Source organism: Streptomyces sp. NPDC050619 (assembly GCF_040654815.1).
Classification (GTDB): Bacteria; Actinomycetota; Actinomycetes; order Streptomycetales; family Streptomycetaceae; genus Streptomyces.
Window position 1 is genome coordinate 88,841 of the sequence record NZ_JBFAIR010000018.1, and the last position, 115,343, is coordinate 204,183.

Annotated in this window: 97 protein-coding genes and 1 pseudogene (1 of these 98 cut by a window edge); 46 read left to right on the plus strand and 52 right to left on the minus strand. The window is 70.7% G+C overall.

The window, feature by feature from the left end:
* The 3 genes from AB0I77_RS27825 to AB0I77_RS27835 form a co-directional block, all read left to right on the plus strand.
* Positions 1-2,898: D-alanyl-D-alanine carboxypeptidase (locus tag AB0I77_RS27825; RefSeq protein ID WP_363285434.1), on the plus strand; the 2,898-nt coding region annotated here is incomplete at its 5' end.
* 213 nt (positions 2,899-3,111) lie between these two features.
* Positions 3,112-5,043, plus strand: coding sequence for an MFS transporter (locus tag AB0I77_RS27830; protein ID WP_363285435.1), 1,932 nt, complete (start codon positions 3,112-3,114; stop codon positions 5,041-5,043).
* 44 nt (positions 5,044-5,087) lie between these two features.
* Entirely contained in the window at positions 5,088-5,945 is an 858-nt protein-coding gene (locus tag AB0I77_RS27835) for a hypothetical protein (RefSeq protein WP_363285436.1), read from the plus strand.
* A 68-nt stretch (positions 5,946-6,013) separates the two neighbouring features.
* On the opposite strand, the gene AB0I77_RS27840 is transcribed toward AB0I77_RS27835, so the two are convergent.
* Positions 6,014-6,814: a GNAT family N-acetyltransferase gene (locus tag AB0I77_RS27840; protein WP_363285437.1), complete on the minus strand. Its 801-nt coding sequence runs from the start codon at positions 6,812-6,814 to the stop codon at positions 6,014-6,016.
* A gap of 203 nt (positions 6,815-7,017) precedes the next feature.
* On the opposite strand from AB0I77_RS27840, the gene AB0I77_RS27845 reads away from it, so the two are divergent.
* From AB0I77_RS27845 to AB0I77_RS27870, 6 genes are all read left to right on the plus strand, one after another.
* The gene (locus AB0I77_RS27845) at positions 7,018-7,989 is read left to right on the plus strand and encodes a D-alanyl-D-alanine carboxypeptidase family protein (RefSeq protein WP_363285438.1); all 972 of its coding nucleotides are present in this window, start codon (positions 7,018-7,020) and stop codon (positions 7,987-7,989) included.
* A 353-nt stretch (positions 7,990-8,342) separates the two neighbouring features.
* Positions 8,343-9,215, plus strand: coding sequence for a hypothetical protein (locus AB0I77_RS27850; protein WP_363285439.1), 873 nt, complete (start codon positions 8,343-8,345; stop codon positions 9,213-9,215).
* Positions 9,216-9,239: 24 nt separating this feature from the next.
* On the plus strand, positions 9,240-10,079 hold the full coding sequence (locus AB0I77_RS27855; RefSeq protein WP_363285440.1) for a serine protease: 840 nt from the start codon (positions 9,240-9,242) through the stop codon (positions 10,077-10,079).
* A 189-nt stretch (positions 10,080-10,268) separates the two neighbouring features.
* Complete coding sequence (locus AB0I77_RS27860) at positions 10,269-11,054, plus strand: SDR family oxidoreductase (RefSeq protein ID WP_363285441.1); 786 nt, start codon at positions 10,269-10,271, stop codon at positions 11,052-11,054.
* Between the two features lie 172 nt (positions 11,055-11,226).
* Positions 11,227-12,801: a sodium:solute symporter family protein gene (locus tag AB0I77_RS27865; RefSeq protein WP_363285442.1), complete on the plus strand. Its 1,575-nt coding sequence runs from the start codon at positions 11,227-11,229 to the stop codon at positions 12,799-12,801.
* Between the two features lie 162 nt (positions 12,802-12,963).
* Entirely contained in the window at positions 12,964-15,492 is a 2,529-nt protein-coding gene (locus AB0I77_RS27870; protein WP_363285443.1) for a hypothetical protein, read from the plus strand.
* Positions 15,493-15,520: 28 nt separating this feature from the next.
* Here AB0I77_RS27870 and AB0I77_RS27875 read toward each other — a convergent pair whose 3' ends face one another.
* A complete protein-coding gene (locus AB0I77_RS27875; RefSeq protein WP_363285444.1) occupies positions 15,521-16,639 on the minus strand; it encodes an ADP-ribosylglycohydrolase family protein in 1,119 nt (372 codons plus the stop codon).
* Between the two features lie 503 nt (positions 16,640-17,142).
* Between AB0I77_RS27875 and AB0I77_RS27880 the strand changes: the two genes are divergently transcribed.
* Positions 17,143-17,655: a DUF2165 domain-containing protein gene (locus tag AB0I77_RS27880; protein ID WP_363285445.1), complete on the plus strand. Its 513-nt coding sequence runs from the start codon at positions 17,143-17,145 to the stop codon at positions 17,653-17,655.
* Between the two features lie 26 nt (positions 17,656-17,681).
* Here the strand turns inward: AB0I77_RS27880 and AB0I77_RS27885 are convergent, their stop codons facing one another.
* From AB0I77_RS27885 to AB0I77_RS27895, 3 genes are all read right to left on the minus strand, one after another.
* The gene (locus tag AB0I77_RS27885; protein WP_363285446.1) at positions 17,682-18,251 is read right to left on the minus strand and encodes a hypothetical protein; all 570 of its coding nucleotides are present in this window, start codon (positions 18,249-18,251) and stop codon (positions 17,682-17,684) included.
* 80 nt (positions 18,252-18,331) lie between these two features.
* Positions 18,332-20,917 (minus strand): bifunctional FO biosynthesis protein CofGH, encoded by a 2,586-nt coding sequence (locus AB0I77_RS27890; protein WP_363285447.1) that lies wholly within the window; start codon positions 20,915-20,917, stop codon positions 18,332-18,334.
* A gap of 142 nt (positions 20,918-21,059) precedes the next feature.
* Positions 21,060-21,911, minus strand: a complete 852-nt coding sequence (locus AB0I77_RS27895; RefSeq protein WP_363285448.1) for an LLM class F420-dependent oxidoreductase — start codon at positions 21,909-21,911, stop codon at positions 21,060-21,062.
* A 65-nt stretch (positions 21,912-21,976) separates the two neighbouring features.
* On the opposite strand from AB0I77_RS27895, the gene AB0I77_RS27900 reads away from it, so the two are divergent.
* Positions 21,977-23,440 (plus strand): CehA/McbA family metallohydrolase, encoded by a 1,464-nt coding sequence (locus AB0I77_RS27900; RefSeq protein WP_363285449.1) that lies wholly within the window; start codon positions 21,977-21,979, stop codon positions 23,438-23,440.
* 8 nt (positions 23,441-23,448) lie between these two features.
* Here AB0I77_RS27900 and AB0I77_RS27905 read toward each other — a convergent pair whose 3' ends face one another.
* Positions 23,449-24,294, minus strand: a complete 846-nt coding sequence (locus tag AB0I77_RS27905) for an endonuclease/exonuclease/phosphatase family protein (RefSeq protein WP_363285450.1) — start codon at positions 24,292-24,294, stop codon at positions 23,449-23,451.
* A 68-nt stretch (positions 24,295-24,362) separates the two neighbouring features.
* Positions 24,363-25,583, minus strand: a complete 1,221-nt coding sequence (locus tag AB0I77_RS27910; protein WP_363285451.1) for an MFS transporter — start codon at positions 25,581-25,583, stop codon at positions 24,363-24,365.
* 70 nt (positions 25,584-25,653) lie between these two features.
* Here AB0I77_RS27910 and AB0I77_RS27915 point away from each other — a divergent pair, with 70 nt between their 5' ends.
* Positions 25,654-26,613, plus strand: a complete 960-nt coding sequence (locus AB0I77_RS27915) for a helix-turn-helix domain-containing protein (protein WP_363285452.1) — start codon at positions 25,654-25,656, stop codon at positions 26,611-26,613.
* 119 nt (positions 26,614-26,732) lie between these two features.
* On the opposite strand, the gene AB0I77_RS27920 is transcribed toward AB0I77_RS27915, so the two are convergent.
* The 3 genes from AB0I77_RS27920 to AB0I77_RS27930 all read right to left on the minus strand — a co-directional run bounded on the left by AB0I77_RS27920 (position 26,733) and on the right by AB0I77_RS27930 (position 27,810).
* Complete coding sequence (locus tag AB0I77_RS27920) at positions 26,733-27,014, minus strand: hypothetical protein (RefSeq protein ID WP_363285453.1); 282 nt, start codon at positions 27,012-27,014, stop codon at positions 26,733-26,735.
* A complete protein-coding gene (locus tag AB0I77_RS27925; RefSeq protein ID WP_363285455.1) occupies positions 27,011-27,289 on the minus strand; it encodes a hypothetical protein in 279 nt (92 codons plus the stop codon). The genes AB0I77_RS27920 and AB0I77_RS27925 overlap by 4 nt, the downstream gene beginning before the upstream one ends.
* Before the next feature lie 80 nt (positions 27,290-27,369).
* On the minus strand, positions 27,370-27,810 hold the full coding sequence (locus AB0I77_RS27930) for an ATP-binding protein (protein WP_363285456.1): 441 nt from the start codon (positions 27,808-27,810) through the stop codon (positions 27,370-27,372).
* Between the two features lie 209 nt (positions 27,811-28,019).
* Between AB0I77_RS27930 and AB0I77_RS27935 the strand changes: the two genes are divergently transcribed.
* From AB0I77_RS27935 to AB0I77_RS27945, 3 genes are read left to right on the plus strand one after another with little or no spacing between them, the layout of a single operon-like run.
* Positions 28,020-28,871 (plus strand): helix-turn-helix transcriptional regulator, encoded by an 852-nt coding sequence (locus tag AB0I77_RS27935; protein WP_363285457.1) that lies wholly within the window; start codon positions 28,020-28,022, stop codon positions 28,869-28,871.
* Between the two features lie 10 nt (positions 28,872-28,881).
* Complete coding sequence (locus AB0I77_RS27940) at positions 28,882-29,073, plus strand: DUF397 domain-containing protein (protein WP_363285458.1); 192 nt, start codon at positions 28,882-28,884, stop codon at positions 29,071-29,073.
* A 6-nt stretch (positions 29,074-29,079) separates the two neighbouring features.
* Positions 29,080-29,475 (plus strand): nitroreductase family deazaflavin-dependent oxidoreductase, encoded by a 396-nt coding sequence (locus AB0I77_RS27945; RefSeq protein ID WP_363285459.1) that lies wholly within the window; start codon positions 29,080-29,082, stop codon positions 29,473-29,475.
* 15 nt (positions 29,476-29,490) lie between these two features.
* Here AB0I77_RS27945 and AB0I77_RS27950 read toward each other — a convergent pair whose 3' ends face one another.
* On the minus strand, positions 29,491-30,267 hold the full coding sequence (locus AB0I77_RS27950; protein WP_363285460.1) for an alpha/beta hydrolase: 777 nt from the start codon (positions 30,265-30,267) through the stop codon (positions 29,491-29,493).
* A 199-nt stretch (positions 30,268-30,466) separates the two neighbouring features.
* Between AB0I77_RS27950 and AB0I77_RS27955 the strand changes: the two genes are divergently transcribed.
* Positions 30,467-31,147: a hypothetical protein gene (locus AB0I77_RS27955; RefSeq protein ID WP_363285461.1), complete on the plus strand. Its 681-nt coding sequence runs from the start codon at positions 30,467-30,469 to the stop codon at positions 31,145-31,147.
* A gap of 135 nt (positions 31,148-31,282) precedes the next feature.
* Here AB0I77_RS27955 and AB0I77_RS27960 read toward each other — a convergent pair whose 3' ends face one another.
* From AB0I77_RS27960 to AB0I77_RS27975, 4 genes are all read right to left on the minus strand, one after another.
* Positions 31,283-32,746: an aldehyde dehydrogenase family protein gene (locus AB0I77_RS27960; RefSeq protein WP_363285462.1), complete on the minus strand. Its 1,464-nt coding sequence runs from the start codon at positions 32,744-32,746 to the stop codon at positions 31,283-31,285.
* 58 nt (positions 32,747-32,804) lie between these two features.
* Positions 32,805-34,535: a D-aminoacylase gene (locus AB0I77_RS27965; RefSeq protein ID WP_363285463.1), complete on the minus strand. Its 1,731-nt coding sequence runs from the start codon at positions 34,533-34,535 to the stop codon at positions 32,805-32,807.
* Positions 34,536-34,632: 97 nt separating this feature from the next.
* On the minus strand, positions 34,633-35,751 hold the full coding sequence (locus AB0I77_RS27970) for an LLM class flavin-dependent oxidoreductase (RefSeq protein ID WP_363285464.1): 1,119 nt from the start codon (positions 35,749-35,751) through the stop codon (positions 34,633-34,635).
* Positions 35,752-35,881: 130 nt separating this feature from the next.
* A complete protein-coding gene (locus AB0I77_RS27975; RefSeq protein WP_363285465.1) occupies positions 35,882-36,655 on the minus strand; it encodes an SDR family oxidoreductase in 774 nt (257 codons plus the stop codon).
* Positions 36,656-36,832: 177 nt separating this feature from the next.
* On the opposite strand from AB0I77_RS27975, the gene AB0I77_RS27980 reads away from it, so the two are divergent.
* On the plus strand, positions 36,833-37,567 hold the full coding sequence (locus tag AB0I77_RS27980) for a hypothetical protein (protein WP_363285466.1): 735 nt from the start codon (positions 36,833-36,835) through the stop codon (positions 37,565-37,567).
* A gap of 66 nt (positions 37,568-37,633) precedes the next feature.
* Positions 37,634-38,425 (plus strand): hypothetical protein, encoded by a 792-nt coding sequence (locus tag AB0I77_RS27985; protein ID WP_363285467.1) that lies wholly within the window; start codon positions 37,634-37,636, stop codon positions 38,423-38,425.
* 27 nt (positions 38,426-38,452) lie between these two features.
* On the opposite strand, the gene AB0I77_RS27990 is transcribed toward AB0I77_RS27985, so the two are convergent.
* From AB0I77_RS27990 to AB0I77_RS28000, 3 genes are all read right to left on the minus strand, one after another.
* Positions 38,453-39,133, minus strand: a complete 681-nt coding sequence (locus tag AB0I77_RS27990) for a response regulator transcription factor (protein ID WP_363285541.1) — start codon at positions 39,131-39,133, stop codon at positions 38,453-38,455.
* Between the two features lie 145 nt (positions 39,134-39,278).
* The gene (locus tag AB0I77_RS27995) at positions 39,279-40,196 is read right to left on the minus strand and encodes a TIGR03619 family F420-dependent LLM class oxidoreductase (RefSeq protein ID WP_363285468.1); all 918 of its coding nucleotides are present in this window, start codon (positions 40,194-40,196) and stop codon (positions 39,279-39,281) included.
* Entirely contained in the window at positions 40,193-41,428 is a 1,236-nt protein-coding gene (locus AB0I77_RS28000; protein ID WP_363285469.1) for an amidohydrolase family protein, read from the minus strand. Before AB0I77_RS28000 ends, AB0I77_RS27995 begins: the two co-directional genes overlap by 4 nt.
* A gap of 209 nt (positions 41,429-41,637) precedes the next feature.
* On the opposite strand from AB0I77_RS28000, the gene AB0I77_RS28005 reads away from it, so the two are divergent.
* From AB0I77_RS28005 to AB0I77_RS28015, 3 genes are all read left to right on the plus strand, one after another.
* Positions 41,638-44,640, plus strand: a complete 3,003-nt coding sequence (locus AB0I77_RS28005; protein WP_363285470.1) for a BTAD domain-containing putative transcriptional regulator — start codon at positions 41,638-41,640, stop codon at positions 44,638-44,640.
* Positions 44,641-44,832: 192 nt separating this feature from the next.
* A complete protein-coding gene (locus tag AB0I77_RS28010; protein ID WP_363285471.1) occupies positions 44,833-45,018 on the plus strand; it encodes a hypothetical protein in 186 nt (61 codons plus the stop codon).
* Between the two features lie 571 nt (positions 45,019-45,589).
* Positions 45,590-46,204: a hypothetical protein gene (locus tag AB0I77_RS28015; RefSeq protein ID WP_363285472.1), complete on the plus strand. Its 615-nt coding sequence runs from the start codon at positions 45,590-45,592 to the stop codon at positions 46,202-46,204.
* A gap of 317 nt (positions 46,205-46,521) precedes the next feature.
* Here the strand turns inward: AB0I77_RS28015 and AB0I77_RS28020 are convergent, their stop codons facing one another.
* Positions 46,522-48,156, minus strand: a complete 1,635-nt coding sequence (locus AB0I77_RS28020; RefSeq protein ID WP_363285473.1) for a FadD3 family acyl-CoA ligase — start codon at positions 48,154-48,156, stop codon at positions 46,522-46,524.
* A gap of 102 nt (positions 48,157-48,258) precedes the next feature.
* On the opposite strand from AB0I77_RS28020, the gene AB0I77_RS28025 reads away from it, so the two are divergent.
* The 4 genes from AB0I77_RS28025 to AB0I77_RS28040 are packed head-to-tail and all read left to right on the plus strand — an operon-like array spanning position 48,259 to position 51,703.
* Positions 48,259-49,479: a lipid-transfer protein gene (locus tag AB0I77_RS28025; RefSeq protein WP_363285474.1), complete on the plus strand. Its 1,221-nt coding sequence runs from the start codon at positions 48,259-48,261 to the stop codon at positions 49,477-49,479.
* A gap of 9 nt (positions 49,480-49,488) precedes the next feature.
* Complete coding sequence (locus AB0I77_RS28030; RefSeq protein ID WP_363285475.1) at positions 49,489-49,908, plus strand: OB-fold domain-containing protein; 420 nt, start codon at positions 49,489-49,491, stop codon at positions 49,906-49,908.
* Positions 49,905-50,678, plus strand: a complete 774-nt coding sequence (locus tag AB0I77_RS28035; RefSeq protein ID WP_363285476.1) for an enoyl-CoA hydratase/isomerase family protein — start codon at positions 49,905-49,907, stop codon at positions 50,676-50,678. Before AB0I77_RS28030 ends, AB0I77_RS28035 begins: the two co-directional genes overlap by 4 nt.
* Positions 50,679-50,737: 59 nt before the next feature.
* The gene (locus AB0I77_RS28040) at positions 50,738-51,703 is read left to right on the plus strand and encodes an alpha/beta hydrolase (RefSeq protein WP_363285477.1); all 966 of its coding nucleotides are present in this window, start codon (positions 50,738-50,740) and stop codon (positions 51,701-51,703) included.
* A gap of 197 nt (positions 51,704-51,900) precedes the next feature.
* Here AB0I77_RS28040 and AB0I77_RS28045 read toward each other — a convergent pair whose 3' ends face one another.
* Both AB0I77_RS28045 and AB0I77_RS28050 read right to left on the minus strand, forming a co-directional pair.
* Complete coding sequence (locus AB0I77_RS28045) at positions 51,901-54,303, minus strand: PQQ-binding-like beta-propeller repeat protein (RefSeq protein WP_363285478.1); 2,403 nt, start codon at positions 54,301-54,303, stop codon at positions 51,901-51,903.
* A gap of 153 nt (positions 54,304-54,456) precedes the next feature.
* Positions 54,457-55,221 carry a VOC family protein gene (locus AB0I77_RS28050; RefSeq protein WP_363285479.1) on the minus strand — a complete coding sequence of 255 codons (765 nt, stop codon included), beginning with the start codon at positions 55,219-55,221 and terminating at the stop codon, positions 54,457-54,459.
* 122 nt (positions 55,222-55,343) lie between these two features.
* Here AB0I77_RS28050 and AB0I77_RS28055 point away from each other — a divergent pair, with 122 nt between their 5' ends.
* The gene (locus tag AB0I77_RS28055; protein WP_363285480.1) at positions 55,344-55,991 is read left to right on the plus strand and encodes a TetR family transcriptional regulator; all 648 of its coding nucleotides are present in this window, start codon (positions 55,344-55,346) and stop codon (positions 55,989-55,991) included.
* A 98-nt stretch (positions 55,992-56,089) separates the two neighbouring features.
* On the opposite strand, the gene AB0I77_RS28060 is transcribed toward AB0I77_RS28055, so the two are convergent.
* Positions 56,090-56,590, minus strand: a complete 501-nt coding sequence (locus AB0I77_RS28060; RefSeq protein WP_363285481.1) for a nitroreductase family deazaflavin-dependent oxidoreductase — start codon at positions 56,588-56,590, stop codon at positions 56,090-56,092.
* On the minus strand, positions 56,587-57,792 hold the full coding sequence (locus tag AB0I77_RS28065; RefSeq protein ID WP_363285482.1) for an acyl-CoA dehydrogenase family protein: 1,206 nt from the start codon (positions 57,790-57,792) through the stop codon (positions 56,587-56,589). The genes AB0I77_RS28060 and AB0I77_RS28065 overlap by 4 nt, the downstream gene beginning before the upstream one ends.
* Before the next feature lie 178 nt (positions 57,793-57,970).
* Here AB0I77_RS28065 and AB0I77_RS28070 point away from each other — a divergent pair, with 178 nt between their 5' ends.
* The 3 genes from AB0I77_RS28070 (at position 57,971) to AB0I77_RS28080 (ending at position 60,561) form a co-directional block, all read left to right on the plus strand.
* Positions 57,971-59,149 (plus strand): acetyl-CoA acetyltransferase, encoded by a 1,179-nt coding sequence (locus tag AB0I77_RS28070; protein ID WP_363285542.1) that lies wholly within the window; start codon positions 57,971-57,973, stop codon positions 59,147-59,149.
* Positions 59,150-59,376: 227 nt separating this feature from the next.
* Positions 59,377-59,802: a pyridoxamine 5'-phosphate oxidase family protein gene (locus tag AB0I77_RS28075; protein ID WP_363285483.1), complete on the plus strand. Its 426-nt coding sequence runs from the start codon at positions 59,377-59,379 to the stop codon at positions 59,800-59,802.
* A gap of 42 nt (positions 59,803-59,844) precedes the next feature.
* Positions 59,845-60,561 carry a pyridoxal 5'-phosphate synthase gene (locus AB0I77_RS28080; protein WP_363285484.1) on the plus strand — a complete coding sequence of 239 codons (717 nt, stop codon included), beginning with the start codon at positions 59,845-59,847 and terminating at the stop codon, positions 60,559-60,561.
* A gap of 141 nt (positions 60,562-60,702) precedes the next feature.
* On the opposite strand, the gene AB0I77_RS28085 is transcribed toward AB0I77_RS28080, so the two are convergent.
* Together AB0I77_RS28085 and AB0I77_RS28090 are read right to left on the minus strand one after the other, a co-directional pair.
* Positions 60,703-61,146: a Zn-ribbon domain-containing OB-fold protein gene (locus tag AB0I77_RS28085; protein WP_363285485.1), complete on the minus strand. Its 444-nt coding sequence runs from the start codon at positions 61,144-61,146 to the stop codon at positions 60,703-60,705.
* A complete protein-coding gene (locus AB0I77_RS28090; protein WP_363285486.1) occupies positions 61,110-61,559 on the minus strand; it encodes a DoxX family protein in 450 nt (149 codons plus the stop codon). The genes AB0I77_RS28085 and AB0I77_RS28090 overlap by 37 nt, the downstream gene beginning before the upstream one ends.
* Positions 61,560-61,740: 181 nt before the next feature.
* Between AB0I77_RS28090 and AB0I77_RS28095 the strand changes: the two genes are divergently transcribed.
* From AB0I77_RS28095 to AB0I77_RS28115, 5 genes are all read left to right on the plus strand, one after another.
* Complete coding sequence (locus AB0I77_RS28095) at positions 61,741-63,375, plus strand: subtype B tannase (RefSeq protein WP_363285487.1); 1,635 nt, start codon at positions 61,741-61,743, stop codon at positions 63,373-63,375.
* A gap of 250 nt (positions 63,376-63,625) precedes the next feature.
* The gene (locus AB0I77_RS28100; protein ID WP_363285488.1) at positions 63,626-64,858 is read left to right on the plus strand and encodes an NAD(P)/FAD-dependent oxidoreductase; all 1,233 of its coding nucleotides are present in this window, start codon (positions 63,626-63,628) and stop codon (positions 64,856-64,858) included.
* A 215-nt stretch (positions 64,859-65,073) separates the two neighbouring features.
* Positions 65,074-67,317 (plus strand): acetate--CoA ligase family protein, encoded by a 2,244-nt coding sequence (locus AB0I77_RS28105; protein ID WP_363285489.1) that lies wholly within the window; start codon positions 65,074-65,076, stop codon positions 67,315-67,317.
* A 19-nt stretch (positions 67,318-67,336) separates the two neighbouring features.
* Complete coding sequence (locus AB0I77_RS28110) at positions 67,337-68,203, plus strand: enoyl-CoA hydratase-related protein (RefSeq protein ID WP_363285490.1); 867 nt, start codon at positions 67,337-67,339, stop codon at positions 68,201-68,203.
* A 41-nt stretch (positions 68,204-68,244) separates the two neighbouring features.
* The gene (locus tag AB0I77_RS28115) at positions 68,245-68,853 is read left to right on the plus strand and encodes a flavin reductase family protein (RefSeq protein WP_363285543.1); all 609 of its coding nucleotides are present in this window, start codon (positions 68,245-68,247) and stop codon (positions 68,851-68,853) included.
* A gap of 114 nt (positions 68,854-68,967) precedes the next feature.
* On the opposite strand, the gene AB0I77_RS28120 is transcribed toward AB0I77_RS28115, so the two are convergent.
* Positions 68,968-70,278 carry an MFS transporter gene (locus AB0I77_RS28120; RefSeq protein ID WP_363285491.1) on the minus strand — a complete coding sequence of 437 codons (1,311 nt, stop codon included), beginning with the start codon at positions 70,276-70,278 and terminating at the stop codon, positions 68,968-68,970.
* Positions 70,279-70,350: 72 nt separating this feature from the next.
* Between AB0I77_RS28120 and AB0I77_RS28125 the strand changes: the two genes are divergently transcribed.
* Entirely contained in the window at positions 70,351-71,427 is a 1,077-nt protein-coding gene (locus tag AB0I77_RS28125; RefSeq protein ID WP_363285492.1) for a helix-turn-helix domain-containing protein, read from the plus strand.
* Here the strand turns inward: AB0I77_RS28125 and AB0I77_RS28130 are convergent.
* The 4 genes and pseudogenes from AB0I77_RS28130 to AB0I77_RS28145 form a co-directional block, all read right to left on the minus strand.
* Positions 71,422-72,597 (minus strand): annotated as a pseudogene (locus AB0I77_RS28130) (MFS transporter); the annotation flags it as partial. The gene AB0I77_RS28125 and the pseudogene AB0I77_RS28130 overlap by 6 nt on opposite strands.
* Before the next feature lie 123 nt (positions 72,598-72,720).
* Positions 72,721-73,770: a Zn-dependent alcohol dehydrogenase gene (locus AB0I77_RS28135; RefSeq protein WP_363285493.1), complete on the minus strand. Its 1,050-nt coding sequence runs from the start codon at positions 73,768-73,770 to the stop codon at positions 72,721-72,723.
* A 14-nt stretch (positions 73,771-73,784) separates the two neighbouring features.
* Complete coding sequence (locus AB0I77_RS28140; protein ID WP_363285494.1) at positions 73,785-74,930, minus strand: acyl-CoA dehydrogenase family protein; 1,146 nt, start codon at positions 74,928-74,930, stop codon at positions 73,785-73,787.
* A gap of 109 nt (positions 74,931-75,039) precedes the next feature.
* A complete protein-coding gene (locus AB0I77_RS28145) occupies positions 75,040-75,951 on the minus strand; it encodes an SDR family NAD(P)-dependent oxidoreductase (protein ID WP_363285495.1) in 912 nt (303 codons plus the stop codon).
* An 84-nt stretch (positions 75,952-76,035) separates the two neighbouring features.
* Here AB0I77_RS28145 and AB0I77_RS28150 point away from each other — a divergent pair, with 84 nt between their 5' ends.
* Positions 76,036-76,962 (plus strand): cyclase family protein, encoded by a 927-nt coding sequence (locus tag AB0I77_RS28150; protein WP_363285496.1) that lies wholly within the window; start codon positions 76,036-76,038, stop codon positions 76,960-76,962.
* 427 nt (positions 76,963-77,389) lie between these two features.
* On the opposite strand, the gene AB0I77_RS28155 is transcribed toward AB0I77_RS28150, so the two are convergent.
* From AB0I77_RS28155 to AB0I77_RS28170, 4 genes are all read right to left on the minus strand, one after another.
* Positions 77,390-77,896: an ATP-binding protein gene (locus AB0I77_RS28155; RefSeq protein WP_363285544.1), complete on the minus strand. Its 507-nt coding sequence runs from the start codon at positions 77,894-77,896 to the stop codon at positions 77,390-77,392.
* 527 nt (positions 77,897-78,423) lie between these two features.
* Positions 78,424-79,506, minus strand: a complete 1,083-nt coding sequence (locus AB0I77_RS28160; protein WP_363285497.1) for an acyl-CoA dehydrogenase family protein — start codon at positions 79,504-79,506, stop codon at positions 78,424-78,426.
* Positions 79,507-79,510: 4 nt separating this feature from the next.
* Entirely contained in the window at positions 79,511-80,665 is a 1,155-nt protein-coding gene (locus AB0I77_RS28165; protein WP_363285498.1) for an acyl-CoA dehydrogenase, read from the minus strand.
* Positions 80,666-80,668: 3 nt separating this feature from the next.
* On the minus strand, positions 80,669-81,862 hold the full coding sequence (locus AB0I77_RS28170; protein ID WP_363285499.1) for an amidohydrolase family protein: 1,194 nt from the start codon (positions 81,860-81,862) through the stop codon (positions 80,669-80,671).
* A 192-nt stretch (positions 81,863-82,054) separates the two neighbouring features.
* Here AB0I77_RS28170 and AB0I77_RS28175 point away from each other — a divergent pair, with 192 nt between their 5' ends.
* Complete coding sequence (locus tag AB0I77_RS28175; protein ID WP_363285500.1) at positions 82,055-83,557, plus strand: AMP-binding protein; 1,503 nt, start codon at positions 82,055-82,057, stop codon at positions 83,555-83,557.
* A gap of 24 nt (positions 83,558-83,581) precedes the next feature.
* Here the strand turns inward: AB0I77_RS28175 and AB0I77_RS28180 are convergent, their stop codons facing one another.
* Both AB0I77_RS28180 and AB0I77_RS28185 read right to left on the minus strand, forming a co-directional pair.
* A complete protein-coding gene (locus tag AB0I77_RS28180) occupies positions 83,582-84,094 on the minus strand; it encodes an EF-hand domain-containing protein (protein ID WP_363285501.1) in 513 nt (170 codons plus the stop codon).
* Between the two features lie 175 nt (positions 84,095-84,269).
* The gene (locus tag AB0I77_RS28185) at positions 84,270-84,650 is read right to left on the minus strand and encodes an STAS domain-containing protein (RefSeq protein WP_363285502.1); all 381 of its coding nucleotides are present in this window, start codon (positions 84,648-84,650) and stop codon (positions 84,270-84,272) included.
* Between the two features lie 345 nt (positions 84,651-84,995).
* On the opposite strand from AB0I77_RS28185, the gene AB0I77_RS28190 reads away from it, so the two are divergent.
* Complete coding sequence (locus tag AB0I77_RS28190) at positions 84,996-85,577, plus strand: sigma-70 family RNA polymerase sigma factor (protein WP_363285503.1); 582 nt, start codon at positions 84,996-84,998, stop codon at positions 85,575-85,577.
* On the plus strand, positions 85,574-86,959 hold the full coding sequence (locus AB0I77_RS28195; protein WP_363285504.1) for a zf-HC2 domain-containing protein: 1,386 nt from the start codon (positions 85,574-85,576) through the stop codon (positions 86,957-86,959). The genes AB0I77_RS28190 and AB0I77_RS28195 overlap by 4 nt, the downstream gene beginning before the upstream one ends.
* Before the next feature lie 115 nt (positions 86,960-87,074).
* Here AB0I77_RS28195 and purU read toward each other — a convergent pair whose 3' ends face one another.
* Together purU and AB0I77_RS28205 are read right to left on the minus strand one after the other, a co-directional pair.
* A complete protein-coding gene (gene purU / locus AB0I77_RS28200; RefSeq protein ID WP_363285505.1) occupies positions 87,075-87,956 on the minus strand; it encodes a formyltetrahydrofolate deformylase in 882 nt (293 codons plus the stop codon).
* A 60-nt stretch (positions 87,957-88,016) separates the two neighbouring features.
* A complete protein-coding gene (locus AB0I77_RS28205; RefSeq protein WP_363285506.1) occupies positions 88,017-88,517 on the minus strand; it encodes a hypothetical protein in 501 nt (166 codons plus the stop codon).
* A 118-nt stretch (positions 88,518-88,635) separates the two neighbouring features.
* On the opposite strand from AB0I77_RS28205, the gene AB0I77_RS28210 reads away from it, so the two are divergent.
* Positions 88,636-89,937 (plus strand): ABC transporter substrate-binding protein, encoded by a 1,302-nt coding sequence (locus AB0I77_RS28210; RefSeq protein ID WP_363285507.1) that lies wholly within the window; start codon positions 88,636-88,638, stop codon positions 89,935-89,937.
* Positions 89,938-89,971: 34 nt separating this feature from the next.
* Here the strand turns inward: AB0I77_RS28210 and AB0I77_RS28215 are convergent, their stop codons facing one another.
* Positions 89,972-91,909: a hypothetical protein gene (locus AB0I77_RS28215; protein WP_363285545.1), complete on the minus strand. Its 1,938-nt coding sequence runs from the start codon at positions 91,907-91,909 to the stop codon at positions 89,972-89,974.
* Between the two features lie 319 nt (positions 91,910-92,228).
* On the opposite strand from AB0I77_RS28215, the gene AB0I77_RS28220 reads away from it, so the two are divergent.
* Positions 92,229-92,480 carry a hypothetical protein gene (locus tag AB0I77_RS28220; protein ID WP_363285549.1) on the plus strand — a complete coding sequence of 84 codons (252 nt, stop codon included), beginning with the start codon at positions 92,229-92,231 and terminating at the stop codon, positions 92,478-92,480.
* Positions 92,481-92,812: 332 nt separating this feature from the next.
* Here AB0I77_RS28220 and AB0I77_RS28225 read toward each other — a convergent pair whose 3' ends face one another.
* Positions 92,813-94,198 (minus strand): transcriptional regulator, encoded by a 1,386-nt coding sequence (locus tag AB0I77_RS28225; RefSeq protein ID WP_363285508.1) that lies wholly within the window; start codon positions 94,196-94,198, stop codon positions 92,813-92,815.
* A 311-nt stretch (positions 94,199-94,509) separates the two neighbouring features.
* Here AB0I77_RS28225 and AB0I77_RS28230 point away from each other — a divergent pair, with 311 nt between their 5' ends.
* The 3 genes from AB0I77_RS28230 to AB0I77_RS28240 all read left to right on the plus strand — a co-directional run bounded on the left by AB0I77_RS28230 (position 94,510) and on the right by AB0I77_RS28240 (position 97,665).
* Entirely contained in the window at positions 94,510-95,172 is a 663-nt protein-coding gene (locus AB0I77_RS28230; protein ID WP_363285509.1) for a bifunctional DNA primase/polymerase, read from the plus strand.
* Between the two features lie 112 nt (positions 95,173-95,284).
* A complete protein-coding gene (locus AB0I77_RS28235) occupies positions 95,285-96,079 on the plus strand; it encodes an ABC transporter ATP-binding protein (protein ID WP_363285510.1) in 795 nt (264 codons plus the stop codon).
* Entirely contained in the window at positions 96,076-97,665 is a 1,590-nt protein-coding gene (locus AB0I77_RS28240; protein WP_363285511.1) for a transporter, read from the plus strand. Before AB0I77_RS28235 ends, AB0I77_RS28240 begins: the two co-directional genes overlap by 4 nt.
* 31 nt (positions 97,666-97,696) lie before the next feature.
* Here AB0I77_RS28240 and AB0I77_RS28245 read toward each other — a convergent pair whose 3' ends face one another.
* The 4 genes from AB0I77_RS28245 to AB0I77_RS28260 form a co-directional block, all read right to left on the minus strand.
* Complete coding sequence (locus AB0I77_RS28245) at positions 97,697-99,343, minus strand: VWA domain-containing protein (protein ID WP_363285512.1); 1,647 nt, start codon at positions 99,341-99,343, stop codon at positions 97,697-97,699.
* Positions 99,344-99,362: 19 nt separating this feature from the next.
* The gene (locus AB0I77_RS28250; protein WP_363285513.1) at positions 99,363-100,571 is read right to left on the minus strand and encodes an AAA family ATPase; all 1,209 of its coding nucleotides are present in this window, start codon (positions 100,569-100,571) and stop codon (positions 99,363-99,365) included.
* A gap of 71 nt (positions 100,572-100,642) precedes the next feature.
* Positions 100,643-101,578 carry an alpha/beta hydrolase gene (locus AB0I77_RS28255; protein ID WP_363285514.1) on the minus strand — a complete coding sequence of 312 codons (936 nt, stop codon included), beginning with the start codon at positions 101,576-101,578 and terminating at the stop codon, positions 100,643-100,645.
* Between the two features lie 670 nt (positions 101,579-102,248).
* Positions 102,249-102,941: a metal-dependent transcriptional regulator gene (locus tag AB0I77_RS28260; RefSeq protein WP_363285515.1), complete on the minus strand. Its 693-nt coding sequence runs from the start codon at positions 102,939-102,941 to the stop codon at positions 102,249-102,251.
* Between the two features lie 288 nt (positions 102,942-103,229).
* On the opposite strand from AB0I77_RS28260, the gene AB0I77_RS28265 reads away from it, so the two are divergent.
* Entirely contained in the window at positions 103,230-103,985 is a 756-nt protein-coding gene (locus tag AB0I77_RS28265) for an SIS domain-containing protein (RefSeq protein ID WP_363285516.1), read from the plus strand.
* 44 nt (positions 103,986-104,029) lie between these two features.
* Here the strand turns inward: AB0I77_RS28265 and AB0I77_RS28270 are convergent, their stop codons facing one another.
* Positions 104,030-105,445, minus strand: a complete 1,416-nt coding sequence (locus AB0I77_RS28270) for a PAS domain-containing protein (RefSeq protein ID WP_363285517.1) — start codon at positions 105,443-105,445, stop codon at positions 104,030-104,032.
* A 460-nt stretch (positions 105,446-105,905) separates the two neighbouring features.
* On the minus strand, positions 105,906-107,006 hold the full coding sequence (locus AB0I77_RS28275; RefSeq protein WP_363285518.1) for a citrate synthase 2: 1,101 nt from the start codon (positions 107,004-107,006) through the stop codon (positions 105,906-105,908).
* A 313-nt stretch (positions 107,007-107,319) separates the two neighbouring features.
* Here AB0I77_RS28275 and pdxH point away from each other — a divergent pair, with 313 nt between their 5' ends.
* Positions 107,320-108,000 carry a pyridoxamine 5'-phosphate oxidase gene (pdxH, locus tag AB0I77_RS28280; RefSeq protein WP_363285519.1) on the plus strand — a complete coding sequence of 227 codons (681 nt, stop codon included), beginning with the start codon at positions 107,320-107,322 and terminating at the stop codon, positions 107,998-108,000.
* Here the strand turns inward: pdxH and AB0I77_RS28285 are convergent.
* The 6 genes from AB0I77_RS28285 to AB0I77_RS28310 form a co-directional block, all read right to left on the minus strand.
* Positions 107,990-108,643 carry a TetR/AcrR family transcriptional regulator gene (locus AB0I77_RS28285; RefSeq protein ID WP_363285520.1) on the minus strand — a complete coding sequence of 218 codons (654 nt, stop codon included), beginning with the start codon at positions 108,641-108,643 and terminating at the stop codon, positions 107,990-107,992. The two genes, pdxH and AB0I77_RS28285, sit on opposite strands and share 11 nt — an antisense overlap.
* Positions 108,631-109,368, minus strand: coding sequence for an enoyl-CoA hydratase family protein (locus AB0I77_RS28290; RefSeq protein WP_363285521.1), 738 nt, complete (start codon positions 109,366-109,368; stop codon positions 108,631-108,633). Before AB0I77_RS28290 ends, AB0I77_RS28285 begins: the two co-directional genes overlap by 13 nt.
* Complete coding sequence (locus AB0I77_RS28295) at positions 109,365-110,933, minus strand: 4-coumarate--CoA ligase family protein (protein WP_363285522.1); 1,569 nt, start codon at positions 110,931-110,933, stop codon at positions 109,365-109,367. Before AB0I77_RS28295 ends, AB0I77_RS28290 begins: the two co-directional genes overlap by 4 nt.
* A gap of 29 nt (positions 110,934-110,962) precedes the next feature.
* Complete coding sequence (locus AB0I77_RS28300) at positions 110,963-112,093, minus strand: acyl-CoA dehydrogenase family protein (RefSeq protein WP_363285523.1); 1,131 nt, start codon at positions 112,091-112,093, stop codon at positions 110,963-110,965.
* 68 nt (positions 112,094-112,161) lie between these two features.
* Positions 112,162-114,012 (minus strand): biotin carboxylase N-terminal domain-containing protein, encoded by a 1,851-nt coding sequence (locus AB0I77_RS28305; RefSeq protein ID WP_363285524.1) that lies wholly within the window; start codon positions 114,010-114,012, stop codon positions 112,162-112,164.
* An 8-nt stretch (positions 114,013-114,020) separates the two neighbouring features.
* Positions 114,021-115,343, minus strand: partial view of a carboxyl transferase domain-containing protein gene (locus tag AB0I77_RS28310; protein WP_363285525.1) — the 3' portion only. Its footprint extends 276 nt past the window's final position; the window shows 1,323 of its 1,599 coding nt (coding positions 277-1,599); the start codon falls outside the window, past its right edge — the gene reads right to left on this strand; it ends in the stop codon at positions 114,021-114,023.

Genomic DNA, 115,343 nt, shown 5'->3' on the forward strand with positions numbered 1-115,343 from the left:
ACCGGGCAGGCTGACACCGGGGAGACCGAGGGCTCGGTGCAGGCGGAGGCCGGGAGCGCGAGGCGGTCCGGGCGGGCCGACGCCGAGGAGGCCGAGGACGCGACGCGGGATGACGCGGAGCGCTCCGGGCAGGCTGACACCGGGGAGACCGAGGGCTCGGTGCAGGCGGAGGCCGGGAGCGCGAGGCGGTCCGGGCGGGCCGACGCCGAGGAGGCCGAGAACGCGACGCAGGCTGATGCGGAGCGCTCCGGGCAAGCTGACACCGGGGCGGGCGCGGACGCGGGGCAGGCTGGCACCGCGACGGCCGCAGGCGCGCGCCAGGCTGACGCCGGGGAGGCCGAGGGCTCGGTGCAGGTGGAGGCCGGGAGCGTGGGGCGGTCCGGACGGGCCGGCACCCGGACGACCGGGGACACCGGGACGACTGACACCGGGAACCCCGAGAGCGCAGCGCGCGCTGACGCGGGGAAGGCCGGAGACGCTACGCGGAGGGACGCGGAGCGCTTCGGGCAGGCTGACGCCGGGAAGACCGCGGACGCGACGAAGCGCAGCCCCAGGAAGGCCGGGGACGGCGCGCAGGCCGACTCTGGGAAGGCCAGGGACGCCGCTCAGGCGGGCGCTGGGGAGCCTGGGGACGGGAAGACCGGCCTCGGGGAGTCCGAGGGCGCGGACACCGGCGACGGAGGGCTCAGGGGCGGCGACACGGGCGCCGGGGCGGAGGTCGGCACGGGGGTCTCCTCCGACGCTGCGGGCTCCGCCGACGAGGCCGCTGCGCCGGGAGACGCCCGGCTGCGGGACGTCGTGGCCGCATGGGTGTCCTCGGCGGACGAGGAGCCGGAGGACGGGCCGAGGGACGCCGTAGAGACGCCGCAGCGCGGTGCCGAGACCGAGGGGGGCGCGGAGGCGGCAGACGCCGACGACGCCGCGGCGGCGGCGACCTCCGACACTGGCACCGCAGGAACCAAGGCCGGGTCCGGGATCCCCGACAAGACAGCCCCGACGGACGACGCCAACGCCGAGCCCACGTCCGGAGCCAAGGCCGGGCCCAAGGCCGATGCCGGTGCTGACTCGGATGCCGAGACCGGGCCCGAGGCGAAGACCGACTCGGACCGGGCCACCGACACCCCCAAGGCGGCCGCGACCGACGCGGACGCAAAGACCCCCGGCACCGCCAAGGCCGCCGCCGATCCGAAGGTCAGCAACGACCCCAGGGTCTCCGGCTCCGGCGCCGCCAGGACCCCCAAGGCAAAGGCCGACCACACCCCCGACAGCCCCGACACCCCCACCGAAAAGCCCCGCGTAGACCAACCCACCGCCGTCTTCAAGGCGCCGCGCCCCTCCGCGCCCGCCGTGGATCAGCCGACGACCATGCTGAAGCTCGGCGACGCGGGCAAGGCGGCCGAGGCCGACAAAAAAGGCAAGCCCGGCACGGCCGACACGGCCGACAAGGCCGATACGGCCGGCAAGCCCAACGCCGAGTCCCCGGCCGAGCGCACCAGCAAGTTCGTCGCGCTCAAGCCGTTGGACGAGCCCTCGACGCGGAAGCCGAAGGCCGACCCCGAGGGCACGTCCGCGATTCCGCAGGTCGGGCCCGAGCGCACGACTCAGCAGCCGTTGCCGCCGAAGCCGCCGCTGGATCTGCTGGCCGAGCTGACGAACACGCCGCCGCCCCCGGACACCCCGGTCCGCACGATCGTCCGCCGGGTCAAGATCTGGACCCCGCTGGTCCTGCTGCTCGCGGTCGTCTTTGCGATCGTGCAGGCCGTGCGCCCGCTGCCGACCCCGTCCCTCGAGCTCACCGCCAAGGACAGCTACTCCTTCGAGGGCAGCAAGCTCGACGTCCCGTGGCCGGCCGACGGACAGGCCGCGCTGGATGTGCAGGGCATCGGCACGTTCGGCTCGTCGGGCGCGCAGAAGCCCGTCCCGATCGCCAGTGTGGCCAAGGTCATGACGGCGTACCTCGTCCTGCGCGACCACCCGCTGAAGAGCGGTGCCGCCGGCCCGAAGATCAAGATCGATCAGGCGGCCCAGGACCAGTCGGACGCCGGCCAGGAGTCGACCGTCAACGTGACCGCCGGTGACTCCATCTCCCAGCGCGAGGCCCTGGAGAGCATCCTGATCGCGTCCGCGAACAACGTGGCACGCCTCCTCGCCCGCTGGGACGCGGGGTCCGAGAAGGCGTTCGTGGCGAAGATGAACGACGCGGCCGACGACCTCGGCATGAGCAACACCACGTACACCGACCCCTCGGGGCTCAACAACACGACCGTCAGCACCGCCGTGGACCAGGTGAAGCTGGCCAAGGCGGCGATGAAGGAGCCCGCCTTCCGGGAGGTCGCCGCGATGATGTCGTACGACGACTACAAGGGCGTCAACCACTCCAACTGGAATCACCTGGTCGGCAGCAACAACGTCGTCGGCATCAAGACCGGCACCACCACCTCGGCGCTCGGCAACCTCGTCTTCGCGGCGAAGAAGGAGGTCGGCGGTGAGACGCGGACCATCGTCGGCGCGGTGGTGCGCCAGCCCGCGGGCGGCCCGGACAACACGATCCTGGGCGCCGCGCTCGACGCGGGCGACAAGCTGATCCGGGCCGCGCAGGGCGCGCTGGAGTCCGCGACGATCCTCAAGAAGGGGGACGTCGTCGGATACGTCGACGACGGCCTCGGCGGGCAGACGCCGGTCGTGACCACGAAGGACGTCACGGCCGTCGGCTGGGAGGGCCTGACCGTCAAGCTGACGTTCGCTGCGAACGACCTGCCGCACACGGCCAAGGCCGGCACCCAGGTGGGCTCGCTCACCGTGGGCGACGGCTCCGGCAGCGCGGTCAAGGTTCCCGTCGCCCTCCAGCGGGACCTCGTCGAACCGGGCTTCTCGGACAAGCTGACACGCCTCGGCTGATCCGGCCCGAAGTACCCGTGAAGTACGAGACGCGCACTCCGCCGACCGAACCGCGCCGGTTCCGGTGGGCGGAGTGCGTGCTAGCGTCACGAATCGGGGCAGTAGCCGCTGACGGGACGCGGTCGCCGAACCGAAGAGAACACGGCCGAGAACGCGCGGAGAACGGAACGCGGCCGAGAATAAAAGACGGGACACCACGGGGAGTGCCTTCAGGTGGCCACTGCGGAGCCGACACGCGCAGACGAGACCGATCCGGGCCCGGGAACCGGCCCGCGAATACGGCCGCCCACGTCCACCGGTGACGACCCCGGCAGACGCGCTGAAGACGACCACACCCCGGACACCCCAGACGCTCCAGGCACCCCAGACGCTCCGGACACCCCCGCGGCATCCAGATTCGCCGCCCTCACCACCGCCCTCACCACCGCGACCGCCACCCTGCGCGAGCGGATCCGGCGTCACCCGGTCCTCTCCGTCACCCTCGTGTCCGGCGTGCTGCACGTCGTCTGGTTCTTCACGTTCGCGAACAGCGGCGGCGACCTCGCGGCGCAGGACGCGTGGGCGGAGTTCGTCGGCCGGCATCCGGACTCGGCGTACAACCTGGCCTGGTACGGCGGTATGCACCCGGTGTCGTACAGCATGGTGTCGCCGTATCTGATGTCGGTCCTCGGCGTCCGTACGACGATGATGATCGCGGGGACCATCTCCGCGACTCTGCTGACGCTGGTCCTCGTGCGCAGCCGGCCGGTCAGGGACCCCCTGTGGCCCGCGCTGGCGGGGGTCTTCGCCTTCCTGTGCAACGCGGCGTCGGGACGCGTGACCTTCGGCCTGGGCACGATGTTCGCGCTGGGCGGGGTCGCCGTCGTGTTCTGCTGGCCGTACCGCTGGCGTTACAAGCGGTGGGCGAAGGCGCTGTGCGCGGCCCCGCTGGCCGCGCTCGCCACGATGGCGTCGCCGGTCGCCGGCCTGTTCGTGGGACTGGTGGCGGTCGCGCTGTTCCTCCAGAAGCGGCGGCCGGGCGCGTGGGCGCTGGGGCTGGCCCCGGCGGCGGTCGTCGCGGTCTCGGCCTGGCTGTTCCCCTTCTCCGGCACCCAGCCGATGTCGTTCGGGTCCGCGACCCTGCCGCTGGCGTACTCGGTCATCGTCTTCGCCGTCGTACCGCGCGAGTGGAAGACCGTACGGATCACGTCCGCCGTGTACGGCCTGGGTGTGCTGCTGGTGTGGCTGATCAGCTCCCAGATCGGTTCCAACATCACGCGGCTGCCGATGCTGTTCGCCGGTGTGGTGCTGATGGCCGCGCTGCCGTTCACGGTGCCGCGCTCGCGCAAGTGGTACGTGATCGTGGTGACCTTCGTCGGGTTCGTCACCTGGATCGGATTCAAGTCGGTCGACGACGTCGTCCACACCACCCCCGCGGCCTCCTGGGCGCGCGAGCTGGCGCCGCTGGTCAACGAACTCCAGGAGGTCGGCGCCGAGAAGGGCCGCGTGGAGGTCGTGCCCGCCCGCTCCCACCGCGAGGCCTCCGCGCTCGCCCCGTACGTCAATCTGGCCCGCGGCTGGAACCGCCAGGCCGACATGGAGCGCAACCCCCTCTTCTACGACGACACGCTCAACTCGGCGAACTACCACGAGTGGCTCGGGCGCTGGGCCGTGCACTTCGTCGTGCTGCCGAAGGACGAGCCGGACGGCGACGGCGGCGAGCGGGAGCGGCAGCTGGTGCAGCGGGGCATGCCGTATCTGAAGCAGATCTGGGGCGACGCCAACTGGCAGCTGTTCCGGGTGACCGACCCGGCGCCGCTCGCCGAGCCGAACGCCGTCGTCGACCGCGCCGCGCAGGGCGAGCTGACGATGGACGTGAAGAAGGCGGGCCGCATCCTCATCCGCATCCCGTACTCGCCGTGGCTGAGCATCGTCGACGCCAAGGGCAACAAGCTGAAGCCGCCCCAGGAGACGAAGGCCTCCGAGGAACGGGCCGACGGCACGCCGAGGACGTACGACAACGTCAACGGCTGCCTGATGGAGACGGAGGAGGACGCGGACGGGGACCAGTGGACGATGCTGATCGCTCCACATGCGGGGACGTATCGGCTGGCGGCGCCTTATACGGTGCCGCGGGGGACGCCCTGTCCCGATGAGCTGAAGTGACCCACCCTCTCCAAATCTGACGCTCAGTCAGGTAAACCGGACGCATGACAGAGGATGCGACGCACGCAGACGAAACCCACAGCCGCACGTACGCGGAACTGGCCGCCGTCGGCCCCTACGGAGCCGACCTCGGACACGCCCTGATCACCATGGTCGAGCCGCACCCCGGCCACGAACGCCAGTACAATCGCTGGTACGAAGACGACCACTTCATCGCCGGCGCGATGGCCATGCCGTGGATGTACGCGGGCCGCCGCTGGGTCGCCACGCGGGACCTGCAACTCCTGCGCTACCCCCGGACGTCCTCCGTCGCGCAGCCGGTGACGGCAGGGTGCTACATATCCACGTACTGGATGACGGCCGGCCGCTACGCCGACCACATGCGGTGGACCGTCGGCATCAACAAGCGCCTCAACCGCGATCACCGTGTCTTCCAGGACCGCACGCACATTTTCACCGCGTTCCAGGACCACACGGCGACGGTCTACCGCGACGGCGACCAGGGCCCGCGTGACATCCACGCCCTCGACCACCCCTACACCGGGCTCGTCGTCCAGGTCATCGATGTCGCCTCCCCCGGCAGGCGCGAGCACCTGCTCGCGTGGCTGTGCGACGACCACCTGCCGAAACGGCTGGCCGGCTCGCCCGCGGCCATGGTGACCGTCTTCACGCCGACGCCGCTGCCCCTGGACCGGATGACCTACGTCAAACAGGTCGAGGGGGTCGGGACCCGGCTGACCCTGTTGTGGTTCCTCCAGGACGATCCCCGGGCCCATTGGCGGGAGCACTTCGCGGACCTGGACACGGCGGTGGAGGCTTCGGGGCTGGGCGCCGTGCAGTTCGTCGCTCCGTTCATACCGACAGTGCCCGGGACGGACCAGTACGTGAACGAGCTGCGGTGAGGCCTCCAGGGACTGTCGCGCCGGTGACCCGGTGGCGGCGTAGCCCGGGGCGCTGACGAGGGTTCAGCTCACCCCTTCAGGGCGAAGAAGCGCATCGGCGTGTTCGGGACGAAGCCGATGCGCGGATACACCGGGGATCCGGCGGCGGTCGCGTGCAGCGTGGCGCGGGTCAGTCCGGTCGCCCTGCCGCCCTCGTACAGCGCCTTCCGTGTCACCGCCTCCCCGTAGCCTCGTCGCTCCCACTCCGGGGCGGTCGCGACGAGCACGACGAACAGCCGCCCCACCGCCTCCACCGTGGCGGCGCACGTCACCGGGAGACCGTCGCGCATACCCAGGTAGGCGTGCACCTCCCTCTTCCACAACTCGGAGCCGCCGATCCCGTCCCGCCCGGCTTCGAGGGGGAAACCGTAGGCGCGCGAGTTCAGATCCGCGTAGGCCTCGAGCTGTTCGTCGGTCGTGACGCGCACGAAGGTCAGCTCGGGATGGACCGGCTCGGGGAGGGGGAGCAGATCGCCTGCCATACCGGTGCCGGGGAAGGCGTACTCGAGACCCGCGCGCTCGGTCATCGCGCCGAGTGTGGTGCGAGCCTCCTCGCCGAGGAGGTCGTCGAAGATCCACAGGAAGCCGGGACGGCTCTTCTGTCGCATGATCTCCGCGGCCTGCCCCACGCGTTGCTCGACGAGCCGGGCATCGGCGTGGACCTCGGTCAATGTGAGGCAGTTCCAGAAGGCGAACTCGCAGTCCGCCCACCGCACGGCGATGCCTGCGAGGTCCCGCACGTCGGAGTGCGGGTCCCGGTCGAGCACCATGGCCCGCCAACCGACGGTGAGTTGCTCCACGGATTCGATCGCTTCGTTGAGGTCGGTCACTGCTCCCCCTGGGGTCAGAGTCGGGCTAGCACTGTATAGGCCCGGGCAGGGGGCGGGTCCTGGTGCAGCGGAGGGCAGGTCTTTGCCGAACTCGCACAATTTCAGTCGGAGTTCGACGACATTTCTCTCATCGAACCTGAGCTGAACCGTGTGAAAATCAGCCAACCACTGGCGCAAAGAGCCGGTGGCAAGAACGGGAAACCATGCACGCAACGCACGACAAGACAGCCCCCGCCCACCGTCGCAGGACACCCAGCCGACGCCGGTTCCTCGGACTGGTCACGGCCGGCGCGGCCGCGGTCGGTGCGGCCGGGATCGGCCGGATAGCCCTCGCCGCGGACCCGGTCGCACCGCCGCGGACTTTCCGCTCGCAGTGGGGCATCAACCGCCGCAAGCAGGCCCTCGCGAGGATCCTGAACGGCGCCGACCCGACGGCCGTCGCCGCCTGGATCACCGGCACGGGGTCCGCCCCCGACAAGATCAAGACGGAGATGGACACCCAGGTCAACGCCCTGGCCGACGCCGCGGCGGCCGACAGGGACACCGCCCGCGACGCGGTCCTCGTCTCCTGGGTGCGCACCGCCGCGACGCAGCGCACGATATGGGACCGCAAGTACGAGTTCCTGCGCACCGGTTCGGGCGGCGCCGGAACCTTCGGCATCATCACCGACGAGGTGCGCGCCAAGTACTCCACCCAGTTGGGCTCGGACCCCCAGTGGGACCCGGACAAGGACTCCCACCGCGCGGTGTGGACGGCCCTGACCTCCGAGGAACGCCAGATCGAGATACTCCGCACGTCGACGGCGCCCGGTGTCTCTCGCCACCACCTGGGCTCCGACGCGGACTTCTTCGACACCACGCCCCAGGACTGGGCAGACGACGGCCCGGAGGCCGCCAACTACAAGTGGCTGCGTGCGAACGCGGCCCACTACGGCTTCCTCCAGACGTACACGGCGGAGTCCACCAAGACGAAGCCGGCGATCAGCGAGGAGCGCTGGCACTGGTCGTACGCACCGGTCTCGGAGGCGGTTCTGGACTTCGTCCGTGGGAACCAGGACGTGATCGCCGACTCGCTGGACAAGCTGTGGAGCTACGACCCGACGCGGTTCACGTACATCAAGGCGAACTGGCGCGACTACATGTTCCACGTGAACGAGAAGGCGTACTTCGGCTGAGCCGGGATATGACGAGGGGCCCTACGCCCTCCGTTCAGCGTCATGTGGTACGCGCTGGACGCTGAAGCGGGTCCAGCTGCTGATGGGGCGGTAATGTCCGCCCGGCTCTGAGCGCCCGGCCGCTGCACCGGTGAGCATCCGAATGAATGCAGCAAATTACCCGACGGTCCGGTAGGGAAAGTTCGGCAGGAACCCGGCGGAGTCCACACATGATCTCCACGGAGTCATCGATATTGAAGGTGTACTACTACATACGATCGCGCAGGCTTCAGCGATCCGGGGGATGCTCTGGTCGGCCTTCCGACAGGGGCACGGTTAACCATCTGACCAATGGTCACTAAAGAAAGCCTTCGATGAAGAACAACAGAAGACTGCAGGGTGCGCTCTCCCTGATAGCCGCGAGTTTGCTCGTCGGCGCGGCAAGCACGACTGCGAACGCGGCACCGGTACGGGCCGCGGCCACGGATTCCGCGGCTTCTTTCCCGAAGCAGGATCCGGCACAGTGCACGGCCTTCGCCAAGAAGGCGGACGCGAAGAACGCCGCCGACACCGGTAAGGAGGTGATCGGGCTGTGGACCAGCATCTTCGACCTGCCGGAAGCCCAAAAACTCTACGACGCCTATCTCACTCCCGGTCCGGTCACGCATACGCGTACCGAGGTCGGCGGCAAGAACGTCCTTGCTGAGTTCCGGAACGCCGACGAGACGAAGAAGGCCGTCAGCGGGATCGTCGGCAGCCTCAAGAGCAAGCTCGCCACCAGGTTCACGGTGCCGGGGGTGGAGTACGACCTCGGGCAGGCGGGCCTGGGGGCGGATGTACCGATTGCCTGGAGCGACCTGGAGACGACTCCCGGATTCATGGCGGGCGGTCTCAGCGGCGTAGAACTCGCCGACCAGACCTTTGTCCCGGACAACCGGGAGATCACCGGAAAGTACTCACTGGCCGTGAAGATCTCAAACGGGAAACCCAAGGCCACTCTCAACGTGCACAGGCTCACCCTGACCGTGCGCGATTCGATCGACTTCTGCCCCGGCAACCTCGGCAGCGGCCTGATCCGCGATGTCTCACTGGGGCTGAGCCGCCTCGAACGGACCCCGTACCGTGACACGAAGCAGTGCGCCGCCGAGGCGAAGTGCTTCTACGCGAGGCCGGCACTCTTCGAAGTCACCGTGCCTTTGAACGACGTTTCCGTCGATGTGACGGACACGTTCTTCCACTCGCTGTAACTCTCTCTGAGGATTTCCCTGTCCATGCTCAAGCACAAGCGCACAGTGTCCAAAAAGAAGAAGGCGACGAGAATTGGTTTCGCGGTGGCCGGGGTCGCCGGTGCCGCGGTCGTCGCCGCTACGTCTGCGCAGGCCATCGTCGGCGGCACGCCCACCCGGATCGACAAGAATTCGTTTCTGGTGATGATCCGGTACGACGGGAACAAGTTCTGCGCCGGTACGGCGATATCGCGGACGCAGGTCGCCACCGGTGCTTCCTGCCTCATGCACGCGGACCGGCCGGAGAGCGCGGAGGTGATCGCCGGGCGTACCAACGCACTCGACGAGAAGCAGGGCATCAAAGTGACGCCCGACGGTTGGTGGTTCCCTCAGACCTACAGCGACTACAGCTACTACGACAACAAGGGCAAGAACGCGAACGTGCCCACCAACGACATTGCCGTGCTCCATCTCTCCGAGCCACTGCCCAGCGACTACAAGACGGTCAAGTGGGTGCCGTCGGGCTTCAAGTACAAGGCCGGTACCGAGGCCCGCATCCTCGGCTGGGGCACCACGTCCGAAGAGCAGGACGAAACCACGGGCGAACTGCGGGAAGCGAACGTCGATGTCCTCCCCAACTCCGCCTGCGCTGCCGCCTACCAGGGCGACTACAAGTCCGGGAAGATGATCTGCGCCGGAAAGCCGGAGGGCGGCGTCGACGCGTGCAAGCACGACGCAGGCGGGCCGCTGCTCGTCTCGGACGGGAAGGAAGAGCTCCTGGCGGGCATCGTCTCCTGGGGAGAAGGATGCGCTGAGCCGGGCAATCCCGGTGTCTACACCAAGGTGTCGACGTTCGCGGGTGACTTGGCGGCCCTGCCCAACTAGTGACAACCGAGTTCGCGGCCCCCTGGTGCAGCGCCGCGTTGGTGATGAAGAAGTCCATGGTCGGCAGGAACGCTCCGGCCGGCAGGATGAACACCCCGGCCGGAAGCTCTCCCTCTTCCTCTTCCTCGACGACTCGCCCATACTCTGACGCCCCGTCAGGTAATGCTGCCAGCGCCAGGGAGGCCATCGATGTCATTGCTCTCAGGCAGGACCGTCGTCGTGTCAGGAGTCGGCCCCGGGCTCGGCCACCAGGTCGCGGCAGCCGTCGTACGGGACGGGGGTAACGCCGTCCTCGGCGCTCGCACGGAGGTGAACCTCGCGAAGAGCGCCGCCGGCATCGATCCGGACGGGGCGCACACGGCGTACCGGGCGACCGACATCACCGACGAGGGGCAGTGCGAGGCGCTGGCGGAGCTGGCGCGGGAGCGGTTCGGCCGGATCGACGCCGTCGTTCATGTGGCCGCCTGGGACAGCTACTTCGGCGGGCTCGAAGACGCCGACTTCGCGACCTGGCAGTCGGTGATCGACGTGAATCTGCTGGGCTCGTTGCGGATGACGCGGGCGTGCCTGCCGGGTCTGAAAGTGAGTGGCGGTTCGGTGGTGTTCATCGGGACCCAGTCGGCGGTGGCCGCTCCCTCGCAGGTGCGGCAGGCGGCGTACGCGGCCTCGAAGGGGGCGCTTACCAGCGCGATGTACTCGCTGGCGCGGGAGCTGGGGCCGTACCGGATCCGCGTCAACACCGTGCTGCCCGGCTGGATGTGGGGCCCGCCGGTGCAGGCGTACGTGCAGTTCACCGCGCAGACGGAGGGTGTGCCGCAGGGCGAGGTGCTGGAGCGGCTGAGCGGCCGGATGGCGCTGCCCGAGCTGGCCTCGGACGGGGATGTGGCGGACGCGGCGGTGTTCCTGGCCTCGGACCGGGCGCGGGCGATCACCGGGCAGTCGCTCTTGGTCAACGCGGGAGAGCTGATGCGCTGACCTGATCCTTTTCAGCCAAATCAAGGGCCTACTGACGTTCACATACACAAACGCAGGCCATCATCCCGAACTATTTTACCCCCTCTTGACCTTCCTCTTGCTTGCCCTGAGCCTTCCCCCCAACCCAGAGTTCACATGCCTGACCCTGGCGGCGGACCCTGGAAGGGGGCTCATGAACAGTCTCGACTGGGCCGTACTCATCGGCTACTTCGGCGTGATGGTGGCGATCGGCTTCTGGTCGCACAAGCGCGTGGACAACGTCAGCGACTTCTTCACCGCCGGCGGCAAGATGCCGTGGTGGCTGTCCGGCATCTCCCACCACATGTCGGGCTACAGCGCGGTGATGTTCACCGGGTACGCGGGCATCGCCTACACCTACGGCGTGACCTCCTTCGTGACCTGGTCCTTCCCGATCGCGCTCGGCATCGCCATCGGCTCGAAGCTGTTCGCCCCGCGCATCAACCGGCTGCGTTCCCGGCTCCACGTGGCCTCCCCTCTCGAATACCTGAAGAACCGTTACGACCTGAAGACCCAGCAGGCCCTGGCCTGGTCCGGCATGCTGCTGAAGATCGTGGACGTGGGCGCGAAGTGGGCCGCCATCGCGACCCTGTTGTCGGTATTCACCGGTATCTCGCTCAACCAGGGCATCCTCATCACCGGCACCATCACGGCGATCTACTGCACCATCGGCGGCCTGTGGGCGGACGCGCTGACCGAGTTGGGCCAGTTCGTCATCCAGCTCCTGGCCGGAGTCGCGATGTTCGTCGCCGTGGTGATGGAACTCAGCGACAAGAACATCGGGTTCCTCGGAGCGTGGGACGAGCCGGCGCTGCGGGGCCACGAGGAGCCGCTGGTAGGCCCGTACGGCACGGTCTTCCTGCTCGCCTTCCTCTTCATCAAGCTGTTCGAGTACAACGGCGGCATGCTCAACCAGGCCCAGCGCTACATGGCCACGTCCAGCGCGCGCGAGGCCGAGCGCTCGGCGCGGCTGTCGGCCATCCTCTGGCTGGTCTGGCCCCTGGTCCTCTTCTACCCCATGTGGATGTCGCCGCTGCTGGTGGAGTCGCAGAAGCCGGACGGCTCGGACTCCTACGGCCTGATGACCGAACAGCTCCTCCCGCACGGCCTGTTGGGCCTGGTCATCGTCGGTTTCTTCTCCCACACGATGGCCATGTGCTCCTCGGACGCGAACGCCATCGCGGCCGTCTTCACCCGGGACTGCGCGCCCGTGATCTCGGCGCGGGCGCGGGCCTGGACCGAGCGGACGGGCCTGATCGCGGCCCGGATCGCGACGGTCGTCTTCCTCGGCCTGTCCATGGCGGCGGCAACGCAGGTCAACTCCCCCGCCTTCAAGGACATCATCACGGTCGTGATCAAGTGGGTGGCCGGACTGATGGGCCCGATGGCGATCCCGATGATGCTGGGCCTGCTGCGCCCGTTCCGCCGCTCCGGCCCCACGGCCGCACTCGTCAGCTGGTCCATGGGCCTGTTCGCCTTCTGGCTGGTCAACTACCCGATCAACTGGAACGTCGACGGCGGTGTCCCGCTCCAGTACCAGGTGTCGATCCCGCTGGCCGTATCGCTGATCCTGTACATCCTCATCGGTTTCCTGAAGCCGGAGGACACCCCGGAGCGGCTCGCGATCATCGAGCGGATCAACACGGACGACGACGGAACGACCGCGGCGGCGATCCCCACGCCGGCGGATCCGATGGACGGTGTGGTGGGGGCGCCGGTGAAGGACTGACGCCCGCCCGCGTCAAAGCTGAGGTGCTCTCAACTCCCTTGATCCAAAATGGGGGTGAGCTTTGCCGGGTCATTGCCACCTGATCGCTGAAAAGTTCAAGAAACCGCTGTCTGATCAGGTGGTATGAACCTCTCCCACCCCCCAATGGGAGTACGGGCGGCCATGGTTGCCGCCTGTGCCCTGATCCTGGTGGCGGGCCGCGCCGACGCGGCGTCGCCCGCCACCGCCCACGACCACCCCAGACCCGGTCCGGTCAGCCCCACCGCCGACACCGTGGCCGGCGCCCTGGTCGCGAACGACGACGGCGACGGTGACGACGACGGCGGTGAGGACCGGGACGACCCGACCGCCGCCTTCGCCCAGCAGGCCCGCATGAAGGCGGCCCCCGGCGACGCGGTCGGCCCCGGCGCGCTGGTCGACGCCCGTGCCCAAGCCGGTCGGCTGCGGACCGTACCGACCCGGTGGTCCGAGGTCACGAACGCCCCGCTCCAGCCGGAGGACAAGCAGTACGCCGACCCCGTCTCCTCGAACTTCGGCCAGGGATTCGGACTGAACGGCGGCCGCGTAGCCTCACTCGCCGTCGACGGGCACACGGTGTACCAGGGTGCCGCCGGCGGCGGCCTGTGGCGCTCCGACGACGACGGACGGCACTGGCGGCCCCTGTCCGACCACCAGCAGACCCTCTCCATGGGCGCCCTCGCCGTGAACCCCGCCGACCACTCCCTGTGGATCGGCACCGGCGAGCCCAGCAACGCCGGCGACTCCTACACCGGCCTCGGCATCTACCGCTCCACCGACAAGGGCCGCACCTGGAAGCAGGTGGGCAAGCGGATCGACGGCAGCATCGTCGCCCGGATCACCTTCGACGGCCAGGGGAACGTCTTCGCGGCCACCAACGAGGGCGTCCTGCGCCGCTCCGCCGACGACATCGCCGCCGACTGGACGGTCGCCCTCGCCCCCGGCGACCCGGACACCCGCTGGGCCTCGGCGGCCACCGACGTCGCCGTACGCCCCGGAACGGGCGGTCGGCAGGTGACGGCCGTGATAGCCCGCAAGTTCTACGCCGCCGGCGACGCGAACGGCATCTACGCGTCCGACGACCACGGAAAGCCCGGCACCTGGCACAAGGTCACCCCGACCGGCGACCTGGCGGGCATCACCCCCGGCCGGTCGACCTTCTCCTACTCGGCCGACGGCCAGGAGCTGTTCGCCCTCGTCGGCGACGCCTCGGGCGGCAGCGACGAGGGGGCGGTGTACCGCTCGGCCACCGGCGACGTGACCGGTCCCTGGACGACGGTCGCCGACGAAGACGTCCTCAAGGCGGCGGGCGCGCAGAACGGCGACCCGGCCGGCGCCGCCTGGTACAACCAGTACGTCGCCGTGGACCCCGCCGACCCGGACCACGTGTACGCGGGCTTCTCCGAGGTCTTCGAGAGCTGGGACGCCGGAAAGACCTGGGCGACCATCGGCCCGTACTGGAACTTCGGCCTGAAGTGCTACACCGAGGGCCAGGTCGCGGGCGGCTGCCCGATGACCACCCACGCCGACCAGCACGCCATAGCCTTCGGCCCCGACCACCGGGTCTACTTCGGCAACGACGGCGGCGTCTACGAACGCTCCGCGACCCTGCGCCCGGACCCCGCGCTGCCCTCCAAGGGCTGGACCAACCTCAACCAGGACCTGCGCACCCTCCAGTACTACGACGCCGCCTACGGCCGCGATCCGGCCACCGGCGGCCTGTCCACCTGGGGCGGCACCCAGGACAACGGCACCGTGCTGAGCCTGCCGGGCGCGCATCAGCTCTACGAGCCCGCGGGCGGCGACGGCGGCCACGTCCTCGTCGACCCGTCGAACGCCGACCGGGCCGTGTACGAGTACGTCACCCTCGACATGAAGCTGACCACCAACGGCGGCCGCTCCGACGGCACGGAGAACTCGATCTCCTTCACGAACATCTCCCCCGCCTGCGACTGGAACCCCGACCTCAAGGGCTGCGACCCGACCCCCGAGTTCATCGCCCCCTACACCTCCGACACCGGCGACCTGAACCACTGGGTCGCGGGCGGCCGGTTCGTGTGGGACAACGGCGGCAAGGGCTGGGACACCCGCTGCACCGCCACCTCCTGCGACTGGCGGTCCGTCCACGACACCGGCGAGAACCACTCCATCACCGCCCTCGGCGTCACGGGCTCCGTGACGTACGCGGGCTGGGAGAACTGGACCGGCGACCAGTACGCCAGCGGCATCGACACCAACGCGGGCGGCACCTGGCACCGGCTCACCGCGCCGCTGCCGAACCGGTACGTCACCTCACTCACCACCGACCCGCACAACGCCGATCACGTCTGGGCGACGTACGGCGGCTTCACCCGCTCGTACGTCTCCGGCGCGGGCGAGGGCCACGTCTTCGAGAGCACCGACGGCGGCACCACCTGGACGGACCGCACGGGCGACCTGCCGGACGCGCCGGTCGGGGCCCTCACCCTCTGGCACGGCCACGTGGTCGTCGGCACGGACGTCGGCGTCTTCGCCGCCGCGCGCACCACCGACGGCGGCTACACCTGGTACCGGCTCGGCGGGGCCCTGCCCAACGCCGGGATCATGTCCCTGGACGTCTCGGCGGACGGGGGGCGGTTGCTGGTGGCCACGCATGGGCGGGGGCTGTGGTCGGCGGGGGCGTCGCTGCCGTAGGTGTACTGATCGGCGGTGTACTGATCGGCTAGGCACCTCTCGGGTATCTGGCCAGCCATCCCGGGGACGACCCCGCCGGCCCGTGCAGCGCGGGCCCCTGGGTCATCTCCATCGCGAAGTCGTCGGCCAGTTCCAGCAGTGTGGGGCGGCCCTCCAGCTCGGCCAGCCAGGCCGGGGGGAGGGCCGTCTCGCCGTGCAGGGCACCGAGGAGCCCGCCGGTCAGGGCACCGGCAGCCGCCGACGGCCCGTCGTGGTTCACGGCGAGACACAGCCCGTGCCGTACGTCCTCCCCCACCAGCGCGCAGTACACGGAGGCCGCCAGCAGCCCGTCCGCCGAGCCGTCCGCCGCCAGCTCCTCCACTCGCGCCGGGGTGGGTCTCCCCTGCCGTACGGCACCCAGCGCGTGCTGCAACGCATCGGACACGGGACGATGCCCGGGCCTGGCGCCGAGCAGCGAGAGCGCCCGCTGCACGGCCCCGTCGAGGCTCTCGCCGCGGGCCAGACCGTGCACGATCACGGCGTACGCGCCCGCCGACAGGTAGGCGATGGGGTGGCCGTGGGTCTGCGCGGCACACTCCACGGCGAGCTGGACGACCAGCTGAGGCTCCCAGCCGACGAGCAGCCCGAAGGGCGCGGAACGGGCGGTGGCCTCGGGCCCGAGCTCGGTGGGGTTCTTGGGCGACTCCAGCGTGCCCATGTTGTCGTCACCGAACCCGAGGAGCAGGGACCGGGCGGGATCCCGCCGGGCGTAGAGCCACTCCTCCCGGGCAAGCCACCCGTCGTCCTTCCGCCGCTCGTCGGGCCCCCAGTCGTGCTGGGTGGCGGCCCAGCGGCGGTACGCCCGGTGCAGATCGGTGGGCGGATGCCAGGCGCCGGTGTCCCGGCGGACCTGGGCGCGTATCAGCCCGTCCACGCTGAACAAGGTGAGCTGGGTGAGATGACTGACGGCCCCGCGCCGCCCGTACCCGAACCCGAGATCGACGAGCCCCTCGGCCCCGTACGTCTCCCGGATCTCGTCCAGCCCGAGCGAGTCGACGGGCGACCCCAGCGCGTCGCCAACGGCCCCGCCGAGCAACGTCCCCCGCACTCGACTACGAAAGTCCTGCTGCTCGGCCCGCCCCCAGACGGCCCCGGCTGGCGCACTCACCAAGACCTCCCACGGCACCGTCCGTACGTACGACAGCTCAGAACTGTAATCGAACGGGGACGGTGGGTTCAGGGACGCGGCTCCAAAAACAACGAAGGCGCACGTCTCGCGTTCGCGGACGGCGCCTGTGCCGAGTTCGTCGCGTTCGCGACGGGGGGCTGAGCCTCAGTCGTGGCTGGGCGTCAGAGGAGGCGTGGACTCGTCCACGATGCTCTCCTCGCCGCCTTCTTCACGCTGCTTCGCCAGGGCGAGTTCCCTGGCCAGCTTGTCTGAGTGCAGCCTCATTTCTACCTCTGCCCGGAGATCGAACACCGTGGCCTCCTTTGCCGATTGCGTACTCATCTTTACCTGAACATTACCTCACGGCTGTGGGTCACGTCACGGTCGAATTACGGGCACACACAGCTAATTTGCGCATTGTTCACCGATCCAGCCCGGCAGCGGCGTTCCTCAACTTCGCGCGGAACACGGCTCGTTCGCCCAGATCAGGGAAAATGGCCGCCATGGCCACTACAACCCCACGGGCCCCACGCGCCCTCCCCCTCACCGCCACCCTCCTCACCGCCACCGTCGCCCTCTATATGCTCCTCGTCGCCTTCGGGAACATCACCGACTTCGGCACCAATCAGCAGTTCGTGCAGCACGTTCTCGCCATGGATACGACGTTCAAGGACGACGACCTCATGTGGAGAGCCATCACCAGCAAGGGACTTCAGGACGCGGCGTACGTCGCCATCATCGTGTGGGAGACCGTCGCCGCCCTCGTCCTCGTCTACGGGACCTGGCTGTGGGCCCGGCGCGACCCCGCCCGTGCCCGCCGTTTCTCCACCTACGGCCTGCTCATGGTCATGCTGCTGTTCGGGGCCGGGTTCATCGCGATCGGTGGTGAGTGGTTCGCCATGTGGCAGTCGGGGGACTGGAACGGGCTGGACGCGGCGACGCGGGCGTTCCTGTTCAGTGGGGTGGTCCTGGTCGCCGTACACCTGCCCATGAAGCAGACCGACTCGAGCAGCTGACGACCACAACTACCTGACCACCGCGCCTACTTGACCACCACGACCGTCGTCCCCGTCTCGCCGAACGTCCACAGCGCGTTCCCGTCCGCCTTGCCCATGCGGATGCCGCTGGTCTGGATGCCCGAGGCGGGCGGGGGCGACGAGCCGTCCACGGCGTTGGAGAAGGCGATCGACAGGCCGGACTTGGCGGTGAAGTACATGATGTGCTCGATCTGCACGCCGTCGGTGCCCGTGGTGGCGTCCGTGCGCTGGGAGATCGTGTAGGTCCCGGGGTCCGGGCTCACCGTGCCCGGCCACACCGCGATGGTGCGGCGGGCGGCGTCGCTCGCGTCGACCAGCCACACCCGCTTCTGCCCGAGGGAGTAGACGACGCGCCGCCCGGTGCCGGAGCCGTCCGGCACGGCGGCCGGTGCGGCGGACTTCGTGGGCGTGGGCTGCGCGCTCGCGGACGCCGACGCGCTCGGCCGGGCGGCCGTGGCGGTGGGGTGCGGCCCCTGGTCCGCCCGCATGCCCAGGACGACGACCGCCGCGACCGCGCCCGCCGTCAGGCCGGTCACCCAGACCCACGAGGGAAGCCGTCGGGCAGGCACGGGCACGCATCTCCTCAGCTACAGAAGCTACAGACCCCTTCACCAGGGGTCAGATCATCGTACTGTGAACCGCTCGGGCCTTCGTCTCAGTCCAGCACCGGCAACAGCTCCGGCAGATGCCCGTCCGAGACGGCCGCCGCCCGCTGTCGCTCCTCCGGCACCTCCCCGTACAGCGTGGTGCGCGGCTTCGACGGTCGTCCGGCCGTCTCCGCCACCGCGATCAGGTCCTTGACCGACTTGTAGGAGCCGTAGGAGGAGCCCGCCATCCGGGAGATCGTCTCCTCCATCAGCGTGCCGCCGAGGTCGTTCGCGCCCGAGCGCAGCATCTCGGCCGCGCCCTCCGTGCCCAGCTTCACCCAGCTGGTCTGGATGTTGGGGATGTGGGGGTGGAGGAGCAGGCGGGCCATCGCCGTCACCGCTCGGTTGTCCCGCATGGACGGGCCGGGGCGGGCGATCCCCGCCAGGTACACCGGCGCGTTCGTGTGGATGAAGGGGAGCGTGACGAACTCCGTGAAGCCGCCTGTCCGTTCCTGGATGCCGGCCAGTGTGCGCAGGTGGCCCAGCCAGTGCCTCGGCTGGTCCACATGCCCGTACATCATCGTCGAGGACGACCGGATTCCCAGCTCGTGCGCCGTCGAGACCACCTCGATCCATGTCGCCGTCGGCAGCTTGCCCTTCGTCAGGATCCAGCGGACCTCGTCGTCGAGGATCTCGGCGGCCGTGCCGGGGATGGAGTCGAGGCCGGCCTCCTTGGCGGCCGTGAGCCACTCGCGGATGGACATGCCCGTGCGCGTCGCGCCGTTCACGACCTCCATGGGCGAGAAGGCGTGCACGTGCATCCCCGGCACCCGCGCCTTCACCGCCTTCGCGATGTCGAAGTACGCCGTGCCGGGCAGGTCCGGGTGGATGCCGCCCTGCATGCAGACCTCCACCGCGCCCACCTCCCAGGCCTGTTGGGCGCGGTCGGCGACCTGGTCCAGGGACAGGGTGTACGCGTCGGCGTCCGTGCGGCGTTGCGCGAAGGCGCAGAAGCGGCAGCCGGTGTAGCAGACGTTGGTGAAGTTGATGTTCCGCGTGACGATATACGTGACGTCGTCGCCGACCATCGACTTGCGCACGTCGTCGGCGATGCCCGTCAGCGCGTCCAGCGCCGGGCCGTCCGCGTGCAGCAGGGCGAGGGCCTCGGCGTCGGTGAGGCGGGTGGGGTCGTCGGCCGCCGTCGCGAGTGCCTGCCGTACGTCCGTGTCGATGCGCTCCGGCACCATGCCGGGCGCCGCCGCCTCGCGCAGGGCGCCCCAGTCGCCGTACACCTCGTCGAAGTCGTCGCGGCGGTCGGACGTACGGCCCTCGGTGTCGATGGTGCGGTGCAGGTCCGTACGGCCGGTCGACTCGAAAGCCTCGTCCGGCTCCTGCCAGGGGTGGCCCTCGACGACGGCATCGGGAAGCGCCAGCCCTGTCTCCGGGTCCGCCAGCGCCCGTACATGCGGTCGCAGCCGCGGGTCCAGCCAGGGCTCGCCGCGCTGGACGAACTCGGGGTAGACGCAGAGACGTTCTTTCATCTCGAAACCGGCCGCGGCCGACCTTTCGGACAGCTCCTCGATCTGCGGCCAGGGGCGTTCCGGGTTGACGTGGTCGATGGTGAGCGGGGAGACGCCTCCCCAGTCGTCGATCCCGGCTCCGATCAGCCGCTCGTACTCGCTGTCGACGAGATTCGGCGGGGCCTGGAGGCAGGCGCTCGGCCCCATGATGTGCCGGGCGACGGCCACCGTGGCGACCAGTTCGTCCAGTTCCGCGTCCGGCATGCCGCGCATCGCGGTGTCGGGCTTGGCGCGGAAGTTCTGGATGATCAGCTCCTGGATGGAGTGATAGGCCCGGGACACCTTCCGCAGCGCGAACAACGACTCCGCGCGCTCCTCGTACGTCTCGCCGATCCCGATCAGGATCCCGGAGGTGAAGGGGACGGAGGAACGGCCCGCGTCCTCCAGCACCCGCAGGCGTACGGCGGGCTCCTTGTCCGGGGAGCCGTAGTGCGGCCCGCCGGGCTCGGACCAGAGCCTGGCGGCCGTGGTCTCCAGCATCATGCCCATGCTGGGCGCGACCGGCTTGAGCCGCTGGAAGTCGGTCCAGGTCAGTACGCCCGGGTTGAGGTGGGGCAGCAGACCCGTCTCCTCCAGGATCCGGATGGAGATGGCGCGGACGTAGGCGATGGTGTCGTCGTAGCCGTGCGCGTCGAGCCACTCGCGCGCCTCGGGCCACCGCTCCTCGGGCTTGTCGCCGAGGGTGATCAGGGCTTCCTTGCAGCCGAGGGCGGCGCCTCGGCGGGCCACGTCGAGCACCTCGTCCGGGGACATGAACATCCCGTGGCCCTCCCGGCGCAGCTTGCCGGGGACCGTGACGAAGGTGCAGTAGTGGCATTTGTCCCGGCACAGCCGGGTGAGGGGGATGAAGACGCTCTTCGAGTACGTGATGACGCCGGCGCGGCCCGCGGCCTCCAGGCCCGCGTCCCGCACCCGGGCGGCGGACGCGGCGAGGTCGTCGAGCTGCTCGCCCCGGGCCTGGAGCAGCACCGCCGCCTCGGAGACGTCGAGGGCGACGCCGTCCCGGGCGCGTTTGAGGGCGCGACGCATGGAGTTGTCGGTGGGGCCGGTTCCGGGGGTCGCGGAGGTCGTCATCCTTCGAGCATACGAGCGGGGTGATCAGTACGGACAAGTGCGGCCGATTCATCTCCGGGAGCGGTCGTTACACGGTGCCATGCCGCTCGGAGACATGAGGGGAGATACGAGGGGAGACATGAGGGGAGATATGAGGGGAGACTTACGGGGAGACATAAGGGGCATAGCCGTCAAGCGTCTTCAGTACCTCCGCCTCCCCCGCCGTCGGCAACTGCGCCACGACCTCCTCGATACCCAGCTCCGCGTAGTGCGCGAGCTTGCCCGGGGTCGGATGGACGGCGTACGGGACGACCTGGAGGGCGCCCGGATCGCGGCCCGCCTCGGCCCAGGCGGCACGCAGCCGGGGCAGGGACTCGCCGAGCCCGCGTCCGCCGATGGGCAGCCAGCCGTCGGCGTACTCGCAGATGTGCGCGAACAGCTTCGGGCCGGCGGCCCCGCCGACGAGCGTGCGCGGACCGACGACCGGACCGCGCGGCATCTGTGCGGGTTTGGGATAGGCGAAGCTGGCCCGTACGCTCCCGAACTCGCCCGCGTGCGCGGTCGGCGCCTCGCTCCACAGGGCACGCATCAGCGCCATCCGGTCCCGGACGAGCTCGCGTCGCGTACGCCAGTCCACGCCGTGGTCGGCGGCTTCCTCCACGTTCCAGCCGAAGCCGAGGCCGAGGGTGAACCGCCCGCCGGAGAGGTGATCGAGGGTCGCGATCTGCTTGGCGAGGTCGATCGGATCGTGCTGGGCGACGAGTGTGATGCCCGTGCCGAGCCCCAGCCGCTCGGTCACCGCCGCCGCCTGGCCGAGCGCGACGAAGGGGTCGAGGGTACGGCCGTACTCGGGCGGCAGCTCGCCGCCGCCCGGGTACGGGGAGGTCCGCTCGACGGGGATGTGCGTGTGCTCGGGCAGGTACAGCCCGGCGAACCCTCGCTGCTCCAGCTCACGGGCGAGCCGGGGCGGGGCGATCGTCTCATCGGTGAGGAAGATCGTGACGGAGATGCGCATGGGCCATCTGTACCGGGTTTGTGCGCACCTGTCCATACCGACTGGTCGGGATTTCACTGCCGCCCATGTTCGTGACGGGAGCCGACGCCGCACCTACCGTGGGAAGCGTGAGCCCCGCTGCACAGGAAACGAAGACGGTGCGCGGCACGCTGCCCACCGGCTCTCCCGACTTCGTGTACGTACCCGTCGAAGTCCCGTCCGGCGTACGGGAGATCAAGGTCGCGTACACCTACGACCGGCCGTCCGTCCCGGCCGGCACCGTGGGCAACGCCCTCGACATCGGCATCTTCGACGAGCGCGGCACGGAGCTGGGCGGCCGGGGCTTCCGGGGCTGGTCGGGCGGGGCGCGCACGGAGTTCTTCCTCCGCGCGGACGACGCGACGCCGGGCTACCTCCCGGGCCCGGTGCGCGAGGGCACCTGGCACATCGCGCTCGGCCCGTACACGGTGTCCCCGCAGGGGCTGTCGTACGAGATCACGATCACGCTGACGTACGGCGAGCAGGGGGTCGCGGTGCCTCCTCCGGTGTACCCGCCCGCCCGTGCGAAGGGCAGGGGCCGGGCCTGGTACCGGGGCGACTGCCACCTCCACTCCTGGTACTCGGACGGCCGCCGTACCCCCGCCGAGATCGCGGCGCTGGCGCGGGCGGCGGGCCTGGACTTCATCAACACGTCGGAGCACAACACCCATGCCTCCCATGCCCATTGGGCGGACGTGGCCGGTGACGACCTGCTGGTCATGCTGGGGGAAGAGGTCACGACGCGCAACGGCCACGTGGTGGCCCTCGGCACCGACCCCGGGACCTTCGTCGACTGGCGCTACCGGGCCCGCGACAACCGCTTCGGCGAGTACGCCCGCCAGATCCGCCGCTCCGGCGGCCTGGTCGTCCCGGCCCACCCGCACGCCACCTGCATCGGCTGCAACTGGAAGTTCGGCTTCGGCGAGGCGGACGCGGTGGAGGTGTGGAACGGGCCCTTCACGCCCGACGACGAGGTGGCGCTGGCGGAGTGGGACGGGGGGCTGGTGGCGGGGGTGCGCTCGCGCTCCGTTTCCTGGCTCCCGGCGATGGGCAACAGCGACGCGCACCGGGCCCCGGACGTGGTCGGGCACCCGCAGACGGTCGTCCTCGCCGAGGACCTGAGCCGGGAGGCCATCCAGGAGGGCATCCGGGCGGGGCGTTCGTACGTCGCCGAGTCGAAGAACGTCTCCCTGGCCTTCACGGCGACCGGCGGCGAGGGCGAACACGCGGGCATCGGTGAGCGGTTGGAGGTGGCGGCCGGGGACGCTCCGGTGACCGTCCGCCTGGAGGCCACCGGAGCACCCCGCTGCGTGGTCCGCTTCGTCACCGACCAGGGGGTGCTGTTCACCAGCGCGCCGTTGCCGGTGGCCGGGGCGGGGATCGTGGAGTGGCGTACGACGCCGTCGTACGCGGCATACGTACGGACGGAGTTGCGGCACGAGACGGCGGTGGGGCCGCTGCCGGGGGCGCTGGCGGCGTTCACGAATCCGATCTTCCTGGGGCGGGCGTAGGCGAGTTGCTAGAGGAGAGCGGCTTCGGTCTCGGATGTCAGGTCGGCGACGACGGCCGCGTGGTCCGAGGGCCATACGCCCTCCACCGGGCCGTCACCCGCCCGCCGGGCATCCCGCACTCGCCCGAGTCCGCCGCGCCCGGGCGGCCCCACGTGGACGTAGTCGATCCGCACCCTCGACGACCCGCTGGGCGCGACGTACGGGTTCGCCGGGTCCCAGGTGGCGGACGGCGCGGCCGGGTCGGCGTACTCCCAGGCGTCGAGAAGGACCTGGCGGGGCACGGCGGGGGCCGTCTTGTAGCCGCCGAACAGACGGATCTCGTCGGAGTCCGGCCACGCGTTGAAGTCCCCTGTGACGACCGGCGGGAACGGGGTGTCGCCGCGGTGCCGCGCGACGAACTCCGCGAGCGCGGTGACCTGCTGGCAGCGCACGGCCGACGCATGGGTGGCCGAGGTGAGGTGGGTGGTGAAGAAGGGCACCTCGTACGCGGGGGCGGCCAGGCGGGCGTAGAGGGCGAGGCGGCCGTCGTCCATGTCGGCCGGGGCGGGCAACGGCAGCACCTCGCGGGCGACGACGGGCCACCGGCTGAGTACGGCGTTGCCTATTTCCACCGTGGCGGCGAAGGGTTCCGTGAGCCGCCGCTGCCAGCGTTCGGGGGCGTGGGAGGGGGCCCAGGTCCAGTACAGGCCGAGTTCCCCGGCGAGCCATTCGGCGAGGTTCTCGTGGCCGTCGGCCCACACCTCCTGCAACCCGACGACATCGGGGCGCAGTTCCCGCAGCGCGTCGAGGATCGCCTTGCGGCGCGTTTCCCAGGGGCCGAAGCGCCACCACAGGTTCCAGGTCATGACTCGCATCGGCAGCCACCCACCTCTCGTCATGCCCGCGCCATGCCTTGCCGTGGACCATTGAAGCAGGGGCGACCTCAGCGATCGGGGTGCGTGAGCGCGGTGCCGGTCGTGATCGAGCGCGGGGAAGAACGGCGTCCCTGCCCGCGCGCGCTACGGCTTGGACCGCATAGGAGGGCAAGCGCGGCGACGCCCGCCGTGACGATGAACGCGGCGCGCAGGCCCTGGAGTTCGGCGTACGCGCCGAGCAGCGCGGGGCCGGCGATCGTGCCGAGCGCCAGGAAGAAGACGGTGACGCTGAAGCCGGCGGAGGGCCGCTCGGGAAAGACGCGGTAGCTCCACACCGCGAGTATCCCGGATCCGGCCATGAAGCATGGGCCGTAGAGCAGGGCGGAGAGGACGACGGCGGGGAGCGAGGCGGGGGCGAGGCCGAGCAGGGCGACCGCGACGGCGATGCCGGAGAAGAGCCCGGCGTGGACGCGGCGCAGCCCGTATCGCGCGACGGCGTGGCCGGTCAGCGCGCCCGCCGTGCCGACCGCGCCCATCAGGGTCCAGAACAGGGGGGCGGTCGCGGGGCCGGGGCTCGCGTCGTTGACCGTTTCGACGGCGAAGGACCAGTAGACGGAGCCGACGAGGCCGTAGATGACGGCGGTGAGCAGGAGCGGCAGTGCGGCGCGGCGGTACGTGGGCCGAAGGGTGCTCTGTACCGGTCGGCTCGGGCGGCTCCGTCCCTTGGGCAGCACATGGGCGTTGTACGCAGCCGATGCCAGCGCCGCCAGTGCGAAGGCCAGCCAGGCGTACCGCCATCCCGTGCCGCGGGCGAGCAGCGCCAGCGGGCCCGCGACCACGACGGCGAAGGCGGTGCCGCTGGCGATGGCGCCCATGACCTGCTCGCGCCGCCCGGCCGGCACCATCCGGTCGACCGCGTCGGAGTAGGGGGCCCAGGCCCAGCCCGAGCTCGTACCGGCGAGGATCAGCCCGGCGGCGAGCAGCCCCGGCCCCTGGGCGAGCGCCACCAGCCCCATGCCGACGGCGGCCGAGAGCCCGCCGGCGAGGACGAGCGGGCGCGGCCCGAAGCGCGCGACGAGGGCGCCGACCATCACCAGCGCGGCCAGATAGCCGACGTAGGTGGCGCTGCCGATCAACCCCACGAGGGAGACGGACAGCCCGAACTCCTCGCGCAGTTCGGGGAGAAAGAGCCCGTATCCGTACCGTGCGAAACCGAAGGTCACGCCGATCGCCGAAATCCCGGCGAGGGCCAGGCGGTGGCCGGGCGCTGTCAGTGAGTTCCATCGCATGCACCTACCATCCGACCTGCGCCTTTGCCGCACCATTGGCAAAAACGTCAGCCTCCCCTAGATTTGCGCCATGGCACTTCGTGTGATGGTGACCCTGCTGGAGGAGACCTCACTGTTCGAACTGGCCGTGCCGTGCGCGGTGTTCGCGGGCGAGGGATACGAGCTGACCCTGTGCGCCACCGTCCCGGGAGGCGGGCAGCACGCCCCCGGCGGTCTGCGACTGGAGGCCGAGCACGGCCTCGAGGCGCTGCGCGAGGCGGATCTGATCGTGGTCCCGGCCTGCATGATGGACGGCTACGAACCCCCGGCCGCCCTGCTAGACGCCCTGCGCGAGGCGCATGCCCGCGGGGCGCGGATCGCCTCCCTCTGCTCGGGCGCCTTCGTGCTGGCCGCGGCCGGACTGCTGGACGGGCGTCCGGCGGCGACGCACTGGATGTACGCGGAGGAGCTGCGCCGCCGCCACCCGTACGTGCGAGTCGACGACCGTTCCCTGTACGTCGACGACGGCTCCATCCTCACCAGCGCGGGCACGGCCGCGGCCATCGATCTGTGCCTGCACATCGTGCGCGGCGACTACGGCACGGCAGCGGCGGCGGAGGTCGGCCGCCGGATGGTCGTGGCCCCGCACCGGGAGGGCGACCAGACCCAGTACGCCCTGCCGCCGGCCCCTGCCCCAGCGCGGCCGGAGGGCCTCGGGCCGGTGCTGGACTGGGCGCTGTCCCGGCTCCACCGTCCGCTGACGATCGCCGAGCTGGCGTCCCGGGCGGGGATGAGCACCCGAACCTTCGGCCGCCGCTTCACGGCGGAGGTAGGCGTCACCCCGCTGAAGTGGCTCAACCAGCAGCGGCTGGCACGGGCACGGGAATTGCTGGAGACGACGGACCTGGGGGTGGACACGGTGGCGGACCGGAGCGGCCTGGGCAGCGCGGACAGCTTGCGCCAGCACTTCCACCGGGCACTGGCAACGACCCCGGCGGCATACCGGCGCACCTTTCGGGTCGGCGTACCTCAGCGGGTGTCGAGCGGTTGATCCCCGACTCCGGTGAGGGGGAACAGACTTACGCTGCCAGGAAGCCCGCAGACAAGAATCAGCGCCGGTCGCGCTACCGGTGCAGCCGGCTGAGTGGCGGCGCGCGGTCGCACAGGGGCTCAGTCCACCACCTGTGGATCACGGAAGTTGTAGACGACCGTCACCCCCAGGCCGGGCGTGTGCGTGTACACGACCGTGATCGCCTCGGCCGAGTCATGGGCGAGAGGAGTCGTGTGCGTGTATTCGACGGACGGAGGCCGCCAGCCGGGGATCTCTCGGCCCACCGCCGGGTCGCGGCCGATGACCGCGAGCGCTTCCCGGACGACTTCCCGCTCCCCGTCTGTCAGGTCGCCGAACGCCTTCCTGGCAGGCTCGGCCTCCTCCAACGGGACGTCGTTCATGTGCCGTCGCCTCCGGCACGCGCGTCTTCGAGGGCCGCCATGATCTCGGATGAGTTCCTGATCAGGACTCGGTGCCGGTAGGCCCGGACCACGGCTGCGGCGCCCGCGAAGTCGTTGGTCGGAGAGGCCCCTATGGCGGCCGCCAGCTCCTCCTCGAACCGCTCCAGGTCGCCCGGGAAGCCGTAGCGGCTGAGCGCACTGCGCAGGTCGTCCACAGTCCGGATTTCGGGCAGCGGCATCGCTCCCCAGCCGCCGTGTTCAGGCTGTGCGCTCATGGTCTGCTCCTGGTGAAAGGGCATGGCTCCATCTCTCAGTATGGCGCCGCCCAGCCTGGACGGACATCGCACTTCGCCGCTCACCACGCCGCCACCTCGCTCCCGCACTCGGCCCACATCAGCTTGCCGCCCTTCGACGCGCCGAGTTCGCGGAGCACCCAGGCGCCCCATGCGTCCGCGCAGGCCCGCACGAGGTGCAGTCCGCGGCCGTCTTCCGCGTCCAACGGGGACACGGGAGCATCCCGGTGCGAGAAGCCGGGCGGGACCCGAGGATCCGTGTCCCATACGGCCACGCGGAGCCGGCCGGGCTCGGCCGAGCGGAGGCGGAGGGCGTACGGGCCCTTGGTGTGGCGGTGCGAGTTGGTCAGCAGCTCGGCTGCCAGCAGTTCCGCGGTGGGGGTGAGTTCGGGCATCTCGTGGGCGGCCAGAATGAGTCTGAGCGTGCCCCGCGCGATACCCGGTGCGCGTGGATCGTGCGGAAGGTGCAGGGTGTAATTCCAGGACGGGGATACGGTGGCCATGGGAAATCTCCGATCACTGAGGGGAGTTGGGATCTTGCCTACGGTGCCCGGTGTCTCCGCCGTGGCGTCCCACGGTGCGCTTCCGGGCGGGGCGCCTGGAAACGAAGATAGGGCTCAGCAAATGTAATTTGCTGAGATCCGAGATACTTCCCTCACATTTCCCCCGTGTGAGTGACCTGCGACGGAACACGCGTCCTAGAGGAGTTCACGTGCCTGCCAGACCCCCTCTGACGGCCCGGCGCCTCCGGCTCGCCGTGGAGTTGCGCAAGATGCGCGAGCGCGCGGGCATGACGGCGACCGAAGCCGCACGCACTCTCGGCACCAGCCAGGGGCAGCTCAGCAACGTGGAGTCGGGGCGGTTCGGCGTGAGCCCCGACCGTGTCAGAGCGCTGGCCCGCATCTACTCCTGCCCGGACCAGGCGTTCGTCGAGGCCCTGGTCGGTATGGCGACGGACAGGACATTCGGCTGGTGGGAGTCGTACCGCGAGGTGCTGCCGTCAGGGCTCCTCGACCTCGCCGAACTGGAGCACCACGCCACCGCCGTACGCACCGCGTACACCTCTCACATGCCGGGGCTGCTCCAGACCGCTGATCACGCGCGTGAGATCTTCCGCCACGTCATCCCCGCGCCCACACCGCCCGAGGTCGAGCACCGGGTCTCGCACCGGGTCAAACGGCAGGGCGTGCTGTACGGGCCGCAGCCGACTCCTTACACCACCGTCGTGCACGAGGCAGCCCTGCACATGGGCGTCGGCGGCCGGACTGTGGCTCGCGCCCAGTTGCAGCATCTGCTCGACATGGGCGAGCGGGAGCACATCACCATCCGCGTACTCCCGTTCGGCGTCGGCGCGTTCCCCGGTTCGGGACAGTCCATCAACTACCTGTACGGTCCCGTGCCGCAGCTCGACACCGCGCAACTCGACCAGTTCCACGGCCCGGTCCTCCTCGATGCCGAAGCTCTTCTGGAGAAGTACAGGAACCTCCTCGGCATCGTGGAAGCCACTGCACTCACCCCCAAGAAGTCCCGGGACCTGATCCACTCCATCGCCCAGAACCTGTAAGGGAGCCGAGATGTCCCCGCAGCGCTGGCAGAAGTCGTCCTACTGCCAAGAAGGCGACGCCTGCGTCCACATATCCACCAAGGCAACCTGCACCACCATCCACCTCACCGAAAGCGCCGACCCCACCCAAGCCGTCCTCACCGCCGCCCCCGCTGCCTTCGGCGCCCTGCTCGACGTACTCAAGGCACCGGAAAGGCCCTGAAGCAGCATGTCCCGCCAAGCCGAGACGAAATACCGAGCGGTCACGGCGCTCCAACGCCGTATCGGCAACCCCATCCTCCGCCGCCTCCCGACCCAGACCCTCCTGGAGACCACCGGCCGCACCTCGGGCCTGCCTCGCCGGACCCCGGTGGGCGGCCGTCGTGTCGGGAACTCCTTCTGGCTGGTCTCCGAGTTCGGCGAGAGGTCCCAGTACGTTCGCAACATCAAGGCGGATCCCCGGGTCCGGGTGCGGATCCGGGGCCGCTGGCACACCGGAACGGCACACCTCCTACCCGACGACGACCCGATCGCCCGCCTGCGCAGCCTGCCCCGGCTCAACAGCGCGGGGGTGCGGGCGATGGGGGCGGGGTTGCTGACGGTGCGGGTGGATCTGGAGGGGTGACCCGCCGGGACTCCTTCAGACCGCCTGTGCGTACACCTCCAGCACCAGCTCCCGTACGGCCTCCGGCGCCCGCAGCGTCGGCAGGTGGTCGCAGTCCGGCCGGCGTACGAGGTGGCAGCCGGGGATCGCGGCGGCCATCGCCTCGTTGCAGCGGACCGTGCGGGGATAGTCCTGCTCGCCGAGGAGCAGGGCGCAGGGCATGGAGAGTTCACCGAGGCGCGGGAAGGCGGGCGGGTCCTCGGTCTGGTGGCCGTACGTCGTGAACCAGGCCGGGATCGCCGCCCGCAGCAGGGTCGCCGCCTCGGTGTCCGGGGGCGTGCCCGCCGCTGCCCAGGTGCGCAGGGACAGGGCGAGGAGTCCGTCCATGTCGCCCGCCTCGGCCAACTCACCGATCCGGGCGGTCAGTTCCGGCTCCTCCAGGTCGGGGTAGCCGGTCACGCCCGGCACGAGGAGGACCAGGGCCGCGACCCGGTCGGGCTCGTTCAGGGCGCCGTTGATCGCGGTGGCGCCGCCCATGCTCGACCCGACCAGCACCGCGCGCCGGACATCGAAGTGGTCCAGGACCGCCCTCAGGTCCTCGGCCTGCGAGTACGCGGCCGTCGGGTCCGGGGACCGGCCGAAGCCGCGGGCGTCGTAGCGGATGATCCGGTGGCGTTCCGCGAGAGCCGGGGCGATCGGCTCCCAGGCCCTTGAGTCCGCGACCCCCGGGTGCAGCAGCACCAGGGGCAGACCGTCCCCGCCCGTGTCGTCCGCCCAGACCTCGCCGTCCTTGACCCGCACCGTGGTTTCCATACATGAACTGTGCCCCACAGACAACCAGATCGGTGGGCACACTCTGGAGGCTGGGAGAAGGGCCGTGTAACTAATAATTACGGCAATATTTCCGCTCGGTTAATTCATGAAATAGCTAATAGCGACTGGTGACTATGGACAAGGGATTAACGGACTTCTACTTTTGGAACGTTCATCCCCCCGCACATAGGAGGAACCCGTGGGCATCAATGCCTCCGGAAAAGCCTGGATCATCCGTGGTGGCACCGCGCTGGCTGCGACCATGACGTGCCTGATACCGGCGACTCAGGCGCAGGCGTCAAGCGGCAACTGCTTCTCGGACGCCAACAACCCTGGCATTTCCCAAGTCCTGCCCGGCGACAACACCGTCTCCGTACCGCGCCAACAGGCAGCCAACACCTGGCAGGACTGGATCTGGCGTGGCACCGACGACCAGTACGTGTGCAACCCGAAGGTAACCAGCTGCACGTACTCCTACGGCAAGTCGCACTCCACGTCGTACGGCGACTCCGTCGGCGGCCAGATCACCCTCGGAAACGCCACATCGGTCACCAAGAGTATGCTCAACCTGGTCGCCAACGTCATTCCCAACTGGTCGAAGACCAGCACCGACGAGACCGACTACAACTTCTCGATCCAGATGAAGCCCGGGCAGACCGCCTACCCGTACCAGTACATCCAACGCCGCTGGACGCAGGGCGACTTCAAGGGAGCCTGGGTCAACGAGAACCAGACCTGCAAGGTCTACACGTCCAGCAACCCGCGCCACCCGGGCAAGGACGTGCCGGGACACATGTACTACTGGGACCCCAGTCGCACCTTCGGCTCGTGGTCGACCAATAGAGAAGTCGGCCGAGGCTACGGCTACGTCGTCTCCTAGGCCAGAGTCGAGGCCGGCCATTTTCAAAGGCCGGCCTCGGTGGAATGTAGCGCGATATCCATATATTCCTTTGCGGCAGAATACGGCACCGTCGTGCTCGGCGAATTCCGGACATGCCCGCAGGCGGGCGCCCCCTCACCCCGGCCACACAATCGCCTGCACCTCGCTGTAAGCATGCAGCGCGTACGAGCCGACATCCCGCCCCACCCCGCTCCTCTTGAACCCCCCGAACGGCGCCTCCATGTTCCGCCCGACCGTGTTCACTCCCACCCCGCCGGCCCGCAGCCGCCGCGCCACCCTAAAGGCGCGGGCCACGTCCGACGACCAGACGTAGTCGATCAGGCCGTAGTCGGTGTCGTTGGCCAGCTGCACGCCTTCCTCTTCCTCGTCGAAGGGGATGACGACCACCACCGGCCCGAAGATCTCCTCCCGGGTCACCCGCATGTCGTTCGTGCAGTCCGCGAGGAGCGTGGGGGCGACATAGAAACCCCGGCCGGACACAGCGGACCCAGACGGCCGTTCACCTCCCGCCACCACCACCGCGCCCTCCTTTCGGCCCAGTTCGACGTACGACTCCACCCGGTCCCGGTGCGCCGCCGAGATCACCGGGCCGACGACCGTGTCCGGCTCCCTCGGGTCGCCGACCTTCAACCGGCCGGCGTACGCCGCCAGTTGCTCGACCAGCCGGTCGTACACGCCCCGTTGCGCCAGCACCCGCGTCGGCGCCGTGCAGATCTGGCCGCTGTAGAAGGAGAAGGTGGTCCCGATCCCGGACACCGCGGCGCCCACGTCCGCGTCGTCGAAGACGACCGCCGCGCCCTTGCCGCCCAGCTCCATCAACTGCCGCTTCATCCCCCGCCCGCACACCTCGGCGATGCGCTGCCCCACCGCCGTCGAACCGGTGAAGCTCACCATGTCCACGTCGTCGGACTCGACCGCCGCCTCGCCGACCTCCACCGACCGCCCGGACACCACGTTCACGACTCCGCGCGGCACCCCCGCCGCCTCCAGCGCCTCCGCCATCCGGTAGACCGACAGCGGGTCCTGCGGGGCCGGTTTCACCACCACCGTGTTGCCCATGGCCAGTGCGGGGGCGACCTTGCCGGCCGGGTTCGCCCACGGGTTGTTGTACGACGTGACGCAGGTGACGACCCCGACGGGCTGGCGCACGGCCAGCGCGCCCATCACCGCCGCCTTCCCCATCGGCCCGGCCTCGTTGATCTGCGGCGGGATGGCCCACTCGGCGGGCTCCACGCGCGCGTACCGCCGGAAGCGGGCGGCGGCGACGCCCACCTGCATCCCACGGGCCGTACGCGTCGTCGCGCCCGTCTCCGCCCGGGCCAGCCCCGCATACGGCTCCATGCGGTCCCCGATGATCTCGGCGGCCCGCGCCAGCACCGCCGCACGCTCCTCCGGCGCCGTACGCGACCACGGGCCGAAGGCCTCGCGGGCCGCGGCACAGGCCGCGCGCACCTGATCCCGCGAGGCCTCCGGCGCCTGCCCGACGGTCTCCTCGGTCGCCGGGTCGACGACCTCGTAGTGACCGCCGTCCGGCTCCACCCAGGATCCGCCGATGAACAGCCGCTGGTCATCGGCCACTTGATCGCCACCCGTCCCGGTCACTTGGCCGCCACCGTCCCCGTCACTCGGCCGTCGGTCACTTGGTCGCCACCGTCCGCGTGTCCCGGCCCGAGCGGAGCACCTTTCCCGGTACGGCCCCGCTCACCACGTCGTCCCGGATCGCCTCGACCCCGTTGACCCACACGGCCCGTATCCCGATGGCCTTGGAGTCCAGCCGGGGACTGTCACCCGGCAGGTCGTGCACCAGGGTGGCCGTACCCGCGTCGATCCGCTCCGGGTCGAAGAGGACGAGATCCGCATGGAAGCCCTCCGCTATCCGGCCCCTCTCCCTGAGCCCGAACAGCCGCGCCGGATCGTCCGTCAGCATCTTCACTGCCTGCTCCAGGCCCGCCAGCTTCCGGCCCCGGAGGCAGTCCCCGATGAACCGTGTGGTGTACGGCGCTCCGCACATGCGGTCCAGATGGGCGCCCGCGTCCGAGCCGCCGAGCAGGACGTCCTCGTGCTGCCAGGTCTCGGCGCGCAGGGACCAGGACGCCGGGTCGTTGTCGGTGGGCATGGGCCACAGGACCGTACGCAGCTCGTCGGCGGCGCAGATCTCCACCAGGCACTCGAAGGGCTCCTGGCCGCGTTCCGCCGCGATGTCCCGTACGACCCGCCCGCTCAGACCCCGGTTCGCCTCGCTGTACGTGTCGCCGATGACGTACCGCCCGAAGTTCGTCAGCCGCCGGAAGACGCCCGCCTCCTTGGAGCCCGCGTGCACCAGCATCTCGGCCCGGACGTCCGGGTCGCGGAGCCTGGCGATCCGCTCGGGGACGGGCAGTCCGAGAATCGGCCCCCAGCCCGGAATCAGGTTCAGCGCGCAGAACGTGCCCAGGGACATGTTCATCGGCGTGAGGATCGGCATGGTGAGGGCCACCACCCTGCCGCCCGCCTTCCTGGCCTGCTCGCTCGCGAACAGCTGCCTGGGCACCCGCTCGGGGACGGACGCGTCGACCGTCAGGACGTTCCAGTTCAGGGGACGGCCCGCCGCCGCGCTCATCTCCACCAACAGCTCGATCTCCGCGTCGCTGAACTGGTCGAGGCAGCCCGCGACGATCGCCTCGATCTGCGTGCCCTCGTGCTCGCCGACGGCCCGGGAGAGCGCCAGCAGCTCGGCGGGCCGCGCGTGCCGGGAGGCGACCGGGTTCCCGTCGCCGTCGGAGTGGGTGGAGGACTGGGTGGTGGACAGGCCCCAGGCGCCCGCGTCCATGGCCTCGTGGAACAGGCGGAGCATGGCCGCCATCTGCTCCTCGGTCGGCTGCCCGCCGATCGCCTCCGGGCCCATCACATACCGGCGCAGCGCACAATGCCCCACCATGAAGCCCGCGTTGACGGCGATCCGCCCCTCCAGCGCGTCCAGATACTCCCCGAAGCCGTGCCAGCTCCAGGGCGCCCCCTCCTCCAGCGCGACCAGGGACATGCCCTCGACCTTGGACATCATGCGACGGGTGTAGTCGGCGTCCTGCGGGCGGGACGGGTTGAGGGGGGCGAGGGTGAAACCACAGTTGCCGGCCGCGACCGTGGTGACGCCGTGATTGAGAGACGGCGTCGCGTACGGGTCCCAGAACAGCTGGGCGTCGTAGTGCGTGTGCGGATCCACGAAGCCGGGGGCGAGGACGAGGCCTGCGGCGTCCTCGGCCGTACGGGACTCGTCCGTAATGTTCCCGATGACAGCGATACGACCGTCCCGGATACCGACGTCCGCGGTGTACCCGGGCGCGCCCGTGCCGTCGACAACGGTCGCCCCTTTGATGACGTGATCAAGCATCGGCCTGCCTCCTTGAACTCCGGGCCGGTGTAGGTACCTCAGGGGCGCGGGGAACTGCGCGACCAGCCACAGCGGACCCCGCACCCCGCAACGGCGATCACGAGGCAGCCCGGAACCGCGACGTCCGATGCACCGGGTCCGTGTCAATCTTCGGAATCACGTGCTCCCCCACCAGCCGAATCGTCTGCAACGTCTCCTCTTTCGGCACCCCCACCGGCAGCCCAAAACTCAACTGATCCGCCCCCGCCTGCTCCCACCGCTTGCACTGCGTGAGCACCTCGTCCGGGTCGCCGCAGATCAACAGCTCCTCGGCGATGAGGAGTTCGACGAACTCCTCGTTGTACTCGGGCAACGTCTCCGGCCAGACAGGGAACCCCTCGGGCCGCGGGAAGGTGTCGTGGTACCGGAAGACCAACGACGGCAGATAGTGCAGCCCCCCGTTGACAGCGATCCGTACCGCTTCGTCGTGCGTCGGCGCACAGATCGCCGTGGTGGTCACCATCACGTTGTCGTTGACGAAGTCCCCGATCGGCTCGGCGTCCACGACCGCCGTCTTGTACTGCTCGAGCACCCACTCCATGTCGGCGACCTTCTGCACGCTGAAGCCGAGCACGCCGAGGCCCTTCTTCGCGGCCATGGCGTACGAGGGTGGCGACCCGGCGGCGTACCACATCGCGGGGTGCGACTTCCCGTACGGCTTCGGCAGGACCTTGCGCGGCGGGAGCTGCCAGTGTTTGCCCTGGAACCCGACGTACTCGTCCTGGAGCCACATCTTCGGGAACTCGGCGATGGTCTCTTCCCAGATCTCCTTGGTGTAGTTCATGTCGGTGATGCCGGGGAGGAAGCCGAGGATCTCGTGCGAGCCCGCTCCGCGTCCGCTGCCGAACTCGAAGCGGTTCTCGGTGAGATGGTCAAGCATGGCGACCTTCTCGGCGACCTTCACGGGGTGGTTGACCTGGGCCAGCGGGTTGAAGATGCCCGAGCCGAGGTGAATGCGTTCCGTCGCGTGTGCGAGGTAGCCGAGGAACACGTCGTTGGCGGAGAGGTGCGAGTACTCCTCCAGGAAGTGGTGCTCGGACGCCCAGGCGTACTTGAAGCCCGACTTGTCCGCCTGGATGACGTACTCGGTCTCCTCCATCAGCGCCTTGTGCTCGGCCAGCGGGTCGGTCTCGGCGCGTTTGCCCACGTATCCCTGTACAAAGAGCCCGAATTCCAAGGAGGTTCACCGTCCCCAGTTGATCCTCGGTTGCGACATCTGACGGATCGTCAGATCTGCCGCCGACTGTGGCACCGCACGCATGGACCGTCAATAGCTGACGAGCAGTCAGATGCCCAACCAGGCGGGCTCAGATGACGGAGACCCCGGCCAGCCACCCCCCGTCGATCACGAACGGCTGCCCGGTGATGTACGAGGAGTCCTCGGCGGTGAGGAAGAGCGCGAGCCGCGCCACCTCCTCCGGCTTCCCGATCCGCCCGAGCGGCACGAGCTTGCGGTACAGCCCGTCGATGGCGCGGGAGGTCTCCTCGGCGTCCGCGGACCCCGGATCCAGCTGGGCCGGGTTCGACATCGCGGTGTCGATGGCGCCCGGGCACATGGCGTTGACCCGGATCTTCCGGGCGGCCAGCTCCAGAGCGGCGACCCGGGTGAGCCCGAGGATGGCGTGCTTGGTCGCCGCGTAGGCGCCCACGGCCGCCATCCCGGTCACGCCGGTGTACGAGGCGGTGTTGACGATCGTGCCGCCATCGTCCATCTCGGGGGCGACCGCCCTGATCCCGAGGAAGCAGCCGACCTGGTTGACCCGCACGACCTGCATGAACTCGTCGAGGGGCGTGTCGACGAGGGAGTTGAACCGCAGGATGCCGGCGTTGTTGACGAGTCCGTCGATGCGGCCGTAGGCATCCTTCGCGGCGGCAACGGCGGAGCGCCAGTCGCTCTCCTCGCCCACGTCGAGGTGGACGTACAGCGCCCCCAGTTCCTTGGCCAGCGCGGCCCCTTGATCGTCCAGCACATCCGCTACGACGACCTCGGCGCCCTCCGCCACGAAGAGCCGCACCTCCTGCTCACCCTGGCCGCGTGCCGCCCCGGTGACGATGACGACCCGTCCGTCGAGCTTGCCCATGACGATCCCCTTGACACGGTGGACACGGTGGACTCCGCATCGTAGCGCCACATCTGACGGAACGTCAGATGTCGTCGGGCGCAAGCTCTCGTGGTTGCTGAGGCGAATCTCACGTGACCCACCAGTAGGGACATTTGACCCTGTCGGCGTACGTCAAGGGAATCCAAAATCTTCTCCATGTCCCAACGGAAACTGAAGAACAAGAAGATCAGAGTCGTGGCGATCGGATCGGCGCTCGCCACGGGCGGAGCGATCGTCGCCCTGCTTCCCTCGGCGAACGCGGCCGACGAGAAGACGCCCGACCAGATCATGCGGATGTGCGAGAGGTCCGAAGTACTCAACGGCAAGCGGCAGTCGGTGAGTGATTTCAATGGTTCCTTCGCCGACGGTCACGAGTCCGACAACTGCGATTTCGTCGAGACGAATTTCGAGACCTTCGACGGGCCGACCGAAAAGGCCTCGATCGACTTCCCGAACTGCGAACCGAACGCCACCGAACCGGCGAAGGTGTCGGTCACCTGGTCGGCGACGGCGGCCCAGGGCCAGGGCCGGTACACCGTGACCAAGCAGGGTGCGGGCGGCGGCCTGTTCGGCCTTCTGTCCGGGTCCTGGCAAAGCCACAGGGGGACCCTGGACATGACCGTGAAATCGGCGACCGCGGGTGACACGGAAGAGCGGGAAGTGCCGGTCGGCAAGGTGCTCCACATGGAGTTCACGCCGAAGATGCAGCGCATGACCGGCGAATGGCGGGTGAGGCTCGACGCCCGCGAGGCGACGACCACCACCAACGCCACACCGGAGAAGAACTTCGTGGCACCGGAGGTCATCGAGGGCCCCGTCGTCCTGCCGGGCGCGGCCGGCGCTCCCGGAGTGGTGGACGGCACCTCCAAGGCGGTCCTTGAGGACTGCTGACCCGCCCACCGAAGAAATCTCATCCCTCATCGAAGACAACAGCTCATCCCCCCACAGGAGAGACCCATGACTCGCACCGGCCGCGGCAGAAGCCACCGGAGCAAGAAGAAGCGCATCACCCTCGCCCTGTCCCCGCTGGTGGCCGTGGCGGTGGCCGTCCCGCTGATGAACTCCGCGGGCGCCGCCACCCCCTCCGAGGTGACCGCCGACTGCTCGGCGAACTCGGACAAGCTGGAGAACTGCGAGTTCGTCGACGTCCAGTTCAAGCGGGACAACCTCGGGCCCAATCAACGGGTCTCCGCGGTGACCGACAACTGCGGCTCGACGAGCACCGCCTCGAAGACCTTCAACGTGAGCACGTCCGTCACCAGGACCATCCAGCTCGAGAACGGATTCACCACCGATTCCTCGACGATGCTGGGGAACTCCTTCTTCGAGATCGGGGGGAAGTTCGCCACGGCGGACATCAACATCACGCGTGACGACAAGACCACGGCCCTGGCGTTCAGCAGGACGGACACCGTCCAGGCGGACAACATCGGCTTCTTCATGTGGTCCGCCAAGCGCACCGACGTGAGCGGATTCATACGGGCCACGTACAAAGAGCCGCAGGACGGCCAGACGGTGTTCTTCTCCCCCAGCGAGGGCGGCAAGAGCGTGCACGTCTTCTATCCGCAGATCCTGAAGAACGGAACTCCCGACGGCCGCCTTTGGCTGCGCAATGTGAAGTGCGGAACTCCCGAGGCCTCAGGGCTGCAGAATTCCACGCGCGCGCTCAGGTCGGAAGCCGGATTCGGTGCGGGCGGCGAGAACGTCACCGACGTGGAAATCCCCCTGTCGGAGATTCCGGCGCCGTAACTGATCATCAGGCGCCGTAACTGATTATCAGGTGCGAAGCACGGGCGCGGCTCCCAGCCACCGCAGGACCGCGTCCGTGCTCCCGCGTGCTTCCAGCTTGGCGTAGATGTTGCTCAGGTTGTTGCGGATGGTCTTCTCGCTCAGCCTCAGGCGCAGCCCGATCTCCTGCGCGCCCAGCCCGGTCGACAGTAACTCCATGATCTGCCGCTCACGCGGCGAGAGCAGCTTCCGCAGCCGCTCCATCGCGGCGTCGGCCGTGGACATCCGCCGGGCGCCCTCGCGCAGGGCGGCGCACGCCGCCGGAGAGAGGTACGTGTGCCCGATGGTGGCGGCCATGACCGCCGAGGACAGCATGCAGGTGCAGTAGTCGCCCTCGACCAGGTAGCCCGCGCCGCCACGGAACACCTCCACGACCGTCTCGGTGTCCCGCCGGGGGCTGACGACGATCACCGGGACGGTCGTGACCCCCAGATCCGCGAGGGCGTCCAGCGGTTCGTCGCAGCGCAGGACGACGACATCCGTGCCCTCGGGGACCCGGAAGGGCGGGGTCAGGTGGAGGACCCGGCCCACGTACGGGTCGTCCGGGGCCGGCCAGTCGTCGTACGGCCACTCACCCTGGGCACAGGCGAGGGCGACGGAGAGTCGCTGGGCAGGGGGGTGCCGGAGAGGAGGGTCCTGGAGATGGGGGTCCTGGACCGGAGGTCGCAGGACAGGAGGTCGCTGGGAGGATCGCACGTCACGTGCCCTTCCGCCGGAGTCGTCACGTCCGTACGTCCGTACATACGTGACCCGGCGTGGACATGTTCAAGCTTTCAAGAAGCGACTGCACAAGAAGCGCCCGCACAGGAAACTCCTACAACAACGGAGCCACCTCCGCCCCGAACGCGGCCATCTGGTCGGTGAGTTCGGCGCGGCTGCGGCTGCGGAACCGCACCTGGATCTGGTGCACGCCCATCGCCCGGTAGGCGCGCAGGGACTCGGCGAGTGCGTCGGGCGCGCCGGTGATCGTGCGTCGCCCGACGTCCCAGTCCGGGGTGCCGACGTACAGCGGCTCGGTGACGGCCCCGACGGTGAAGGGCCCCTGGACGGCGGCCTCCGCGCGGATCTTCCTGATGTCCTCGATCCGCGCGGCCAGCTGTTCGCGCGGATCGCCCTGCGGCAGCCAGCCGTCGCCCTTGAGCGCGGCCCGGCGTACGGCGGCGGGCGAGGAGCCGCCGACCCAGAGCGGGACGCGGGTCTGGGCCGGGCGTGGGCGCTGGCCGAGGTCCTGGAAGTCGTAGAAGGTGCCGTGGTGTTCGGGGAACTCGTCCGGCCCGAGGGCTTCCCGCAACGCGTCGACGGACTCGTCGAGGAGGGCCCCGCGCCGCCGGAAGTCGACCCCGAGCGCCTCGAACTCCTCCCGCACATGCCCGGCGCCGACGCCGAGGATCAGCCGGCCCTCGCTGAGATGGTCGAGGGTGGCGTACTGCTTGGCGGTGAGGAGCGGATGGCGCAGGCCGACGACGGCGACGTGGCTGAGGAGCCGTACGCGTTCGGTCGCGGCGGCGAGGAAGGCGAGGGTGGCGACGGGGTCGTACCAGACCGTGCTCATCGCGGTCGCGAGACGGCGCGGGATGGCGACGTGGTCGCAGCAGGCGACGTAGGCGAAGCCCGCGCGCTCGGCGGTCCGGGCGATCTCGACGAGGTCGCCCGGACCGGCGGCCGCCTCCCAGGCCTCGGCGTAGATCGTGGTCTGGGACTGGACGGGGAGCTGGATGCCGTACTGGATCACCTCGGGCCGCCCCAGAGCCCGTCCGGCGTGAGCCCGAGGAGTTCGATGGCGTTCCGCCGTACGATCCGCTCCACCACGTCGGCCGGCAGGTGCCCCATCTGGGCCTCGCCGACCTCCCTCGACTTCGGCCAAGTGGAGTCGGAGTGGGGGTAGTCGGTCTCGTAGAGGACGTTCCCGACTCCGATGTCGTCAAGGTTGCGCAGCCCGAAGGCGTCGTCGAAGAAGCAGCCGTAGACGTGCTCGGCGAACAGCTCGGACGGCGGCCGGTGGACCTTGTCGGCGACGCCGCCCCAGCCGCGGTTCTCCTCCCAGACGATGTCGGCGCGTTCGAGGATGTAGGGGATCCAGCCGATCTGGCCTTCCGCGTACATGACTTTGAGGTTCGGGAACTGCTCGAACTTCCCGCTCATCAGCCAGTCCACCATCGAGAAGCAGCAGTTGGCGAAGGTGATGGTGGAGCCGACGGCGGGCGGGGCGTCGGCCGAGGTGGAGGGCATACGGCTCGACGACCCGATGTGCATGGCGACGACGGTGCCGGTCTCGTCGCAGGCGGCGAGGAAGGGGTCCCAGTCGTCGCCGTGGACGGAGGGCAGGCCCAGGTGCGGGGGTATCTCGGAGAAGGCGACGGCACGGACGCCGCGGGCGGCGTTGCGGCGGACTTCGGCGGCGGCCAGTTCGGCGTCCCAGAGGGGGATGAGGGTGAGAGGAATGAGGCGGCCGTGGGCCTGAGGCCCGCACCACTCCTCCACCATCCAGTCGTTGTAGGCCTGGACGCAGAGGAGGCCGAGTTCGTGGTCCTCGGCCTCGGTGAAGGTCTGGCCGCAGAAGCGGGGGAAGGTCGGGAAGCAGAGCGCGGACTGGACGTGGTTGACGTCCATGTCGGCGAGGCGGGCGGGGACGTCGTACGAGCCGGCGCGCATCTGCTCGTACGTGATGACCTCGAGCTTGATCTCGTCCCTGCTGTAGCCGACGGCGGTGTCGAGGCGGGTGAGGGGCCGGCGCAGGTCCTCGTAGATCCACCAGTCGCCGATGGGGCCGTCGTCGCTGCCGGGGGTGCCCATGACGGGGTTGAACCGGCCGCCGAGGAAGGACATCTCCTTCAGTGGGGCGCGGACTGTGCGGGGGCCGGTGTCCAGGTACTTCTTCGGGAGCCGGTCCTGCCAGACGGTCGGGGGTTCGACGGTGTGATCGTCGACGGAGATGATCAGAGGAAGGGGTGTGTTGGTCTCCATGCGAATCACGGTAGCGCTGATCTGACGGTCCGTCAGCTAGCTGTTCCCGGGTGGGAGTCCGGCGACCCCTGCGAGGAAGTGTGCGAAGACCGCGTGAGGGGCTTGTGATAGCCCGCGTGCCTGCCTGTGATCGGACCCTCCACAGCTGACGCATCCCCCATGGGCAAGGCAAACTGGCGGGGTTGCTCAGAATTAGGGGGACGACGGCTATGGACGGTGTGCCGCGAGTGCCGAAGGTACCGCGAGTGCCGGAGCAGAGGCGTCCCGGTTCCGGCTCCGAGGAGGAGGAGACGGAGGCGGGGGCGGTGTCGGTGTCGGTGTCGGTGCGCTTCAGTGTGCTCGGCCCGGTGCGCGCCTGGCGCGGGGAGGAATCGCTGAGCACCGGTTCGCCCCAGCAACGCGCCCTCCTGGCCGCCCTGCTGCTGCGCGAGGGCCGTACGGCGACCGCCGCGGAGCTGATCGACGCCCTGTGGGGCGAGGACCCGCCTTTGCAGGCACTGGCGGCGGTACGGACGTACGCCTCACGCCTGCGCAAGGTGCTGGACCCCGGGGTCCTGGTGAGCGAGTCGGGCGGGTACGCGGTGCGGGACCTGGGCCAGGGCGCCCTGGACCTGGCGACGGCCCAGGAACTGGCGACGGAGGCGGAGAAGGCCCGCTCGGCCGGGGACCTGTGCCATGCCCGTGAGGTCCTGGGCCGGGCGCTGGCGCTGTGGGACGGGGAGGTGCTGGCGGGGGTGCCGGGCCCGTACGCGGAGGCACAGCGGGTCCGTCTGGAGGAATGGCGGCTCCAACTCCTCGAATCCCGCCTGGACATGGACCTGGAGCAGGGCTGCCACGCGGAGGCGGTATCGGAACTCACGGCCCTGACGGCGGCCCACCCGCTGCGCGAGCGCCTGCGTGAACTGCTGATGCTCGCCCTGTACCGCAGCGGCCGCCAGGCGGAGGCCCTGGCGGTCTACGCGGACACCCGCCGCCTCCTGGCCGACGAACTCGGCGTGGACCCACGCCCGGGCCTCAGCGAACTCCAGCAGCGCATCCTCCAGGCGGACCCGGGCTTGGCGGAACCGTCGGCACCGGTGGCCGAACCGGCCGTCGTCCCGGTCCGCCCGGCGCAACTCCCGGCAACCGTGCCGGACTTCACGGGGAGGACTTCCTTCGTCTCCGAGCTGGGCGACGTACTGGCCTCGGCGGAGGGCCGGGTGATGGCGGTGTCGGCGCTGGCGGGCATCGGCGGCGTCGGCAAGACGACCCTGGCGGTACACGTGGCCCACCGGGCACGGACCGCGTTCCCCGACGGCCAGCTGTACGTCGACCTCCAGGGCGCGGGCGCCAGGGCGGCGGAACCGGAGACGGTACTGGGGTCCTTCCTGCGGGCCTTGGGCACGCCCGATTCCTCCATCCCGGACTCACTCGAGGAACGCTCGGCCCTGTACCGCTCGGTGCTGGACGGCCGCCGGGTCCTGGTCCTGCTGGACAACGCTCACGATGCCGCCCAGGTACGCCCCCTCCTCCCGGGCACGGAGGGCTGCGCGGCGCTGATCACGTCCCGCGTCCGGATGGTGGACCTGGCGGGCGCCCACCTGGTGGACCTCGACGTCATGTCCCCGGACGAGGCGCTGTCGCTGTTCACGAAGATCGTCGGCGAGGAACGGGTGAGGTCCGAACGGGAGGCCGCACTGGACGTGGTGGCGGCCTGCGGCTTCCTCCCCCTGGCGATCCGCATCGCGGCGTCCCGTCTGGCGGCCCGCCGCACCTGGACGGTCTCGGTCCTGGCGGCGAAGCTCGCGGACGAACGCCGCCGCCTGGACGAGTTGCAGGCCGGCGACCTGGCGGTGAAGGCGACCTTCGAGCTGGGCTACGGCGCACTGGAGCCGGCCCAGGCCCGAGCATTCCGGCTCCTGGGCCTGGCGGACGGCCCGGACATCTCCCTCACGGCGGCCGCGGCGGTGCTGGACCTGCCGGCGGAGGAGACGGAGGACTTGCTGGAGTCGTTGGTGGACACGTCGCTGCTGGAGTCGGCGGCGCCGGGCCGCTACCGGTACCACGATCTGGTACGGCTGTACGCGCGTGCTTGTGCGGAGAGGGACGAGGAGCCGGCGAGCGAGCGGGATGCGGCGATGTCGCGGTTGCTGGACTTTTATCTGGCTAGTGCGGCGGGGGTTTATGCGATGGAGCGGCCGGGGGACCGGCTGGTGGATCACTTCGAGGTCACCCAGTACTCGGGACTCAGGTTCGAGGACCGGCACGAGGCTCAGGACTGGCTGTACGCGGAAGCGCATACCCTTATCGCCTTCGTTCAGCAGTGCGCGAAGGGGGCTACGCTCCGGCGCGCCGTGGATCTGCTGTGGGCGGCCAAGGACCTGGCCGAGTCAGGGGCCAACTCCAAGCAATACGAAGTCGCCGCGGTCACGCTGCGGGACGCGGCCGCCCGGGCCGACGATCCACAGGCCCGAAGCCGAGCACTCACCACACTGACCAACGTTCATCTCGTGGCCGGACGATTTGCTCAAGCCGACGATCAGGCGCGGCTGGCAATGGAGCTCGCCCAGGTGGCGGATGACCTGGCACCCAGCTGCTGGGCCGCCAACGATCGAGGCATCATCGCGCTCTATCAAGGCCGTCACACCGACGGTGAGGCATACCTGCAACAGGCCATCGAGAGTTTCCGCCTGGACGGGAACCTCGCGGGAGAAGCCAGCGCACTCTGCAATCTCTCCCGCATTCACCTGGCCATGGGCCACGTCACCAGCGCGGTGGAACTCGCGCAGCAGGGCATCTCCGTCTATGACGAGCTGGGCCACGCGCTACGCGGGGCGAACGCGCGCTATGCAATGGGCCTCGCGCTCACGGGACAGGGTCAGCTGGAAGCCGCTGTCGATCGGCTGACGGAAGCACTGGACGTCTTCCATGACAGCAGGCAGCGACTGTGGGAGGGCATGACGCTCTTCCGGCTCGCGGAAGCACACCTTGCCGGGCACAATCCCGCAAAGACCGCGGCCCTGGCGGAACAGGCACTCGCCGTACTGCGCGGAATCGGCGGCGAGTGGCGGCGGGGCAACGTCCTGACGGTCCTCGGCCGCGCGCTCAACGGCCTGGGCCAGACCGGTCGAGCGCACGCCTGTTGGCAGGAAGCCCTCGCCATCTTCGAACAACTGGGCTCACCCGAGGCCTCTGACGTGCGGCTTCTGCTCACACCCGCGGCAGCCGCATAGGTCGCGGCACGACGTTCATCGTTCGTTTATGACACCAGTGCACTCTCAAGGTGTCGATCCGTCGCGTCGGGGGGCAGACGGGTCAGCGGTGATCAGCGCCGCTAGGGTGAACGGCCCTGATATGCCCGCCCGGCGGCCCTCGGGGGAGTCGCCGGGCGGGTATCGCCCATCACTGAACGGGAGTTGCAGGTCATGAGCGAAGCCAAGAAGACGGACCCTGTGGTGAAGCCGCTCGACAACCACGCCACGGACGTCGACGACAACGCCACCACGCAGGACAACCACGCCACGGACGAAAAGATCACCACGCTCGACAACCACGCGACCGGCGGCACGGTGACCCCACTGGACAACCACGCAACGGACGAAAAGCCCTAACCAGACCCTCATCCACGGGGATCGGCCGCGGCGGCGCGGAGGGGAAGCCGCCGCGGCCGACGTGCTCGAACAAACAGCGATTGGCAGATCCGTTCCACCCACGTGACGCATTTACCCAGGTCGCGACAGTCGCCCCTGGAACACATCTGCCAATCCCTGCCGCTTGCCGCCTGTTGTCCACAGGGCTGAGCGAAGGGTGGGGGGATTCGGGAGAGTGGGGGGATGGAGCATCGGGAGTTGCGGGGGCTCGCGGACGGGGGGGGTTTTGCTTGTCTCGCGGGCTTTGGGGGCCGGGTGGCCTCGGGTGGGGCTCTTTCGGAGGTTGGGGGCGGAAGGGTGGACTCGGGTTCGGGGTGGGGCCTGGGTTGAGCCGGGGCGGGGTGTCGATCTGGTTGTGCGGCTGAAGGCGGCGCAGCTGGTCACGCCGCGGCTCGTCGTGAGTCACCGGTCGGCGGCCTGGCTCTGGCAGATCGAGACCCTCGGTGCGGGAATGGGAACGGTGCCCCAGGGGTAGTCGGCCGACCTGGAGTTCACCGATCCTGGGCTCAGCATCCGGCGGTGCCTCGCGGATGTGCGTGTTCATCGGATCCCCCTCGCCGACGTCGACGTCGTACGGCGGTCAGGGCTGCGCGTCACGGACGTCCCCCGCACTCTCGCCGACCTCCTGCGCGCCGGGCCTCGGGACGACGCCCTCGTGGCCGTCGAGTCGGCGCTCAACTACCGCACCGTCGGCGGCGTACGTCGAGCCCCGCTCACCACCCCGGCGTCCCTGTCCCTCGCACTCGACGCCCCGCTCCGGGGAGCCGCCCGCGCCCGGGACTGGATGGCACTCGCCGACCGCAACTCGGGTTCCCCCGCGGAGACGGTCGCCCGCCTGCGTATGTTCGACGCCGGCCTGCGTCCGGAATCCCAGGTCGAACTCCGCGTCCCCGGCGGCCGCCGTCGCTACCTCGACTTCCTGTTCCGGGCCGAGGGGCTGGCGGTCGAGATTGAGGGCTACGCCTACCACGGCACCCGCGAGTCCCACCGCCGGGACATCGCCCGCTTCAACGAGATCCTGCAGTGCGCGGAGGTACGCAACTTGCTGCGCTTCACCGCCATGGACGTGTTCCGACGCCCTGCTCGGATAATCGAGGAGATCCGCGCCGCTCTGGCCCTGAAGAGGCCGGGGTTGCAGCTCGGCTGATCTCAAGATGGGCCGGTGTTTGGGGGCGCGAGCGCGTCCGGCAGCGCCGGTCGGCCTCTCGACCGGCCCAGGGGTACACCCACCTGGGCCCCGTCCCTCTCCGGCCGCCCGCTCGCTTCTTCCCCGTGCTGGAGCGGGCCGGGTCCAGGGTGGCCCGGAGGGCCATCGCCGAAGGCGACGCGGAGTGGAGCGCAGCGGAACGCAGCGCCCTTGACGCGGGTCGCGGAAGCACGACACTGGCCAAGAAGCGGGCGGCCCCACGGCCACTGGCAAACACCGTCCACGCCAACCACCCCCGTCCACCTCGCCCGCCCCACCTACCCCAACCGCCCCCGCAACCCCCCCTTCACCACCTTCCCGCTCGCATTCCGAGGCAGCTGCCCCAAGAACTCCACCGTCCTCGGCACCTTGTAGTTCGCCATCTCTCGCCTCGCCCAAGCGATCAGGTCGTCGCCGGTCAGGACCGAACCCGGTCGCCGTACGACGTACGCCTTGCCGACCTCGCCCAGGCGGGGGTCCGGTACGCCGATCACCGCCACGTCCGCCACATCCGGGTGCAGGCCCAGGAGTTGCTCTATCTCCGCCGGGTACGCGTTGAAGCCGCCGACGATGAACATGTCCTTGATGCGGTCGGTGATCCGCAGGCAGCCCGCCTCGTCCAGCACGCCCACATCGCCTGTCCGCAGCCAGCCGTCCAGTCCCAGCACCTCGGCCGTGGCCGCCTCGTCCTCGTAGTAGCCCCGCATGACATTGAAGCCACGGACCATGACCTCGCCCGGAGTCCCAGGGCCCACGGGCCGCCGCCCCCCGGCATCCACCACCCTCACCTCCGTCCCGGGTATCGGCCGGCCCGACGTCGACGCGATCACCGAGGGGTCGTCGCCGCGGCGGCACATGGTCACGATGCCGCTCGCCTCCGACAGGCCGTACGCGGTCAGCACCGTCTCCACGCCCAGCTCTCCCCTCAGGCGTTCCACCAGCCGCAGCGGCACCACCGCCGCGCCCGTCACCACCAGCCTCAGCGCGGAGAGGTCGTACGCGTCCCTCGCCGGGTGGTCCAGCAACGACTGGTGGAGGGTGGGCGGGCCCGGCAGTACCGACACCCGTTCCGCCGCGATGTTCGCCAGCGCCGTGTCCACGTTGAACACCGGCTGCGGGATCATCGTCGCGCCCCGCATCAGGCAGGCGATCACGCCCGCCTTGTAGCCGAAGGTGTGGAAGAAGGGGTTCACGATCAGGTAGCGGTCCCCCTGCCTCAAACCCGCCAGGTCGCACCACGCCTCGTACGCCCGCAGGGTTTGCGCGTGGGTAATCACCGCGCCCTTGGGGCGGCCCGTCGTTCCGGAGGTGTAGACGATGTCCGAGGGCATCCCCGGGCGCACTGCCGACGCCCTCGCCCGTACCTCCGCCCCGGCCTCCCCCACCCCGTCCCCGCTCGCCAGGAACTCCTTCCAGGTGCGGAAGTCCGCCGGGGCGGCGTCGTCCGACAGCACCACCACCTGCTCCAGCTCCGGCAGGCCCGGGAGCACTCCCGGCCCCGCCCCCTCCCCCGCCGCCCGCCGCAGCGACGCCACGTACGACGTCCCGAGGAACGTCCCCGTCACGAACAGCAGCCGGGCCCCGCTGCGCCGCAGTACGTCCGCCGCCTCCGCCCCCTTGAAGCGGGTGTTCAGCGGTACGAGCACCGCGCCCGCCGACACCGCGCCCAGCGCGGAGACGATCCAGTCGAGGGAGTTCGGGGCCCAGATCCCCACGCGGTCCCCGACCGCGACGCCGTTGGCCATGCAGGCCGCCGCGGCGCGTTCCACCCGGGCGCCGAGTTCGGCGTACGAGATCCGGGTACGTCCGTCGACCACCGCCTCGACGTCCGCGTACCGCTCGGCCGCCGATCGGACCAGCCCCGGAACGCTGCCCCACTCGGCCCATCCGCCCGGCTCCGCGTCTTCGCGCATGCACACCAGCCTCCCCGAACCGCAGTAGCTGACTGACCGTCAGATTAGCTGTAACCTGACGATCTGTCAGCAGCCAGCGCCCCGCGCGGAGGTGCACCCAGCATGGCCGGAACCACCGGACTCAACGGGCCCACCGGACTCACCGGGCACACCAGGCACACCGGACCCACCGGACCCGCCGGACTGAAAGACGCCACCGCCATCGTCGGCATCGGGCAGACCCCCTTCGCCAAACACCTCCCGGACGACGAGAAGACCCTCGCCTGCCAGGCCGTCCTCGCCGCCCTCGACGACGCCGGAATCGCCCCCGGCGAGGTCGACGCCCTCGCCTCGTACACGATGGAGGAGACCGACGAGGTCGAGCTGGCGAAGAGCGTCGGCTTCGGTGATCTCACCTTCTTCAGCCGCGTGCCCTACGGGGGCGGCGGTTCCTGCGCCACCGTCGGCCACCTCGCCGCCGCCATCGCCACCGGGCAGGCCACGGTCGGCGTCGCCTGGCGGTCGCGGAAGCGGGGCTCGGGGCCCCGGCCGTGGAAGAACACCGCCGTCCAACTGCCCACCCCGGCCCAGTGGACGCGCCCCTTCGGGCTCCTGCGGCCCGCCGACGAGATCGCCATGCTCGCCCGCCGCTATATGCACGAGTACGGCGCCACCCGCGACCACCTCTTCAACGTCGCCCTCGCCTGCCGCAACCGGGCCAACCAGAATCCACAAGCAATCATGTACGAGCGGCCGCTGACCAGAGACATGTATATGACCTCGCGTTGGATCAGCGAGCCCCTCTGCCTCTTCGACAACTGCCTTGAGACGGACGGGGCGTTGGCGTGCGTCCTCGTCTCCGCCGAGCGGGCGGTCGACTGCCGACAGCGCCCCGTCTACGTCCACTCCGCCGCCCAGGGCCTGCCCGCCCAGCACCACGGCATGGTCAACTACTGGAACGACGACCCGCTCACCGGCCCCGCCTGGACCGCCGCCCGACACCTCTGGAAGCACGCCGACTTCACGCCCCAGGACGTCGATGTCGCCCAGATCTACGACGCGTTCACGCCCCTCGTCCCCCTCTCCCTGGAGGGCTACGGCTTCTGCGGAAGGGGAGAGGGCGCGGCCTTCACCGAGGGCGGCGCCCTCGAGATCGGCGGGCGGCTGCCTCTCAACACCGGGGGCGGCGGGCTCAGCGAGGCGTACGTGCACGGCTTCAACCTCATCAACGAAGGCGTGAAGCAGCTGCGCGGGAGCAGTACGGCGCAGGTGCCGGACGCCTCGACCTGTCTCGTCACCGCCGGCGAAGGCGTCCCCACCTCCGCCCTGCTGCTGAGGAGTTGACCCACACTCATGCTGACCCCCGTCATCGACCCCGACGGCGCCCCCTTCTGGCAGTACGCCGCCCAAGGCGAGCTGCGCGTCCAGGCCTGCGCCGACTGCGGCGAGCTCCGCTTCCCGCCCCGGCCCTGCTGCCCGCACTGCCAGTCCCTCGCGAGCGAGTGGCGCGCGGTGTCCGGGAACGGGCGGATCTGGTCGTACGTCGTTCCCCACCCGCCCCTCCTGCCCGAGTACGCGGAGCAGGCGCCGTACAACGTCATCGTCGTCGAACTCGCCGAGGCGCCGCGCATACGGCTGGTCGGCAACCTGGTCAGCGAGGCCGGTGCACCTCTCAACTCCCGTGATCCGCGGAGCATTCGCATCGGCGCCAGGGTCCGGTTCGTGTTCGACCGGAGCACCGGCCTTCCCCAGTGGGTCCTGGAGCGGCCATGACCCCCGTGCGTGTCACCGCCGACAAGGACACCGGCGTCGCCGTCGTCACCCTCGACCGGCCCGAGCGGCTCAACGCGATCGACGTACGCATGCGCGATCAACTGGTCGATATCTGGCGGGAGTTGCGGTTCGACGATTCCGTACGGGCCGTTGTGCTCACCGGTAGCGGCGAGCGGGCGTTCTGTACCGGGCTCGACCGGAGCGCCGTCGTGCCGCAGCCCAACTCTCCCTACATGGCCGACGATCCGCTCCTGCGCGTCGGGCCGAAGGCGAACGACCTGTGGAAGCCCGTCATCGCGGCCGTGCGGGGCATGGCCTGCGGCGGGGCCTTCTATCTGCTCGGCCAGAGCGACTTCCTGATCGCGGACCCGACCGCGACCTTCTTCGATCCGCACACCACCTACGGGATGGTCAGCGCATACGAGTCCATCCTGATGGCGCAGGTGATGCCGCACGGAGAGGCGGCCCGCACGGCGCTCATGGGGACGGCGGAGCGGATGTCCGCGCGGCGGGCCTACGACATCGGGTTCGTCACCGAACTCACGGAGGCGGGCGGGGCGTTGGAGGCCGCTGTCGCCGCTGCCACCGTCATCGCGGGGTATCCCACCGAGGGCGTGCAAGGCACCGTGCGCGCCTTGTGGGCCGCCAAGGAGGCCGCGCTGACGCAGGGGTTCGCGCAGGCCCCGCACCTCATCGCGCTCGGGAATCTGCCGTCCACCAGGCAGGAGGACCTGTTCCAGTCACGCCGGCGCGAGTTCAGGCTGCGCTAGCGACTTCCAGCGATTCACGTACGTCACCCAGTCCTATGCCCAGTCCTATGCTCATCGGCATGGTGGGACATCGCACGGTCGACGTGAACGGTATCCGGCTGCACATCGCCGAGGAGGGCGAAGGGCCACTCGTCGTGCTGCTGCACGGCTTCCCCGAGTCCTGGCACTCCTGGCGCCACCAGTTCGGCCCGCTGGCCGCGGCCGGGTTCCGGGTGGTCGCCCCGGACCAGCGCGGGTACGGCGGCAGCGATCACCCCGAGGACGTGGCGGCGTACAGCATCCTCCACCTCGTGGGGGACGTGGTCGGGCTGATCCACGCGCTGGGTGAGGAGCGGGCGTTCCTCGTCGGGCACGACTGGGGGGCGCCGGTCGCCTGGCACACCGCGCTGCTGCGGCCCGACCTGGTGCGCGGGGTGGCGGGGCTGAGCGTGGCGCCGCCGTTCCGGGGGAAGCGGCCGCCGCTCAGGGCGATGGAGGAGCGGTTCGGCGGGCGGTTCTACTGGAACTACTTCGAGCGGCCCGGCGTCGCCGACGCCGAGTTCGCCCGGGACACCCGCACCGCCCTGCGCAAGTTTCTGTACTCCGCCTCCGGCGACGCCCCGGGCGCCGGCCGGCCCGAGTCGACGCTGGTCGACCCGGCGGGGGGCTGGCTCACGAACATGACCGACCCCGAGGTGCTGCCCGACTGGCTCACCGAGCAGGACCTCGACGAGCTCACCGAGAGCCACGCCAAGGGCTTCACCGGCGGCCTCAACTGGTACCGCAACCTGGACCGCAACTGGGAGCTGACCGCCCCCTGGCACGGCGCGGTCGTCACTCCGCCCGCGCTCTACATGTACGGCGACCGCGACCTGGTCCCGGCCTTCCCGGGCGCCCGCGAACGCATCGCCAGGCTCCCGGAGTTGATGCCGAACCTGCGCCGCGAGCCGATCCTGCTCCCCGGCTGCGGCCACTGGACCCAGCAGGAGCGGCCGGCCGAGGTGAACGAGGCCCTGATCGACTTCCTGACCGAGCCAAGGAACTAAGGGGCTGGTTCCTGCTGCGAAAGTCCCGCCTCACTCGCATGGCGGCGCCCCCACACCCGGCGTAGCGTCTGCGCTGGGAGTGGTGAAGGGACCGCACCCTTGGACCGCTCGCGAACCGACGGCCGCCGTCCGGCACCCCTTCCGTGCGCCCGTACGACGGCCGTCACCGACCCCGGGCACCGGGGCGGGCGCAGACGTCAGGTGGTCCGCGCCGTCCCCGTCCCCTTCTCCGCGTCCAGCGCGTACACGCACCGGTCCTTGCTGCACGCGTACACGACGCCGTCCCGCACGACCGGGGAGCCGGTGATCTCGCCGCCCGTCGCGAGCTTCCATCTCAGCCGGCCGTCGTCGGCCTTCAGGGTGTACAGCAGGTGGTCCGTGGAGCCGAAGTGGATGCGCTCATCCGCCACCGCCGGGGCGCCCACGATGTCGCCGCCCGCCTGGAAGCGCCACTTGGGGGTCCCGGTGACCGCGTCCAGGGTGTACAGCCCCTTGCCGCTGCCCACGTGGACGTGGCCGGCGGCCACCAGGACCGGGTCGACGGACGCCCGGGCCTCGGTCGCGATGCGCCAGCGGTCGCGGCCGTCGACGGCGTCCAGGGCGTAGACCGTGCCGAGGTAGTCGGCGAGGTAGATGCCGCCGCCGGCCACCGCCGGGCCGGGTACGAAGGCCGGCGGGCAGAGGAACACGGCCGGGGACTCGAAGTGCCAGCGGACGTGACCGCTCACCACGTCCAGCGACAGAACGCGCGTCCCCGCGGACACGTACACATGGCCGTCCTGCGCGTGGGTCACGCGGACCGGCACCCCGCCGCAGGAGGCGGCGTCGCCGATCGGGTACGACCAGCGCTCGTCACCCGTTCGGGCGTCCAGGGCGCGCAGGCGGGCGTCCTGCCAGACGTACACCGTGCCCTCGTGGAGGGCCGGGCCCGCCTCCGGGGACTCGAAGTCGGTCTGGCAGCCGGAGATCTCCCACAGCTTCTGGCCGCCCGAGGCCTCCCAGGCCTGGACGCCGCCGCCGCGCGTGCCGGTGATCACGGTGCCGCGGTCGGCCTTCAGGGAGTACACCCAGGCGTCTGTCGACAGCCGCCACAGGTCTGCGCCCTCGCGGGCGTCGAGGGCGAACAGGGTGGGGCCGTCGGAGGCGTGGATACGGCCGTCCGCGACCGCCATCGACCAGGCGACGTCCCGCGTCTTGAAGCGGCGGCGGCCGGTGGCCACGTCCAGGGCGTGGACCTCGAAGGAGGTGACGTAGACGAGGTCCCCGGCGACCGAGGGGGTGCCCCAGACGTCGTTCGACATGCGGAAGCGCCAGGGCCGCCAGCCGCTCGCCGTCTCCGGCGGCACGGCGGGTACGGCCGGGCCCACGGCAGGGTCGGTGCCGTTGACGCCGGGGCGGGGCTTGGCCCAGGAGGCGACCAGGCCGGCCTCCGGCGGGGGCGCCTTGACGGCGGCGGCGCGGGCGTCGGCTACGCGCGGGCCGGGCCCGATGGGCACCTGGGCGCCGGCGAGCCGCACCGGGCCGGTGTCGGGGGCGCCGACGGACACGGGCGGGGCGGAGAAGGGGCCGGGCACCGGGGCAGGTCCCTGGCCCGGGACCACCGGATCGCGGGACGGCGGGGGCGGTACGGCGGCCACGCGCCCTCCGCCGCTACGACCGCCGCCCTGCGCCCCGTGTGGCCCCTGGGCCGGTCTCACCGCCGGCCGGCCGCCGCGCCGCGTCTCGATCAGACCCACCGCCCGCTCGGGCAGCCACGCCGAGGCCGTACCGCTGTCGTCGGAGCCGGAGCCGAAGAGGTGGGGGGCCAGCTGGGCCTGGAGGTCGGCCGGGTTGGGGCGGGCCGTCGCCTCCATCTGCATACAGGATTCGATCAGCGGGATCAGCTCGTCCGGGAGGCCTTCGAGGTCCGGGCCCTCCCGCAGCAGCATGAAGACCGTCTCGACCGGGTTGGCGCCGTGGAAGGGCGGATGGCCCGTGGCGGCGAACACCAGCATGGAGCCGAGCGAGAACACGTCACTCGCGCCGGTCACGCTCCGCGAGTCCTTGGCCTGCTCCGGCGACATGTACGCGGGCGTACCCACGGCGACGTTCGTCATCGTCAAACGTGTGTTCGAGACGCCGGACGCGATACCGAAGTCGATGACCCGGGGGCCGTCCTCGACCACCAGCACGTTCGAGGGTTTGAGGTCTCTGTGCACCAGCCCGGCGCCGTGGATGGACTGGAGCGCCTCCGCGACACCGGCCGCCAGCCAGCGCACCGCCTGGGCCGGCATCGGCCCGCACTCGTTCACTATCTCCTCGAGGGAGGGCGCGGGCACGTACGCGGTGGCCAGCCACGGCACCGCCGCACGCGGGTCGGCGTCGACCACGGCCGCCGTATAGAAGCCGGAGACCGCCCGGGCGGCCTCGACCTCGCGGGTGAAGCGGACACGGAAGAGCTGGTCCTCGGCGAGTTCCGTCCGGACCGTCTTGATCGCCACGCGCCGGCCGGAGGCCGAGCGCGCGAGATAGACCAGCCCCATGCCGCCGGCCCCCAGCCGTCCCAGCACCTCGAACGGCCCGATGCGCCGCGGATCGTGCTGTGTCAGCTGATCCACCACTTGCCTGCCACCTCCCCGTACGAGCCGCACCACCCACATATGTACGCGGCCCCGTGCAGCGTCTCACCACCGCACCGCCATGGCGGCACGCACCCTGATTCTTCCTGGCCGGGGCGCTGGTTGCGAACCCGCGGACAATCGGGGTGTCTCCTATCAAACCGTTTGTCGAACCGTTTCCAGGACCGCGAAGGATGCCCCCTGATTGTCGGTGACGACGGCCACTTTGCCGTACGACGCCTCGAAGGGCGGCGCCTGGACGCGTCCGCCGAGCCGGTTCACCGTACCGAGAACCGCCTCGCAGTCGGCTACCCCGAAGTGGACGAGAAAGTGGGGCGGCATCTCGGTCGGGAAGACGTCACCGACGGGGGCGCGGCCGAAGTCGGGGTGGGCCTCCGGTCCGAAGAGGGCGTCGTGGAAGAGCCCGCCGTAGAAGGTGTTGGCGGTCTCGGTGTCCCGGGCGTACAGCTCGGCCCAGACGAAGGTGCCCGGCTCGTGCCGCCTGCCGAAGCCCTGGTGGGTGCCCGGCTGCCAGAGGCCGAAGACGGCGCCCTCGGGGTCGGTGACCAGCGCCGCCGCGCCCAGCTCGCCGACCGGCACGGGCGCGGTGACGACCTGCCCGCCGGCCGCCCAGACACGGTCGGCCAGCCCCTCGACGTCCGGGGTGGCGAAGTACACCGTCCAGACGGTGGGCAGCCGCCCGTCCGCCTTGCGGGCCAGCGCGGCGACGGGCTCGCCCTCGCGACGGGCCCATACGGAGCCGCCGTACGCGTCCTCGAAGGTCCACCCGAAGAGCTCACCGTAGAACCGCTTGCCCGCCTCGACGTCCGGAAGCTGCGCGTCCACCCAGCAGGGGACGCCTTCTCCGTAACCCTCCGCGCTGCCGTCCTCTTCGAACCCCGTTGCCCTGTTTTCGGCCATGCCGCCAAAGTAACGGCCTCCCGCGCAGCCCGCAGACCAGGCACACGAGCCTGAGCACCCCCGCACACCCCATTTGCAGTCGGCCGAATCGCGCTCCCATCACCCCTCGGTAAGCTGACGTCATGACAGGACAAGTGCGTACCGTCGACGGCCGCGTGGCCGGCCGGCGTGGGCAGGCGACCCGGCAGAAGCTGCTCGACTGCCTCAGCGAGATGCTCAGCTCCTCCCCTTACCGGGACGTCAAAGTCATCGATGTCGCCCGGAAGGCGGGGACTTCGCCCGCGACCTTCTACCAGTACTTCCCGGACGTCGAAGGCGCCGTCCTGGAGATCGCCGAGCAAATGGCCGCCGAGGGCGCCGGGTTGACCGAGTTGCTGGCCGGCCGCTCCTGGGTCGGCAAGGCCGGCTGGCAGACCGCACAGGAACTCGTCGACGGATTCCTGGAGTTCTGGCGGAAGAACGACGCGATCCTCAGAGTCGTCGACCTCGGGGCGGCCGAGGGCGACAAGCGGTTCTACAAGCTCCGTATGAAGATCCTCAACTCGGTGAACAACTCCCTCGTGGACGCGGTCACCGAACTACAGGCCAAGGGCAGGGTGGACAAGGACGTCAGCCCGGCGGCCGTCGCGGGGTCGATCGTCGCGATGCTCGCGGCCGTCGCCTCGCACCAGAAGGGCTTCCAGACGTGGGGCGTGAAACAGGCTGAACTCAAGCCGAACCTCGCGCTGTTGGTGCACCTGGGCGTGACCGGCAAGAAGCCGACGAAATAGCCGACCTTTACCTCAGCCCCATATCCCAGGTCCCAAGTCCTGTCTGGCAGGCGGTGGTTCACTCGTGTGGACCACCGCCTGTTGCGTTGTCTGTCGCGTTATGCCGTTGTCTCGACCGGGCGCCGTACGACCCTGAAGAGCCGTATCTCCCGCTCCACCCGTGCCTGATACGCCGCGTACGGCGGCCAGAAGGCCAGCACCGCCTTCCAGGCGGCCGTCCGTTCCTCCCCCTCCAGCAGCCGGGCCGTGACCGGGATGTCCCGTCCCTTCCAGTTGACCGAGGCGTCCGGGTGGGCGAGGAGGTTGCCGGTCCAGGCGGGGTGAGTGGCCCGGCCGAAGTTGGAGCCGACGAGGATCCAGCTCTCGCCGCCTTCCTCGGGCATACAGGCCAGCGGCGTACGCCGGGCGAGGCCGCTCCGCGCGCCGGTCGAGGTCAGGATCACCCCCGGCAGCAGCTGCGCGCTGAGCAGCACCTTTCCGCGCGTGAGCCGATGGACGGCCCGGTCGAGCGCGGGGACGACGTACGGGGCGACCTTCGCGAAGCCACGGGTCGAGGAGACCTTCTGCACCGCCCGTACGCCGATCGGCGTGCCGGTCATACCGTCACCTCCTGGCGCTCGAAGAGCCGCGCCGCGCCGGCGGCGTGCGCCCGCAGCCGGTGCACAGGCCCGAACAGCAGCTCGTCCCCCGAGGCGCGCTTGAAGTACAGGTGAGCCTCGTGCTCCCAGGTGAAACCGATACCGCCGTGCAGCTGGATCCCCTCGGCGGCGGCGGAGCGCAGGGCCTCCAGGGCCTGCGCGAGGGCCAGCCCGCCGACCCTTTCGCCGTTGGCGGCGGCGGCCCAGGCCGCGTAGTACGCCGCCGAGCGGGCCGCCTGCACCTGTACGTACACTTCGGCTAGCCGGTGCTTCACCGCCTGGAACGACCCGATCGCCCGCCCGAACTGCTCGCGCCGACGGACGTACTCCACGGTCAGGGCCAGTATCTGGTCGGCGGCACCGACGGCCTCGCCCGCGAGGACGGCGGCGGCGCTCTCGCCGACGGCGGAGAGGGCGGCGGGCACGTCCGCACTCTCGTCACCCAGCAATTCCCCTTCGACATCCCGGAGTTGGATCCGCCCCTGCGGCCGGGTCGAGTCGAGTGCGGTCTGTCGTACGCGCACGAGCCCGTCCCCGTCCCCGCGTACTCCGCGTACTCCGCGTACGAGGAAGAGCAGCGTCCGCGAACGGGCGAAGCCGCCCGCGTGCGCGGCGACCACGAGCAGCCCGGCGCTGTGCCCGTCGAGCACCTGGTCCGCCTGGCCGTACAGCCGCCAGCCGTCCCCCACCCGCCTGGCCTGCACGCCGCCGGCCCGTCCGCCACCCGCCCAGTCGCCGTCGTTGGCGCCGGTGAGCGCGAGGGCGGTGGCGAGGCCGGTGCCGGGGACGGCGAGGGCGGCGGTGAGCGAGCCCTCGGCGATCCGCGGGAGCAGCTCCGCGCGCTGGGCGTCGGTGCCGAGGGCGAGGAGGAGCGGGGCGGCGAGGACGGCGGTGGCGAGCAGGGGCGAGGGGGCGAGGAAGCGGCCCGTCTCCTCGCAGGCGAGGGCGAGTTCGGTCACCGAGCAGCCGACACCGCCGTACGCCTCGGGGAGGGCGAGTCCGGGCAGGCCGAGCTGTTCGGCGAGGGCGGTCCACAGGGCGGGGTCGTGCCCGGCGGGGGTGTCGACGGCGGCCCGCAGCTCGGCCGGCCCGCAGCGCGCCCGCAGCAGTTCGCGGAGGGTACGGCGGATCTCGTCCTGCTCGGCGGTGAAGCCGGTGTCCATGAGCCCTCCTCGAAGCTGTCCAGCTCCCTCACTCTGCTGAATCTGACGGACCGTCATATTAGGGCGGTGAGGGTGGGATGCCCAGCCCTGTGACGCCTGCCACGCACCCCTATATCTGATGTACCGTCAGATTCATGACAACGGGCAGGACGGACAGGGCAACAGGACGGGCAGCATGATGACCGGCAGGACGGGCTCTCGGAACGTCGCGATCGTCGGGGTCTCCCTCTCCGACTGCGGCCGCGTGGACGACGCGACCCCGTACACCCTGCACGCCCAGGCGGCCCGCCGAGCCCTCGCCGACGCGGGACTCGGCAAGGAGGTGGTCGACGGCTTCGCGTCGGCCGGCACCGGCACCCTCGCCCCCGTCGAGGTCGCCGAGTACCTGGGCCTGCGCCCCACCTGGGTCGACTCGACCTCCGTCGGCGGCTCCACCTGGGAGGTGATGGCGGCCCACGCGGCGGACGCGATCGCCGCCGGCCACGCGAAGGCGGTCCTGTTGGTGTACGGCTCGACGGCCCGCGCCGACGTGAAGGCGGGACGCAGAACCGGGAACCTCTCGTTCGGGTCCCGGGGCCCGCTCCAGTTCGAAGTCCCCTACGGCCACACCCTGATCGCCAAGTACGCGATGGCGGCCCGCCGTCACATGCTGGAACACGGCACGACGATCGAGCAGTTGGCACAGGTGGCGGTCCAGGCCCGGGCGAACGCCGCCCTCAACTCCGAGGCGATGTTCCGCGACCCGATCACCGTGGACGACGTACTCGCGGGCCCGATGATCGCGGACCCCTTCACCAAGCTGCACTGCTGCATACGCTCCGACGGCGGGGCGGCGGTACTGCTGGCGGCCGAGGAATACGTACGGGAATGCCGTAACGCACCGGTGTGGGTCCTCGGCACCGGGGAGCACGTCTCGCACGCCGCGATGTCCGAGTGGCCCGACTTCACGGTGTCCCCGGCGGCCGTGAGCGGGAAGCTCGCCTTCGAGCGGGCGGGGGTGCGGCCGGAGGAGATCGACTTCGCGGAGATCTACGACGCGTTCACCTACATGACCCTGGTGACCCTGGAGGACCTGGGCTTCTGCGGGAAGGGCGAGGGCGGGGCCTTCGTGGAGACGGGGTGCCTGCGGGTCGAGGGCGGACAGCTGCCGGTGAACACGGACGGGGGCGGGCTTTCGGCCCAGCATCCGGGGATGCGGGGGCTGTTCCTGCTGGTGGAGGCGGTGCGGCAGTTGCGGGGGGAGGCGGGGCTGCGGCAGGTGCGGACGCCGGGCAAAGGCCTGCCTCAGCTGGCGGTCGCGTCGGGCACGGGCGGGTGGTTCTGCTCGTCGGGGACGGTGGTGCTGGGGCGGGGGTGAGGCGGGCCGTGGCCACCCGTTCAGGTAGGCGGACGGTGCCGGGGAAAGCCGTCAGCCGTCCAGGTGGCGGCGGAGGGGAACACGTACGCGCTCAGTCGGCGTTGTAGTGCGGCAGAGGACGGCGAGTTCGTGGACGCGGAGCTGCGGCACGGCGTACTGATTTCGCAGTTCTGTCGGACCGCCGAGTGAACAACGGTGAACAACTGAGCCGCACGGAGGAGACCGACATGGCCCTGACCCGCGAAGAACGTGAGCAGTTCCTGGCCGAACCGCACATCGCCGCGCTGGCGGTGGACGCGGGAGCGGGACGCGCTCCGCTCACCGTGCCGATCTGGTACCAGTACCGGCCCGGCGGCGACGTGTGGATCATGACCGGGCTGGACTCCCGTAAGAACCAGCTGATCGACGCGGCGGGCCGGTTCTCCCTGATGATCGAACGGCTCGAACCCACCATCCGGTACGTGTCGGTCGAGGGCCCGGTCGTCGACACGTCCCCCGGCACCGTCGAGCAGCTCCGGGAGATGGCCGCCCGCTACCTCCCGGCCGAGAAGGTGGACGGCTACGTCGACTTCGCCTGGAAGAACCACGGCGAGCAGGTCGTCGTCCGGATGCGGCCCGAGCGCTGGGTGTCGTCCGACCTCGGGACGGTGTGACCCGGGGCATGCGTAAGGAGCGCTGCCAGTGACAATCGGGGCATGGGAACAGACCGGGATCTTCATGAGCTGCTGAGGTCACTGCGGGTGTGGGACCCGGAGGTCACCGCACTGCCACCCTTCGACCCGAGCGCCGCCCCCACCACACCGCTCACCCTCTTCACCACCTGGTTCGCCGAGGCCGTGGCGGCCGGGCAGACCGAGCCGCACACCATGTCCCTCGCGACGGCGGACGCGGAGGGCCTGCCGGACGTACGGATCGTGATGCTGCACGGCGCCGACGCGGACGGCTGGTCCTTCGCGACCCACGCGACCAGCCGGAAGGGGGTCCAGCTTGCAGGCCGCCCGTATGCCGCACTGGGGTTCTACTGGCCGGTCCTGGGCCGTCAGGTGCGGGTCCGGGGACCGGTCACGGCCGCCCCGACCGAGGAGGCCCGCGCGGATCTGCACGCCCGCTCGACGGGGGCGCTGGCGGCCGCACTGACCGGCCACCAGAGCGAGGTCCTGGGGTCCGTCCAGGAGTTGTCGCAGGCCTCGGAAGCCGCCTGGGACCGCGCCCAGCGGGAACCGGAGGCCACGGCTCCGTCCTGGACGCTGTACCGCCTCCAGCCGGAGGAGGTGGAGTTCTTCCAGGGGGATGAGCGACGGCGGCATGTCCGGCTGGTGTATCGGCGGGGGGAGGACGCGGATGGGAGCGGGAAGGACGGCGGAGAGGGCAGCGGGAAGGACGGCTGGGGCAGGCACCTGCTGTGGCCGTAAGCGCCGGTCGCGTTACTCCACGAACCCGTACACCGCGAAGTCGGCCATCCCGTGATTTTCCGTCAGCCTGACCCGGGCTACACGTCCGGCTCCGGATCCGTCGCCTGACGCCTCATTCCTGACGCCTGACGGCGCCCCGCCTTACCGGCGCGGCCGGAACACCGGCACCGCCGGCACCGCCGGGGTCCCGTCCCGGAAGGTCGCCTCCAGTTCCATTCCGGCCCGCAGCTCGTCGTGTGCGCAGTCCACGATCTCCGTCATCATCCGCGGGCCCTCGGCGAGGTCGACGACGGCGGCGACGTACGGGGTGCGCGCGCCGAAGGGCGGCAGGTCGTTGCGGTGGACGACGGACCAGGTGTAGAGCGCGGCCCGGCCGCTCGCCGGCTCCCAGGCGACCTCCTCGCTCCAGCAGTGCGGGCAGAACTCGCGCGGGTAGTGGTGGGCCCGCCCGCACGCCCCGCAGCGCCGCAGCAGCAACCGGCCCTGTGCCGCCGCGTCCCAGTAGTTGCGGGTGAAGTCGTCCGGCTCGGGGACGTCGTAGCGTGCGCTCACTGGAAGAACCCCAGCGCACTGTCGATCGACCATGTCTGCCAGGACATCCCGAACAGGGCCACCAGGGAGATGAGGGCCATCATCGAGTTCTGCCCCTGCTCGGCCCAGTCGTGGATCATGAGGGTGAAGTAGAGGACGTTGAGCAGCAGCCCGCCGACGAGCGCCACCGGGGTCAGGAAGCCGAGGATCAGTCCGAGCCCCAGGGCCAGTTCGGCGTAGGCGACGACGTACGCCATGGTCCTCGGGCGCGGTGTGACGACCACGTCGAAGCCGCCGCGCACGGCGTTCCACCGGTGCTTGGCGGCGATGTCCGCGGCCCAGGTGATCCCGCCCCCGTCGAACCAGGTCTTCTTGTCCTTGTGCCGCCAGCTCTCCAGCCACCACAGCCCGAGTCCTATGCGCAGCACGGCCAGCCACTGCGCACCGGTGAGCCAGATCGTATCCATGGATCTGACGGTACGTCAGATGCTGGCTCTCGGGAACCTGTGCGCTCGCCCTGAAACTATGCGTCTCCCGTGAATCGGCCGGATTGTTGGCAATTTTGTTGGCGACTGATCTACGTTCACTGACGCAACCACCGAGGAAGCCCAGGAAGCACAGGAACCAGCACCCCGAGGAGCCGAGATCGTGAAGCACAGGGCAGTCAAGCGCAGGAGCGTCGTTGTGGGGATCGGTGCGACCGCCGGGGTCGCCGCCGTCGGCGGCATCGCGCTGAGCGCACAGGCCGCGAGTGAGACGAGCGGCACGTCCGGCTCGTCCGGAGCATCTGAAACATCCGGAACGCCCTCCTCGGACGCCCTGGTCTTCGACCCCGACGCCTACACCGAACTGACGACGACCATCACGGACGCCGGCGGCACCGACCGCGCGGTGGTCTACCACTTCTGGAAGGCCATCACCTACGTGGCCAACCCGGTCGACGAGACGTACCAGAGCCTGAACGTCAGCGTGCCGGTCAAGATCGACGGGAAGGCGGTCGACGCCTCCGACGCGCCCATCGTCCTCGCGAACTCGGTCGGCGGCTACATGCCGTCCAGCGTCGCGGACGCCGACGGGGTCGGCGGGGGCGGCATCGCCGGTCTGCCGCCCGGCAGCAGCGCCTCGGCCTCCCCGTCCGCCTCCGCCCCGGCCGGCGGGGGCGGTGGCGTCGACACGTCCAAGATGCCGAGTCTGGCGGAGCTCGGACTGGCCGCCGGGTACGTGGTCGTGGAGCCGGGCGCCCGCGGTCGCACGCTCAAGGACTCGGACGGCATCTACTACGGCACCGCCCCGGCCGCGATCGTCGACCTCAAGGCCGCCGTCCGCTACGTCCGCTTCAACAAGGGCCGCATCCCCGGCGACACCGACCGGATCGTCTCCACCGGCACCAGCGCGGGCGGCGCCCTGTCCGCCCTGCTCGGCGCGTCCGGCGACAGCAAGATCTACGCCACCTACCTCGAGGAACTCGGCGCGGCCGACGCCTCCGACGCGATCTTCGCGACCGGCGCCTGGTGCCCGATCGCCGACCTGGAGCACGCCGACGGCGCCTACGAGTGGAACTGGGGCGCGAACGCCACCGCGAGCACCGGAAAGGTCGTCGACCAGACCGTCTCCAAGGCGCTCCAGTCGCAGTTCGCCGAGTACCAGGCCTCCCTCAAGCTGAAGGGCCTGAACGGCTTCGGCGCGCTGAGTGCCCGCAACTACGACGAGTACCTGGTCAAGCAGTACCTTCAGCCGTCGGCCACCAAGTACCTGAGCGCCCTGTCGGACGCCGACCGCGAGGCCTACCTCGCCGACAACACGTTCATCACCCGGAAGGACGGCAAGGCCACCTTCACCTGGGCCGACTTCCTCACCCACGTGGGCGCCCGCAAGAAGACCACCCCGGCCTTCGACACCTTCGACCTGTCCGCCCCCGAGAACAACGAGTTCGGCAAGGACACCACCGAGTCCCGCCACTTCACGGCGTACGGCCTCAAGAACGACACCACGGGTGTCACCAGCACGCGGCTCGACAGCGACATCCCCGAGAAGCTGCGGCTGATGAACCCGATGTACCACCTCGGGCAGCGCAACCCGAACCGCTCGAAGCACTGGTGGATCCGCCTCGGCACCAAGGACTCCGACACCTCGCTGACGGTCTCCGCCAACATCGCCGCCGCCGCGGACAACCTGGGCGACGACGTGAACCACTTCTACTACTGGGACGAGGGCCACGGCGCCAACACCGACCCGGCCGACTTCCTCACCTGGATCGCCAAGGTCTCGGGCCACAGGAAGTAGCCACCCTCCTCCCCCGGAACGCGGCCCCGGTTTCCCGTCAAGACTCCGGCCGCCGCCCCACGGCGCCGAGCCCTCCGCACCACGCGGGCCGGGCTCGGCGCCGTGGCCTTCCCGTTTCCGCACCCGGCCGCCACAACCAGTGGCCCTACGCACCGGTTCCACCCACCCCTCCCACAGCCGTGATCAATCCGCAACCAATTCCGGTCTTGACCGAGACCCATCAACGTGGCGTCTGGCTACGCTCGCGCACATGGCCGACTCCCCAACGTCCGACTCCACACCGCCCCGCCCCGCGTCCGCGAGCCCTGCGGAGCCGCACCTCGCGGACCGCCCGGTGTATGTCATCGGCGGTGGCCCCGGCGGACTCGCCGCCGCATACGCACTGCGCGCCCAGGGCATACGCGCGGTCGTCCTGGAGAGATCCGACCACGTCGGGGCGTCCTGGCGGCGCCACTACGACCGACTGCACCTGCACACCACCCGCCGCCTGTCCGGCCTGCCCGGGCTGCCGATGCCGCGCCGGTTCGGACGGTGGGTCTCCCGCGACGATGTGGTGCGCTATCTGGAGAAGTACGCGGAACACCACGAGTTGGAGGTCGTGACCGGCGTCGAGGTCTCCCGCGTCGAGCGCACCCCCGACGGCACCGGCTGGCTGCTGCACGCCACCGGCGGCCGCGAGCTGACCGGCGCCGCGGTGGTCGTCGCCACCGGCTACAACCACACCCCGCGCATCCCGGACTGGCCCGGCCGCGACACGTACACCGGCGAGCTCCTGCACGCGGCCGACTACCGCAACCCGAAGCCCTACGCCGACCGTGACGTCCTCGTCGTCGGCGTCGGCAACACCGGCGCCGAGATCGCCGTCGACCTGGTGGAGGGCGGCGCCTCGCGGGTACGCCTGTCCGTCCGCACCGCCCCGCACATCCTGCGCCGCTCGACCGCCGGCTGGGCCGCCCAGTACACGGGCGTGCTCGTACGGCACCTGCCGGTCGGCCTCGTCGACCGGATGGCGGGACCTCTCGCCAAGCTGAGCCTGCCGGACCTCTCGGCGCACGGCCTGCCCCGCCCCGACACCGGCCTCTACTCCCGTGTCCACGACGGCTCCATCCCCGTGCAGGACGTCGGCCTGATCGACGCCGTCCGCAAGGGCAGCGTGGAGGTGGTGGCCGCCGTCGAGAGCTTCGAGGACGGCAAGGTGGTCCTCGCCGACGGCACCCGCGTCGAGCCGGACGCGGTGATCGCCGCCACCGGCTACTTCCGCGCCCTCGAGAATCTCGTCGGCCACCTCGACGTCCTCAACGCACGCGGCAGGCCGGTCGTCCATGGCGCCCGCACCCCGGAGAACGCGCCCGGCCTGTACTTCACCGGCTTCACCAACCCCATCAGTGGCATGCTCCGCGAACTGTCGATGGACGCGGTGAAGATCGCGAAGGCGGTGGCCAAGGACGGAGCACGGCCGGCGTCCCGCCTTCCGGTGACGTAGAAGGTGACGTAGAACGTGACGTAGAACGTGACATAGAAGACGCCAGCAAGCCCGTGGAGCTTCCAACTCATCCTCCTTCCCTGGGCCCTTCGCCCGAGTCCTTCGCCGTTCCGCCCGGCATCCTTTGCGTGCAGGACCATTCCTGACGCTGTGTCAGTTCTGTAATCTGACAGAGCGTCAGTTAATTGTGCTGTCACACAGGAGCGGGCGGACCGATGCTTGGATCAACCCACGGCACCCTCACCACCGACTCCCGCCGGGCCCGGGTCATCGCCTGCGGCGAGCAGCCCGGACCCGCCGTCCACGGCCGGCCCGCCGAGGTGGACGACCTCGACGTCAGCGGCCGGTCCTTGTATGCCGGCGTCCCCGATCTGGACCGGTTCTTCCGGCCCGAGTCCGTCGCCGTGGTGGGTGCCTCGGACACCGAGGAGCGTCCCAACACCGGTGTCACCCGGCAGCTGCTCGACTGGTCCGAGCGGGTCGGGGCGCGGCTGCACCCGGTGCATCCCACGCGTGAGTCCGTCTTCGGCATTTCCTGCTCCCCTTCCGTCGCCGACCTGCCCGAGCAGGTCGATCTCGCCGTACTGCTGGTCGCCGACCCCCTTCCCGTGATCGAGGAACTGGCCGAGGCCAAGGTGAAGTTCGCGGTCGTCTTCGCCTCCGGGTTCGCGGAGACCGGTGAGGAGGGCGCGGCGGCACAGGCCCGGCTCGCCGCCGCCGTGGAGCGCTCCGGGATGCGGCTGCTCGGCCCCAACACCAACCTCAACGCCTTCGAACGCTTCCGCGACGACCTCGACGGGCCGGCCATCGCCCTCATCACCCAGTCCGGCCATCAGGGCCGCCCCGTCTTCGCCCTTCAGGAACTCGGCATCCGCCTCTCCCACTGGGCGCCCACCGGCAACGAGGCCGACCTGGAGACCTCGGACTTCCTCTCCTACTTCGCCGAGCGGCCCGAGGTCGGCGCCATCGCCTGCTATGTCGAGGGGCTGAAGGACGGCCGTTCCTTCCTGCTCGCCGCCGACCGGGCGGCCCGGCGCAAGGTGCCCGTCGTCGCGGTCAAGGTGGGCCGCACCGACACCGGCGCCCGCACGGCCGCCTCACACACCGGCAAGCTGACCGGCGCGGACACGGTGGTGGACGCGGCGATGCGGCAGTACGGCGTGATCCGGGTCGACGGCCTCGACGAACTCCAGGACACCGCCGCCCTGTTGGCCCGCGCCCGGCCGCCCCTCGCCGACGGGGTCGTCGTCTATTCGATCTCGGGCGGCACGGGCGCGCACTTCGCCGACCTGGCCACCGAGGCGGGGCTGCGGCTGACCGCCCTGTCGGAGGCCAAGCAGGCCGAGCTGCACCAGTGGATACCCGAGTACCTGAGCGTGGCCAACCCGGTCGACAACGGCGGTCATCCGGTCGGCGACTGGCGCGGCCGGAAGATCATCGACGCGATCCTCGACGATCCCGAGGTCGGCGTGCTGATCTGCCCGATCACCGGCCCCTTCCCTCCCCTGAGTGACCGGCTCGTCCAGGATCTGGTGGACGCGGCCGAGCGGACGGACAAGCTGGTGTGCGTGGTGTGGGGCTCGCCGGTCGGCACCGAGCCGGCGTACCGCGAGGTCCTGCTCGGCTCGTCCCGGGTGGCCACCTTCCGCACCGTGGCCAACTGCATCACCGCCGTCCGCGCCTACCTCGACCACCATCGGTTCGTCGCCGGCTACCGCTCGCCCTTCGACTCGGCACCGCGCACCCCGTCGCCCTCCTTCCGCAAGGCGCAGGCCCTGATGCGGCCCGGGCAGCAGCTGAGCGAGCACGCGGCGAAGCAGCTGCTGCGGGCGTACGGGATCCGGGTGCCGCGCGAGCAGTTGGTGACCAGCGCGGCGGCGGCCGTGCGCGCGGCGGGGCTGGTGGGCTACCCGGTGGTGATGAAGGCGTCCGGCGCGCGGATCGCCCACAAGACCGAGCTCGGGCTGGTGAAGGTCGGGCTGACCTCCGCCAGTCAAGTCCGCGATGCTTACCGCGAGTTGACCGACATCGCGCGCTACGAGGACGTCTCCCTGGACGGCGTGCTGGTGTGCCAGATGGTCGAGCGGGGCGTCGAGATGGTCGTCGGCGTCACGCACGACGAGCTCTTCGGGCCGACCGTGACCGTCGGGCTCGGCGGTGTGCTCGTCGAGGTGCTGCGGGACACGTCCGTACGCGTGCCGCCGTTCGGGGAGGAGCAGGCGCGGGACATGTGCGCCGAACTGCGCGGGCGGGCCCTCCTCGACGGGGTCCGGGGGCGCCCCCCGGCGGATGTCGACGCGCTCGTGGAAGTCGTGCTGCGGGTGCAGCGCATGGCCCTGGAACTCGGGGACGAGCTCGCGGAGCTCGACATCAATCCGCTGATGGTGCTGCCCAGGGGGCAGGGCGCGGTGGCGCTGGACGCGCTGGCGGTGTGCCGCCCAGGTCCTGACCAGCCGTAGCAAGAAGCGGAGTACCCCCATGACTGCCTCCCCCGAAAAGTCCGCTGAAGAGTCCACCGATAAGTCCGCCGCAACGTCCGCCGAACCGGAAATTGCCGTTGAGTCATTGATACGGCACGCCACTGACAATCACGTCTCGCACATCACCCTCAACCGGCCCGAAACCCTCAACGCCATCACCCCTGACCAGCGAGAACGCATCATCCAGCTCCTCTTCGAGGCCTCCGCCGCCACGGACGTACGAGCGGTCGTGATCACGGGAACGGGCCGCGGTTTCTGCACGGGCGCGGATCTGCGGGGTGGCCCGCCGGACGAGGAACGCACGGCAGGTGACGTGGCCCGCACCATCCGCCTCGGCGCCCAGCGCCTCATCGCCGCCGTCCTCGACTGCGAGAAGCCGGTGATCGCCGCCGTGAACGGCACGGCGGCCGGCCTCGGCGCCCATCTCGCCTTCGCCTGCGACCTCGTACTCGCCGCGGAATCCGCCCGGTTCATCGAGGTGTTCGTGCGCCGCGGGCTGGTCCCCGACGGAGGGGGCGCCTATCTCCTCCCCCGTCTGATCGGGCCGCAGCGCGCGAAGGAGCTGATGTTCTTCGGCGACGCACTCGGCGCGGCGGACGCGGAGCGGCTCGGGCTCGTCAACCGGGTCGTCGCGGACGGGGAGTTGGACAAGACGGCCCGCGAGTGGGCCGAACGCCTGGCCACCGGCCCGACCCGCGCCCTCGCCCTGACCAAGCAGCTCGTCAACGCCTCCCTCGACACCGACCGCACGACCGCCTTCGCCGCGGAGGCCGCCGCACAGGAGATCAATATGACGACGGCGGACGCGCGGGAGGGGGTGGCGAGCTTCGTGGCGCGGAGAAGGGCCGAGTTCAGGGGGCGGTGACTCTTCCAATCTGACGTTCCGTCAGATTCACTGGAGGCATGATGGGACACGCAGGAATGGCGGCAGCCGCAGTCCGCTACCTCAGGTCCAGCCCACACTCCGCCCCCGTCGAGGCCTTGCCGCGCCCCGAGTTGCGCTGTGTCCGCGAGGACGAACGGGCACCGATCGACCCGGGGGAATTCCGGCGCGTGCTCGGGACCTTCGCGACCGGCGTGACCGTGATCACCGCACCCCCGGCCGACGGCGCCGACTCCCCCGCCGGCTTCGCCTGCCAGTCCTTCAGCTCCCTGTCCCTCGATCCGCCGCTCGTCGCCTTCATGGTCGGCCGTACGTCGACGACGTGGCCGCGCATCGCCCGCGCGGGCGTGTTCTGCGTGAACGTCCTGGGCGCGGATCAGGGCGAGTTGTGCCGGGCCTTCGCGAAGAGCGGGTCGGACAAGTTCGCCGGCGTCGAGTACGACGCGGCGCCCGTCTCCGGCTCCCCCCGCCTCGCGGGCGCCCCGGCCTGGATCGACTGCACGATCCACGCCGTCCACACCGGCGGCGACCACCTCATCGTGGTCGGCCGGGTGGACGCGCTCGGCACAGCCGGCGGCGACCACGCCCCGCTGCTGTTCCATCAGGGGCGGTTCGGCCGGTTCAGTGCCTGACACCGAGGACCGCCGAGAGACCGCCAAGGGACCACCGAGGGACCTCCGAGAGACCGCCAAGGGGCCACCGACGGACCGCCAAGCGACCACGACAGCTGAGCCGACGCCGGCCCGTCAGGCCACCGCCGCCACCTTCACCGCCGGCCGCCGCCGGATCACCAGCGCCATCAGCGCCGCCGCAGCGCACAGCGCGCCGGACGCGTACCAGACCATGTCGTACGAGCCGAAGACGTCACGTGCCACGCCGCCGAGGAAGGCCACGAGCGCGGCGCCGACCTGGTGGGAGGCGAGGACCCAGCCGAAGACGATCGCGCTGTCCTCGCCGTACTGCTCTCGGCACAGCGCCACGGTGGGCGGGACGGTGGCGACCCAGTCGAGGCCGTAGAAGACGATGAAGAAGAGCATCGACGGGTGGACGCTGGGCGCGAGCAGCATCGGCAGGAAGAGGAGCGAGACGCCGCGCAGGGCGTAGTACACCGCGAGCAGTCGGCGCGGTTCGTAGCGGTCGGTGAACCAGCCGGAGGCGATCGTGCCGACCACGTCGAACACGCCGATGACCGCGAGCAGCGAGGCCGCCGCCTGAACGGGCATGCCGTCGTCGTGGGCGGCGGGCACGAAGTGGGTCTGGATCAGGCCGTTGGTGGAGGCGCCGCAGATCGCGAAGGTGCCCGCGAGCAGCCAGAAGGGGCCGGTGCGGGCGGCGGAGAACAGGACCGTGACCGCTCGGCGGGCGGCGCCTGGGGCGGGCGGCGGCTTCTCCACGAACTCCTTCGCGCCGTACGGCTTCAGGCCCACGTCGGCCGGGTGGTCGCGCAGCAGCAGCCAGACGAAGGGGACGACCGCGAGGGCGGTGAGGGCCACCGTGACGGCGGCCGGGCGCCAGTTGTGCGCCTCGATCATCCAGGACAGCAGCGGCAGGAAGATCAGCTGGCCGGATGCCGAGGCAGCGGTGAGTATGCCGGTCACCAGGCCGCGCCGCGCGGTGAACCAGCGGTTGGTGACCGTCGCGGCGAAGGCCAGCGCCATCGAGCCGGTGCCCAGGCCGACCAGCAGCCCCCAGCACAGCATCAGCTGCCAGGCCGCCGTCATCCAGACCGTCAGACCCGAGCCGATCGCGATCACGGTCAGCGCGACCGCGACCACCCGCCGGATGCCGAAGCGGTCCATCAGGGCCGCCGCGAAGGGCGCGGTCAGTCCGTACAGCGCGAGGTTGATCGAGACCGCCGCGCCGACCGTGCCGCGCGACCAGCCGAACTCCTGGTTCAGGGGGTCCATGAGCAGCCCGGGCAGGGAACGGAAGGCGGCGGCACCGAGGATCGTCACGAAGGTGACGGCGGCGACGAACCAGGCGCGGTGGATGCGGGGCGATCGACGACTCGGCTCGGGTGCCGCTGCGGAGGCCGCGGCTTCGGAAGTCTGGGTCACGACATAGAGCTTCGGCTACGACAGGCACCGGGATCGAGTGGCCCGAAGGACAGCATTCGCTAGGATCGGGCCATGAGCCTTGAGCCCCGCGAGCCCCCAGAGCCGGAATTCCGCCCGCACCGCATCGCCGTCCTCGCCCTCGACGGCCTGCTCCCCTTCGAACTGGGCATCCCGCACCGCATCTTCGGGCGCCCCAAGGACGCCGAGCGACGGCATCTGTACGAGGTCATCACCTGCTCGATCCGGCCGCCGGGCCCGGTCCGGACCGACGCCGACTTCTCCGTGCACGTCCAGAACGGCCCGGAGGCCCTGGCCACCGCCGACACCGTGATCATCCCGGCGTCGTACGAGCTCGGCCCGGTCTTCGAGCAGGGCGTACTGACCGACGAACTGGCCGCCGCGCTCGCGCACATCCGGCCCGGCACCCGGCTCGCCTCCATCTGCACCGGCGTCTACGTCCTGGCCGCCGCCGGCCTCCTCGACGGCCGGCCGGCCACGACGCACTGGGCCGAGGCCGAACATCTCCAGCGCCTCTTCCCGAGGATCAAGGTCGACGCGGACGTGCTGTTCGTCGACGACGGCGACGTACTGACCTCGGCGGGCGTCGCGGCCGGAATCGACCTGTGCCTGCACATGGTGCGCCGCGACCACGGCACGGCCGTCGCCAACGAGGTGGCCCGCCGCACCGTCGTACCACCGCATCGCGACGGCGGGCAGGCGCAGTACATCCACCGCCCGGTGCCCGACCCGCAGCTGGCGACCACGACCTCGGCCCGCGCCTGGGCGCTGGGCCGCCTCCACGAGCCGATCCAGCTGCGGGACATGGCCGAGCAGGAAGCCATGTCCGTACGCACCTTCACGCGCCGCTTCCGCGAGGAGGTCGGCGTCAGCCCCGGCCAGTGGCTCGCCCAGCAGCGGGTGGAACGCGCCCGGCACCTGCTGGAGTCCACCGACCTGTCCGTCGACCAGGTGGCCCGGAACGCCGGCTTCGGCACCGCCCAGTCGATGCGCCAGCACCTACAGACGGCCCTCGGCGTCACCCCCACCGCGTACCGCCGCACCTTCCGAGCCGGGGACGACGGGACCGACAGCGGAAGGACCGACAGCGGAAGGACCGAGAGGTACGGCGAAGCCGGCGCCCTGCGCTGACCGGCCCGCCCGACCCACCTCGCCCCACCAGCCGAGCCCCGTCAGCGCCAGCGTCAGGCCCACCCCGGCCAGGATGGCCGTGGACGGTGTCGTCACCTTGAGCAGGACACCGGCGAGCGACCCCGTCGCCGCGTAACCCGCGCCGGCCGCCGCGTACATGACCGAGTAGCCCGCGGCCAGCGCGCTCGGCGGAAGCGCCTCCCGCAGGGACAGGTTGCGGGTGACCATCGCACACGACTGGAGTGTGCCCCCGACGACCAGCGCGACAGCGATCCCGGCCGTGTCCGGTATCAGCGCGGCGAGGCTCACGCAGACCGACGTCCCGGCCATCAGCGCCACGCTGCGGGTGCGCAGCCGTCCCGGCCAGACGCGGAGGCCGTAGACGAACGCACCGAGCCCTCCGCCCACCGCCATCCCGGTCAGCAGCGGGCCGGACCAGCCGACGCCGATGCCGCGCTGTTCGAGAAGGGCGGGCAGGACGAGTTCGGCCAGTCCGAGCAGGGCCAGACTGGCCGCACCCGCGACGTACACCGGCCAGGCGCCGGCCAGCAGCCGGAGCGTCGACGCGCCCGCCCGGTCCTTTCCGTTCGTGTCGTCCGCGCTCCAGCCGGCCGGAAGGAGCCACAGGCCGGCGACCGAGGACGCCATCAGGACGGCCGCGAGGATCAGCGGGACGCGCGGTGCGACGCCGAGGGCCAGGCCGGCGACAGCGGCCGGGGAGACGGCCCATATGCCGGCCGTCAGCATCGACTCGATGGACAGCGCCTGCGCCGCCGCACGCTCCGGGACCAGCACGGTGAGGAGCGCGCGCAGGCCCCCGGTGACAGCGGCTGGAGCGGCACCGGCGAGGAACGCGAACGCGGCGAGGACGATGGGGTGCGCGTCCGGAAACGCCCCCAGCCCCGCGAATCCGGCCGCTCCGGCCGCGAGGCCGACGGCCAGGTGAACGCGGGCCCGGTCGGGGCGCAGCCGCATCCCGAGGACGGGCGCACCGGCGATCTCACCGATGACGTAGGCCGCCGCGAGGATCGCGCCCAGGGAGTAGCCGCCGGGGCGTTCGCGCACCAGGAAGACCAGGGCCAGCGGGGCCATGGCCACGGGCATGCGGGCGCCGATAGAGGTGCAGGCCCAGGTCAGGACCTGCTTGGAGGCGACGTCGCGGTAACTCATGGAACGACGCTAAAGGTTGCCACCGACAACGCCCCAGGGGATTTCCGGCACCTGTGGAAAACTCCTGGCATGCTCCTGACATAGCATGCTTCTGACACAGCCTGACGTACCCAGAAAAGCTGCTCAGAAAGTCACCACCCCCCGCGCCACCCGCCCCGCCTCCGCATCCCCCACCGCCTTCTCGAAGTCCTCCACCGGATACGTCTCCGTCACCAACTCGTCGAGGAGCAGCCGCCCTTCCCGGTACAGGTCGGCGTACAGCGCGATGTCCCGCTGTGGCCGCGACGCCCCGTACCGGCACCCCAGGATCGACTTGTCCAGGAACAACGACGAGACGAGGAAGGACGCCTCGGCCGTAGCCGGCGGGACACCGAGCAGCACCGCCTGGCCATGACGGTCCAACAGGTCGATGGCCTGGCGGATCAGTTCGACCCGGCCGACGCACTCGAAGGCGTGGTCCGCGCCCGTCGGCAGGACGTCCCGCACGCCCTCCGTCGAGGTCAGGAAGTGTGTCGCGCCGAACCTCCGCGCCACCTCCTCCTTCGCCGGGTTCGCGTCCACCGCGACGATCCGCAGCGCGCCCGCGATCCGCGCCCCCTGGAGGACGTTCAGCCCGATCCCACCCGTGCCGATCACCAGCACGCTGTCCCCACGGTCCACTTTGGCCCGGTTGAGCACGGCACCCACCCCGGTCAGCACCCCGCACCCGATGAGCGCCGCCGACGGCATGGGGATGTCCTTCGGGATGCGGACCGCCTGCACCGCCTTCACCACGGTCCGTTCCGCGAAGGCGGAGTTGGACGCGAACTGGAACACGGGCTGCCCGCCCCGCGTGAACGGCCGCCCCGGCCGCCCGATCGCCTGCCGGCACATCGTCGGCCGCCCCCGGTCGCACTCCGCGCAGGTCCCGCAGTTGGCGAGCGTGGACAGAGCCACGTGGTCACCGGGCCGCACATGCGTGACACCGGACCCCACCGCCTCCACCACCCCCGCCCCCTCGTGGCCGAGCACCACAGGAACCGGGAAAGGTATGGTCCCGTCCACCACGGACAGGTCGCTGTGACACAACCCCGCCGCCGAGATCGCGACCCGCACCTCCCCCGGCCCCGGATCCCGTACGACCAGATCGTCCACGACCTCGATCCGCTTCCCGTCGAACACCACGCCACGCATCACACAGCCCCCTGTCAGGCCTTGGGTTCTCTCGGCAGACCGAGCACGCGCTCGGCGATGATCGTGCGCTGGATCTGGTCGGAGCCGCCGTAGACGGTGTCGGCCCGCGAGAACAGGAACAGGTGCTGCATCGCGTCGAGTTCGTACGGCACCGACGGCGACCAGTCCGCCGGCCCGACCGCCCCCGCCGCGCCCCGCACCCGCATCGCCAGCTCCCCGAGCCGCTGATGCCAGCCGCCCCACAGCAGCTTGGCCACGCTCGGCGCACCGGCGTCGCCCGAACTCCCCAGCGTGCGCAGCGCGTTCCAGCGCATCACGCGCAACTCCGCCCACTGGCGCACGAGCAGGTCCCGTACGACGGGATCGCGCACGGCGCCGGACTCGACGGCGGCTCGCACAACCCTTCCCAGCTCATCCGCGAACCCGACCTGTTGGGCAAGCGTCGAAACCCCTCGCTCGTACCCGAGCAGGCTCATCGCGACCCGCCAGCCGCCGCCCTCACCCCCGACGACGTGCTCCACGCGTGCGCGTGCCCCGTCGAAGAAGACCTCGTTGAAGTCGCTCGTGCCGGTCAACTGCCGGATGGGCCGGACCTCGACGCGCCCCGGCTGGTCCATGGGCACGAGCAGGAAACTCAAGCCCTGGTGGCGCCGCGATCCGGGTTCCGTTCTGGCCAGCACGAAGCACCAGTCCGCCTCGTGGGCCAGCGAGGTCCAGATCTTCTGTCCGGTGATCCGGTACGTCCCGTCCGTGGCCCGTTCGGCCTTCGTACTCACCCCAGCCAGATCCGACCCCGCGCCGGGCTCGCTGTATCCCTGGCACCAGAGTTCCTCACCGGCGGCGACCGGCGGGAGGAAGCGGGACTTCTGCTCCTGAGTGCCGTGGGCGAGGAGAGTGGGGGCGAGCAGGTTCTCGCCGATGTGCCCGGAGCGCGGGGGTGCGGGCGAACGGGCGTACTCCTCGGCCCAGGCGACCTGTTGAGTGAGGGTGGCGGTGCGATTGCCGTACCCGCCCTGGGCCCAACCGAGTCCGATCCAACCTGCTTTGCCGAGGGCGCGTTCCCAGGTCCGGCGGTCCTCCGCACCCTCAGCGTGCACCGCGAGCCATTCCCGCGCCTCGGCCCGGAAGGTCTCGTCCTCGCCGGTGAATCCAAAGTTCACAGGGCTCTCCTCTCAACGCCGAACGCGTCCTGCAACCAAGGGGCGCGGGGAACGGCGCGACAAGCCACAGACAGCCCGCAGCCGCCATCCGCCAGAACCTCCCGAGCTACTAGGCATTAGGCCGCTCCCCAGCCGCAGCAGCCCGTTCCATCCCCTCCACCCGAGCAAGCATCGGCATCGAATCCACCCCCACACTCCCCGGCAGAAACTCCGCGATCCTCTCCGGCGTCCAGGAACCCTCCGCATACCCAGCGCGCAGCTCCCTCGGCTGCGCCCACACCGCGATCTTCGGCCCGGCGATCGTGTACACCTGCCCGGTGATCCCCTGCTCCCGAGCCCCGTCCGAGAGCAGGTAGACCACCAGTGCGGCCACGTCCTCCGGCTCACCGATCTCGGCCAACTCCATCGGTACGTTCGCCGACATCCGCGTACGTGCCACGGGCGCCACGGCGTTGGCGGTCACCCCGTACTTGTGCAGGCCGAGCGCGGCGCTGCGCACCAGCGAGATGATCCCGCCCTTCGCCGCGCTGTAGTTGGCCTGCGACACCGAGCCCTGGTGGTTGCCGCTGGTGAAGCCGATCAAGGTCCCCGCCCGCTGCTGCCGCATCACCGCCGAGGCCGCCCGGAACACCGTGAAGGTGCCCTTGAGATGAGTGGCGATCACCGGATCCCACTCCTCCTCGGCCATGTTGAACAGCATCCGCTCGCGCAGGATCCCGGCCACGCACACCACACCGTCGAGCCGTCCGTACGACGACAGCGCCACGTCGACCACCCGCTGCCCGCCCGCCATCGTCGAGACGTCGTCGGCCACGGCGACCGCGTCCCCGCCCGCCGCCTCGATCTCCTTGACGACGGTCTCGGCGACCTCACTCGTCGGCGAGGCACCGTCCACGGACACGCCGTAGTCGTTGACGACGACGCGTGCTCCCTCGGCCGCCGCACCCAGCGCCACCGCCCGGCCGATGCCCCGCCCGGCGCCGGTCACGGCGACCACCTTGCCTGCCAAGAAGTTCCCCACGCCCGGCCCCTTCCCGCGGTTTCTGACGGACCGTTAGATTTTATGTCCCGTCGGATACGTGAAGACAAGCCCCGGGGAGCAGAGATGTCCATGCCTGCCGAATTCCATGACATCGCCAAGCGCGTGAACAACTGGGGCCGTTGGGGGGCGGACGACGAGATCGGCACCCTCAACCTGATCACCGACGAGGTCGTCCGCGAGGCCGCCGCCTGTGTGCGGACCGGGCGGCGCGTCCCGCTCGCGCTCCCGCTCCGGCAGGACGGCGTGCAGACCGGACTCATGCCGGGGCGGGTCAACCCCCTGCACGCCATGGTGCAGATCAACCAGGAGATCTTCGGCCCGGGGACGGTGGCGTGCAGCGACGACGCCGTGACCATGGGACTACAGGCCGCCACCCACTGGGACGCGCTCACCCACGTCTCGCACTCGGGCCGGCTCTACAACGGCCGCCCGGCCGACACCATCACCCCGCACGGCGGCGCCGAGTTCAGCGGCATCGACAAGGCGCGGCACGTCGTCTCGCGCGGGGTGCTGCTCGACGTGGCCCGGGCGCACCACAAGGACCGGCTCGACGGCTCGCACGCCGTCACCCCCGAGGACCTGGAGGCCGCCGAGGAACTCGCCGGCACGCGCGTGCGTGCCGGTGACATCGTGCTCGTACGGACCGGGCAGATCCAGGTCTACCTGGCCGGGGACAGGGAGGCGTACGGCTATCCGTCACCGGGCCTGTCGATCCGTACGCCGGAGTGGTTCCACGCGCGCGATGTCGCCGCCGTCGCGAACGACACCCTCACCTTTGAGACATTTCCGCCCGAAACAGAGGATTTGTGGCTGCCCGTACACGCGCTCGATCTGGTGGAAATGGGGATGCTTCAGGGCCAGAACTGGAATCTCGAAGAGTTGTCCACAGCCTGTGGAGAAATTGGCCGCTACACGTTCCTGCTGTCGGCGATGCCCGAGCCGTTCGTCGGCGCGACCGGAACCCCCGTGGCACCCATAGCCCTGCTGTAAGCCCCGCCACAGCCCCCCGCCGTAAGAGGTCGTCGGCTGGCGGCGCGCCCCTGCCCGCCCCGAGCACGGCACCGCGCGCCACCACCCGACTTCGGCGTACCTGCCCCGCCCTCCCTTGGCCCCGAGGGAACCGACGCCGAATCACGACCCACACTCGCCGAGGGCTCCCGTCACCGAAGCCCTCGCCGTCCCCTCGCGGCGAATCGCTGACCACAAGCGTGATCAAACGGACACGGAACGTCAACAGCCGTACGGCGATTTATCACTTACGCACCCTTTGGCGTGGCCGCGCACAGAAGCATGTCCCGGCGCACGAATTCACGGCGGATCATGAGGCGACAGCGCTTTCTGCGACCGTGCGCCAGCCCGCGCCGGACCGCGGAGACGTTCACGGCACGCCGCACATCACCCGCCGGTCGCACCGCACTCACACCGCCTCGAACGCCCGCCCCTCGTACGCCGAAGACGCCGAAGACGCCGAAGAAACCGAGGCCGCCGAAGAGACCGAAGCCCCGCCCCCGTAGGCCGTGGCGGTCTCCCGGAACTGTCCGCACCGGTCCACTTCGCACCAGATGCGCTTGCCGGCACCTTCGGGGCTCCAGCCCCAGCGGTCGGCGAGGCCGTCGACGAGGGCGAGACCCCGGCCGCCCGTCTCGTCGCCGTCCACGCACCGCGGCACCGGAGCGCGCTCACTGCGGTCGGCAACCTCGAGACGGACGGTGGCCGACTCCGCCGCCGCGCGCGGCAGCGACAGCCGCAGCACGGCCGGACAGCCGGTGTGCACCACGGCGTTGGTGACGAGCTCGGACACGAGCAGGATCAGGGTCTCCGCGAGCGACTCGTCGTCCCCTATCCCGGACCCGGCGAGGCGCGAACGGGCCCACCGCCGGGCCCGCCCCACCTCCGCGGGGTCGGGCCGGATCTCCAGCTGCACTTGAAGGACCTGCACCGCTCACACCATCCGAACCGGCAGACACATAGCCTCGCGCCTCACGAGGGCCACGATCGTAGCCATTTTTTGCATGACCAGAACAACGGCCAGAGTCAGGGTCACGGAACGTGAGTCCCTTACGAGAAAGCATGGTTGACGTACAGTCACCCCAACAAGCGCTTCGGGCATATTCCAGCGCGAAGGAGTACCCGTGCGGCATACTGTGCGACGCTCGTCGCGGGGAGTCGAACAGGCGGGATCCGTAGGCGTTCCCGCCCTGCGAGCAGCGGCGCGCACCACCGGATCCGGGGCCGCCCCAGGGGCAACACCGGCCTGGCTCATGCTCGGACCCACTCGCATCCCTCGCATCTCACACAAGGTACCGGAGCGGGTCTCCGACTCCGGGACGTGACGAGTCACGCATAGGACACAACCCGATATCAACGCTCCGTGATTCCGGTATGCCACAATCCGCGACATCCGTTCCGGCCGTCTCGACGACACCGCAGCCCGGCACGTTTCTGCGCCCTTCAGGCCGTGAGATCGGCCGCGAGGAGTTCCTCACTCTCCGTGCCCCCACCGCCACGTTGCGCCCGCACCCAGGCCCGCTTGAGATGCAGGTGCACCTCGCACTCCCAGGTGAAGCCCATGCCGCCGTGCACCTGGAGACAGTCCCGGGCACCGCGTACGGCGGCCTCGTCGGCGAGCAGCCGGGCCGCGGCGATGTCCGCGGGATCGGCGGTGACGGCGGCGGCGTACACGGCCGCCCGGGCCGTCTCCACCCGCACCAGCATGTCGGCACACAGATGCTTGACCGCCTGGAAGCCCCCGATCGGCTGCCCGAACTGTTCGCGCGCCCGGGCGTGTTCCACCGCCAACTCGCACGCGCGCGTGGCGGTGCCCAGCTGCTCGGCGGCGGTGAGCAGAACGGCGACGGGATCCGGTGCGCCTGTGATGACGGGATCCGGAGGACTCGTGGTGACGGGACCCGGAGGACTCACGGTGCCGGAATCCGGACGGCTCGCACTGACGGAACCCGGAGGACTGGTGGTGCCGGAATCCGGAGGACTGGTGGTGCCGGAATCCGGAGGACTGGTGGTGCCGGAATCCGGACGGCTCGCTATGACGGAACCCGGAGGACTGGTGGTGCCGGAACCCGGTGGGCTCGCGATGACCGCCACCCGATGCAGCGGCGTCAACGGATCCACCGACCGCAGCGGTACGGCCCCCGCCGCCTCCCCCCGTACGACATCCGCCTCCGCCAGCCACTCCACCAGCCCTCCGTCGACGGCCGCCACGACCGCTTCCCCGGTGGCCGCACCCGGCACCACCCCCGCCGCGAGATGCGTGGCGATCAGCGGCCCCGGCAGCAGTGCGCGCCCCGCCTCCTCGAAGGCCAACACCGTCTCCGGCAGGCCGAGTCCGACCCCGCCGTCCGCCTCGGGCAGCCGTAGCGCGAAGAACCCGGCCTCGCCGAGTTCCCGCCACAGGGCGCGGTCCAGCGCGGGCGCCTCCACGGCCGCCCGCAGCGCCGCGCCGTCGAACCGGCGTGCCAGCAGCTGTCGTACGCCGTCCCGCAAGGCGCGTTGATCATCGGTGAGTTGGAATCTCATACGCTCACCGGCCCTTCGGCAGTCCGAGGATCCGCTCGGCCACGATGTTCCGCTGGATCTGCGAGGTGCCGGCGGCGATGGTGTACGACAGCGAGGACAGCCGGTCCAGCGTCCACGGCCGGTCGAGGTCGAGACAGTCCAGGCCGAGGACGTCGGCCGCGGCGTCGTACAGCTCCTGCCTCGCGTGCGAGTACCTCAGTTTGAAGACCGAGCCCCCCACGCCCGGGACCCCGCCGCTCACCTCCGCCGCGCTCACGTTCCACTGGGTCAGCCGCCACAGGGCGCGGAACTCGGCGTTGAGCCGGCCAAGCCGCCGACGGAGCGCGGGATCGTCCCAGCGGCCGTTCTTCCGTGCCGTACGGGCGAGTTCGCCCAGTACGCGCCGGCAGGCCACGACCTCGCCGACGAAGGCCGTGCCGCGTTCGAAGGAGAGCGTCACCATGGTCACCCGCCAGCCGTCGTTCTCGTCCCCGACCCGGTGGGCAACCGGCACCCGCACCTCGTCGAGGAACACCTCGGCGAACTCGGCGGATCCGGCGAGGGTTTTCAGGGGCCGGATGGTGATGCCGGGCGCGTCCATGGGCATGGCGAGCCACGTGATGCCCCGGTGTTTCGGCGCCTGCGGATCGGTCCGCACCAACAACTCGCACCAGTCGGCGACTTCGGCGTGCGAGGTCCAGATCTTGGATCCGCTCACCACATAGTCGTCGCCGTCCCTACGCGCGCGCGTGCGCAGCGCCGCGAGGTCGCTGCCCGCGTCCGGTTCGCTGAAGCCCTGGCACCACACCTCCTCGCCACGCAGGACGGGCGGCAGCCAGCGCGCCCGCTGCTGGGCCGTCCCCTCGGCGGCAATGGTCGGCCCCGCGTGCAGCAGGCCGACGAAGTTGGCCCCCACGTAGGGGGCGCCCGCCTTCTCGGTCTCCTCCAGGAAGATCAGGTGCTGGGTGGGGGTGGCGCCCTGCCCGCCCGCGTCGACGGGCCAGTGCAGGCCCGCGTACCCGGCGTCGTACAGCATGCGCTGCCAGCCGAGATCGTAGGCGCGGCGCCCGGGCCAGTCGTCCGGGGACGGCTTCGGCGGCAGCGAGGGCAGCGCCTTCGCGAGCCATTCCCGCAGCCGCGCCCGGAACTCCTCCTCCTCGGGTGTGTACGAGAGGTCCATGGGCTATTTGTCGAAGTCGAGGTCCAGCATGCGGATCGCGTTGCCCCGCATCAGCTTGTAGACCGTCTCGTCGTCGAGGCCCTTCACATGGTCCAGGGCGACTTCCTTGGTGTGCGGGAAGGTCGAGTCGACGTGCGGGTAGTCGGTCTCGAAGGTGGCGTTGTCCCGGCCGATCACGTCCAGCGAGGCGATGCCGTGCTTGTCGCGGAAGAAGCAGCAGAAGATCTGCCGGTAGTAGTACGTCGACGGCGGCTCCGGGATCAGATCCCTGACGCCGCCCCAGGCGCGGTGCTCCTCCCAGACGTCGTCGGCGCGCTCCAGGGCGTACGGGATCCAGCCCATCTGGCCTTCGGAGTAGGCGAGCTTGAGTGCCGGGAACTTCACCAGCACCCCACTGAAGAGGAAGTCCATCATCGAGGCCATGGCGTTGTTGAAGCTCAGCGAGGCCTGGACGGCGGGCGGCGCGTCGGGCGAGGCGGCCGGCATCTGCGAGCTGCTGCCGATGTGCATGTTGACGACCGTCCCGGTCTCCTCGCAGACCGCGAAGAACGGGTCCCAGTAGCCGGAGTGGATGGACGGCAGCCCGAGGTAGGTGGGGATCTCGGAGAAGGTCACCGCCTTCACCCCGCGGGCCGCGTTGCGCCGGATCTCCGCGACGGCGAGCTCGATGTCCCACAGCGGGATCAGGCACAGCGGGATGAGCCGCCCGCCGCTGTCACCGCACCACTCCTCCACCATCCAGTCGTTGTAGGCGCGCACACAGGCCAGCGCGACCTCCTTGTCCTGCGCCTCGGCGAAGGTCTGCCCGCAAAAACGCGGGAACGACGGGAAGCACAGGGAGGCCTCGACGTGGTTGAGATCCATGTCCTTGAGGCGCTCGACGGGGTCCCAGCAGCCGGGCCGCATCTCCGCGTACGTGATGCCCTCCAGGGTCATCTCGTCGCGGTCGAAGCCGACGGCGGCGATGTTGCGCTTGTACGGGGACTTCAGGTCCTCGTAGATCCACCAGTCGGCGAGTGGCCCGTCCGGGTCCATCGTGATCCGGTACTTGCCGCCGATGTAGGCGAGTTCGCCGATGCCGGCGGTGAGGTGCTGGGGTCCGCGGTCCCGGTACTTCTTCGGCAGCCAGGTCTCGAAGAGGTGCGCGGGCTCGATCACGTGGTCGTCGACGCTGATGATGCGGGGCAGTTCGGTCATGTTCCCCTCCGCCGGATGGATGTATCTGACGACCTCAGCTCCATCTGAGTACTCATCCGAGGCTCTATCTGATGGGTCGTCAGATAACGCGCTAGAGGAAGGCTAGCCCCGCACCCCTGGACCGACAAGGCGACGAGCCCTACCCTCTCCCCACGATCTGACTGACCGTCAGCTGAGCAGCAGGGGGCCGTCATGAACGACACCGCGCACGCCCTAAGCACCGCCCGCACCCTCTGGGACCTGGTGAGCCGCCGCGCCGACCTCACCCCCGACCGCCCGGTCCTCCTCCAGGAGGATCGCGTGCTCAGCTTCGGAGAGCTGCGGGAGAGGGCCGAGCGGGTGGCGGCGGGCCTGTACGACATGGGCGTACGCCCCGGCACGGTCGTCGCCTGGCAGCTGCCCACCCGCATCGAGACGGCCCTGCTGTCCTTCGCGCTGGCCCGCCTGGGCGCCGTACAGACACCGGTCATCCCCTTCTACCGGGACCGCGAGGTCGGGTTCGCGCTGCGGGAGTCCAAGGCCGAGTACTTCGCCGTACCGGGTGTGTGGCGCGGCTTCGACCACGGGGAGATGGCGCGGCGGCTGGGGGCGAAGGGCATCTTCGAGGCGTACGACAGCCTCCCCGAAGGGAATCCGGCCGTCCTGCCCCCGCCACCGGCCGAGGGGACGGACGTCCGCTGGATCTACTGGACCTCGGGCACGACCTCCGCCCCCAAGGGCGTCCTCCACACGGACCGTTCGCTGATCGCGGGCGGGTCCTGCCTCGCCCACGCGCTGTGCCTGTCGGCGGACGACGTGGGCTCGATGGCCTTCCCGTACGCGCATATCGCCGGGCCGGACTACACGGTGATGCTGCTGCTGTACGGCTTCCCCGCGGTGATGTTCGAGCAGTTCGCACTGCCGGACGCGCTGGCGGAGTACCGCAGGCACGGGGTGACGGTGGCGGGCGGTTCGACGGCGTTCTACTCGATGTTCCTGACCGAGCAGCGCAAGCGGCCGGGAACCCCGGTCATTCCCTCCCTACGACTGCTCGCGGGCGGCGGGGCGCCCAAGCCGCCGGAGCTGTACCACGCCGTCGTACGGGAGATGGGGGTACGGCTCACCCACGGATACGGCATGACCGAGGTGCCGATGATCACGATGGGGGCGCCGGACGACACGGCGGAGAACCTGGCGACGACGGAGGGGCGACCGCCTCAGGGGATGGAGATACGGATCGTGGACGGGGAGGTGCGGTTGCGCGGAGAGGCCGTGTGCCGGGGGTATCTGGACCCCTCCCAGACGGCGGAGGCCTTCGACGAGGAGGGTTTCCTGCGCACCGGCGACCTCGGGCAGTTGACGGACAGCGGGCATCTGGTGCTCACCGGCCGGCTGAAGGACGTGATCATCCGCAAGGGCGAGAACATCTCGGCACAGGAGATCGAGGACCTGCTGCACCGGCATCCCGGCGTCGGGGACGTGGCCGTGATAGGGCTGCCGGACGCCGAACGCGGGGAGCTGGTCTGTGCGGTGGTTGAACAGACTGACGGGGCCGAGGAGTTGGCCCTGGGAGAGGTGACGTCGTTCCTGCGCGCGGAAGGGCTGTCGACGCACAAGCTGCCGGAGCGGCTGGAGGTGGTGGACGCCCTTCCGCGGGGCGAGACGCTGCGGAAGGTGCTGAAGTACAAGCTGCGCGAACGTTTTTCGGGGTCGTGAGGCGGCGGTTGACGTGGGGCGGCGTTATTCGGGCACGGTGAAGTAACGGGCGAAGGCCGGCACGATCTCCGCCTCCCCCACCTTGCCGTCCGCGTCGGTGTCGAGGGCGGCGGCGGCCCCTTGCGCGGCCTCGTCACTCGCACCGAGGGCCTTCAGCACCCGTGCGGTGTCGGCGATGGTGGCGCGGCCGTCCCCGTCGGTGTCGGCGACGTCGAGGACCGCGCGCAGAAAGGGACGGGCGATCTCGGCGAACCGGTCCGGGTTGTCACGCAGGCGCTTGACGGCGCTGTTCACGAACTCGTCCCGGGTGATGCGCTGGTCGCCGTCCCGGTCCGCGATGCCGGCCATGCCCTGCCAGAACGCCTCGGCGCCGAGGTACAGGGCCTGTCCCTTGTCGGAGCGGGCCGCCGTACCGAACTCCGCGAGCACTGCCTTGGCCGCCGCGCTGAAGTCCAGCCGGTCGATGTAGCCGTTGCCATCCTGGTCGAAGGTGGCGAACCGGGCGGCGATCCTGCGCTCGTACTCGCTGCTGACCATGTCTTTCCTGCCGCCTTACGTCACGTCGTGCGCGAGGCCCTCCGCCCCCCCGCGGAGCGTACGACGCGGGAGGCACTCCGGGCGCGGGAAAGCGGCGGTTGTGCCAAGACCGGGGGAATTTCGGGACAACCGTGTGGCAGTCGCGCGTCCGGAGTGGTCGCCGTGCCGAGCGGCTTCACGCCGACAGCGGGTCCACTTCCTCCTCGAGCGCGGACGCCAGGTCCGGATGGACGTCGAACAGGCGGCGGACGCCCAGGGCGGCCAGGACCCGGTTGACGTGGGAGCCGTCCACCGCGCCATTGGCCGGCAGTATCAGGCGCAGCCGGCCCTGGCAGGAACGGATGAGGCGGCGGGCGGCGATCAGGACGCCGACGCCGCTCGAATCGCAGAAGAAGACCTCGGAGAGGTCGAGGACGAGATCGTGACGGCCCTCGGCCACCGCGTCGTGCACCCGCTGACGCAGCGCCGGCGACGTCACCAGGTCCAGCTCGCCCGACACCCGGAGCACGGCCCACTCGCCCTGCCCACCACCGGTCACATTGAACGCCACCACCATGCCCCTCACTCGCCGGAAAACAAACGGAAGCCATCCCTACGCTTCCTTGCAGCGCGGCTGCCCAGCGGCCGTTCCCTGAAACACCGGCCAGAAAACGGATACCGCTCAGAACAGGCTTGTTCTAGTCGTATTCGATCCTGTTCGATCGCATCTAGTCGCGCTCGGTCGTGCCCGATCGTGCCTGATCATCGAGTGAGCGGGTAGGCAAAGGTCCATTACCACCTGCGGGCTCCCAGGGGGCGCGCATTGCGACAAAGGGGCGTGCGCCGTCAGAGGTGCCGACTACATTTCGAGGAGACGGTGGGCGCAGTCTTGACCGGAAGACAGGCAGGGTGAGGGGGCCGCATGGCGAAGAAGGACGCACCGCCCCGCTGGGACCGCAAGATGCAGCAGCGGCTCGCACGCGGTGAGGCGGCCGCCCTCGGCGAGCTCTACGACCGCTTCGCCTCGCTCGTGCACGGCCTCGCCCACCGCGTCCTCGGCGACGAGCGGGCCGCCGACGGCATCACCCGCGAGGTCTTCGCCCATGTCTGGGAGCACCCGGACGCCTACGACCCCCGGCAGGGCCCCCTGCGCTCCTGGGTCGCCACGCTGACCCACCGCCTCGCCGTGCAGCGGCTGCGCGCCACCGAGACCGCCGCGCTGGCCCAGGAGGGCCACGGCTCCCGCGAGGAACTGGAGCGCAAGGTCCGCCGCGCCTCGGTCGCCGCCCGCGCCGACTACATCGTCCAGTCCATGCCCGTCCCGCTGCGCGCCGCCCTGGAGCTGGCCTACTTCCAGCGCCGCGACTACCGCCAGACCGCCACCGACCTCGGCGTCACCGAGGACGAGGCCCGCCGCCGCCTCCGCCTGGGCCTGCAACTGCTGTCCACCGCCCATGACGCCGCCGCACCCGGGGCCCCGCCCGGATACGGGGGTGCCGCGTGAACGACGCGGACCGGTTCGAGGCGTACGACGAGAACGACAAGAACGAGGATGAGGACAGGAAGGCCAGCGAGGACGGGAAGGTCGGGAAGGAGGACTCGGGCGGCGACGGCGACGGCAACGGCGACCCCGGCGACCCCGGAAGCGGCCGCACCCCCGACCCCGACCATCCGCTCCGTATCCCCATGCCCCGCACCTCCGTCGAGGACAGCGGCCGGCCGCTGCCGGCCCTGGAGGAACCGGCCGAGTCGGCCTCGGCCGACCCCCCGCCGCTCGCCCTCGAGCACCACGTCCTGAAGGCGCTCCTCGGTGCGTGGGCACTGGCCGCCTGCTCGCCCGAGGAGACGGCGGCCGTCGAGGACCACCTCGGCGACTGCGGCGGCTGCGCGGACGAGGCCCTGCGGCTGCGCGAGGCGGTCGGACTGCTGCAACGCCAGGAGAGCCTCGACCTGGACCCCGGCCTGCGCACCCGCGTCCTGGCGGGCTGCCTCGACCGGCGCCCGCCGCGCATCCCGGTGCCCGAGTGGGCGACGCCGTACGACGCCGAGACCGCCCGCCTGGACGCCCTGTTGCAGGACATAGGTGACGCCGAGTGGCACGCGCCCGTGCGGCTGCGCTGGTTCGAGGCCGACGCGGAGACGAGCCGCCGTACGACGGTCGCCGGGGTCATCGCGCACCTGCTGACGGTCGACGGCCTGGTCGCGGTCGCGCTCGGGCTCGACGACCCGCTGGGCGAGTTGGAGGCAGCGGCTGCGACGCCGTCCGCGCGCACCGAGGCGTACTGGCGGGCCTCGCACTTCCCGCACACCCGTTCCGTGCGGGCGCCCTGGCGGGAACAGAGCCACGACCTGGTGCGCACGGTGGGGTTCACGGGTGGCGGCTCCGGCAGGCTGGCCGTCCCGTACGGCGACTGCGAGCTTCCGCTGCACGACGCGATGCTGGACCGGGCCTTCGAGTGCTGGGTGCACGCGGAGGACATCGCCGAGGCGGTGGACTACCCCTACGACCCGCCCTCCCCGCGCCACCTCAACCGCATGATCGACCTCGCGGCCCGCATGCTGCCCGGCGTGCTGGCGGTACGGCGGCGGACCGGGCTGGCCGCACCGGCCGTCGGACGGCATCTGGTGCCGGCGGGCGAGCCCGGGCGCAGTCTGCGGCTGGAGATCGAGGGCATGGGCGGCGGCCACTGGCTGATCCCGCTGGACTCCGCGGGCGCGGTGGGCTCAGCCGATCACGAGGTGGCCCACGTCGCCCTGGACGGCGTGGAGTTCTGCCGACTGGCCGCGGGGCATGTGTCTCCGACGGAGGCGGCGGCGGGGCAGTTGGGTGACCGGGAGGCGATCAAGGACGTACTGTTCGCGGCGGCTTCGTTGAGCCGGATGTAGGGATGTTCCCCGCGCCCCTTGAGGTGGGACCAGCGTGCCGACCTAGGGGCGCGGGGAACTGCGCGACCAGCCCCCACGCACCCGCAGCCGCCACCCGCCAGAACCCCCCGAGCGACTAGGCGAACACAACCGTCCGCCGCCCATTGAGCAAAACCCGCCGCTCCGCGTGCCACTTCACGGCCCGCGCCAGCGCCTGGCACTCCACGTCCCGGCCGATCGCGACCAGTTGGTCCGGGGTGACGCCGTGGCCGACGCGCTCGACCTCCTGCTCGATGATCGGGCCCTCGTCCAGGTCGGCCGTCACATAGTGCGCGGTGGCACCGATCAGCTTCACCCCGCGCGCGTGCGCCTGGTGGTACGGCTTCGCGCCCTTGAAGCTCGGCAGGAAGGAGTGGTGGATGTTGATGATCTGCCCGTTGAGCTGCTTGCACAGGTCGTCGGAGAGCACCTGCATATAGCGGGCGAGCACGACCAGCTCGACGTCCTGCTCCCGTACGAGCTTCAGCAGCTGCGCCTCGGCCTCCGCCTTCGTGTCCTTCGTCACCGGAATGTGGTGGAAGGGGATGTTGTACGACCCCACGAGCTCGGCGAAGTCGGTGTGGTTGGACACCACGGCGGCGATCTCCACCGGCAGCGCGCCGATCCGGGTGCGGAACAGCAGGTCGTTCAGGCAGTGCCCGAACTTGCTGACCATCAGCACGATCCGCATCTTCTCGTCGGCCCGGTCGAGCTGCCAGTCCATCTGGAAGGAGTCACCGACCGCCGCGAAGCTGGCCCGCAGCTTCTCCACGGTCACCGGCGGCTCCGCCGAGAAGTGGACGCGCATGAAGAACAGTCCCGTGTCGTGGTCACCGAACTGCTGGCTGTCCTCGATGTTGCAGCCCGTCATGAAGAGGTAGCTCGACACGGCGTGCACGATGCCCTGCTTGTCGGGGCAGGCGAGGGTGAGGACGTACTGCTCGGACGGGACCGGGGCTCGGGTGGACTGCTCACTCATGCAGGAAAGGGTCGCATATCCGGCCCGGCCGAGCGGATGGCCGTCCGCCACACGAAACGTCTACGCGGAACGCGTCATGATCCGCAGCACCTCCAGCGTGCGCGGCGGCACGTCCGGGTCCTCCCCGTCGGCCATCGCCATCCGCACGTGCGCGTCACGCGCCGCCCGGACCGCCTCCGGCCAGGCTTCGTGGTCGACGTAGGCCGAGACGGGGGCGTCGGGGCCGACCTGGTGCATGATCCGCAGCACGCGCAGGACGGCGCTGTCGACGAGCGCCGCCTCCTGCGAGTCCCGGAAGATCGTGCCGACGTACTTCTCGGCGGACCAGTTGTCGAGCCAGGTGTCCTCGACCAGGCGGTACACGGCGTCGGTCACGTCTCCGTACCCGTCGACGCCGGCCAGCCAGACGTCCCGCTGGAACGCCTGATCGGAGAGCATGTGCAGCGCGGAGCGCACATTACTGCGCCAGCGCCACCACGGCATGTCATTCAATGGCATGCCGCCCATGGTGGGGGAGCGACGGCCGTGACGGGAAGAGTTCTCCGAACCTTGCACGGTCATCGATCGTACGTTCCCCTTCTCGGGCGCCTCATCGGCCCCCCGCTGTTCACCCTCACGTCACCAACGGCTCACCGAGAGTCGCACTCTGGTTAGCAGTGTGGCGGAAGCGTGTGGGTCCATGACCGGCAGGCGACGCAACCGCAGAACCTTTCCCCCCACCTTCACCAGGCCCGTCAGTGCCACCGCCCTGCGTGCGGGGGTGCTGATGGCGTGCGCGTCGCTCGCCGCCGCCTGCGGGGTCATCCCTGGTGCCACGGGGGGCTCCGGGGATGACCCGATCAAGGTCATGACCTGGGCCCCGCACGATACCAAGGCGACCAACAAACCGGGCATGCCCGCCTTCGCGCAGGCCTACGCCCGCTGGATCAACTCCCAGGGCGGCATCGCCGGCCGCAAGCTCACCGTCCTGACCTGCAACGACCGCAACGACAGCGTGGGGGCGGCGAGGTGCGCCCAGCGCGCCGTCGACGAGGACGTCATCGCGGTCGTCGGCTCCTACAGCCAGTACGGCGACTCCTTCCTCCCGCCCCTGGAAGGCGCGGGCATCCCCTACATAGGCGGATACGGCGTCACCAACGCCGAGTTCACCAGTCCGCTCTCCTACCCCGTCAACGGCGGACAGCCCACCCTCCTGGCCGGCCTCGGCAAGGCGCTCGCGGACTGCGGGCCCGTCACGCTCGTCCGGGCCGACAGCATCGCGGGCGACGAGCTGCCCGCCCTGCTCGACTCCGGCCTGACGGCGGGCGGACACCCGGACTCGCAGGATTTGCGGGCCGCGGAGGACGCCACCGAGTACTCGGAGCAGGCGGACCGGGCGCTCGCGGAGACCACCGCCGACCCGACGAAGAAGGGCTGTGTGGTGCCCACGCTCGGCGATCGCACCGACACCTTCATGGACTCCTTCCGGCGCTCCCGCCCGGACTACCCCGACGTACGGACCGCCATGGTGCTCGGCAACGTCGACCAGACGGTGATCAACTCCTCCGGCGGCCAGTCCGGGCCGTACGAGGGGTCGTACATCACCGGCTGGTACCCGGTGGAGACGGACGCGCGCTGGAACGAGATGAAGAAGGTCATCAGCGAGCAGGCCTTCGGCGACAACCGCATCGACCCCGCCGACGCCGGTGTGCAGACCACGTGGATCGCGTACACCGTCTTCAAGGAGGTCGTCGAGTCGCTGGACGGCGAGGTGAGCGCCAACGCCGTGACCAAGGCCCTGGACAGCGGGCTGAAGGTCACCACGGGCGGGCTGACCCCGACGCTCCAGTGGAACTTCCAGGGGCCGCTCGCGTCCGTCGGCTATCCGCGCCTGGTCAACACCGAGGTGACCCTTCAGGTCGTCAGGCAGGGCCGGCTGGTGTCGGCCAAGAAGGGCTTCATCGACGTGACGGCCACGCTGAAGGACGCCGACCTGGGCTGACCCGGGCCGGCGCCTTCTCAGGTACGGCGCCGGATCACAGCTGGGTGGGCTGGCGCTCGGTCAGTCCGTACGTCTTCGCTATCGCGTTCCACAGCGGGGCGGCCTTGGTCTTCTGGGTGCTGGCGGTGCCGCTCGCCCGGTTGCCGGCCAGGGTCTGGCCGGTGGTGCGGGCCTGGCCCTTCTTGCAGCCCTTCTTGCCGGCCGCCTGGTCGGCCCAGGCCGCGTAGTGGTTGTCGGCCGACGCGGACGCCTGCCACGCCTTCGTGAGGGAGGCGGTCAGCGCGGCGTTGCCGGGTAGCTTGTCGACCTCGACGCCGGAGAGACGGGTCACCAGTTCGGCGCGCTGCTTGGCCGCGTCACGCAGGTCCTTGGCCGCCTGGCCGAGGTTCTTGCAGGACTTCACGTTCGCCACCGCTCTGATCACCGAGGCCCGGCTGTCGCCGCTGTCGGCGAGCAGCTTGTCCAGCGCCACGGCCTGCTGCTCGGCCGGGTCGGCGGACGGCGAGGCGGAGCCCTCGGTCGCGGGAGCCGTGGCGGAGACGGTCTGGTTCTTGTCGCCGTCCTTGTCGTCGCCCCCGCCACCGGCGAGCAGCGCACCGGCGCCTACCCCGAGGACGACGATGCCCACACCGACGGCGGCGATCAGCGGCACCCGGCCCCTACGCCGGCCCCGGCCGCCGTCACCGTCGTAGCCACCGCCCGCACCGGGAGGGGCGTACGACGGCTGCGGGGACTGCCCGTACGGCTGCTGGGCGGACTGCGCGTACGGCTGCTGAGCGGACTGCGCGTACGGCTGCTGGGCGGCGGTGTGCACGGCCTCGGGCTGCTGGAAGCGCGGCATTTGCTGGGTCGACGCGGCCGGACCCGGCCCGCCCGGCCCACTGCGGAAAAGGTTGTCGAACTCGGCGGGCGGCTGCCGGTCCCCGCCCTGCTGCCCGTACGACGCCCCGCCGGGGCCCGGCTGTCCGGGCACGGGCGCGATGTACTGCGTGGCCTCGGCGTCGGGGTTGGAAACGGGGGGCAGCGGCCCGGCACCGGCACGGGCACCGGCCTGCTTGGCACGGCCCAGGAACTGCGTCGACTCGGAGGACGGCGCGGCGGCGGGCGATCCGGCACCCACCTCGGGCGGCAGCGCCCCGGGCCCCACGGGCGGGAGGTACTGGGTCGCCCCCTCGTCCGCGCGCGCGGCCCCCTGTCCCGGGTACCGCGTCGCCGCATCCCCCGGCACCGGCGGGATGTACTGGGTGGCACCTTCGTCGGCGGGCGGCAGCGGACCAGCACCAGGGCTGGAGCTACCCGGCGCCGCGGGCGGCAGCGAAGTATCCGGAGCACCACCGTGCCTCGCAGCCGGCAGAGACCCATCGGCGGAAGCAGCACCATACGCACCGGCACCGTCATTGCCAGACGCCGCGGGCGGCAGCGAAGTGTCCGGAGCGCCGCCGTGCCTCGGAGCCGGCGGGGACCCATCGGCCGAGGCAGAACCATACGCACCGGCGGCCGGGAAGGAACCGGCACCACCATTGCCAGGCACCGCAGGCGGCAGCGAAGTGTCCCGAGCACCACCGTGCCTCGCAGCCGGCAGAGACCCATCGGCCGAGGCAGCACCATACGCACCGGCGCCGGCATTGCCAGACGCCGCGGGCGGCAGCGAAGTGTCCGGAGCGCCGCCGTGCCTCGGAGCCGGCGGGGACCCATCGGCGGAGGGTGTGCCGTACGCGCCGCCGGGAGCGCCGTACCCGTCAGCGGGCGGAAGCGGACCAGCGCCGGCGTTGCCGGGCGCCGCGGGCGGCAGCGAGGTGTCCGGGGCGGCGCGGTGTCTCGCGGCTGGCAGCGGCGCATCTGCGGGAGGAGAACCGTACGCACCGGAGGGAGCGCCGTACCCGTCAGCTGGAGCGCCGCCGCCGTATGCACCGGAGGGTGCGGGCGAGCCGTACGCACCGGCAGGAGCGCCGTAGGCGTCGGCGGGAGGCATGGGGGCTCCCTGGCCGCCGCCACCGTGTCCTCCGGGCGGGAGCGGCGCTCCAGCGGAGGGCGAGCCGTACGCCCCGCCCGACGGCGAAGGGCCGTCCGGCCCACCGCCCTGCCCCGCAGACGGCGACGGAGCCCCACCGGAAGCAGAACCGTACGCACCCGTCGACGACGAGGACGCGGGCGGCAGCGGTGCCCCGCCCGGCTGGGAGCCGTACGCGTCGGGAGGGGTGGGTGAGCCGTAGGGAGCACCCTGCCGCTGGGCGGGCGGTATGAAGGCGCCCTGACCGCCGCCGTGTCCCGGCGCGGTGGGCGAGCCGTAGTTGTCGGTGCCGTATGCCGAGGGCTGGGGCGGGGCGTCGGCCGGGGGCTCGGGCGCGGCCCAGGCCGCTGGGAACGTCGAGTGGTTCTGCTCGGGTGGGCTCCAGGACTGGGCGGACGGGGACGACCATCCCTCGCCCGGCGGTGGGGCCGGGGTCTGGTGCTGGTCGGGGCCCCACGGGGTGTCCCAGGCCTGGCCGCGGGGCGGAGCCGAGGGCGGGCCGGACGGCGAGCCGGGGGTCGGACCATGGTGACCGGCGTTCTGGCCGCCGTATCCGCCTGTCATTCCCGGCAGCAGGGGTTCCCCGCCGTCGGAGGGCAGCACGATGCCTTCGCGCGCCTCGCGCGGCGAGGGCTCGTCGCCCTGTCCACCTTGCGTCACCGGGACTCCTACTAATGGGGGACCTTCGGAACCGTCGGCTCACGCTACCGGGTCCCCAGAGCCGGGTGCTACGCAGCTCAGTACGTGACCTGCGTCCCTGTGACCGCAGTAACAGATCCCGTGACAGACCAGTGACACAACCCGGCCCCCATCCGCTTTACAGGCCCCCTTTGCAGGCCCCCCTCTCGCGACCCGGTACCCGCTCTACGCCGCCGCCTGTAGATCCAGCCGCGCCCCGAACTCCCGTACCACAGGCTCGTCCCGGTACGGCTCCAGCCGCTGCTGGAAGTCGTCCAGGTACTCGGCGCCCCGGTTGGACCGGAGGGTCTCCAGGAGCTCCACGGCCTTCAGGCCGGTGTTGCAGGCCTGTTCCACCTCCCGCTGCTGCACCTGCGCGCTCGCCAGCAGCACATAGCCGATGGCCCTGCGGCGGGCCCGCGACTCGGGGTGCCCGGCCAGGGACTCCCGCGCGCACCGCGCCGCCGCCTCGGCCTGGCCCAGGTCCCGGTGGCAGTGCGCCAACTCGTCGGCCAGATACGCCTCGTCGAAGTGCGCGATCCACGCCGGGTCGTCCCCGGAGTCCGGGTCCGCCTGCTCCAGCGCGCTCACCGCCCGCCCGGACGCCGACTGGGCCGACCGCGCGTCGCCCATCAGCGCGTGCCCGCGCGCCTCCGCCGCGTGGAACATGGACTCCGCGCGCGGTGTCACGCGCCCACGCGCCCCCTCCTGCGCGGCCCGCGCCAACTGCGCGATCTCACGCGGGTTTCCGAGCTGCGCGGCGAGGTGGCTCATGGAGGCGGCGAGGACATACCCGCCGTAGCCACGATCGCCCGCCGCCTGCGCGAGCCGCAGCGCCTGGATGTAGTACCGCTGGGCGAGGCCCGGTTGCCCGGTGTCGACGGCCATGTAGCCCGCGAGTTCGGTCAGTCGGGCCACCGCGGCGAAGAGGTCTCGGCCGACCGCCTCGCGGTACGACCCCGCCAGCAGGCCCGAGACGACGCTGTTGAGGTAGTGCACGACGACCGGGCGCACGTGCCCGCTGCCGTACTGGTGGTCCAGGTCGACCAGCGCCTGGGTCATCGCGCGCACGGCCCGCACGTCGGACTGCCCCACCCGCGGCCCGGCCGAACGCGCGACCTGCGAGTCCGGCGAGGAGATGAGCCAGTCGCGGCTCGGCTCGACCAGCGCGGACGCGGCGACGGAGGAGCCGGACAGGAAGTCCCGGCGGCCCACGTCACTGCGCCACAGCTCACACACCTGCTCGATGGCTCCCAGCACCGTCGGCGAGAACTGGAGGCCGACGCCTGAGGCGAGGTTCTTGCCGTTGGCCATGCCGATCTCGTCGATCGTGACCGTACGGCCGAGTTTGCGGCCGAGTGCCTCCGCGATGATCGCCGGGGCGCGCCCGCGTGGCTGCTGTCCGCGCAGCCAGCGCGCCACGGACGTCTTGTCGTACCGCAGGTCGAGACCGTGCTCGGCGCCGCACATGTTGACCCGGCGGGCGAGCCCCGCGTTGGAGCAGCCCGCTTCCTGAATGAGCGCCTGCAGTCGTTCGTTCGGCTGCCGCGCGACGAGAGGCCTTGCGGCCATGGCGTACCCCCTGTGGCTGCGGTGCCTGCCCACGCACCGAGTTGACGTGTCTTCCACCGAATCCACCGAATCCACCGAATCCACCGAAAAGATCCGGCCGTGAAGATCAATGCCCCGCCTACGCAGCGAAAATGCGAGACTTGCGCAGATTGCCGGGGTAAAGGCGGTTGCCGCCCCCACACCTGACTACCCAGCTCACGCACCGGTTCCTCCCGCGCGCCCCCGCACATGCATCCATGCGCCCCAACTACGGAAGCGATGCCCCGCCCCCGCGCGCGCGACGCCCGTAACCCAAGGTGAGCGCGGGAGTTGTGTTCAGCGTGGAAGAGACGATCGCGGGCACCGAAGCCGCTCAGATTCCGAAGCAGCGCGGGGAATCGCTGCTGGAGACCGCCGTACGTTACGCCGAGGAGCGCCACTGGGACGTCTTCCCCGGCACCTGGCTGGAACCCGCCGACGGGGTGCAACGCTGCTCGTGCGGCGACCCCGCGTGCGCCGTGCCCGGCGCGCACCCCGCGCGCGAGGACTGGGCGACGCAGGCCACGGGCAGTGCGACCGTGGCGCGCCGGATGTGGCAGAAACAGCCGACGGCGTCGATCCTGCTGCCCACCGGGCGTACGTTCGACGCGATTTCCGTGCCGGAGACGGCCGGGTTTCTCGCGCTGGCGCGGATGGAGCGGATGGAGTTGACGCTCGGGCCGGTGACGTTGACGCCGGCTCGGCGGATGCACTTCTTCGTGCTGCCGGGGGCTTCGGTCAAGCTGCCGGAGCTGGTGCGGAAGTTGGGCTGGTCGCCCTCGTCGCTCGATCTTGTCGCGCTGGGTGAGGGGGCTTATGTCGCTGGGCCGCCTACACGGTTCGGGTCGTCGGGGGCTGTGCAGTGGGCTTGTCGGCCTACGCCGGCGAATCGGTGGCTGCCGGATGTGGAGGAGTTGATCTCGCCGCTTGCTTATGCGTGTGGGCGGGATCGGTAGATCGCGGTTGCGTCTGCCTGGCTGATGTCGCGTGGCGGCTGCGGGTCCGTCGTGGCTTGTCGCGCAGTTCCCCGCGCCCCTGAGCGGCGTCTGTCCACCGTAGGGTTCAACCATGACGTCGGGAGCAGTAGCGGGGACAGCCGCCGTACGCGTTCAAGGGCTCTGGAAGCGGTTCGGGCAGCAAGTTGCCGTTGCCGGGGTTGATCTGGAGTTGCCCGCGGGGAAGTTCATCGGGCTGGTCGGGCCCAACGGGGCCGGGAAGACCACCACGCTGTCGATGGTGACCGGGCTGCTCAGGCCCGATCTGGGGAGCGTCGAGGTCGTGGGGCACGACGTGTGGCGGGACCCGGTCGAGGTGAAGGCGCGGATCGGGGTGCTGCCGGAGGGGCTCCGGCTGTTCGAGCGGCTGTCCGGGCGCGAACTGCTCACCTACTCCGGACGGTTGCGCGGGCTGCCCGGTGCCGAGGTCGACAAGCGCGTCACCCAGCTCCTCGACGTCCTCGACCTGTCCGGTGCCCAGCACAAGCTCGTCGTCGACTACTCGACCGGCATGCGCAAGAAGATCGGGCTCGCGGCGGCCCTCCTCCACAATCCCGAAGTGCTCTTTCTCGACGAGCCGTTCGAGGGCGTCGACCCGGTGTCGGCCCAGACCATCCGGGGGGTCCTGGAGCGGTACACCGCCTCCGGCGCGACCGTCGTCTTCTCCTCCCATGTGATGGAGCTCGTCGAGTCGCTGTGCGACTGGGTCGCGGTGATGGCCGCGGGCCGGATCCGCGCCCACGGGCCGCTCGCCGAGGTGCGCGGCGAGGCGCCCTCGCTGCAGAGCGCGTTCCTCGAACTCGTCGGCGCCGGCCGCCGTGACGCCGGTTCCGACCTCGACTGGCTGGGCGGCGGGGCGGTCCGGTGAGCGCCGACATCACCCCGGTCGTCGTACAGCTGAAGCTGTCGTTGCTGAAGAACGGGCTCAAGCAGTCGAGCGGCCGGCGCGCCGCCTACATCGGCTCGGCCGTCGCCGTCCTGCTGTTCTCCGCGGTGCAGCTGATCGGCCTGATCGCGTTGCGCGGGAACGCGCACGCCGCGTCCGTGGTCGTGCTGCTGGTGGCGGTGCTGGCGGCGGGCTGGGCGGTGATGCCGCTGTTCTTCTCCAGCGGCGACGAGACCCTGGATCCGACCCGCCTGGTGATGCTGCCGCTGCGGCCCGGCCCGCTGGTGCGGGCCCTGCTCACGGCCTCGCTGGTCGGCATCGGGCCGCTGTTCACCCTGAGCATGCTGACCGGGTCCGTCATCTCGGTCGCGCACGGGGGTGTGGCGTACGTCGTCGGCCTCGTCGGCGTCGTCCTCGCGCTGCTGGTGTGCGTGGCCCTCGCGCGGGCCGTCGCCACCGCCAACATCCGGCTGCTGACCAGCCGCAAGGGCCGGGATCTGGCGGTGCTGAGCGGGCTGATCATCGCGGTCGGGGCGCAGGTCGTGAACTTCGGGGCGCAGCGGCTGGGTTCGAGCGGCCTTGCCCAGCTCGACGGACCGGCCGACGTGCTGAAATGGGTGCCGCCCGCGTCGGCGATCGGGGCGGCGGACTCCGCGAGCGAGGGATCGTACGGCGTCGCCGCCCTCCAGCTCGCCCTGTGCGCACTCGCGTTGGTGGGGCTGCTGAGCTGGTGGTCGCACCATCTGAACCGGCTGATGACCTCGCCGGACGGCTCCACCCTCCAGGCCGCCGACTCCAGGGCCCGCAAGCGGACGTCGAGCGGCCTGAGCCGGCTGCTGCCCGGCGGCCGTACCGGCACGGTCATGGAGCGCAGCCTGCGCTACGTGTGGCGCGACCCCAAGACCAAGGCGGCCTGGGTGACCTCGCTGGCCATCGGTCTGATCGTGCCCGTGTTCAACGCGTTGCAGGGCACCGGCTCGATCTACTTCGCCTGCTTCGCGGCCGGGATGCTCGGTGTGCAGATGTACAACCAGTTCGGGCAGGACACGTCCGCGTTCTGGATGGTCGCGATGACGATCTCGTCCACCCGGGACGCGTACGTCGAACTGCGCGCGCGAGCGCTGGCGCTGCTGGTGATCACCCTGCCGTACGCCACCCTCGTGACCGTCCTGACGACGGCGCTGCTGGGCGACTGGCCGAAGCTGCCCGAGGTGCTCGGGCTGTCCTTCGCGCTGCTCGGGGCGATGCTGGCGACCGGCGCGTGGACGTCGGCCCGCTTCCCGTACTCCATCCCGCAGGACGGCTACAAGAACGTGGCCCCCGGCCAGTCCGGGCTGGCCTTCATGGCGATTCTCGGCGGGATGGTCGGGGGCGCCCTGCTGTGCGCCCCCTTCATCGTCGCGACGATCTGGCTGAACGTCAGCGCGGGCGGCGACGAGTGGACCTGGCTGCTGCTGCCGGTGGGCGCGGTCTACGGGGCGGCGATCACGGTGGCGGGGCTGCGGATGGCGGCGCCGCGGACGGCCCGGCAGCTGCCGGAGATTCTGGTGGCGGTCAGCAGGGGGTGAGTCGAGTCCGGGGAGTCCCCCGGCCCGAGGCTCAGATCACGCGGAAGAGGTCGGCGGCGGCGTGGACGTCGGTGAGGTCCTCGACGGAGCGGAGGTTGTCGCACAGGGCGTCCAGGACCGAGCCGGCTTCGGCGGCGGGCGGGACGCCGACGGCGACGCCGAAGACCCGGAAGCCCAGCAGGTGCTTGGCGTCCCTCCAGTCGCGCATCCATTCCTCGGTGACGCCGCATTCGTCGTCGGTGAGCATCACGATGTCGCCGCGTCGGCGGGCGGCGTCGTTGAACTCCTCCGCCAGCAGTTCACCGGCCACCGTCAGCGGACGCTGGAAGCTGGTGCCGCCGCCGAGGAAGGTCTCCGCGAAGTCGAGGATCCGGGCGGTACCGGCGGGCCGGCCGGCCGGGAAGCGGAAGACCTGGATCTTGTCGGCGGCGGAGAACAGGATGCCGACGAAGTCACGCCCCGCGTGGCGGGCCTGGTCCAGCAGCGCCAGGGCGCATGCCTTGGCCCACGCCTCCCGGGTGACTCCGCCGGGCCCTTCCGCGTACATGGAGTGCGAGGTGTCGACGCACGCGATGATGGCGCCCCGGCCGGTGGCCTGCTCGCCCTGGCTGTCGTAGAGCATCAGCTCCCCGGCGGCGTAGCGCGCGGCGAACACCGCACGCAGCTCGGGCAGTCCGAGGTTCGCCAGCTCGGAGGGGATGACGCGGGAGAGGTCATCGCCGAGCGTGACGCCGACCAGCTCCCCGGCGGCGTTCTCCACCTTGCGGGCGCGCTCACCGCCCGCCATCTGCCGGAAGCGGCCGATCAGCTCGGCCCACTGGGCGAGACGGCCGGTGCGCAGCCGCTCGGCGAGCCGGGCGCGCTGGTCGAACGACATCCGCTCCAGCTCGCCGGGACCGACGCCCCATGCCCGCATCAGCGCGGACTCCTCCCGCACGGCCCCGGCGGCCTTCGCCGCCGCGCTCCGCGCGCCGGTACGGATACCGGGGGCCGCCGCCGCGAGGGCCTGAGCGGCGCCCTGGGCGGCCTGCCGCGCGGCGGCCTCGGCGGTCTCGGCGGCCTCGATCGCCTGCTGTACGGCGTCGGCGGCCGGGGTCGGCACGGTGCCCGCCCCATCCGGCCGGTCCGCCTCGTGGGCGGCCTGCTGGAGTGCCTCGCTCACGGCGGTCGCCGCGTCTTCGGCGTCCTGCTGGGCCTTCTTCGCCCGCTCGGCCTGTTCCTGGGCGTCCCGGGAGTGCTCAAGGAGCCGGCGCAACGCGGGGGTCTGGGCGAGTACGGCCATGGCGGCGGCGTAGGGGTCGCCGGCCGTCTCGCGGTGCAGCTCGGCGAACTCCGGTGAGTCCATCAGTGAGGTGATGACCTGGTGGTTGACCAGCCGGGAGGGGTCCATCTCCGCACGCTCGCGCAACCGCGGGCGGACCTTGTAGGCGGCCAGGAAGGCGTCGGTGAGGAGGTCGGTGGTGCAGGTCGCGTGGTTGTGGCGCTCGGTCAGCTCCTCGGCGAGCTCGCGTAGTCCGGCCGACTGCTCGTAGGTGTCGCGCCATGCGATCTGTTCGAAGCGGTCCGCGATCACGGCGGCGGTGTGCCGCTCGGGTGTGGCGGCGGACAGGCTCAGCCACTTCCCGGCCCGGCTCGCCAGCTCGTCGAGCCCGCTCGGTGTGCTGCCCGTCCTGCCCATGGCCGTGATCTCCCGGTGCTCAGATCTGTGCCTGCACCATGCTCGCGTCCAGGCCGAGGGCCTCGGTGAGCACGCGGGCGCGGACGGCGCGCTGGCGGCCGGTGACCCGGTCGACGGCGGCGGTGGAGCGGCCGGCGCCCGCCGCCTCCGCGCGCAGCTTCTCAAGGCGCTTTCCCGCCATGGCGAGCTGGTTGTGGGCCTTCTTGATGACCCATTCGCTCAGCGCCTCGCGGGACTGGCCGGCCATGGCGTCGAGCTGGGCCTCCAGCTCATCGATGGCGTCGGCCAGGTCGAGCGCCTCCTTGGCGTCGGGGTTGACCAGGTGCAGCACCTCGCGCTCGACGGTCGGGCGCTGGGCCGGGGAGTCCCACAGCACGTGGGTCAGCACCGACAGGTCGGTCTCGGCGACCGCCGGGCGGCCGTCGAGGTACGCGGACGCCTGGAGCAGGCCCACCGCCTGCCGCCAGCGGCGGTCGGAGGCGACGAGTTCCTTGCGGCGCAGGGCAGCCCGCAGCGTGCACACCGCGTCCACGATCGCGTCGGGGACGTCCACGGCCGGGACGGCTGCGGTCACGGCGTGCTGCAACGCGGCCAGTTCGATGGTGGTCCGGGTCGGCGGGGCCGGGCGGCTGACGGCGGAGCGGACCAGGGCGGCGAAGTTCGAGGGGTCGGCCAGGTATCCGACCTCGATCCGCACAAGGAGTCGGTCGTAGATCGCGGCCGTGTCCTCTCCGCTGGGCAGTTCGTTGCTCGCCGTGATGGCCCCGATCAGGGGGCAGCGGATCGGCTCGCCGCCGCTCTCGGGGTGGTAGATCCGCTCGTTGAGGAAGCCCAGCGTCTCGTTCAGCGCCGCCGTGGAGCACTTGAAGATCTCGTCGATGAACGCGACATGCGCGGTCGTGGCACGGCCGTCGTAGACCTGGCGGTACTCGCCCCGGGCCAGCGCGGCGACGTCGATGGGACCGAACATCCTCGTCGGCGCGGTGAACTTCGACAGGAGGATCTCCCAGTAGGACGCCCCCTCGACCCTGCCCGTGAGTTCCCGGGCCAGCTCGGACTTCGCCGTTCCGGGCGGGCCGAGCACCAACGAGTGCTGCCCGGCCAGCAGCGTCACCACCAGCGTCCGCACCACGTCGGCCCGCTCGTAGAAGCGGTCCGACAGCTCGTCGCCGATCGCGCGCAGCCGCTTGGCCGTGTCCTGCGCGTCCTGCGCGCCCTGTGCATCCATGTTCAACTCCTTGCCCGCGAGGCCCTGTTGGGCTGACGATGCCCCGAGGACCGCACCAGGAACGCGGGACGTCAGTTTCTGAGGTCGGTGAGGACGGCGTCCAGGAAGGGCTCGATGGCGCCCCGCCAGGCCTCCGGCTGGTCGTAGTGCACCAGGTGGCCCGCGTCGGCCACCTCCGCGTACTGGCCGCGGGGCAGCACGCGGACCATCTCCTGGGCCTCGGCGCGGCCCAGCTCGCCGTCGAGGCCGCGGACGACCAGGGTGGGGCACCGCACCTGCGCGAGCTCCTCCCAGTGCGCGTCGTAGACCCAGGTCTCGCGGGACTTCAGCATCTGCTCCGGCTCGAAGACCGGGCGCCAGCCGTCGGGGGATTCCTGCATGACCTCGGCGTAGAACTCGCCACGGGTCGGGTTCGGGCGCTCCACCCAGGGGTCGTCCTCGCCGAACCACTTGCGTACGTCGGCGAGGGTGGCGAAGGGAGCGGGCCAGGCCTTGAACCAGTCCTCCCACTCGCGCTGCGAGGCGCCGCCGAGTGCGGAGGCCCGCATGTCGCAGATGATCAGCCCGCAGACCAGGTCGGGGCGCTTGGCGGCGAGCTGCCAGGCGGTCAGGGCGCCCATGGCGTGACCGATGAGGACGGTCGGGGCGAGACCGAGTTGTTCGAGGGCGGCCTCGGCATCCTCGACGTAGGCCTCGCGGGTGAAGGACGCCCGCGGGGGCTTGTCGCTCTGGCCGTGGCCGCGCTGGTCGAGCGCGACGGCGCGGTGTCGCTCGGAGAGCCAGCGGGCGGTGGACGCCCAGTGCGAGGCGCGGCCCATCAGGCCGTGAAGTAAGAGCACGCCGTGGGCCCGCCCGGCCTCGCCCGGGTCCGGCTGCCGCGCTCCGGGCAGCGACCGGGCCGCCTGCTCCGGTACGTCCTTCGCCGGATCGGTCTTGGGAGGGTCCCCGAACTCCCAGGCCGCGAGGCGTACGCCGCCTGCGCCGATCACGTCGATGCGTCGCGCCATAGGTCTGGCACCCCCCTAAGCTCCGCCTGGCTCCGCTCGGACCGTGCGCTCCCGCTCAAGGCGGGGCCGGTCCCGTGAACCGCGTCCTGCCTGCCGTGTCTGCCGAACCTCTCGGGGCTGTCTCGCTCCCCGCACCCCTCCCCTCGCGTCCGCTGCGTGTACATCCCCCTACATCCCTGTAGCGCACATCCCGTGCGTCGCGTCACCCGCAGATTATCGAATAGATATTCGAAGATAGGGCATTGGCGGATAACACCCCTCGTTCGAGTGACCTCCCTCAAGGAATGATCGCCGCTGCCGAGGGGAGATCTTCAACGGGAGGCGGACCGCTCGGGGAAACCGGTCCGAGGGGAATGACCCTGAGAGCTCGGGGCTCCGGGTCAGCACAGGGGAGGACAGGCCCCGGCGCCACACGGCGCCGGGGCCCTCTCCACGTCTACGGCACATCCTCCCCGCCCCCTCCCCGGCCGGACGACATCGCTGCCGACCACGGCCAAGAGCCCTCAGGTCATATGCCTCACGCGACAGCCTCGCACGGGAAACGCCCGCGCGCTGCGATTCCGCACAGTGAATCTTGGAATCGACGAGACCGACCACACGACCGACGAGAAGCCCCAACTTCCCCACAGCCCCCGGAAGTTGACATCACGTCGAAGAGATCGGCGACGGCTCAGCGCTTCGCGACGAACACATGCGAGGCGACGTCCGACTCCAGCTCGGCCGCCTCGCCGCCACTGCCCACGAGCACACCGCCCGCCGACTCCGTCACACTCACCACCGAACCGGGCTGCACCCCCGCCCGGCGCAGCGTGTACATCAGCTGCGCGTCCGTCTGGATCGGCTCACCGATCCGGCGCACGACGACCGTCTTGCCCTCGATACCCGGGTCGAGGTCGGCCAGCGACACCATGCCCGCGTCCAGGAACGGATCCGCGCCGTCCTTCTCGCCCAGCTCCTCCAGGCCCGGGATCGGATTGCCGTACGGCGACTCGGTCGGGTGGCGCAGCAGCTCCAGCACGCGACGCTCGACGGCCTCGCTCATCACGTGCTCCCAGCGACACGCCTCGGCGTGCACCTGCTCCCACTCCAGGCCGATCACATCGACGAGCAGGCACTCCGCGAGGCGGTGCTTGCGCATCACACGCGTGGCCAGCCGGCGGCCCTCGTCCGTGAGCTCCAGGTGGCGGTCGCTGGCGACGGACACCAAGCCGTCCCGCTCCATCCGCGCCACCGTCTGGCTGACGGTCGGCCCGCTCTGGTCCAGCCGCTCGGCGATCCGGGCGCGCATGGGGACCACACCTTCCTCCTCCAGCTCGAGGATGGTGCGGAGATACATCTCCGTAGTGTCGATCAGTCCGGACATACGTGCCCCTCGATGAGATCTGCCCGAAGCACGACAGCTTCGCGGCGCGTGCGCTGGCCCTGGAGTCAATTCTGCCGGATACCACGGACAACCGTGCCGCGCCGTTGGAACCAAGCGGTTACGAGGGGTTCTCCCGGCCGTATTGACATCCCACTGGTCCAGACCGCACGGTGATCCGCGACACGGACAACGCGACACGGACACGTCGTCTCCGACACGTCGTCTTCGACACGTCGACTCCGACTCTGACAGGTCGGCACAGACACCTCACGCTCCGGAGGGGCCCGCATGAGCGACGGCAAGCTGTCCGGCCAGTTCTTCGACGCCGCGATCGGCCTGCTGCAACGGGTCCGGGACGAAGAGGCCGAGCACATCGAGGCAGCCGGACACCTCCTCGCGGACACCGTCACCTCCGGCGGCCGGCTCTTCGCCTTCGGCGCCGGTCACTCCTCCCTCGCCGCGCAGGACATCGTCTACCGCGCGGGCGGCCTCGCCCTGATGAACCTGCTGGCCGTCCCCGGAGTCGTCGGCGTCGACGTCATGCCGGCCACGCTCGGCTCGGCCCTGGAGCGCGTCGACGGCCTCGCGAGCGCCGTGCTGGACACCTCTCCGCTCCGCGCGGGCGACGCCCTCGTGATCATCTCCCTGTCCGGACGCAACGCGCTCCCCGTGGAAATGGCCATGAAAGCCCGCGCCCTGGGCATCAAGGTCATCGGCGTGACATCGGTGGCGTACGCCTCGGAGACGACGTCCCGGCACACCTCCGGCACATACCTCAAGGACCACTGCGAGATCGTCCTCGACTCCAAGATCGCCGTCGGCGACGCGGAACTCACCCTCGACGCGATCCCGGCCCCCTTCGCCCCCGCCTCCACGGTCGTCACGGCAGCCCTGCTCCAAGCGGTCCTGGCCACGGCAGCCGGCACCCTGGCCGACCGGGGCATCGAGCCTCCGCTGCTGCGCTCGGGGAACGTGGACGGGGGGCACGAGTGGAACGGGCGGGTGTTCGAGAAGTACGGGGAGCGGATCTTCTACCGGCAGTAGGACCTGATCCGCCGGAGGGGCGCCGGGTAGCCCGCCACCCCCGGTCACTCCCGCCCCAGCGCCTCCGCCAAATCCAACGCCCCGGCGATCCGCACCGCCACATCCTCCGCGTACACCGCGTCCCCGCGCTCGAACTGGCTCCGCCCGGACCCCCGCAGGAACGTCACGACGCCCAGCGTCCGCCCCCGACTGCGCAGCACCGCGCACAGGGCGTGCACCGCGTCCGTCGGCCACTGCCGAGCCAGGGACCACTCGCGCGCCTCCTCGGTCGACACCCTGCCCGCACTCGCCCGCACCGACCCGGCCCGATCCACACACTGGAACGCCGGATGCCCCTCCGGATACCGCACCGGCAGCCCCGCCTGCCCGGTGAGCAGACTCGGTCCGGGCGCGCCCGAGGGGGTGGCGGCGACCCGGACCAGCCGTACCGACCCGGCCTCCGCGCCGTCCGCCACGGACCCGCCCGCCACCCGGTCCACCAGCGCGTGATCGGCGAAGCCGGCGAGCGCGAAGTCCAGATGGACCGCGGCCGACTCCCGCGGGTCCTCGCACTCGGACGCGGCCCGCGCCGCCCGGTGCAGCTGATTGCCGCGGAACCGCAGCAGGGCCGCCTCCTGCTCGCTCTGCTTGGACTCGGTCACGTCGTTGAAGAGCCAGCCGACGCCCAGCGGCACGGGCTCCTCCGCGAGCGGCGAGGCCAGCCGTACGAATCCGCAGCGCCAGCAGCGCCGCTTCTCGCCCTCCGGCGTGCGCACAGTCACCCAGATCTCGGCCGGCGCCGGCGGCGCCCCCTCGGCCAGCACATGCGTGAGCGCGCTCTCCAGCTCCTCCACACCCTGGATCAGCAGATCCCCGAGAGGCCGCCCCAGCACAGCCGTACGCCCGATGCCCAGCGCCCGCGCCGCATGCGCGTTCACCACGGCGGGCCGCAGATCGGCGTCGACCAGCACGACACCCCAGCTCGCGTCCTCGAACAGCGCCTCGCTCAGCGCGATCGACCGCTCCAGGTCGATCTGCGTGTGCACCTCGCTGAACGCGCAGTACACGCCGGCCGGCTTCCCGTCGGGCCCACGCACGGCCGCGGACTGCGTCCGCACGAGCACCCGGCCGCCGTCCTTGGTCACCAGGGCGAACTCATGCACCTGCCGCCCCGGAGCGTGCATGGCGGACATCAGCCGCCCCTCGACCTCCTCGGCGTCGGCGCTGCGCACCGCCCACCCGGCGAACCCCTGCCGCCCCACGGCCTCGTCCGCACTCCAGCCCAGGATCCGTTCGGCCTCGCGGTTCCAGTGGGTGACGACGCCGTCCGCGTCGAAGGCGCACAGCGCCGCGTCCATGCCGTCGAGCAGCGCGGCCAGCAGATCCGAGCCGTCAGAGCCGTCAGAACCCTCCGGACCGTCCCGCTCGGGCTCGTCCGGCCCGATCTCGTCGGTGGTCCCACTACGCCGGGAAGCACTCACCTGGACCCCCTGCAAGGCTGCCGCGTCCGCACACACGTCACGTCGGTTCGCTCACTAACAATCATTCAACTCGAACGTGACCCAGCACACACCGGGTTCCCACAAGATTGAAGGAATCGTTGTACGCCGGAAACGCGAGGGCGGCCCGCCGAAGTTCCTGTCCGTCAACATCTCCAAAAACCGGTTGATCCGTGGCCTACAGCTTCGTAGTGTGAATATCACTTCGGAGAGGAGGTGGTTCGGCAGATGTACTCATACCGGACGGAAGAGGTGGCTGCGGGCTAGCAGCCCGTCACCACACTCGGTGCGGTGCCGGACCAGCGTGTGCCAGACGCACGCAGCCGGCCGAAACCAACGCAGTCACCCGACCCGCGAGCTCGCCGGTACGTCCGGCCGGCTCCCCCGCCTCAGGCGGAGGGACCCGAGCTCGCGGGTCGTCTGCGTTCACCGGTCAGACCGGTCAGTGGGCGATGTCCTCGTAGCCCCCGATCTCACGAGGGTCGCGCGTGCCCGGGCCGATGTACCGGGCGGACGGGCGGACCAGGCGCCCGGTGCGCTTCTGTTCCAGGATGTGCGCCGACCAGCCCGCCGTACGGGCGCAGGTGAACATCGACGTGAACATGTGCGCCGGGACCTCGGCGAAGTCCAGGACGATGGCCGCCCAGAACTCGACGTTCGTCGCCAGGACCCGGTCCGGACGGCGGCTGTGCAGCTCCGCCAGGGCCGCCTTCTCCAGAGCCTCGGCGACCTCGAAGCGGGGAGCGCCGAGCTCGCGGGCCGTACGGCGCAGCACGCGCGCGCGTGGATCCTCGGCACGGTAGACGCGGTGGCCGAAGCCCATCAGGCGCTCGCCCTTGTCGAGGGCCTGCTTGACGTACGCGTCCGCGTCGCCCGTCCGCTCGATCTCCTCGATCATCCCGAGAACGCGCGAGGGCGCGCCGCCGTGCAGCGGGCCGGACATGGCTCCCACGGCGCCGGACAGCGCCGCCGCCACGTCCGCGCCCGTGGAGGCGATGACGCGGGCCGTGAACGTGGACGCGTTCATGCCGTGCTCGGCGGCCGACGTCCAGTAGGCGTCGACGGCCGCCACGTGCTTCGGGTCGGGCTCGCCCCGCCAGCGGATCATGAAGCGCTCGACGACGGAGTGCGCCTTGTCGATCTCCCGCTGCGGAACCATCGGCAGCCCCTGGCCACGCGCGGACTGGGCGACGTACGACAGCGCCATGACGGCGGCGCGCGCCAGGTCGTCGCGGGCCTCTTCGGCGTCGATGTCGAGGAGCGGCTTCATGCCCCACACCGGCGCGAGCATGGCGAGCGCCGACTGCACGTCCACCCGGATGTCACCGGAGTGCACGGGGATCGGGAACGGCTCGGCGGGCGGCAGCCCCGGGTCGAAGGCGCCGTCGACGAGCAGCCCCCAGACATTGCCGAACGAGACGTGACCGACGAGATCCTCGATGTCGACGCCCCGGTACCGGAGTGCGCCGCCTTCCTTGTCGGGTTCGGCGATCTCCGTCTCGAACGCGACGACTCCTTCGAGTCCGGGTACGAAGTCGGACATCAGGCGGCTCCTCGTGATGTGTGCGACAGATGGTGTGGTCAGGGGTTCGTTGAGGGGTGGGACGACCATGTGTCAGACAGTGGTGAACAGCGGAAAAGCGCCCGCCCCCTGGATCCGCGGTTCGTCTCCGAGAACTCGCGGTCCTGAGCGGTACCCCGGTGATGCCCCGTACGGCTGGCGGTCACCCAACCGGACGGCATCAGCACGATATCTCCGAGTGCCACTCTTGGGGAGATGTTGCGGCACTGAGTGCCAGTCAGTGACGAAGGCCACCGTTCCGAACACCCGCCCGCGGATACGGCAAGATGACCGCGTGACCGACCGAGACGCCGCCCCCGTCGATCCCGTTCCCGACCCCGCCTCCATGCGCAAGCAGTACCGCGCCGAGGGCCTCGCCGAGGCCGATCTGGCCGCGACCCCCGTGGAGCAGTTCGCACGCTGGTTCCGGCAGGCCGCGACAGAGGGCGGGCTCTTCGAGCCGAACGCCATGGTCGTCTCCACGGCGGACGCCGAGGGCCGCCCCACCTCCCGCACCGTGCTGCTGAAGCACTTCGACGAGCGGGGCTTCGTCTTCTACACCAACTACGGCTCGCGCAAGGCCCGTGACCTGGCCGAGAACCCGCATGTCTCGCTGCTCTTCCCCTGGCATCCGATGGCCCGCCAGGTCATCGTCACGGGTGTCGCGCGGCGCACGGGCCGCGACGAGACGGCCGCGTACTTCCGCACCCGCCCGCACGGCTCCCAGCTCGGCGCCTGGGCGAGCACCCAGTCCTCGGTGATCACCGACCGCGACGACCTCGACACCTCCTACGCCGACCTGGCGGCCCGCTACCCGGAGGGCGAGCAGGTACCGGTCCCCCCGCACTGGGGCGGCTTCCGGGTGGCGCCGCGGGCGGTGGAGTTCTGGCAGGGGCGCGAGAACAGGTTGCACGACCGGTTGCGGTACGTGGCGGAGGCTGACGGGAGCTGGCGGGTGGAGCGGCTCAGTCCGTGAGGGGGCCGAGTGCCGCGTCCAGCAGCGCCGCCCACTGGGCCACCACCCGCTCCCGGCGGCCGGTGTCGTCCGTGAGGAGGTTGGCCAGGCCCAGGCCTCGGGCCATGTCCAGGAGGCCTTGGACCGTTTCGCGTACGCCGGGACGGGACTCGTCCGCGCCGAGCAGTTCGACCGCCGTGCGGTGGCTTTCGCGGCCGACGCGGGCTTCCAGTTCGGTGACGCGTGGGCGCAGTTGCTCTTCGTTGGAGGCGGCGACCCAGAGGTGGAGGGCGGCGCGGAAGAGGGGGCCCGTGTAGAGGTCGACGAGGGCCGCGACCACTGCTTGCCGGTCGCCTGCCGCGCCGTGCGGGAACAGTGCGCGCAGGGCTGTGCAGCGTTCTTCGGCGACGTATTCGACGGCTGCCGTGAAGAGGTCCTCGCGGGTCGGGAAGTGGTGCTGGGCGGCGCCGCGGGAGACGCCGGCGCGTTCGGCGACGACGGCGACCGTGGAGCCTGTCCAGCCGTGTTCGGCCAGGCAGGCCACGGCGGCTTCGAGGAGGCGCCGGCGGGTGGCCCGGCTGCGGTCCTGTTTGGGGACGCGGTCGGCGGCTTTGTGGGCGCGGTCGACTGTGTGCACGCGGTCGGCTGTGGTCACAGTGTCCATGGGGGATCCCGTCGTTCCAGGAAGGCCGTCATCCCCTCACGGGCCGGCGCGGCGGAGAACAGCCGGGCCGAGAGCGCGGTGAGGTCGTCCGCGTCCCGGTCGAAGGTTTCCAGCACCCTGGCCGTGAGCAGCTGTTTCGTCTCCGCCAGGGCCTCGGGTGCGGCCCGGCGCAGACCGTCCAGGACGGGTGCCAGTACGTCGTCCACGTCGTCCCCCGCCGCCGTCAGCAGGCCGATGCGGGCCGCCTCGGCGGCGTCGAAGCGTTCGCCGGTGAGGTAGTAGCGGGCCAGGGCGCGCGGGTCGGCGCGGGGGATCACCGGCAGGGAGATGACGGCCGGGGCCACGCCGATCCGGACCTCCGTGAAGGCGAAGCTGGACCGAGTCGAGGCCGCCGCGATGTCGCAGGCGGCGAGCAGGCCGAGGCCGCCGGCGCGGACGTGGCCGGTGACCCGGGCCACCACGGGTTTCCCCAGCTCCACGATCTGCCGCAGCAGGGCGACCAGCGTGTCCGGATGCGGCGGCTCGCGCAGGTCGGCGCCCGCGCAGAAGGTGGTGCCGGTGTGGGTGAGGACGACGGCGCGTACGTCGGTGTCCTTGGCGCAGTCGGTGAGGGCGTCGGCCAGTTCCCCCACGAGTGCGGCCGACAGGGCGTTGCGGTTGTGCGGCGAGTCGAGGGTGAGGGTCTCGATGCCACGCGCGCGCGTGCGGCCGATCAATGACGTCACGTCCGCTCCCTGAGCTGCCGGCGCAGGATCTTGCCGGAGGTGGCGCGCGGGACCGCGTCGATGAAGGTGACGTGGCGGACGCGCTTGTAGGGGGCGACGCGTTCGGCGACGTACATCATGACCTCTCCTTCGGAGAGGCCGGTCGCGGTCGGCTGGCGGACGACGTACGCGTGCGGGACTTCGTTCTTGTCGTCGTTGTACTCGCCGATGACGGCGACGTCGGCGATGCCGGGGTGGGTGAGGAGCAGTGCCTCCAGTTCGGCGGGGGCCACCTGGAAGCCCTTGTACTTGATGAGTTCCTTGACACGGTCGACGACGTACAGCCAGCCGTCGGCGTCCACGTGGCCCACGTCCCCGGTGTGCAGCCAGCCGTCGGCGTCGATCATCGCGGCGGTGGCTTCGGGGCGGCCCAGGTAGCCCTTCATGACCTGGGGGCCGCTGATGAGGATCTCGCCGGACTCGTCGATGCCGAGGTCCTTGTCGGGGTCGTCGAGGGAGACGATGCGCATCCGGGTGCCGCCGATGAGCTTGCCCACGGTCCCGGGAGGCGCCTCGTGCATGGCGTCCAGGGGGACGACGTGCGTGCCCGGCGACAGTTCGGTCATGCCGTAGGCCTGGCCGACCGGCGGCAGGCCGAGCCGCTGGGAGCAGGCGGCGGCGAGGTTGGCGTCCAGGGGAGCGGCGGAGCTGATGATGTGCCGCAGGGAAGACAGGTCGTACTGCGCGACCGCGGGGTGCTTGGCGAGGGCCAGGACGATCGGCGGGGCGACGTACAGGCGGGTGATGCGGTGGTTCTGGATGGCCGCGAGGAACGTCTCCAGGTCGAAGCGCGGCAGGACGACGACGGTGGCGCCCAGGCTGAGCGGCATGTTCAGGAGGGCCGTCAGGCCGTAGATGTGGAAGAACGGCAGGACGGCGAGGATGCGGTCGCCGGGGCCGGTCGTGATGACCGTTTCGAGTTGGGCGAGGTTGGTGGCGATCTGCTGGTGCGTGAGCATCACGCCCTTGGCGAGGCCGGTGGTGCCCGAGGAGTACGGCAGGACGGCGACGTCCTCCACCGGGTCGATGGCGACCTGCGGTTCGGGGGCGGCCGAGGCCAGCATGTCGATGAGCGACCGGTGCCCGGAGGCGCTGTCGCAGACGAAGATCTCGTTGACGCCGCCCGCGAGTTCGGCGGCCCGGCGGGCGGTCCCCAGCAGTGGCGAGACGGTCACGATCCAGCGGGCGGCGGAGTCGGTGAGCTGCTTGGCGAACTCCTCCGGCGTGGCGAGCGGGTGCACGGTGGTGACAGAGGCACCCGCGCGCGTGGCCGCGTAGAACGCGGTCGGGAAGGCGATGGTGTTGGGGCTGTGCAGAGCGACCACGTCGCCCTTGCGGACGCCCGCCTCGGCCAGGGCGGCGGCGATCCGCCGGTGGAAGCGGTCCACCTGGTGGTACGTGAGTGTGGTGCCGTCGGTGCCGTCGATCAGGGCGGGCGCGTCCCCGAATTCGGCGGCCCGGCCGAGCACCGCTTCGTGGATGGGGAGTTCGGCGGGCGGGACGTCGGCGTACTCGCTGCGGAACATGGTTCCTCCTCGCGCTGCACGGTGCCCGGTCAGTACGACTTGGGCAGGCCGAGGGTCTGATGGGAGACGTAGTTGAGAATCATCTCCCGGCTCACTGGAGCAATACGAGCCACCCGCGCCGCCGTTATCAACGAACCGAGCCCGAACTCACGCGTGAGGCCGTTTCCGCCGAGGGTGTGCACGGCCTGGTCGACCGCCTTCACGCAGGCCTCTCCGGCCGCGTACTTGGCCATGTTGGCGGCCTCACCTGCGCCGACGTCGTCGCCGCTGTCGTAGAGGTGGGCCGCTTTCTGCATCATCAGGCGGGCGAGTTCGAGTTCGATGTGCGCCTGGGCGAGGGGGTGGGCGATGGCCTGGTGGGCGCCGATGGGGGTGTTCCAGACGGTGCGGTCCCTGGCGTATTCGATGGCCTTCGTGAGGGCGTAGCTGCCCATGCCGATCGCGAAGGCGGCCGTCATGATGCGTTCGGGGTTGAGTCCGGCGAAGAGCTGGAGGAGGCCCGCGTCCTCGTCTCCGACGAGTGCGTCGGCGGGGAGTCGTACGTCGTCGAGGGTCAGCTCGAACTGCTTCTCGACGGCCGTGAGTTCCATCTCGATGTGGCGGCGTTCGAAGCCGGGGGCGTCGCGGGGGACGATGAAGAGGCAGGGCTTCAGGCGGCCGGTACGGGAGTCCTCGGTGCGGCCGACTATGAGGGTGGCGTCGGCTATGTCCACGCCGGAGATGAAGACCTTGCGGCCGGTGAGGAGCCAGTCGGCTCCGTCGCGGCGGGCCGTGGTGGTGATGCGGTGGCTGTTGGAGCCGGCGTCTGGTTCGGTGATGCCGAAGGCCATGGTGCGGGTGCCGTCGGCGAGTCCGGGGAGCCACTGCTGTTTCTGGGCGTCCGCGCCGAAACGGGCGATCACTGTGCCGCAGATCGCCGGGGAGACGATCATCATGAGGAGGGGGCAGCCTGCGGCGCCGAGTTCTTCGAGGACGATGGAGAGTTCTGCGATTCCAGCGCCGCCGCCTCCGTATTCTTCGGGGAGGTTGACGCCCAGGTAGCCGAGTTTGGCTGCTTCGGACCAGAGTTCTTCTCGGTCGAAGGGGCGGCCGTGGCGGGTGCCGAGGGCGGCGACGGCTGCTCGTAGGGACTTGTGTTCTTCGGTTTCGGTTGTGGGCATGTGGCTCCCTCGTTGTGGCTGGTCGCGCTCGCGCGGCGGAGCCGCATATTCGATGCAGCCCCGCGCCCCTAGGTGGGCTGTACTACCGCCAGCAAAGAGCCGACCGTTACCTGTTGGCCAGGGACAACATCCAAGGCACTCAGCGTTCCTGTGAGCGGCGCTGAGATCTTGTGTTCCATCTTCATCGCCTCCAGCCACAACAGGGGCTCTCCGGCCCGTACAGCCGCTCCTACGGTCAGTCCCTCGGCCACGCGGATCACCGTTCCCGGCATGGGGGCCAGGAGGGAACCCGGCGCGTGCTGGGCGGTCGGGTCGGGGAAGCGGGGCAGGGCGGTGAGGTGGGTGGTGTTGACGTGGATCTCGTCGCCGTAGCGGGCCACTTCGAATCGCCTTCGTACGCCGTCCGCTTCGAGTACGACGAGACACGCGTCGGCGTGGACGACCCGCACCCCGTCCGCCTCCAGGCCTGCCCTCGTGTGCCGGTAGCGGACCTCGTGCTCCTCCCCCGCCACCGCGTAGCGCTTGACCTGCGGCTGGGAGGGGACGTTGCGCCAGCCGGCGAAGCGGGAGCGGCCGTGGGTATCGGCGAGGGCTGCGGCCAGGGGGGCGTACGGGTCGGGGTGCGGGGCGGTGAGGTCCGGGAGGTGGCGGTCGTAGAAGCCGGTGTCCATGCGGGCGGTGGTGAAGTCCGGGTGGCGCAGGGATCGTACGAGCAGGTCCCTGTTGGTGACCGGGCCGTGGATCGTCGCCCGCTCCAGGGCGGAGGCCAGCTTGCGGATGGCCTCCGCGCGCGTGGGGGCGTGGGCGACGGCCTTGGCGAGCATGGGGTCGTAGTGGATGCCTATGGTGTCGCCGTCCGCGTAGCCCGTGTCCAGGCGGATGCCGTCCGGGACGGTGAGGCGGTGCAGGGTGCCGGTCTGCGGGGTCCAGTCGCTCGCCGGGTCCTCGGCGTAGAGGCGGGCCTCTACGGCGTGGCCACGCGCGCGTGGGGGGTCGGTGGCGAGGGCGTGGCCTTCGGCGATGCGGAGTTGTTCCGTCACCAGGTCGAGGGCGAAGACGGCTTCCGTGACCGGGTGTTCGACCTGGAGGCGGGTGTTCATCTCCAGGAAGTGAGCCTTGCCGTCGGCGACGAGGAACTCGACGGTGCCCGCGCCGACGTAGTCGACGGCACGGGCGGCGCGTACGGCCTGCTCGTGCAGCTCCCGGGTGAGTCCCTCGGGCAGTCCCGGGGCGGGGGCCTCTTCGATCACCTTCTGGTGGCGTCGCTGGAGGGAGCAGTCCCGGGTGCCCAGCGGCCAGATGGTGCCGTGCGTGTCGGCGAGGATCTGCACCTCGACGTGCCGGCCGCCCTCCAGGTAGGGCTCGACGAAGACCTCGCCGTCGCCGAAGGCGCTCGCGGCCTCGGCGCGCGCGCCTTCGAGGGCGTCCTTCAGTTCGTCGAGGCGGCGCACGATCCGCATGCCGCGCCCGCCGCCGCCCGCCGCCGCCTTCACCAGCACCGGCAGGTCGGCCTCGGTGACCTCGGTGGCCTCGCGCAGGGGTTCCAGGCCCATCAGCCGCTTGGCGCGGGTCTTGGAGGCCATCGCCTCGATCGCCGTCGGGGGCGGGCCGATCCAGGTCAGGCCCGCGTCGAGGACGGCGCGGGCGAAGTCGGCGCTCTCGGAGAGGAAGCCGTAGCCGGGGTGCACGGCGTCCGCGCCGGCGGTGACGGCCGCCTTCACGATCAGGTCGCCCCGCAGATACGTGTCGGCGGGCGCCGCGCCCGGAAGTCGTACCGTCGTGTCGGCCACGCGCGCGTGGAGGGCGTTCTCGTCGGCGTCCGAGTGCACGGCGACCGTCCGGATTCCCAGCTCGTGGCAGGTGCGGAAGATACGGCAGGCGATCTCGCCCCGGTTGGCGACGAGGAGTGTCGTGATCACGTGGTCCCTCACATCCGGAAGACGCCGAAGCCGCCGCGCGCGCCCTCGTAGGGCGCCGTGTGGATGGCTGACAGGCACAGGCCCAAGACCGTGCGGGTGTCGCGCGGGTCGATGACGCCGTCGTCGTAGAGCCGCCCGGACAGGAACATCGGCAGCGACTCGGACTCGATCTGCTGCTCCACCATGGCGCGCAGGGCGGCGTCCGCGTCTTCGTCGTACGGCTGTCCCTTCGCGGCCGCCGACTGCCGGGCCACGATGGACAGCACGCCCGCGAGCTGCTGCGGGCCCATGACGGCGGACTTGGCGCTGGGCCAGGCGAAGAGGAAGCGGGGGTCGTAGGCGCGTCCGCACATGCCGTAGTGGCCGGCGCCGTAGGAGGCCCCCATGAGGACGGACAGGTGGGGGACCCTCGAATTGCTCACCGCGTTGATCATCATCGCGCCGTGCTTGATGATGCCGCCCTGCTCGTACTCCTTGCCGACCATGTAGCCGGTGGTGTTGTGCAGGAAGAGCAGCGGGATGTCGCGCTGGTTGGCGAGCTGGATGAACTGGGCGGCCTTCTGGGACTCCTCGCTGAAGAGGACCCCTCGGGCGTTCGCCAGCACCCCGACCGGGTAGCCGTGCAGGGTCGCCCAGCCGGTCGTGAGGCTCGTCCCGTACAGCGGCTTGAACTCGTCGAAGTCGGAGGCGTCGACGATGCGGGCGACGACCTCGCGCGGGTCGAAAGGGGTGCGCAGATCTCCCGGGACGATGCCGAGCAGCTCGTCCTCGTCGTACTTGGGCGGGGCGGCCGGGCCTGGATCGGCGTACGCCTTGCGGTGGTTGAGGCGGGCCACCACGCGCCGCGTCTGGCGGAGCGCGTCCTGCTCGTCGACGGCGAAATAGTCGGCGAGGCCCGACACGCGCGCGTGCATCTCTGCGCCGCCGAGCGACTCGTCGTCACTCTCCTCGCCGGTGGCCATCTTCACCAGCGGCGGCCCGCCGAGGAAGACCTTCGCCCGCTCCTTGACCATGATCACGTGGTCGGACATGCCGGGGATGTACGCCCCTCCGGCCGTGGAGTTCCCGAAGACGACCGCGACCGTGGGAATGCCCGCCGCCGACAGCCTGGTCAGGTCGCGGAAGACGGCGCCCCCGGGGATGAAGATCTCCTTCTGGGAGGGCAGGTCCGCGCCGCCGGACTCGACGAGGCTGATGCAGGGGAGGCGGTTGGCGAGGGCGATGTCGTTCGCGCGCAAGGCCTTCTTCAGGCTCCACGGGTTGCTGGCGCCCCCGCGCACGGTCGGGTCGTTGGCGGTGATCAGGCACTCCACGCCCTCGACGACCCCGAT

Excerpts from the sequence above, each read along its gene's own strand:
- AB0I77_RS27835 (WP_363285436.1), top strand. The coding sequence starts at position 5,088 with ATGACAGAGGATGCGACGCACGCAGACGAAACCCACAGCCGCACGTAC.
- AB0I77_RS27845 (WP_363285438.1), top strand. The coding sequence starts at position 7,018 with ATGCACGCAACGCACGACAAGACAGCCCCCGCCCACCGTCGCAGGACA.
- AB0I77_RS27850 (WP_363285439.1), top strand. The coding sequence starts at position 8,343 with ATGAAGAACAACAGAAGACTGCAGGGTGCGCTCTCCCTGATAGCCGCG.
- AB0I77_RS27855 (WP_363285440.1), top strand. The coding sequence starts at position 9,240 with ATGCTCAAGCACAAGCGCACAGTGTCCAAAAAGAAGAAGGCGACGAGA.
- AB0I77_RS27860 (WP_363285441.1), top strand. The coding sequence starts at position 10,269 with ATGTCATTGCTCTCAGGCAGGACCGTCGTCGTGTCAGGAGTCGGCCCC.
- AB0I77_RS27865 (WP_363285442.1), top strand. The coding sequence starts at position 11,227 with ATGAACAGTCTCGACTGGGCCGTACTCATCGGCTACTTCGGCGTGATG.
- AB0I77_RS27870 (WP_363285443.1), top strand. The coding sequence starts at position 12,964 with ATGGTTGCCGCCTGTGCCCTGATCCTGGTGGCGGGCCGCGCCGACGCG.
- AB0I77_RS27880 (WP_363285445.1), top strand. The coding sequence starts at position 17,143 with ATGGCCACTACAACCCCACGGGCCCCACGCGCCCTCCCCCTCACCGCC.
- AB0I77_RS27890 (WP_363285447.1), bottom strand. The coding sequence starts at position 20,917 with ATGACGACCTCCGCGACCCCCGGAACCGGCCCCACCGACAACTCCATG.
- AB0I77_RS27895 (WP_363285448.1), bottom strand. The coding sequence starts at position 21,911 with ATGCGCATCTCCGTCACGATCTTCCTCACCGATGAGACGATCGCCCCG.
- AB0I77_RS27900 (WP_363285449.1), top strand. The coding sequence starts at position 21,977 with ATGTTCGTGACGGGAGCCGACGCCGCACCTACCGTGGGAAGCGTGAGC.
- AB0I77_RS27905 (WP_363285450.1), bottom strand. The coding sequence starts at position 24,294 with ATGCGAGTCATGACCTGGAACCTGTGGTGGCGCTTCGGCCCCTGGGAA.
- AB0I77_RS27910 (WP_363285451.1), bottom strand. The coding sequence starts at position 25,583 with ATGCGATGGAACTCACTGACAGCGCCCGGCCACCGCCTGGCCCTCGCC.
- AB0I77_RS27915 (WP_363285452.1), top strand. The coding sequence starts at position 25,654 with ATGGCACTTCGTGTGATGGTGACCCTGCTGGAGGAGACCTCACTGTTC.
- AB0I77_RS27920 (WP_363285453.1), bottom strand. The coding sequence starts at position 27,014 with ATGAACGACGTCCCGTTGGAGGAGGCCGAGCCTGCCAGGAAGGCGTTC.
- AB0I77_RS27925 (WP_363285455.1), bottom strand. The coding sequence starts at position 27,289 with ATGAGCGCACAGCCTGAACACGGCGGCTGGGGAGCGATGCCGCTGCCC.
- AB0I77_RS27930 (WP_363285456.1), bottom strand. The coding sequence starts at position 27,810 with ATGGCCACCGTATCCCCGTCCTGGAATTACACCCTGCACCTTCCGCAC.
- AB0I77_RS27940 (WP_363285458.1), top strand. The coding sequence starts at position 28,882 with ATGTCCCCGCAGCGCTGGCAGAAGTCGTCCTACTGCCAAGAAGGCGAC.
- AB0I77_RS27945 (WP_363285459.1), top strand. The coding sequence starts at position 29,080 with ATGTCCCGCCAAGCCGAGACGAAATACCGAGCGGTCACGGCGCTCCAA.
- AB0I77_RS27950 (WP_363285460.1), bottom strand. The coding sequence starts at position 30,267 with ATGGAAACCACGGTGCGGGTCAAGGACGGCGAGGTCTGGGCGGACGAC.
- AB0I77_RS27965 (WP_363285463.1), bottom strand. The coding sequence starts at position 34,535 with ATGCTTGATCACGTCATCAAAGGGGCGACCGTTGTCGACGGCACGGGC.
- AB0I77_RS27975 (WP_363285465.1), bottom strand. The coding sequence starts at position 36,655 with ATGGGCAAGCTCGACGGACGGGTCGTCATCGTCACCGGGGCGGCACGC.
- AB0I77_RS27980 (WP_363285466.1), top strand. The coding sequence starts at position 36,833 with ATGTCCCAACGGAAACTGAAGAACAAGAAGATCAGAGTCGTGGCGATC.
- AB0I77_RS27985 (WP_363285467.1), top strand. The coding sequence starts at position 37,634 with ATGACTCGCACCGGCCGCGGCAGAAGCCACCGGAGCAAGAAGAAGCGC.
- AB0I77_RS28000 (WP_363285469.1), bottom strand. The coding sequence starts at position 41,428 with ATGGAGACCAACACACCCCTTCCTCTGATCATCTCCGTCGACGATCAC.
- AB0I77_RS28005 (WP_363285470.1), top strand. The coding sequence starts at position 41,638 with ATGGACGGTGTGCCGCGAGTGCCGAAGGTACCGCGAGTGCCGGAGCAG.
- AB0I77_RS28010 (WP_363285471.1), top strand. The coding sequence starts at position 44,833 with ATGAGCGAAGCCAAGAAGACGGACCCTGTGGTGAAGCCGCTCGACAAC.
- AB0I77_RS28020 (WP_363285473.1), bottom strand. The coding sequence starts at position 48,156 with ATGCGCGAAGACGCGGAGCCGGGCGGATGGGCCGAGTGGGGCAGCGTT.
- AB0I77_RS28025 (WP_363285474.1), top strand. The coding sequence starts at position 48,259 with ATGGCCGGAACCACCGGACTCAACGGGCCCACCGGACTCACCGGGCAC.
- AB0I77_RS28030 (WP_363285475.1), top strand. The coding sequence starts at position 49,489 with ATGCTGACCCCCGTCATCGACCCCGACGGCGCCCCCTTCTGGCAGTAC.
- AB0I77_RS28035 (WP_363285476.1), top strand. The coding sequence starts at position 49,905 with ATGACCCCCGTGCGTGTCACCGCCGACAAGGACACCGGCGTCGCCGTC.
- AB0I77_RS28040 (WP_363285477.1), top strand. The coding sequence starts at position 50,738 with ATGGTGGGACATCGCACGGTCGACGTGAACGGTATCCGGCTGCACATC.
- AB0I77_RS28050 (WP_363285479.1), bottom strand. The coding sequence starts at position 55,221 with ATGGCCGAAAACAGGGCAACGGGGTTCGAAGAGGACGGCAGCGCGGAG.
- AB0I77_RS28055 (WP_363285480.1), top strand. The coding sequence starts at position 55,344 with ATGACAGGACAAGTGCGTACCGTCGACGGCCGCGTGGCCGGCCGGCGT.
- AB0I77_RS28060 (WP_363285481.1), bottom strand. The coding sequence starts at position 56,590 with ATGACCGGCACGCCGATCGGCGTACGGGCGGTGCAGAAGGTCTCCTCG.
- AB0I77_RS28065 (WP_363285482.1), bottom strand. The coding sequence starts at position 57,792 with ATGGACACCGGCTTCACCGCCGAGCAGGACGAGATCCGCCGTACCCTC.
- AB0I77_RS28070 (WP_363285542.1), top strand. The coding sequence starts at position 57,971 with ATGACCGGCAGGACGGGCTCTCGGAACGTCGCGATCGTCGGGGTCTCC.
- AB0I77_RS28075 (WP_363285483.1), top strand. The coding sequence starts at position 59,377 with ATGGCCCTGACCCGCGAAGAACGTGAGCAGTTCCTGGCCGAACCGCAC.
- AB0I77_RS28080 (WP_363285484.1), top strand. The coding sequence starts at position 59,845 with ATGGGAACAGACCGGGATCTTCATGAGCTGCTGAGGTCACTGCGGGTG.
- AB0I77_RS28085 (WP_363285485.1), bottom strand. The coding sequence starts at position 61,146 with ATGGTCGATCGACAGTGCGCTGGGGTTCTTCCAGTGAGCGCACGCTAC.
- AB0I77_RS28090 (WP_363285486.1), bottom strand. The coding sequence starts at position 61,559 with ATGGATACGATCTGGCTCACCGGTGCGCAGTGGCTGGCCGTGCTGCGC.
- AB0I77_RS28100 (WP_363285488.1), top strand. The coding sequence starts at position 63,626 with ATGGCCGACTCCCCAACGTCCGACTCCACACCGCCCCGCCCCGCGTCC.
- AB0I77_RS28105 (WP_363285489.1), top strand. The coding sequence starts at position 65,074 with ATGCTTGGATCAACCCACGGCACCCTCACCACCGACTCCCGCCGGGCC.
- AB0I77_RS28110 (WP_363285490.1), top strand. The coding sequence starts at position 67,337 with ATGACTGCCTCCCCCGAAAAGTCCGCTGAAGAGTCCACCGATAAGTCC.
- AB0I77_RS28115 (WP_363285543.1), top strand. The coding sequence starts at position 68,245 with ATGGGACACGCAGGAATGGCGGCAGCCGCAGTCCGCTACCTCAGGTCC.
- AB0I77_RS28125 (WP_363285492.1), top strand. The coding sequence starts at position 70,351 with ATGAGCCTTGAGCCCCGCGAGCCCCCAGAGCCGGAATTCCGCCCGCAC.
- AB0I77_RS28135 (WP_363285493.1), bottom strand. The coding sequence starts at position 73,770 with ATGCGTGGCGTGGTGTTCGACGGGAAGCGGATCGAGGTCGTGGACGAT.
- AB0I77_RS28150 (WP_363285496.1), top strand. The coding sequence starts at position 76,036 with ATGTCCATGCCTGCCGAATTCCATGACATCGCCAAGCGCGTGAACAAC.
- AB0I77_RS28160 (WP_363285497.1), bottom strand. The coding sequence starts at position 79,506 with ATGAGATTCCAACTCACCGATGATCAACGCGCCTTGCGGGACGGCGTA.
- AB0I77_RS28165 (WP_363285498.1), bottom strand. The coding sequence starts at position 80,665 with ATGGACCTCTCGTACACACCCGAGGAGGAGGAGTTCCGGGCGCGGCTG.
- AB0I77_RS28170 (WP_363285499.1), bottom strand. The coding sequence starts at position 81,862 with ATGACCGAACTGCCCCGCATCATCAGCGTCGACGACCACGTGATCGAG.
- AB0I77_RS28175 (WP_363285500.1), top strand. The coding sequence starts at position 82,055 with ATGAACGACACCGCGCACGCCCTAAGCACCGCCCGCACCCTCTGGGAC.
- AB0I77_RS28180 (WP_363285501.1), bottom strand. The coding sequence starts at position 84,094 with ATGGTCAGCAGCGAGTACGAGCGCAGGATCGCCGCCCGGTTCGCCACC.
- AB0I77_RS28185 (WP_363285502.1), bottom strand. The coding sequence starts at position 84,650 with ATGGTGGTGGCGTTCAATGTGACCGGTGGTGGGCAGGGCGAGTGGGCC.
- AB0I77_RS28190 (WP_363285503.1), top strand. The coding sequence starts at position 84,996 with ATGGCGAAGAAGGACGCACCGCCCCGCTGGGACCGCAAGATGCAGCAG.
- purU (WP_363285505.1), bottom strand. The coding sequence starts at position 87,956 with ATGAGTGAGCAGTCCACCCGAGCCCCGGTCCCGTCCGAGCAGTACGTC.
- AB0I77_RS28205 (WP_363285506.1), bottom strand. The coding sequence starts at position 88,517 with ATGACCGTGCAAGGTTCGGAGAACTCTTCCCGTCACGGCCGTCGCTCC.
- AB0I77_RS28210 (WP_363285507.1), top strand. The coding sequence starts at position 88,636 with ATGACCGGCAGGCGACGCAACCGCAGAACCTTTCCCCCCACCTTCACC.
- AB0I77_RS28215 (WP_363285545.1), bottom strand. The coding sequence starts at position 91,909 with ATGCCTCCCGCCGACGCCTACGGCGCTCCTGCCGGTGCGTACGGCTCG.
- AB0I77_RS28225 (WP_363285508.1), bottom strand. The coding sequence starts at position 94,198 with ATGGCCGCAAGGCCTCTCGTCGCGCGGCAGCCGAACGAACGACTGCAG.
- AB0I77_RS28235 (WP_363285510.1), top strand. The coding sequence starts at position 95,285 with ATGACGTCGGGAGCAGTAGCGGGGACAGCCGCCGTACGCGTTCAAGGG.
- AB0I77_RS28245 (WP_363285512.1), bottom strand. The coding sequence starts at position 99,343 with ATGGGCAGGACGGGCAGCACACCGAGCGGGCTCGACGAGCTGGCGAGC.
- AB0I77_RS28250 (WP_363285513.1), bottom strand. The coding sequence starts at position 100,571 with ATGGATGCACAGGGCGCGCAGGACGCGCAGGACACGGCCAAGCGGCTG.
- AB0I77_RS28255 (WP_363285514.1), bottom strand. The coding sequence starts at position 101,578 with ATGGCGCGACGCATCGACGTGATCGGCGCAGGCGGCGTACGCCTCGCG.
- AB0I77_RS28260 (WP_363285515.1), bottom strand. The coding sequence starts at position 102,941 with ATGTCCGGACTGATCGACACTACGGAGATGTATCTCCGCACCATCCTC.
- AB0I77_RS28265 (WP_363285516.1), top strand. The coding sequence starts at position 103,230 with ATGAGCGACGGCAAGCTGTCCGGCCAGTTCTTCGACGCCGCGATCGGC.
- AB0I77_RS28275 (WP_363285518.1), bottom strand. The coding sequence starts at position 107,006 with ATGTCCGACTTCGTACCCGGACTCGAAGGAGTCGTCGCGTTCGAGACG.
- AB0I77_RS28285 (WP_363285520.1), bottom strand. The coding sequence starts at position 108,643 with ATGGACACTGTGACCACAGCCGACCGCGTGCACACAGTCGACCGCGCC.
- AB0I77_RS28295 (WP_363285522.1), bottom strand. The coding sequence starts at position 110,933 with ATGTTCCGCAGCGAGTACGCCGACGTCCCGCCCGCCGAACTCCCCATC.
- AB0I77_RS28300 (WP_363285523.1), bottom strand. The coding sequence starts at position 112,093 with ATGCCCACAACCGAAACCGAAGAACACAAGTCCCTACGAGCAGCCGTC.